The organism is Streptomyces sp. NPDC046925 (assembly GCF_040644915.1).
Taxonomy (GTDB): domain Bacteria; phylum Actinomycetota; class Actinomycetes; order Streptomycetales; family Streptomycetaceae; genus Streptomyces.
In genome coordinates this window covers 573,039-685,153 of the sequence record NZ_JBEYWZ010000001.1, presented here as the reverse complement: position 1 = coordinate 685,153, position 112,115 = coordinate 573,039, and the positions used below count along the sequence as shown (strand labels likewise).

Here is a 112,115-nt window from a genome sequence, read left to right as displayed (position 1 = left end):
ATGTCGACGCCGATGGTGACGATGGCGAGGACGCTGTGGTCGGAGCCGCGGTAGCGCCGCATGACCAGGAACTCGATGGCCGCCCCGACGACGGCCGCGCCGGCGATGCCGACGAGCAGCGCCGCCCAGAAGCCGATGTCGTCGTGGAGGACGGCGGTGATGTAGCCGCCCGCCAGGAGCAGCGAGGCGTGCGCGAAGTTCACGACTTCGGTGGCCCGGAAGATGACGACGAAGCCGAGGGCGATGAGGGCGTAGACGGAGCCCATCGAGAGCCCGTTGAGAAGAAGCTCGACGAAGGTGGTCATGAGGCGGCCTCCTCGCCCAGGTAGGCGCGCACGACCGCCGGGTCGTTCTGTACGGCCGCCGGGGCGCCGTCCGCTATGCGCTTGCCGAAGTCCAGTACGGTCACCGCGTCCGCGAGCCGCATCACCACCCCCATGTCGTGTTCCACCAGGACGATCGAGATTCCGAGGCTGTCGCGGACGCCCGCGATGACGGCCGCCGTGCGGCGGCGCTCGTCCGCGGTCATGCCCGCGACGGGCTCGTCGAGCAGGAGCAGCCGGGGCTCCATGCACAGGGCGCGGGCCAGTTCCGCGAGTTTCTGCTGCCCGTACGGCAAGGAGCCCGCCGGGGCGTGGAGTTGGTGCTCGATGCCCACGAACGCCGCTATCTCGCGCACCCGTTCGCGATGCTCGCGCTCCTCGCGCGCGGCCGATGGGAGGCGGAGTCCCGCGGCGACGAATCCCGTGCGTGTCAGGCGGTGGCGGCCGAGCATCAGACTGTCGGCGACCGTGGCGCGCGGCGGCAGGGCGAGGTTCTGGAAGATCCGGGCGACGCCGAGGCCCGCGATGCGGTGCGGAGGCATCGCCGTCAGCTCGTGCTCGCCGAGACGGACGCTGCCGCCGGTGGCCCTGTACACGCCGGACAGGACGTTGAAGCAGGTCGACTTGCCCGCGCCGTTGGGTCCGATGACGGCGTGCACGGTGCCGGGCCTGACGGTGAAGCTGACGGCGTCGAGGGCGGTGAGGCCCGCGAAGCGGACGGTCAGGTCCCGCACTTCGAGGGCGGGCACGTCGTCCCTGTCCACGGGCGGCGCTTCGGGCGCCATGCGGTCCTCGGTCATCGCCGGCCCGCCCATCGCTTCAGCACCGGCAGCGCGCCGGCACCCGCGCCGACGCCCCGCGAGGCGTCGGCCGCGGCGGTCTCGTCGACCACGCCGAGGTAGCGGCGGCGCACCTCGTCGGAGGCGGCGAGATCGTCCGCCGCTCCCGCGAGTGCCACCTCGCCGACGTCCAGGACGTACGCGCTCGACGCGAGGCGCAGCGCGAGGGCCGCGTTCTGCTCGACGAGGAGGACCGCGGTGCCCTGGGCGTTGATCTCCTGGATGGTCTCGGCGATGCGCGCCGCCATCAGCGGGGCGAGCCCGAGCGACGGTTCGTCCAGGAGCAGCAGCTTGGGCGAGGCCATCAACGCCCTCGCCACCGCCAGCATCTGCTGCTCGCCGCCGGACAGGAGCCCGGCCCGCTGGCCCGCGCGTTCGGCGAGCACGGGGAAGAGTTCATGGACGCGGCTCAGGGCCGTGTCCTTCGCGCCCCGGCTTCCCGCGGAGCCGAGCGCGCCCGCCCGCAGGTTGTCGGCGACGGTCATCCGGGCGAACACCTGCCTTCCTTCCGGTACTTGGGAGACTCCGGCGGCGACCACCCGGTCCGCGTGGAGTCCGTCGATGCGCCGTCCGCCGAAGTGGATGGAGCCGGTGGTGAGCGCCCCCCGGTGGAAGCCGAGGGTGCGTGAAATGGCGCGCAGGAGCGTCGACTTGCCCGCGCCGTTGCCGCCGAGGACGGCGACCACGGCGCCGTCCGGTACTTCGAGCGACACCTGGCGCAGTGCGCGTACCGGTCCGTATCCGACCGACGCGTCCTGTACGACCAGTCCGGAACCACCCACCTGGGACCCCCCTGTCCTCTGCCTGCCCTGCTCGTTGCGCGTGGCCGCCGGTGCCGCACGGCCCTGTGCGTGGCGCTCACCCCAGCACCGCCGCGCCCGCCCGTCCACGGCCTGCCTCCGAATCGCTGCGGGTGACCAGCGGTACCGGCCGCCCGTTGTGCACGGGCACAACACCGCGTGTCAGGGGCCTGCCAGGGGTGGTCGGGCGATGGCATCCTCCGCAGCACGGAGACTCGGACGGCGGCGGTGATGGGGGTTCCATGAGCGGACGCAGACCTCGTACGGGCCACGACTGGAAGGTGCTCGAGGAGGCGTGTGTCGCGCTGCTCCCCCGCATCCCCGATCTGGTGGACGAACATCTGCGGCAGCTCTTCGAGCACTCGCCGGTGTACGCGCGGGTGCTTCCGCACGATCAGCAGTGGCGGGAGGCGGAGGAGGCGATGCGGATCGGCATCGAGACCATCTCGGCGCCGCGGGCGTCGCCGCGTCGCGATCTGGAGTACGCGGAGGAGGCGGGCCGGCGCCGGGCCCAGCAGGGGCTGCCGCTGGATCTGGTGGTGCATGCGTACCGCAGCGCGGGCTATCTGGTCTGGGACTCGCTGCTCGACGGCGCCGTGGGCCGGGATCCGGAGAAGCTGGCGGTCCTGATGCGGTCGGCGACGATGGTGTGGTCGGCGGTCGACGCGCAGGCGGCGGCCGCGTCCGACGCGTACCGGGCCACGGAGATGGAGCTGCGGCGGCGCACCGACGAGCAGTTGCAGGCGCTGCTCGACGCGCTCCTTGAGGGCCAGTCGGGGCCGGGGCTCGCCTCGCAGGTGGCCGCGGGGCTCGATCTGCCGGAGCGGGGGCCGTACGCGGTGGTGGTGCTGCGCGCCGAGCGGCGGGACGGACGCGCCGCGTTCCACCGGCAGATCCAGCGGGCCGGGTTCCGCTTCGTCTGGCGGATGCGGACGGACCGCGAGGTGGGGGTGGTGGCGCTCGGTGACGCGGAGGGGCTTGACGAGCTGGCCGCCGCGCTGGAGGGGCGGTGCCCGGGGCCCGGCGGCATCAGCCCCGTGGTGGCGGGCCTGGCCGAACTGGGGCACGCGCGGCGCCTGGCCGAACTGGCGCTGCGTACGTGCCCGCCGGACGCGGCCGGGATCGTACGGCTCGATCAGCGGATGCCGACGGCTCTGGTGGTGAGCCAGCCGGAGCTGGCGGGGCGCCTGGTGTCGGATGTCTTCGGCGAGGTCCTCGCCCTGGAGCCGGCCGACCGGGCGGTGCTCCTGGAGACGCTGGACGCGTGGCTGCTGTGCGAGGGGTCCGCGGGGCGGGCCGCGGGCCGCCTGTACTGCCACCGCAACACGGTGTTCAACCGCCTGCGGCGCCTGGAACAACTGACATCACGCTCACTCGCACGCCCACGGGACCTCATGGAGATGACGCTGGCTTTGGACGCGTACCGGCTGGCGCCGGGCTAGAGCGGCTTCTCTGTCCCCGGCACTCGGGCGCACCGCCATCGCCGGCTCCGCCGAGCTCGTCCTCAAACGCCGGACGGGCTGAATCTTCCAGCCCGTCCGGCGTTTGAGGACATCTTGTCGGGGGTCCAGGGGGCGGAGCCCCATGGTTTCGGGAAGGGGCGGGATTGGGGAAAGCCCCGCAGGGATCGCTTCCCCCCGCCTCCCCGCCTCAGCCCAGGAAATCCCGGGCGATGCCCTCCGCCACGGTCTCCAGAATGGGCCCCGCCTCGGCAATGCACCGGGCCACATCCGGCTCCACGTCGGTGAGCGCGTACGCACGGCGGATGCCCGCCTTGCCGAGCACCTCCGCCGGCAGGGCGAGGCGGCCGCAGACCGCGACGACCTCGACGCCCGCGGCACGCGCCGCCGCGGCGACCCCCGCGGGAGCCTTGCCGTGCAGGGTCTGCTCGTCCAGCGACCCCTCCCCGGTGATCACCAGCGTGGCCCGGGCAAGGGCGGGGGCGAAGCCCAGGACGTCCAGCATGACCTCGATCCCGGGCCGGAAACTCGCCCCGAGCCCGACGAGAGCGCCGTAGCCGATGCCACCCGCCGCTCCGGCTCCCGGCGACTCGGCGTACTCCAGGGCGGCGGAACCGGCCGACTCGGAGAGCACCCGCGCGAAGTGCGCGAGGGCCGCGTCCAGCTCGGCCACGTCCTCGGGGGAAGCCCCCTTCTGCGGCCCGTACACCGCGGGGGCGCCCTTGGGACCCGTCAGCGGATTGTCCACGTCGCTGGCGAGGACCAGGTCCACCGAGGCGAACCGCTTGTCGAGCCCGGACAGGTCCGCCGTGGCCAGCGAGGCCAGCGGGCCGCCGCCGGGCGCCACCGGCTCCCCCGCCGCGTCCAGGAACACCGCGCCGAGCGCGGCCAGCATGCCGGCGCCGCCGTCCGTCGTGGCGCTGCCGCCGACGCCGAAGACGATCGTCCGCGCGCCCGCGTCCAGCGCGGCGCGCAGCAGCTCACCGGAGCCGTACGTCGTGGAGGTGAGCGGGGCGAAGACGCCCTCGGGAAGGAGCTGGAGGCCGGACGCCTCCGCCATCTCCACGACCGCGGTCCCGTCCCGCAGCGCGTATGCCGCGGTGACCTGGTCGCCGAGCGGGCCCGTCACCCGTACCTCACGGCGTTCGAATCCGGCCGCGACCGCCGCGGCGACCGTGCCGTCGCCGCCGTCGGCGACCGGCAGGGCCTCGACCTCCACCTGCGGGGCGACGCGGCGGAGCCCGGCCGTCACCCGCTCCGCGACCTGTACGGCCGTGAGCGATCCCTTGAACTTGTCCGCGGCGATGAGCACATGCCCCGCCGTCCCAGCAGCGTCCGCCACCTTGCATCCCCTTGCTTTCCGGGCCTTGCTCGCGTCAAGGCAGTCGCGCCGCTGCGACCATAACCGCAGGAGGGGCCGCCTGCCCATGGCCGTCCGCATATCGGAGTCCCGTCCCTCCCCTTTAAATCAGGCTAAAAGGCCCTATAGCAGTGCACGAAAGTGCGAGAATGATCGATCAGCAGCCGCCGATCGCACTCTCGATCGCACCCCCGATCGAAAACCAGACAAACGTCTCACGCTCCACGCCGAACCGGTCGCGTTGACCGCGCACGGCGCCCGGAATTCGATAGACCGGACGCATGACCCCAGCGCATACGGAACTCGCCGACCGCGTTCTCGGCGGCTGGATCGGGCGGATCGCGGGCAACATGCTCGGCAAACCGATCGAGCGGGGCGACTACTGGACGCGTGAGCGCATCGAGCGCTATCTGCGGCAGGCCGACGCGCTGCCGCTCACCGACTATCTCCCCCGGCCTCCCTCCTGGGTGGAGGAGTTCCAGCTGCGGCCCGAGTGGCAGAGTTGCGTGCGCGGCGGGGTGCACGGCGGCTGCCGTGACGACGACGTCGACTACGCGATCCTCGGGCTCCATCTCCTGGAGACGCACGGACCCGACTTCAGCACCGAACAGGTCGGCGAGCTGTGGCTGCTGTGCCTGCCCTATCTCCAGACGTTCACCGCCGAGCGCGCCGCGTACCGGAATCTCGCGAACGGACTCAAACCGCCGCTCACCGCGACGTACGAGAACTCCTGCCAGGAGTGGATCGGCGCCCTCATCCGCGCCGACATCTTCGGCTGGACGAACCCCGGCGCCCCGCGCCGCGCCGCTTCCCTCGCCCGCCGTGACGCGGTGCTCTCGCACACCGGCAACGGCGTGTACGGGGCGATGTGGGCGGCGGCGCTCGTCTCGGCCGCGTTCGACGCGGCCTCCCCGCGGGCCGCGCTCGACGCGGCGTTCGGGGTGATCCCCTCGGGCTGCCGTCTCGCCCGTACGGTGCGCCGGGTCGTCGCGCTGCACGAGGCCGGGCTCGGCTGGGAGGAGACCCTCGCCACCACCGAGGCCGAGACCTCCGGGCTCGGCTGGATCCATGTGGTGCCGAACTCGGCCGTCCTGACGGCCGGGCTCCTCTACGGCGGCGGCGACTTCACCCGCACCATCGCCCTGACCGTGCGCGGCGGCCTCGACACCGATTCGAACGGCGCGACCGCCGGGTCCGTCGCGGGGGTGCTGTGCGGGGCAAGGGCGATCCCCGCGCAGTGGCGGGACCCGCTCGAAGACCGGGTGCGCAGTGCCGTGTTCGGCTTCGACGGCGTACGGATCAGCGAACTCGCGGCCAGAACGGTGGAGTTGACCAAGGCCTGGCGCGGCGCCTGACCTCTGCCCCGCGCGTCTACCCTTTCCGGGTGACCACTCAGGATTACGCCACGTACATCGCGGGCCTCCCCCGCATCATCGCCGGGGCCGCCGCGCTCTTCAGGGACTCCGGGGGGCGTGTGCTGCTCGTCGAGCCGAACTACCGCGAGGGGTGGGCCCTGCCGGGCGGCACCGTCGAGTCGGACGAGGGGGAGACACCGCGGCAGGGGGCGCGCCGCGAGACCGCCGAGGAGATCGGTCTGGACGTCGAGCTCGGCGCGCTGCTCGCGGTGGACTGGGTACCGGGTGCGGCGCGGCCGCCGCTGGTCGCCTATCTGTACGACGGCGGAGTGCTCGGCGATGAGCAGCTGAAGTCCATCAGGCTCCAGGAGGAGGAACTGCTCTCCTGGCGCCTCGTGGCCCGCGAGGACCTGGTGGAGTACCTGCCGGGAGAGCTGGGTCGGCGGGTCCTCGCCGGGCTCGACGCGCTGGACGCGGGGACGGGGGCGGTCGAGCTGGAGGACGGGGTGCGGGTCGGCTGAGGGTTCAGAAAAGGGCGTCCGCGTTCGCGGCGGCCGGGGTCGCTCCCTCGAAGGCCAGCAGTCGCTGCTTGCGGTCGAGCCCGCCGCCGTAGCCGGTCAGGGAGCCGCCCGCGCCGATCACCCGGTGGCAGGGCACGATCACGCCGATCGGGTTCTTGCCGTTGGCCAGGCCCACGGCACGGGAGGCGTTGGGCTTGCCCAGCGCGGCCGCGAGCTGGCCGTACGTTCGGGTCTCGCCGTACGGGATCAGCCTGAGCTGCTGCCAGACGGTGCGCTGGAACGGCGTGCCGTCGAGGCGCATCGGCAGGTCGAACTCCGTCAGCTCCCCCGCGAAGTACGCCTCCAGCTGGTTGATCGTCGCGTCGAAGGGACCGGCGTCGCGGTCGCCGAAGGTCTCCTCGGGCGGGCGGTGGCGCTGCTCGGTCATGTAGAGGCCGCTGAGGACGCCGTCGGTGGCGACGAGGGTCAGGGGGCCGTAAGGGCTGTCGATGAGGGTGTGCTGGCGGTACACGGGGCTCTGTCCTCTGCCTGTGGGGAGTCGGTTGGGGCGTCGGTGGGGCTGTTCACGCCGGGATGGTGTTGATGGGGTGGGTGTCGGTGGCCCACAGGTACTGGACCGCGTACGCCCGCCAGGGGCGCCAGGCCGCCGCCCGTGCGGTCAGCGCCGCCGGGGTGTGCGGGAGGCCGAGTTCCTGCGCCGCGCGCCGCACCCCGAGGTCGGTGGGCAGGAAGGCGTCGGGGTCACCGAGCGCCCGCATCGCGATGACATCGACCGTCCAGGGGCCGAAGCCCGGCAGTGCGGTGAGCCGGGCGCGGGCTTCCTCCCAGCCGCTCTCCACGCCGAGCCTCAGCGATCCGTCGGCGAGGTGGCGTACGAGCGTGGTCAGGGTGGTGCGGCGGCTGCGCGGCAGGGCGAGCGTCTCCGGGTCGAGCGCGGCGAGGGCTTCCGGTGCCGGGAAGAGGTGGGTGAGACCGCCCTCGGGGTCGTCGATCGGCTCGCCGTGCGCGGTGACCAGGCGTGCAGCGTGGGTGCGGGCGGCGACGGTGGAGACCTGCTGGCCGAGCACCGCCCGTACGGCGAACTCCGCCTCGTCGACGGTGCGCGGCACGCGGCGGCCCGGTGCCTTGGCCACGAGGGGCGCGAGCAGCGGGTCGGCGCTCAGCTGGCCGTCCACGGCGACCGGGTCCGCGTCCAGGTCGAGCATGCGGCGGCAGCGGCTGATGGCGATGGTGAGGTCTCGCATGTCGGTGAGGCTGAGGCGGCAGGCGATGTGGTCCGGGGCGGGGGTGAGGGCGACGACGCCGTGACCGTACGGGAGGCGGAGCGTGCGGCGGTACGCGCCGTCGCGCCACTCCTCGACTCCGGGTACGGCGGTGGCGATGAGGTGGCCGAAGAGGTTGTCGGGGTTGAGGGGCGCGCGGAACGGGAGCCGGAGGGAGAGGGCGCCGGGGGCGGACATCTTGCGCCGGGCCTTCGGGGCGCGGTCCCGCAGTTCGCTGGGCGCCAGGGCGAAGACTTCGCGGACGGTGTCGTTGAAGGTCCGGATCGAGGCGAATCCGGAGGCGAAGGCGATCTCCGCCATGGGCAGGGTGGTCGTCTCGACGAGCAGCCGGGCCGTTTGGGCGCGCTGGGCCCTGGCCAGGGCGAGGGGGCCCGCGCCGAGTTCCGCGAGGAGCTGCCGCTCGACCTGGCGGGTGCTGTAGCCGAGGCGGGTGGCGAGGCCGGGGACTCCGTCGCGGTCCACCACGCCGTCCGCGATGAGGCGCATCGCGCGGGCCACCAGGTCGGCGCGCTGATTCCACTCGGGTGAGCCGGGGCTGCTGTCCGGCCGGCAGCGCTTGCAGGCCCGGAACCCTTCCTGCTGGCAGGCTGCCGCGCTCGGGTAGAAGCTCATGTTCTCGGGCTTCGGGGGGACTACGGGGCAGCTGGGGCGGCAGTAGATGCGGGTGGTCGTCACGGCGGTGTAGAACCACCCGTCGAAGCGCGCGTCCTTCGACTGCACGGCCCGCACGCAGCGCTCGGCGTCGGTGTGCATGGCGGCGGGGGGCTTGGCGGCGGGGGGCTCGGCGGCGAGGGTTCGGGCGGTGACGGGGGCGATGGACATGCCTCAAGGATCGGCCATGGGGACGGCACTGGCTGGCGAGAATCCGACATGGACCTTGGGCGGGCGGAGGGCCGGGCCCCGGGGCCGGGGTCAGTGCCGGAGGGCGCGCCAGACTGCCTTGGCCGCGTTGTGGCCGGACATGCCGTGGACGCCGGGGCCGGGGGGTGTCGCGGAGGAGCAGAGGAACACCGCCGGGTGCGCGGTGCCGTACGGGAAGAGGGAGAGCTTGGGCCGCAGCAGCAGCTGGAGCCCGCTGGCCGCGCCGCAGGCGATGTCGCCGCCGACGTAGTTGGCGTTACGGGCGACCAGCTCGGCGGGCCCCGCGGCGGCGCGCGCGAGGACACGGTCACGGAAGCCGGGGGCGAACCGCTCCAGCTGGCGCTCGATCGCTTCGGTGAGATCGCCGTCCCAGCCGTTGGGCACGTGCCCGTACGCCCAGAAGACCTGCTTGCCCGCGGGCGCGCGGGACGGGTCGACGACACCGGGCTGCACCGTGATCAGGAACGGCGCGTCGGGCGCGCGGTTCTCCCGCGACACGGCGCGCAACGCGGCACCGATCTCGGCGCTGCTCGCCCCGATCTGCACGGTCCCCGCCTCCCGCGCCTCCTTGGCCGTCCACGGCACCGGCCCGTCCAGGGCGTAATCGATCTTGAAGACGCTCGCGCCGTACCGATAGTTCTCGTAGCTCCGCCCCAGGCCCGCGATCCGGGCGAGCGCGGTGGGCGAGGTGTCGAAGACGTACGCGCGCGCCGGTGGCAGGTCGTCGAGCCGCTTGACCTCGTAGTCCGTGTGGACCGCGCCGCCGAGGTCCTTCAGATACGCGGTGAGCGCGTCCGAGATCGACTGCGAACCGCCCCGCGCGACCGGCCAGCCGCGGGCGTGCGCCGCCAGCGCGAAGACCAGGCCGACGGCACCGGTGGCGATCCCGCCCAGCGGGGCCATGACATGCGCGACGAGCCCGGAGAACAGGGCGCGCGCCCGGTCGTCGCGGAAGCGCCGCATCAGCCAGGTGGACGGCGGCAGGCCCGCGAGGCCGAAGCGCGCGAGGGTCACGGGATCGCGCGGCAGGGCGGTCGACGGCAGCGCCATGAAGTCCCGCAGGAGGGCGTCCCACTTGTCGACGAAGGGCTCGACGAGCCGGCGGTACGCCCCCGCGTCGCGCGGCCCGAACGAGGCGGCCGTCTCGCCGACGGAACGGGAGAGCACGGCGGCGCTTCCGTCGAGGAAGGGGTGCGCCATGGGCAGCTGCGGCTGGAGCCACTCGAGGCCGTACCGGTCGAGGGGCATGGTGCGGAACACGGGCGAGTTGATGCCCAGCGGGTGCGCGGCGGAACAGGGGTCGTGCCGGAAGCCGGGAAGCGTCAGCTCCTCGGTCCTCGCCCCGCCGCCGACGGTGTCCCTGGCCTCGAACACGGCCACCGAGAAGCCACGGCGGGCCAACTCGACGGCAGCGGTCAGACCGTTCGGTCCCGCCCCCACGACGACGGCATCAAGCATCGACGGCACCTTCGGACTCCTTTGTCAGCCGATGGCCTCTGCCGCCCAGGATAGGCCGGGCCACCGACAGTGCCGTGGGCGCGGGTAGCCTCTGACGGGTGACGTCCTGGTTTCGCCGCACTGACGCGGGCCGCGGCGACCGCGACGACTGGTTCGAGACGGGGGACGACGCGATCGTCGTACGCCAGGCGTCGTTCCGCGGCCCGGAGGGATCCGGGCGTCCGGCTGCCGTGGCGGCGTCACGCTCCGAACTGGCCTGGACGCGCGAGAAGTTCGAGGTTTTCGGGGCGCGGTTGTACGAGGCGAAGTACGGCAGGCTCGTGAACGGCCTCGTCAGCGGCGGGGAGCCGGTGTCCGAGGAGGAGTTCGAGGCCGCGTGGCAGCGTGCCCGGCACAGCCGGAACACCACGGCTCCGGAACCGGGCGGCCCGCTCGCGCGGGGCACCCGCCTGACCGGCACGGTCAGCGTCCTGCCGTGGGGCCCGGGGAGGGTCGGGCTCTTCGTCGACCTGGGGCTGCCGGTCGTAGGCTTCGTGGACCTGGTGCACCTCCCGCCCGCCCCCGGGGACTGGCCGGGCGTCGGCACCGTCGCCGAGTTCGAGGTCACCACCGTGCGCTTCCACCTCGAACCGCCGCGCGGCGCCCCGCAGATCAGGCTGCGGCCGACAGCAACTCCACCATCCGGCGGGCCGTGGCGGCATCCCGCGCGGCCGTGAACGGCAGGGCGTTGCCGCCCTCGATCCGGAAGGGCTCACCGGAGACGGTCAGATTGTCGCCCCCGGCCTCCGCGACGAGCAGCAGTCCCGCCGCGTGGTCCCAGGCGAGCTCCCAGGAGAACGCGACCGCGTCCAACTCCCCCCTGGCGACGGCCAGATACTCCAGGCCCGCCGAACCGCAGGGCCGCGGCACGACGCCCTCCACGCTCAGGCCCAGCAGCGCGCGCTTCTGCTCGGGCGTCGTGTAGTCCGGGTGGGACGTGGCCACTTCCAGGAGCTCGCCCGGCGAACCGGCCACCAGCCGCTCGCCGTCCAGCCAGGCGCCCTTGCCGCGCACCGCCACGGCCATCTCGTCGAGCGCCGGGGCATACGTCCAGGAGGCGTGCACCTGTCCGCGCCAGGTCAGCGCGATCAGCATGCAGAATCCGGGGTCGCCGTGCACGAACTGGCGCGTGCCGTCGACCGGGTCGACGATCCACACCGGCGCGTCGGCGCGTATCGACTCGTACAGCGAGGGGTCCGCGTGCACCGCTTCCTCGCCCACGACGACCGAGCCCGGCAGCAGGGTGGTGAGTGCTTCCGTCAGGTGTTCCTCGGCGAGCCGGTCGGCCACCGTCACGAGGTCGTGCGGACCGCTCTTCTGGACGACGTCTTCTTCGGCGAGCTGCCGGAATCGCGGCATGACCTCCGCCGCGGCGGCCTTGCGGAGTGCTTCTTCGACGTCGGGGACGCCACGTACAAGAAAGTCTTCGATCACTTCGATCATGCCTCCATGAGAGCACGCCGGGCTGACAATCCGTGCGGCTCGGCGGTACGGGCCATGGAATCGAGATGAATCCCCCGTTAACCCGCCCGCCTCTCAGTACGGCGACTTCCGCTCCTCCATGTGCCGGCGCAGCTTCTCCGTGTCCTGCGGCGTCCAGCCCTCGCGGGGCACGATCGCCGCCCAGCCGTCCACGGGCGCCGTCCCGTACCGGTGGCCGTGCGGGGCTTGCACGCCGTACGACACCGCCATGTCGACCGAGGTCTGCCAGAAGGTGACGACGGGGAACCACCGGATCGCCGGGGTGACGTCCGGGCCGAGGGGGTTCCTGAGCCACTGGGGGCGGTGCAGGAGCAGGTCGGAGGACCACCAGACGACCGGGTCGGAGGCGTTTTGCAGATAGACGACGCGGGGGTGGTTCCAGGCCGCGTCCGGAGACGGCCGCTTCAGGTCCCGCTCGGGGAACTGCGCGAACCGCACGTTGCGGCCTTCCTCGTACAGCGGTCGCCAGACCGGGCTTCCGTCGTCCCGGTGCTCGCGGATCTCCCGGGACATCGGAGCGAAGTTGGGAGTGCCGACGATGAGCGCTCCGTCGGTCCTGGCCAGCAGATCGTCCACGCCGTCGAACGACGACTCGACGGCGAACCCGCCCAGGCTCTCCCCGGTGACGACGAGTCTGGGCCGGTCGTCCGCGGGCAGGGCGGACCACTTCGCGAGGACCGCGTCCACGAGATGGCGCGTGGCCTGCGCGGCGCGCTCCTTGTCGACGAGGAAGGAGACCCAGCTGGGGAGGTAGGAGTACTGGACGGCGACGATGGCCGTGTTGCCGTCGTGCATGTACTCCAGGGGTTCGCTGATGTCGGCGTTGACCCAGCCCGTCCCCGTGGTCCCGGCGATCGCGAGGACGTCCCGGTCGAAGGCGCCGGTCCGCTCCAGCTCGCGGACGGCGAGCCGGGCCTTGGCCTCGAAGGGGTTGCGGCTGCTGAACGCTTCCGGTGCCGAGGCGCTGACGTACACGCGGACAGGGTCCTTCGCGGGCCGCCCCGTGTGCCGCGTGATCTGCTGTCCGGTCGGCGTCGAGCCCGCGAAGTTGCGGCCCTGGAACCCGAGATCCTGCCAGCGCAGGAGCGAACCCGGCCCGCCGGAGACCAGCGGGGACGTCGGCCGGTGGATGCCCTCCTTGGTGCCGCCGTTCGTCTCGTAGGCGATGCGGTCGGCGAGGTCGATGACGCCGCGCTGGAAGACGACGTCGCGCAGTCCGACCGTGACGATCAGCGCGCTGAGGGCGAGGCCGAGGCCGACGGCGACCGGGAGCGGCACGAAGCGGTGCAGGGCGCGGATCAGCGTGCGCGACCCCAGCCGGATGCCTCGGGCGGCGAGCAGGAACAGGGCCCAGAGCAGGACGGCGATCAGGATGATGGCCGCCGCGTGCCAGGCCGTCGCGGGCGGCAGCCCCTGGAGCTCGCGCAGGCGGCGCTGCGAGTGGTCGCTCTCGGAGATCAGCCAGCCGGTGAGGACGAGACCGAGGATCCAGTACGCCTGCCAGAGGCGCGCCCGCGTCTTCTCGCCGGGCCGCCATCGCAGCAGCGCGCGGCACACCGTGGCGACGACCGAGCCGATTCCGTAGCCGATGGCGGCGGTGATCCCTCCGACGACGCCCTGCAGCAGCCAGGGGCGGGGCACGAGCGAGGGCGTGAGGGAGAGCCAGAAGAAGCAGATGCCGAAACAGGCGGCGGTGAGGTCCGGCCAGCGCCTGACGAGATACCCGGAGTCGGACCGCTCCCAGTAGGGCTTACGAACAACAGCACCAACCCGCCGCACCACTCCATCCCAACGAGCTCTCCCCCCACCTGCCCGACGGGGCTCACCCTCGTCCGCCAGGCGGGGTTCCTCCCCGACCGCTCGTCGGGGCTCCTCCCCGTCCGGTTGACGGGGCGCGCTCTTCGACAACCGTTTCAGCTCCGAGATCCGGCGCGGCCGTCCGGTGACGGGGTCTCCGGGCGTGGGCGCGGTTGCACCGTTCTCTCATGCTCACCCCGCCCCCGATGCCCCGCAATCCGCTTTCCGGTCGCCGCCCGCGGCGGGCGGCGACACGATGGACTCGTGCGCGCCCGACGCCTCCCCTCCCGGTCGTCCCGGCTCCCGCGGCATCCGGTCACGACGGCCACCGCCGTCGCCGCCACCGTCACGGTCCTGGTGCTCGTCAACCTCGCGAACAACCGGTGGGCACAGGACTGGAGCGTGCCGCTCTCCCTCCTCGCGACGGCGGTGCTGCTCGCGATCGTCTACTGCTCCGGCGGCCGGTGGGCCGACGTGGGCCTCGCGCGCGGCACCCTCGTACGCGGTCTGCGGTGGGCGCTGGTGCTGATCGGCGTCGTCGCCGCCGGGTACGCGCTCGCGGCCGCGCTGCCGGTCTCCCGCGGTCTGTTCGAGGACCGGCGGCAGAGCGGCCTGAGCGGGGGCGAGGTCGCCCTGCGGGTCCTGGTGACGGTGCCGTTCGGCACGGTCCTGCTGGAGGAAGTGGCCTTCCGGGGGGTCCTGTTCGGCTTGCTCCTGCGCTCCCGCGGGCCGCTCGCCGCGACCCTGGTCTCGTCGGGGCTCTTCGGCCTCTGGCACATCCTGCCGTCGCTCGGCCTCGCCGATGCCAGTCCCGTGCTCGGCGGCGCCTTCGGACACTCGGTCATCGGGGTGATCGTCGTCGACGCCGGAGCCGTCCTCTTCACCGCCCTGGCGGGCTGCCTCCTGTGCGAACTGCGCCGCCGCAGCGGGAGCCTGCTCGCACCCATGGGGCTGCACTGGGCCACGAACGCCCTCGGGTACGTCTTCGGCTTCCTGCTGAGGTGAGCCGCCGGGGACCAGCGACCGATACGGCCCACCGATATGACCCGTTGCGGGTGAAGTGCCCCGGCCGTGGAACCGTCATAGGGTGGATTTCATGGCGTAACGCCCTCTTTGGGGGACCTTCGTACGCCACCCCGCCCCGAAAGGGTCACTTCTATGCACCCGTCCCTCAATCCGGCCGCGCTGGCCGAGCTGCGCCGGCCGCGTCCCTACCCCGCCGTCACGGTCCTGCTGCCGACCCACCGCAGAGAGCCGGACAACGCCCAGGATCCCGTGCGGCTGCGCAATCTCGTCCACGAGGCCAAGGAGCGTCTGGAGTCCGACCCGGCCGTGGCCAGGGAGCAGCGGCGCGAGGTGGCCGCGCAGCTTGACCGGGCGGTGGCGGAGATCGACCTCGTGCACGCCGAGGACGGGCTGGCCGTCTTCGCGGCCCCCGGAGAGCACCAGGTGTGGTCGCTGGCCAGGACGGTGCCCTCCCGCGTGGTCCTCTCGGACACCTTCCTCACGCGCAACGTCGTCGCGGCGCAGGCCGCCGAGCGGCCGTACTGGGTGCTCGCCGTCTCGGCCGACCGCGTATCGCTGTGGAGCGGCACGGCCGGCCGGGTCACCGAGCACGAGGCGGACGGATTCCCGCTGACCCGGAGCCTCGAGGACCCGGACGCCGAGCGCAAGGAGCGGATCGGCGACGTGCCGAGCACCTTCCGTGACGAGCAGACGCGCAGGTTCCTGCGCGAGGCGGACGCCGCCGCGGCCGGTGTGCTCCGCTCCCATCCGCGCCCCCTGTTCGTGGCCGGGGAGGCGGCGGCGCTCTCCCTGCTCGACGACGTCGGCGCGGTCGGCAAGGAGGCCACGCCGGTACCGCACGGCGGGCTCGCGCACGGCCCCGCGGACGCGGTGTGGCAGGCGGTACGCCCCTTCCTCGCGGCCCGCGACAAGTCGGAACTCGACGCCGTGCTGCACGAGTTGGACGCGGCGCAGGGCCGGCGCCAGTACGCCGCCGGTCTCGACGAGGTCTGGCAGAACGTGACGACGGACCGCGTCCGCTTCCTCGCCGTGGAGGACAGCTACCAGGCGACCGTGCGCGACGACGGCGGCCATCTGGTGCCTGCCGGGTCCGACGATCTGGACGCGGTGGACGACGTGGTCGACGACATCGTCGAGCGCGCCCTGGACACCGGCGCACAGGTCCGTTTCGTACCCGAGGACACACTCGCCGACCGGGGCCGGATCGCCTGCGCCCTGCGGTACTAGGGAAAGGACCGCACCGAATGAACCCCATGCCGCCCAGTGGGAAGCGGCGCTCCGCGCGCCGCGGTCCCGTGGTGTCCGCCGCGCTCACCCTGGCCGCCTCGGTGACGGCCGCCGCCGCCCTCGTGGCGTGCGGCGGCGACAGCGACGCCCCTTCGTCCGAGGGCAGCCGGACGGCGGCGCCCGACGCGTCGTCGTTCTCGGAGAAGACCGCGTCCCCGATGGAGTCGAAGGCTTCCGAGGCGGCCGAGTCCGCCCGTGCATCGGCGTCCGAGGCCGAGGCCTCCGCCTCGGAGCGCGCGGACGAGTTCGAGGCGTCGGTGTCCGCGGACACGGAGCGGGCCAATCAGGCCGCCGAGAAGGCGCTGAAGGACGTCGACGGGCGGGGCAACGCGATGGCCGACGTCTCCATGACGGGCAAGCCGCGCTCGGAGACCGGCGGTGTGCTGGCCTCCGTGGTGACCTTCACCAACAGGACCGACGAGAAGGCCGACTTCGCCGTGCAGGTCGACTTCAGGGACTCCTCGGGCAAGACCGTGGAGACCCGCTACATCGGCACGGAGGATCTCGAACCGGGCAAGCGGGCCCAGCGGTACGCGATCAGTCACGAACCTCCGGAGCCGAAGCTCTCCGCGAAGCTGGTCAAGGCCCAGCGGTACTGAGCCCGCTCGGCCGCGGGGGACGCCTCAGAAGTCCACGCCTCAGAAGTCCACGGCGTCGCGCAGGAGCGGGCACGTCATGCAGTGCCCGCCACCGCGACCGCGGCCGAGTTCGGCGCCGACGATGGTGATGACCTCGACCCCCGCCTTGCGCAGCAGGGTGTTGGTCTGGGTGTTGCGGTCGTAGGTGAAGACGACGCCCGGCTCCAGGGCGACGGCGTTGTTGCCGCTGTCCCACTGCTGCCGTTCGGAGGCGTAGACGTCGCCGCCCGTCTCGATGACGCGCAGGTCGGGCAGGCCCAGGGACGCGGCGACGACGTCGACGAACGCACGCGAACCCTCGTCCGTGATCGCGACGCCCGACGCCTTGTCGCCGGGCCGCAGGGTGAAGGAGTGCACGGCGTCCATGATCTTCGGGTAGAGCGTGACGATGTCGCGGTCGGCGAAGGTGAAGACGGTGTCGAGGTGCATGGCGGCCCGGAGCTTGGGCATGCCGGCGACGATGACCTGCTCGGCCGCGCCGTTCTCGAACAGCGCGGACGCCACCTGGGTGACGGCCTGGCGCGAGGTGCGCTCGCTCATGCCCATCAGGACGACGCCGTTGCCGACGGGCATGATGTCGCCGCCCTCGAACGTGGCCTGGCCCCAGTCGAGTTCGGGGTCGCCCCACCACACCCTGGCGCCCTTGAAGTCGGGGTGGAACTCGTAGACGGCCTTCATCAGGAGCGTCTCGTCGTGCCGGGCGGGCCAGTACAGCGGGTTGAGCGTGACGCCCCCGTACAGCCAGCACGTCGTGTCGCGGGTGTAGAGCGTGTTCGGCAGCGGCGGCATCAGGTATTCGCGTACGCCGGTGGATTCGCGTACGAGTGCGACGTAGCCGGAGCGGAACTCGTCCGGCAGATCCGCGGTGGCCAGGCCCCCGATGAGGTACTCGGCGAGCTGCTTGGGATCCAGTGTCTCCAGGAAGGCGCGGGTGTTGTCGATGAGCCCGAGGCCGACCTCGTTCGCGGTGATCTTCCGGTCGAGGAGCCAGTCCTTCGCGCCGGGGATCGCCATGGTCTGGGCGAGCAGTTCGTGCAGCTCGACGACCTCGACGCCACGCTGCTGGAGCTTGATGACGAAGTCGGCGTGGTCGCGCTGGGCGTTCTCCACCCACATGACGTCGTCGAAGAGCAGGTCGTCGGCGTTGGTGGGGGTCAGCCGGCGGTGGGCCAGGCCCGGCGCGCAGACGAGGACCTTGCGCAGCCTGCCGACCTCGGAGTGGACACCGAACGTCGGTGCGGCGGGGGTGTCGGGGCTTGTCACGGTGCGCCTTTCGTCGGTCGGTACCCCTGGGGGCCGGGCGTCGGGGACGGTCAGAGGTGGATCCAGCCCGCCGCGAGGGCGATCACGCCCACGACGGCGCCCGCGATGGAGACGGCGCAGATGACGGCCTCGCGCGGGGAGAACAGGCGCCGGTTCTGTTCCCGGCGGGCCTTGACGAACAGGAGGGTGGCGGGGGCGTAGAGGATGAAGGAGACCAGGACGAACTTGAGCCCGGCGGCGTACAGCAGGAACGCCGTGTACAGCGTGGCGATCACCGCGATCACCAGTTCCCCGCGGGTGCTCCGCCCGGCGGTCTCCGCGCTCCCCTGGCCCGCCCCGAGGGCGATCTTGACGGCGAAACCGGCCGCGAGCAGGAACGGGATGAGGCTCAGGGCGCTGGTCAGGTCGAGCGCGAAGTTGAAGGCGTCGTCGGAGAACATCGTGACGATCAGGACGATCTGGCTCAGCGCGGTGGTCATGAGGAGCGCGGGGACCGGTACGTCCTCGGAGGTGGCCTTGCGCAGGAAGCGGGGCATGTCGTCGTCCTTCGCAGCGACGAAGAGCACTTCCGCGGCCATCAGCGTCCAGGCGAGGTAGGCGCCGAGCACGGAGACGATGAGGCCGACGCTGACGAAGACCTTGCCCCAGGTGCCGACGGCCTCCTCCAGGACGCCCGCCATGGACGGCTGGCGCAGCTCGGCGATCTCGGCCATCGGCATGATGCCGTACGACACGATGGTGACGGAGGCGAAGACCGCGAAGACGCTGAGGAAGCCCAGGATCGTGGCCCGGCCGACGTCCTCGCGGCGCTTGGCGTGCCGGGAGTAGACGCTCGCGCCCTCGACGCCGAGGAAGACGAAGACGGTGGCCAGCATGGTGCCGCGCACCTGGTTGAACAGCGATCCCGCGTAGTCCGCGCCGCCGAAGTTGTCCGCGAACACGGACGGCTTGAAGAAGAAGAGCGCCAGGATCACGAAGACGAGGATGGGCACGATCTTGGCGACGGTCACGATCCTGTTGATCGCCGCGGCTTCCTTGACCCCGCGGCGAATCAGCAGGAAGAACGCCCACAGGCCGAACGAGGAGAGGACGACGGCGATGAGGGTGTCTCCGTCGCCGAGGCTCGGCCAGATGGCGCCGATCGTCGACATGATGAGCACCCAGTAGGTGACGTTGCCGACGCAGGCGCTCGCCCAGTACCCGAAGGCGGAGAAGAAGCCGAGGTACTCGCCGAACCCTGCCTTCGCGTAGGCGTAGACACCCGCGTCGAGATCGGGTCTGCGCACGGCGAGGGTCTGGAAGACGAACGCGAGCATCAGCATGCCCGCACCGGCGACGGCCCAGGCGATCAGCGCGCCGGCGACGCCGGTCTCCTGGGCGAAGCGGCGTGGCAGCGAGAACACGCCCGCGCCGACCATCGAGCCGACGACCATCATCGTCAGCGTCGTGAGCGTCAGTTTCACGGCCGGTGACGCGCCCGTGGAAGCCTGGTCGGTCGTCTCAGCGTGGCTCATGCAGTCCCCTGTGCGGGAATTCATCCCTGGTGGGCAGAGTTGTCCTGATATGAAATCGCAGGCTGCCGTTGTCCGCGATTCGGCCGCGTCCGGAGGAAGCACAGTGCACGGTGAGTACAAGGTCCCCGGCGGCAAGCTCGTCGTCGTGGATCTGGAGGTCGAGGACGGTGTGCTGCGGCACGTGCGGGTGGCGGGGGATTTCTTCCTGGAACCCGACGAGGCCTTCGAGGTCCTGAGCCGCGCCCTGGAGGGCGCCCCCGCGGAGACCGACGCGGCGGGGCTCGCCGCCCGCATCGACGCGGCGCTCCCGGAGGGCACCGTGTTCTACGGGCTCACGTCGGAGGGTGTGGGGGTCGCGGTGCGCCGTGCCCTCGCGCACGCCACCGACTGGACCGACTACGACTGGCAGCTGATCCACGAGGCTCCCCAGTCACCCGCCCTGCTCATGGCCCTGGACGAGGTGCTCACCGAAGAGGTCGCCGCCGGGCGCCGCCCGCCGACGCTGCGCGTGTGGGAGTGGGAGTCCCCCGCGGTCGTCATCGGCAGCTTCCAGTCGCTGCGCAACGAAGTGGACCAGGAGGGCACCGAGCGGCACGGCGTGCGGGTGGTGCGCCGGATCAGCGGCGGCGGCGCCATGTTCTGCGAGCCGGGCAACGCCATCACGTACTCGCTGTCGGTGCCCGACTCCCTCGTGCAGGGTCTGTCCTTCGCCGACAGTTACGCCTATCTGGACGACTGGGTGCTCGAAGCCCTCGGCGACATGGGCATCAAGGCGTGGTACCAACCGCTCAACGACATCGCCACCGACGCGGGGAAGGTCGCGGGCGCCGCCCAGAAGCGGGTCGCGGGCGGGCAGGGCGCCGTGCTGCACCACGTGACGATGTCGTACGACATCGACGCGGACAAGATGGTCGAGGTGCTGCGCATCGGCCGCGAGAAGCTCTCCGACAAGGGCACGCGGAGCGCGAAGAAGCGGGTGGACCCGCTGCGGCGCCAGACGGGGCTGCCCCGCGAGGCCGTGATCGAGCGGATGCTCGACTCCTTCCGCACGCGGTACGGCCTGGCGGCGGGCAAGGTCACGGACGAGGAGATGGCCAGGGCGCGGGAGCTCGCCCGTACGAAGTTCAGCTCGCCGGAGTGGACGGCACGGGTGCCGTAGGCCCGGACGGGGCCGCGTCGTCCGCCGGCTGCCGCTGCCAGGCGGTGGTGCCGATGCGGCCCGTGTTGCCGAGGTCGATGCGGCCCTGCGGGGTCACGGTCGCGGAGCGGGCGCCCGGCACCGGGGTGACCTTGAGGTAGGTGCCGCTGACGGCGGTCGTGGTCGTGTCGGTGACGGTGTTGCGCCAGGCGAGCACGGTGTAGGCCGCCTCGCCCTTCCGGAGCGTGACGGTGTGGTCGGCGCCGGGGTCGTCGTCCCTGGTCATGACGGGCTCGGTGCCTTCGAGGATCTGTACGTCGAGGGGTTCGCGGTGCTCGTCGAGGACCCGCAGCTTCGGGTAGCCCTTCAGGCGGTAGGTGTCCTTGCCGCAGTTGGTCAGGGTCACGCTCATCGCGCGCAGGCCCATGGCGGCGTCGACGATGCCCGGCTCGATGCGGACGCCGCTCGCGGGGCAGGAGGGCGAGGGCGCGTCCGTCCCCTGCGGCGGCGCCGTGGCCGCGGGATCCTCCGTCGGCGGGACGGGATCGGCCGGGGCGGACGCGCCGTCCCCCGCGCCGGACCGGTCGTCCCGCGCGGCCGCGGTACGCCCGGGATCGCCCTCGCGCTCCAGCTCGTCCGAGAGTCCGCACCCGGTGGCGAGCAGCGCCACGGCGGAGAGAACGGCGGCATGCCTGAACCGGGCCACGGATCTGAACGGTATGACGGTCACGCGGAGATCATGTCATGGCCACACTCTCCCCTCATCTGGTGTTACGGAGTGGTGTTGCGGGCCGCGACAAGGCCCGACTCGTAGGCGAAGACGACCAGTTGTGCCCGGTCGCGCGCACCGAGCTTCGTCATCGCCCGGCTGACGTGCGTCTTCGCCGTGAACGGGCTGATCACCATGTGTGCGGCGATCTCCTCGTTCGTCAGTCCGCGCGCGGCAAGGGCGGTGACCTCGCACTCCCGGCGGGTGAGGCTTTCGAGCCCCGGCGCGGTGGCCCGGTCCGGGGGCCGCGAGACGAACTCGCCGATGAGTCTGCTGGTCACCGACGGCGAGAGCAGGGAGTCCCCGCGCGCGACGATCTCGATGCCCTGCAACAGGTCTGCGGGCTCCGTGTCCTTGAGCAGGAACCCGCTGGCACCGGCGCGCAGGGCGTCGAACACGTACTCGTCGAGGCCGTAGTTGGTGAGGATGACGACGCGCACGCCGGTGAGGCGGGGGTCGGCGACGATCCGGCGCGTCGCCTCGATCCCGGTCATCACCGGCATCTGTACGTCTATGAGCGCCACGTCCGGCACGCACTCCCGCACGAGAGCGACCCCGCGCTCCCCGTCGGCGGCCTCCCCCACCACCTCGATCCCGTCCTCGGCTTCGAGCAGCGCACGGAACCCGGCGCGCATCAACGCCTGATCGTCCACGAGCACGACCCGGATCACGCGCCCTCCCGGATTTGCCCTGCCTCGGCCGCCACCCTGCTCTCGGACGGGTGCTCCTCGGCCGCCGACCCGCCCTTCACCAGGGGCAGTTCGGCCCGTACGAGGAATCCTCCCTCGGCCCGCGGTCCCGCCCGCAGCGTTCCGTCCAGGGAAGCCACGCGCTCCCGCATTCCCGTGAGGCCCGTCCCCTCCGCCGGCGGGCGTCCCGCTTCGGCGGCGCCGTCGTCCTCCACCCGCACCCCGAGGAACCGCTCGCCGTAGTCGAGTTCGACCGTCACCCTGGCGGCGGCGCCCGCATGGCGTGCCGCGTTGGTGAGGCCCTCCTGGACGATGCGGTACGCGGCCTGCTCAAGGTCACCGGCCAGCGGCCGCTCCCGGCCCCGGATCGTCATCTCCACCGCAAGTCCCGCCGCCCGCGCGCGCTCGACGAGCAGCGCGGGGCTTCCCGTCGGCTCGTCCGTGCGCAACACCGTGAGCGTGGAGCGCAGTTCACGCATCGCCTCGCCGCTGGCCTCCTGGATGGCGAGCAGCGCGGGGGGTATCTCCTCGCCCCGCTTGCGGGCGAGGTGGACGGCGACGCCCGCCTGGAGCTTGACGATCGAGATGCTGTGCGTCAGCGAGTCGTGCAGTTCGCGCGCGATCCGCAGCCGCTCCTCGCCCGCCCTGCGCAGCGCCGCCTCCTCACGCGTCCGCTCGGCCTCCAGCGCGCGCTGCTCGGTCTGGCGCAGATACGCCTGCCAGTTCTTGTCGGCGAGACCCGTGACGAGGGCGCACAGGAACCAGCCGGCCAGCAGCAACGTGCGCTGCACGACGTCGTCCGAGGCCTCTCCCGCCATCGCGAAGCCCGCGAGGAACACCCCGGCGGCCGCGGCGGCGAGGCCCCGGTGTCCTGCGCGTGCGGCCGTGTGCGCCGCCGCCACCACCGGGATCGCCGCGACGCTGCTCGCGCCCCCGTTCACCACCTCGCCGAGCAGGCACGCCGTGCTGACCGCGAGCACGGCGCGGGGCGCCTTCCGGTGCGCGGAGAGAGCCAGCGAACCGACGCCTATCAGGGCGTAGTCCACGAACCCCGCGCCGCCGTCCCCGAGGCCCGCGGCGAACGCGACGATCACGCCCACCACGCCGGCGAGCACGGCGTCACCCACCCACGCCTGCCGCACCTGGCTCCGCACCTGATTCCGCACCCGACCGCGCACGTTCACCTGCCCCGCCGCTCTCCCCGCCCTGTCCCCCGCCATCCGCGCCCCCGCGCCCCTCGCGTCCCCCGCGTCCCCGGACCGGCGCATCCCCCGCCGTGTTCTGAACCATAGAGGCCGCCACCGACAACCGCGTCACCCCTGCAGACCGCTTCCGCACTACTCCCGGCGTAGTAGTCGCGGCCCCGCCCGGCCCCGGCGGCGTACCCCCGACTGCCTTCCGCCGGACGACGACCCGGGGCATCCGGCACCCGGAACATCGTGGCCATGGCAACCTTCCGATACACCGATCCCGTACTCCCGAAATCCGCGACCGGCAGGACCGCCGAGGCCTATGCGCAGATGGCCGACGACTTCGGCATCGCGGAGCCCGCGCCGCTCGTCGCCCTCACCCCGGCTCCCGAACTGTTCACCGCCGCCTGGGCGTTGCTCCGCGAGTCCCTGATCGCGGGCGGCGACGACGCGTTCGGCAGCGGCGGCACCACCCGCACCGAACGCGAACTCGTCGCCCTGGGCGTCTCTCTCGCCAACCGCTGCCCGTTCTGCGTGAACGCGCACACGATGATGCTGCACGCCACCGGCGACCACCGCGTCGCCGAGCGGGTGCTGCGCGGCGAGCAGCCCGATGACCCGGACCAGGCTCGGCTGCTCGCCTGGAGCCGGGCCACCCGCACCCCGCGGGCGCCGGAGCTCGCCCGGCCGCCGTTCCCCCGCGCGCACGCCCCGGCCCACATCGGCACCGCGCTCTCCTTCCACTTCATCAACCGCGTCGCCTCTTCGCTGATCACCGAGTCCGTGCTGCCGTGCAACGCGCAGCGCTTCCGTGCGGTGCGCTCGCTCGGCGGCCGCTCCCTGCACAAGGCGGTGCGGCGCACCTCCACTCCCGGCGACGCGCTGTCCCTGATCGACGATCCGCAGCCCGGCCCGTCCTGGGCCGCGGGCACCCCCGTCGGTCCCGCGTATGCCGCGCTGCGTGCCGCGGCGACGAAGGGGGCGGGCCTGCTCGACGAGGCCGACCGGACCCTGGTCGAGGCGACGGTGGCGGCCTGGGACGGCGAGCATCCGCCCCTGGCCTGGAACGCCCTGCCCGACCGCGCGGAGCGCCCGGGGGCGCGGCTCGCGCTGCTCGCCGCGCTCGCTCCGTACCGCATCACCGACGAGGACGTGGCGGCCTGGAAGAAGCCGCCGTTCAGCGACCACTGCCTGGTGCACCTGATCGCGTTCGGCGCGTTCACGGCGGTCGACCGCATCGAGAGCACCCTCGCGGCGCACCACCACACCCACCACGCAAAGGAGGCGTCATGACCGCGATCACCCCGGCCTCCCCCAACTCCCGCCAGGCGGCGGCCTGGAACGGCTCCGTCGGCATCCACTGGGCCACGCACCACGACCGCTACGACACGATGCTCTCCGGCGTGAACGACGCCCTCTTCGAAGCCGCGGCCATCGGCGCGGGCGACCGCGTCCTGGACATCGGCTGCGGCTCCGGCGTCACCACGCGCGTCGCGGCCCGCCGCGCCGCCCACGGCCACGCGGTGGGCGTCGACATCTCGGCGCCGCTGATCGACCGCGCCCGCGCGAGCACGGCGTCCGACGGCATCACGAACGCCGCGTACGAACGCGCCGACGCCCAGGTCCACGCCTTCCCCGCGGCCGGGTACGACGTCGCGATCAGCCGTGGCGGGGTGATGTTCTTCGCCGACCACACCGCGGCGTTCACGAACATCGGCCGGGCGCTGCGTCCCGGCGGGCGGCTGGTGTTCGTCTGTCCGCAGCCCGTGGACCAGGACACCGAGGAGTCGCGGACGCTCGGCCTCTTCGCGAGGCTCCTGGCGCAGGAGGAGGACGGCCGGGAGGCGAGTCCGCAGTCCGTGCCGCCGGACGACGCGGACGACGCCGCCGACGCGGCGGCGGCCCGTACCGCGATGGCCTCGCTCTCGGACCCGGCCCGCATCCACGAGGTGCTCACCGCCTACGAGGACGTGCGGGTGAGTCCCGTACCCGTCGAGGCGGTGTGGGGCGAAACCCCGGCCGACGCCGTCGACTTCATCCTGTCGCGCACCCCGGGCCGGACGGTCGGCGGGAGGAAGCGGGCTTCCCTGGAGGAGGTGTTCCGGCCGCACGCGACCGAGCGGGGCGTACGGATGCGGGCGGGGGTGTGGCTGGTCACGGCGGTGCGCCCGGCCTGACCGTCCTGCGGGTGCTCAGCCCTTCCCCCGTTCCCCGTCCTCCTGCATCGCCCTGGTCTCGCTCTTGAGGATCCGCAGGGATTTGCCCACCGCGCGGGCGGTGTCCGGCAGCTTCTTCGAGCCGAACAGCACGACGACCACGATCGCCACGATGAGCAGATGCCAGGGTTCCAGTCCGTTACGAATCATGGTCGTCCGCCCTTCTCCACAGATGTTCCAGCCGTGACTCAGCTGTCAGTAGCCTCAGAAAAGATTGCTACATTGCGCAACTGTACAACCATGGAGGGGGCCGGACAGTCTCCGCTCCATGAGGCGGAACGACTCGGACGGATAGGGCGCACCCATGACAACCAGCCATCGTGCAGCCGCACGCGGCCGTCGGCGCAAGCGCGGCCGTGTGCGGCTCACCCTCGGCATAGTCCTGTCGCTGCTTGTCCTGGTGACGGCGGGCGCGGGGTGGGTGTACTTCCGGCTGAGCGGCAACATCGACACCTTCGCGGCGGACGGCGTCTCCGGCGACCGGCCCGACGCGGACACGTCGAAGGGCGAGAACGTCCTGGTCATCGGCTCGGACGCCCGGACGAACGGGAACAGCGGCCTGGGCGGCGGCGACAAGAGCGACATCGGCCGCTCCGACACCGCCTTCCTGCTGCACGTGTACGCCGACCACCGGCATGCCGTCGCCGTCTCCATCCCGCGCGACACCCTCGTGGAGCTGCCGCCCTGCAAGCTGCCGGACGGCAGCTGGACCAAGACCCGGCCGAACACGATGTTCAACGCCGCGTACTCCGTGGGCGAGACCGCCGAGGGCAACCCCGCCTGCACCCAGAACACCGTCGAGCGCCTCACGGGACTGCGCGTGGACCACACCGTCGTCGTCGACTTCAAGGGGTTCGCGGCGCTGACGGAGGTGGTGGGCGGGGTGAAGGTGTGCCTGCCGCAGAACATCTACCAACGCGACCTCAACCCCAACCGCGCCACCAAGGGAAAGCGCCTCTTCGCCAAGGGCGAGCAGGAGGTGTCGGGCCGGCAGGCCCTGGATTACGTACGCATCCGGCACGGCATCGGCGACGGCTCCGACATAGGCCGCATCAAGCGCCAGCAGGCCTTCGTGGCAAGCCTGTTGAAGAAGGTCAAGAGCGACGGCCTCACCCCCACCAAGCTCCTTCCGCTCGCGGACGCCGCGACGGACTCCATGACCGTCGACCCCGGACTCGGCTCCGCCGACAAGCTGATCTCGTTCGCGATGTCGCTGAAGAACATCGATCTGAGCAACACCAAGTTCGTCACCATCCCCTGGCGGTACGAAGGTTCGCGTGTCGCCGTCGTCCAGCCGGACGCCGACGCCCTGTGGGCCTCGCTCAAGGACGACCGCACCCTGGACGGCGCGGACGCGGGCGGCAAGAATGGCAAGGGGGAACCCACCCCCGGGAAGTCCGCGTCGCCGGTCTCCGGGGACGGCGCTGCGGTGGCCGTCCGGAACGGCACCACCGTCACCGGCCTCGCCGCCCGCGCGGCCGCGACCCTCACCGAGCACGATTTCAAGGTCACCGGCACCGCTACGGCCGCCACCCAGGACCACGCCACCACGGTCGTCGCCTACGGCCCCGGCGAGAAGAGCCGTGCGAAGTCGGTCGCCCGCCTGTTCCCCGGCGCGGAACTGGAGTCGGCGACGGCGCCCGGCGTCACGGTCACTCTCGGCCAGTCGTACGCCGACGCCCCCTCGGCCACGCCCTCCGCCGAGCCCGAGTCCGTCCCCTCCGAGGTCGCCGACGGCGCCCGCTCCGCCGACGACAACCCCTGCTCCGACCTCTCGTACGGCTGACCAAGGCTGACCGGGACTTGCCGGGGCCGGCTAGGCCTGACCGGCCCACCGCCCCCGCAGCACCCCGAGGGCCGCCGCGTACGACCCGAGCACCACCGCGAGCAGCAGGTAGTACAGACCCGGCAGAGCCGTCATGCCCAGGAGCGGGCCCAGCGGCGAGAGCGGAAGGAGCAGTCCGACGGCGGCGAGCGCGGCCACCGACAGGCCGACCGGCCCCGGCGTCCTGCCCTCGGCCCGGCGGCGTCCGGTCCGCAGGAGCAGCATGACCAGGGCCTGGGTCAGCAGGTTCTCGGTGAACCACCCGGAGTGGAACACCGCCTGGTCGTCCACACCGTCCGGTCCGTGCAGGGCGAGCGCGAGGACGAGGAAGGTGGCGAGGTCGGCGAGGGCGTTGAGCGCCCCGAAGCCGGTGATGAAGCGCAGGAAGGCGCGGGGCCGCAGCACGGTGGGGCGGCGGAGCACCGCGCGGTGCGGCCGCTCGTAGGCGAAGGCGAGCTGGGCCGCGTCGAAGCAGAGGTTCTGCACGAGGACCTGCGCCGGGAGCATCGGCAGGAACGGAAGCAGAAGGCCCGCGGCGAGCATCGCGATGACGTTGCCGAGGTTCGAGGAGAGCGTGACGCGCAGATACGTGGCGATGTTGCCGCTGCTGTGACGTCCCGCGAGGACGGCGTGGCCGATCGCGGTGAGGTCCTTGTCGGCGAGCACCACGTCGGCGCTCTCGCGTACGACGTCGACGGCGGCCTGCGGGGCGATGCCGACGTCGGCGGCGCGCAGCGCGGGCAGGTCGTTGACGCCGTCGCCGAGGAACCCGGTGGTGTGGCCGCCCGCCCGCAGCGCCGCGGTGACGCGGGCCTTGTGCTCGGGGGTGCAGCGGGCGAAGACGGCGGTGTGCCGGGCGGTCGTCGCGAGCTCCGCGTCGGTGAGGGCGTCGATGCGGTCGGCGGTGAGGACTCCGCCCGCGCCGATCCCCAGCTCCCGGCAGGCCCGCACCGCCGTCCCCGGATGGTCACCGGTGAGGATCTTGACCGAGATGCCGCTGTCCGTGATGTCCCGCAGGGCGGTGGCCGCGGTCGGGGCGAGAGCGTCCCGCAGGGTGAGGAAGCCGCGGAAGGTCAGGCCGCGTTCGTCGGCCGGGGTGTAGGCGCGGGTGCGGGCGGGCCGCTCGGCGGTGGCCACCGCGAGGAGGCGCAGGCCGTCGTCCGCCTCGCGGGCGGCGCGGGACAGGAGCCGCTCGCGTTCGGCGTCGTCGAGCACGCACCGTTCCAGTACGGCCTCGACCGCGCCTTTGACCACGAGGGTGTGGGTGCCGAGGCCGCCGGGAGTACGGACGACGGCGGTGGCGAGGCGGCGTACGGGATCGAAGGGGAGCGCCGCGACACCGTCGTATCGCATCGCCTCGTCCTCGCCCACCGCGTCGAGGACGGCGTCGTCCAGCGGGTCGGCCGCGGGCAGCTCGGCGAGCTGGAGGGTCCACCAGGAGTTGACGGCGGCCCAGTGCAGGGCTTCGGGCGCGGCCCCGCCGTCGGCGCCGAGGGCGCGGTCGAGGACGGGGCGGTCCTCGGTGAGGGTGCCGGTCTTGTCCAGGCACAGGACGTCGACGGCGCCGAGGTCGTGCAGCGCGGGCAGCCGCTTGACGATCACCCCGTGCGTACGGGCCAGGAGCGAGGCACCGCGCGCCAGGCAGGTGGTGACGATGACCGGCAGCATCTCCGGGGTGAGGCCGACCGCCACGGCGACCGCGAACGGCAGCGTCTCCAGGCCGCGCCCGCGCAGGGCGGCGTTGGCCATCAGGACGAGCGGCGGGGTGAGCAGCATGAAGCGGATGAGGATCCAGGAGATGCCGTGCACGGAGCGGTCGAAGGCGCTCGGCCCGCGCCGCGCCGGGGGGCCCTGTCCGGCGGCGAACCGAGTCCGCGCCCCGGTGGCGACGACCACCGCGGTGGCGCTGCCCGAGGCGACGCTGCTGCCCTGGAAGCAGAGATGAGGCTGTTCGAAGACGCCCGCGCGGCGCCGCGGGCCCGGCAGGTCGGCGGCGGCCTTGGGCACCGGCGCCGACTCCCCCGTCAGCGCGGCCTGGCGCACGCTCAGGCCGCTCGCCCGCAGCAGCCGGACGTCGGCGGGGACGAGGTCACCGGCGCCGAGCCGCACCACGTCCCCCGGCACGAGATCCGCGACGGGGATCTCCCGCTCCTCGGGGCTCTGGTCCCGCTCCGCCCGGCGCAGCACGGTCGCGGTGGTGGCCACCAGGGCGCGCAGGGCGGCCATGGACCGGTCGGCGCGGTACTCGCCGGACGTCCGCAGCACTCCGCTGACCACGACCAGGCACAGGATCACGCAGGCGGTGCCCCAGGAGGCGACGCCGGCCGACACCAGGCCGAGGCAGAGCAGGACCGCGGTGAACGGATCGCGCAGGCTGCGGCCGAAGAGCCGCGGCCACGACACCGGGCGCCGGTCGGGGAGGGTGTTCTCGCCGGAGGCGGCGATGCGCCGCTCGGCCTCGGCGTCCGTCAGGCCGCGCGGTCCGCTGTCCACCTGCCGCAGCACCTCGAGCGAGGTGAGCACACCGGCCGCGGCCTCAGGCACCAAGGCCGCGGAGCCCGCGTCCGGGGGACTGAGCCGCTCGTTCGGTGCGGTCGGTCAGCTGCCCGACCATGAGCCGCACCACGGTCACCACGTCCGCGTCGTCCACGAAGTAGACCTGTCGCCTGCCCTCGCGCCGGGAGCGTACGAGACCGGCCAGTTTCAGTTTGGTCAGATGCTGGCTGACCGCGGGCAGCGCGCCGCCGACCCGCTCGGCGAGACCGGTCACGTCGCTCTCGCCCTGCGCGAGTGCCCACACGATGTGCAGGCGCGCGGAGGACGCGAGCAGGCCGAAGGCCGCGGCCGCCTCGGCGAGGACGTCGGCCGACGGGTCGTCGTAGTCGGTGGTGCCTGCTCCCACGGTCGTCCTCCCTCCGCGCCCGGACTCACGCGTACGGACCTCTCGTACGCGAGGGTCCAGTCTAGGACGCCCGCCGGTGTCCTCCGGAGCTCTCGCGTCCGCCCGCCTTCATCAGCGCGACGTAGACGACAAGGGCGGACGCGAGCCCGATCGCCCACCCGTAGTCGGCGAGCGGTTTCAGCAGGGGGATGAGGCCGTCCTCGGGGAAGGGCCCCTTCCCCGGCGCCGAGTGCGAGCCGCCCACGGCGAGCACGCCCCCGACCGCGAAGGCGGCGACGGCCCGCAGGTTCCAGCCGCCCGTGTACCAGTAGCGCCCCTCGGGCCGGTACAGGTCGGCGAGGTCCAGGGCCGTCCTGCGCACCACCCAGTAGTCGGCGATCAGGATTCCGGCGACCGTGCCGAGCAGCCCGCCCACCACGCCGAGCCACACGAAGATGTAGAGCTCGGGCGTCTCGATCAGCTTCCAGGGGAAGATGACCACGCCCACGACACCGGTGATCAGCGCGCCGGTACGGAAGTTGATGAATTTCGGGGCGAGGTTCGCGAGGTCGTACGCGGGTGAGACCACGTTGGCCGCGATGTTCACGGAGACCGTGGCGACCAGGACCGTCACCAGGGCGTAGAGGAGCCCGAAGACGTTGTCGGCCTTGGCGGCGAGGTCGACGGGCTCCCAGATCGGCTCGCCGTAGACCGCCTGCGACCCGGAGGTGACCAGGACCGACAGGAGCGCGAACGCGGTCATGGTTGTCGGCAGGCCGAGCGTCTGCCCCCACACCTGTGCCCGCTGTCCCTTCCCGAACCGGGTGAAGTCGGGGATGTTCAGGGAGAGCGTGGACCAGAAGCCGATCATGCCCATCAGGGCGGGGAAGAACACCGGCCAGAAGTCGGCGCCCCAGCCGAGGGTGGACGGCTGGTCGAGCAGCGGGCCGAGGCCGCCCGCCTTGTCGGAGATCCATACGAGCAGCACGACGGCGCCGACGAGGACGAAGGGCGCCGCCCAGTTCTCGAAGCGCCGCAGGGCCTCCATCCCCCGGTAGATGATGGCCAGTTGAAGGGCCCAGAAGAGCACGAAGCAGAGCCACAGCGGCCACGGATAGCCGCCGATCTGCGACTCGTCGCTCCACGCGCCGTCGAAGACCTTGTCGAGCAGTACGTAGATGCCCTGGCCGCCGATCCAGGTCTGGATGCCGAACCAGCCGCAGGCCACGGCGGCCCTGATCAGCGCGGGCAGGTTCGCGCCGCGCAGGCCGAAGGAGGCGCGGGCCAGGACGGGGAACGGGATGCCGTACTTGGGTCCCGCGTGTCCGGTCAGGAGCATCGGCAGGAGCACGATCACATTGGCCGCGGCGATGGTGAAGACGGCCTGCCGCCAGTCCATGCCGAGTGCGACCAGGCCCGAAGCGAGCGTCCAGGAAGGGATGTTGTGGGCCATGCCGACCCACAGGGCGGCGAAGTTGTAGGTGCTCCAGTGGCGTTCGGACAGGGGGATGGGCTTCAGGTCGTCGTTGGCGAAGCGGCTGTGTTCCGGGTAGGCGCCGGGGCGCAGTTCGACGCGGCCGTCGTCGGCGACGGTCTGCGATGTCGCGCCGGGGTCCGCGCCCGGTTCCGTGCCGGGTCTCGCGCCGGGTTCCGCGCCGGGATCAGCGCCGGGTTCAGTGCCGCGTCCGAAATCCATGCCCAGGCTCCTTTACACGGGTCCACGCGCGTCAACTCAGCTCAGGTACTGGTGGTTGGGGTGGTGCGGGAGAGTGCTGATGAGTGCGGGAGAGGCTTCAGAACTGGCTCGTTCGCCGGTTTCTCCGGTCGGCGGCGCCGACAATCCTGCTCCCGGTCGGCCTTATCGCGCCAGAGGCGTACCCCAACTACCTTGGTGCCCATGATCGATCACGGGGAGGACGCGTAGTGAGCCAGGGCAATCCGCAGGCCGTCCGCCGCCGTCCGGACGGCAGCGGACGCAGGCCGGACGGCGGCGCCCCGCTTCCCGGCCAGGCGCGGCAGCCACCGCACAGCGGCCACATGATCGTGTGCGGCGACGACGCGCTCGCCGAGCGGCTCGCCGCCGAGTTGCGGTCGGTGTACCGCGAGCGGGTGACGGTCCTCGTCCCGTCCGCGCCGCCGGCCGACGGTCCGCGGTCCGGACCGGCCGGGCGGGCGCGTGCCACCGCCCTCCTGGGGCGGATGCAGGCGGTCATGGCGCGCGCAGCCGGTACGCCCGTCGGTGCGCCGGGCGGGACGCCGGGCGGGACGCCGGGCGGTGCGAACGGCGGCGATGACGGCGCGACCCGGCCCGAGGTCCCCCGGGTCCTGGAGGCTCCCGCGCCCGACGAGGCGGCCCTCGTCGACGCGGGCGTCCGTGACGCCGCCGCCCTTGCCCTCGTGTATGACGACGACGAGACCAACATCCACGCCGCCCTCGTCGCCCGCCGCCTCAACCCCCGCCTGCGGATCGTGATCCGGCTCTACAACCGCAAGCTGGGCCAGCACCTGGAGGAACTCCTCGACCAGGCGGCCGCGGTCGCCTTCCCCGGCCTCGATCCGGACGAGGTGAACGCCTCCACCACCGTCCTCTCCGACGCCGACACCGCGGCACCCGCCCTCGCGGCCACCGCCGTCGCGGGGACCAGCAAGGTCGTCCAGGCCGACGGGCTGCTCCTGCGTGCCGTCGAGCGCCTTCCGACGGGCCGCGGGGCGACCGCCGATCCCGGCCTGTGCACGCTCGCCCTGCTCTCGTCGACCACCAACGACCCGGCGGGTTCGGAGGGTTCGGACGACGGCGGGCAGGACGGGCCGCTGCTGCTGCCCGACGACAGCACCGTCACCTCCGCCGCGGGCAGGGGCACCGTGATCCTCAAGGCGGTCTCGCACGCCGGGCCCGACCAGCCGCCCGGCCGCCTGTCCGGACGCCTCTCCGGACGTCTCTCCGGACGTCTCTCCGGGCGCGGCCTTCCGCTCGGCTCGCTCTTCTCGCCCCGCCTGCGCTGGTCGGTGGCCGGGCTTCTGGCCTGTGTGCTCGGCCTCGCGGTGGCGAACTGGCTGACCAGCAACGCCCATCCGCTGGCCGCCGCCTATCTGACCCTGCTCGATCTGTTCGCCATCGACGACCCGGCGATCGGCCAGTCCACCGCCCGCCAGATCCTCCAACTCCTCTCCGGCCTCGCGGGGTTGCTCCTCCTGCCGGTCCTGCTCGCCGCCGTCCTGGAGGCGCTCGGCACGTTCCGCACGGCATCCTCCCTGCGCCGTCCGCCGCGCGGTCTCTCCGGCCACGTGGTGCTGCTCGGCCTCGGGAAGATCGGCACCCGCGTCCTGGCCCGGCTGCGCGAACTCGGCATCCCCGTGGTGTGCGTGGAGGAGGACCCCGAGGCGCGCGGCGTCCCGCTCGCCCGCCGCCTGCGCGTACCCACCGTCATCGGCGACGTCACGGACGAGGGCGTCCTGGAGGCCGCCAAGATCCACCGCGCGCACGCGCTGCTCGCCCTCACCAGCATCGACACCACCAATCTCGAAGCGGCCCTGTACGCCCGCTCGATCAAGCCCCATGTCCGCGTGGCCCTGCGGCTGTACGACGACACGTTCGCCACCGCCGTCTACCGCACCCTGCGCGCCGCCCATCCGCAGGCCCTGACCCGCAGCCGCAGCGTCTCCACCCTGGCCGCCCCCGCGTTCGCCGGGGCCATGATGGGGCGGCAGATCCTGGGCGCGATCCCCGTGGAGCGGCGGGTGCTGCTCTTCGCGGCCCTCGACGTGGCGGGAAATCCCGTCCTGGAGGGGCGGACCATCGCCGAGTCGTTCCGGCCCGGTGTCTGGCGGGTCATCGCCCTGGACTCCGCCGCACCCGACGACCGCCTCCCCGACCTGACGGTGTCGCGCCCCGACGACGAAACCGACCGCCCGGCCGGCCTCGTCTGGGACCTCCACCCCGGTTACGTCCTGCGCTCCCAGGACCGGGTCGTCCTGGCCGCCACCCGCCAGGGCCTGGCCGAAATCCTCGGCCGGCACACGCGCGCCCGGACGGGCTCCGGCGACACGTAGACCGGCACAGGGGTCCGCAAAGGGGTCGGCGCACGGACCGGCACACGGACCGGCATCGAAGAACCGTGTTCATTGCCGGATCACGGCAATGCGGACCAACGCCCCCGCATGGGACGATCCCCACCTCACCGAGACATCCGGCAAGTGGGGAGGTGCTCCGGTGAACGTCTTTCTGGGGCTTGGCATCGCGGGAATCGCCCTGCTGGTCCTCTCCCTCGTCTTCGACGGGGTTCTCGAGGGACTCTTCGACGGCATGGGAGTCCTCGACGGTCTCTTCGACGGGCTGCTGTCCCTTCCCGTCATTGCCGGGTTCGTGTCCATGCTCGGCTTCGGCGGTGCGATCGTGCTCGGCACGACCGGGCTCGGCGTCGCCGCCGCCACCGCCATGGGGGCCGCCGTCGGCGTGGGAGCGGCCTGGCTCACGTGGAAGTTCAGCCGCGCCCTGATGCGGGATCAGACCGCGGCCACTCCGCGGGGCGACGATCTCGTGGGCACCTCGGGGGCCGTGGTCACCGCGATCCCGGTCGACGGGTACGGCGAGGTCCTTCTCCAACTGGCCGGGCAGCCGGTGAAGTTCGCCGCCAAGAGCGCGGTGGCCGTCACGCGCGGGACCGAGGTCTGGGTGGAGGCGGCACTGTCGCCGACCTCGGTCGCGGTCCGCCCCGTGCAGCGCTGATCACCGCACCACCCGCGTCCGCACCCGGCACCTGACGCCTGGTGTCCGGCAGTTGACGTCCCGCACCTGACGTCCGGCACCTCACACCCGCACCACATCACCGATCTGCCGCCCCCGGGAGGCAGGGGGGAATTCACCATGAGCCCAGTCCTGACCGCCGTCATCGGAGTCGTCGTACTCCTCGTACTGCTCGCGCTCGTCGTCGTGACCCGCTACAAGGTCGCCGGGCCCAGCGAGGCCTTCATCGTGACCGGGCGGCGCGGCAAGAAGTCCACCGACCCCGACACCGGCCGGATCTTCACCGACAACAGCGGCCAGAAGGTCGTCGTGGGCGGCGGCGTCTTCGTCGTGCCGTTCGTCCAGCAGAAGTTCACCCTCGACCTCTCCTCGCGGCACATCCCCATCTCGGTGCGCGGCGCGGTCACGCTGCGCGGCGTGAAGGCCAACCTGGAGGGCGTCGCGATCGTCAAGGTCGGCGGCACCGAGGACTCCATACGCGCCGCGGCCCAGCGGTTCCTCGCCCAGCAGGGCGGGATCGTCGGCTTCACCCAGGAAGTGCTCTCCGGCGCCCTGCGCTCCATCGTGGGCCGGATGTCGGTGGAGGACATCATCCGTGACCGCGCCGCCTTCGCCGGGCAGGTCGCCGAGGAGGCCGAGGCGAGCCTGTCCGGGCAGGGCCTGGTGCTCGACGCCTTCCAGATCCAGGACATCACCACCGAGGGCTCCTACCTGGAGGACCTCGGCCGGCCCGAGGCCGCCCGCGCCCGGCAGGAGGCGGACATCGCCGAGGCCGTCGCACGGCGGGCCGCCGAGCAGGCCAGGCTGAAGGCCGAGGAGGAGATCGCCGTCGCCCAGCGGACGTTCTACCTCAAGCAGGCCGAGATCAAGGCCGAGACGGACGAGGCAGCCGCCCGTGCGGGGGCCGCGGGACCGCTCGCCGAGGCCGCCCGGCAGCAGGATGTCCTCTCCGAGCAGGAGAAGGTCGCCCAGCGGCAGGCCGCCCTGACCGACCGCGAGCTGGACACCAAGATCCGCAAGCCCGCCGACGCGGCCCGTTACCAGGCCGAGCAGGAGGCCGAGGCCCGCCGGGTCTCCCTGGTCAAGCAGGCCGAGGCGGACGCCGACCGGGCCCGCCTGACCGGTGAGGGCGAGAAGGCCCGGCGCGCCGCGCTCGCCGACGCCGTACGCCTCGAGGGCGAGGCCGATGCCGCCTCGATCGGCGCCAGGGGGGCCGCCGAGGCGGAGGCGATGCGCAAGAAGGCCGACGCGTTCGCCCAGTACGGCGACGCGGCGGTGCTCCAGATGCTCGTGGAGGTCCTGCCCGGCGTGGTGGCCAAGGCGTCCGAGCCGCTGAGCGCGGTCGACAAGATGACCGTGATCTCCACGGACGGGGCGAGCACGCTCTCCCGTACGGTCGCCGATAATGTCGCCCAGGGCGTCGAACTCCTCAGCTCCACCACGGGAGTCGACCTCGCCGAACTCCTCAAGGGCATCACCGGCGGCACGTCCGCCACGAGCCCGGCGCCCGCCGCCGCGTCCGCCCCTGCGTCCGCCGAGCGCAACGGAAAGATCGAGGTCACCGACTGATCGTCCCGGTGATCAGGGTTCGATCAGCCCCACCCGGATCGCATAGCGGGTGAGTTCAAGACGGTCGCGCAGCCCCAGCTTCTGCAACATGTTGGCCCGGTGTCGCTCGACCGTCTTGACGCTGATGAAGAGGAGTTCCGCGATCTCCTGCGACGTGTGGCCCTCGGCGACGAGCTTGAGGATCTCCTCTTCACGGTCCGTGATGGTCTTGGCGGGGAGCCGGTCGCCGCTCCTGACCCGGTCCAGGTAGTTGCGGATCAGCGCGCTGACCGCTCCCGGATAGATGAAGGGTTCGTCGCGCATGGCCGCGCGGCAGGCTTCGACGAGGTCGCGGTCGGCGACGGACTTGAGCACATAGCCGCAGGCCCCGGCGCTCAGCGCCTCGAAGAAGTACTGCTCGTTGTCGTACATCGTCAGCATGAGAATGCGTACGCCGGGCTGGAGCCTGGAGAGTTCGCGGGCCGCCTGAAGTCCGGTGAGACGCGGCATGGCGATATCGAGAATGACCAGGTCGGGGGCGTGGGCGCGGGCCATTTCGATGGCCTCGGCGCCGTCACCGGCCTCCCCGACGACGGTCAGGCCGGGTTCGGCGTCGAGGATCAGACGCACTCCGCGTCGCACCAGGGCGTGGTCGTCCGCGAGCAGGATCCTCGTCGGGGTGTCCGGCTTGGCCATGGTCACTTGCTCCCTTGTGGTGCCGGGACGTGCAGGTGCACTTCGGTGCCGCCCGCAGGCGGCGCGGTGAGGTCGAGGTCGGCGCCGATGAGCAGGGCGCGTTCGCGCATGCCGCGGATTCCCGCGCCTTCGGCGGCCCGGCCGATGCCGTGGCCGTCGTCGCGGATCCGCAGGTCGACGCCGGCCGGGGTGGTGCGCAGGGTGAAGTCCACGTGCCGGGCGCCCGAGTGGCGCACGACGTTGGTCAGGCTCTCCTGCGCCACCCGGTAGAGGACCAGCTCGGCGGCCTGGCCCAGCTTCGGCACCGGGCTGTCGAAGCTGGGCCTGACGGCAAGTCCCGCGTGGGCGGTGATCTCGCGCGTGAGGTCCCTGAGGGCGCTGGTGAGACCGAGCTCCTCCAGGACGCCGGGCCGCAGCCTGCGGGCGATGCGGCGGATCTCGTCGAGGCTCTCCCGTGTCGTCTCCTGGACGTGGAGCAGGTCGCTCCGCAGCGGGCCGGGGGCCTGGTCGGCGACGTGTTTGAGTTCGAGCAGGACCGCCGTGAGCGTCTGCCCCACCTCGTCGTGCAGCTCCTGGGCGATCCTGCGGCGCTCGTCCTCCTGGGCGGACAGGGCGAGCGCGCTGCTGGCCGCCCGCTCGGCCTCCAGGCGGTCGAGCATCGTGTTGTACGTCGTGATCAGGTCGGCGATCTCGCTGTGCCCCGAAACCTCGGCCCGCTGGCCGGGGCGGAGCAGGTCGGTGGTCGTCATGGCCTTGGTCAGCCGCTGGAGCGGAGCGAGCCCGACCCGCAGCAGCGCTGCGTTCGCGGTGAGCATGGCGACGAGCCCGACGGCCATGATCAGGGCCTCGGTGAGCAGGACCGGGGTGGAGACGGTGACCGGGCCGAGCAGCAGCAGGCCGGTGGCCAGGACCATCACCGTGGCATTGAGCAGGAAGATCCGCCAGAACAGGGTCACACGGTACGTCCTTTCTCGGTGCAGGCGGCTCCCGCGCCTTCAGGTTCCGCCCGCGGGCCCGCTCTGTCCATCGGGGCCAGCACCCATTCACGCGGACAACTACAGGTCAGAGCCCCGGGGAGATGGGTGTCGGCCCTGATGGCCGCCGGATCACGCCTCGGGCGAGGGTGGAGTACCGGCGACCGGAGGGACGCAGACATGGCCCGCTTCGACCACGACGACCGGCTCGGCGACATCGAGGCCCAGCTGGAGCGACAGGACCCCGAGTTCGCCAGAGCACTGGCCGGCGGGCGCCCGCGCCGACCGCGCGAGTACCGGCGCGGCCGGGCCTGGGCGGTGCTCGCCTTCGCGCTGGTCTGCCTCGGTACGGGCATCGCGATCGGCCACGGTCTGCTCATCGCCACCGGCCTTGTCGTCGCCGGCATGGCGGGCCATCTCTTCGACCCGCCGGAGCGCCGACCGCACCGGCCGCGGCCCTCACAGTGACGTCGTGCTCATGGCAAGGTCGTCCTCACAGTGACGTCGCCGGCCAGCCGAGCAGTCGTGCGCCGATGACCGCGGTCTGCAGCGTGTAGCGGTCGAGGGGGTCGGCCGGGTCGGACCCGGTGAGGGTGCGGATGCGCTCAAGGCGGTACGTCAGGGCTCGTACGCTCAGCGACAGGTGCCGCGCCGCCTGGGCCGCCACGCACCCCGTGTCGAAGTAGGCGAACAGGGTCTCGAGCAGGGGTACGGCTCCGCCGCGCGCCTCTTCCAGCGGGCCGAGGGTGTTGAGCACCAGATCCACCAGGGCCTGCCGGTCGCGCGCCAGGACGGGGAAGACCAGCAGGTCGGCGGCGCGCAGCACGGGCTCGTCGAAGCCCATGCGCGTCGCGAGTTCCAGGGTGCTGACGGCTTCTTCGTAGCTGTGGGCGATCCCTGCCGCTCCGGCCTGCGGCCGGCCGACGGCGATCCGGCCGCCGTCGGTGGCGGCGTGCGCCCGTTTGGCGAAGTAGGCGAGGACTTCGTCCTGGTGGGCGGGGGCGATGCACACCAGGCGGCCGTCCTTGGTGGTGAGCAGGATGTGGCGGTCGCCGAAGCGTGCGTTCAGTTCGCTCTCCACGTCCCGTGCCACGGGGTCGGTCTCGTCGTAGGCGGTCGCCCCTTCGGCCACGGCCACCGCGTGCGCGTGGGAGAGGCGCAGACCGTATCGCTCGGCTCGTGCGGCGAGGCGGCCCAAGTCCCCCCGGCCGTACAGGAGATCGTCGACCAGTTCGCGCCGGGCGGCCTCCTCCTGGCGTACGACCTGGCGTTGTGCGCGTTCGTAGCCTTCGGCGAAGGCGTCGATGGCCTGCTCGGCGGTCGCGAGCAGATGGTCGGGATCGCTGGTCGCCGGGCGGTGCATCCGGGTGGCGTTGAGGTGTTCGCGTATGAGGACACGCCACGCGTACCCGGCGTTGGCGGCCTGCGCGCCGAGCGTCCGGCGCGACGTCAGCTCTTCGCGGGTCAGGCGGCGGCCGGTCGCGGCGGCACCGGTGAGGATGTCGGCGTAGCCGTCGAGGAGCTGCTCGGGAATCTCCTGGGTGGTCATCTGCTCTCCCTCGTGGGGTCGATGGCCGGGCAGACACGGCAGTGTGCGACGCGGGCACGCGGCACTCGACCCGTAGGACATGCGGGCGGGCGTGACGGCAACTGGGCGCACTTCACTGGGAGTTGAAGACTCCGGGTGGGTTCAGTGGCGCGGGTTGCTCGCTGCGATGCCGTCGGTATCAGGCACGCTGTCGCGGCCGGAGTTGTCGATGCGTACGACCCCGGGGCCGCGCACGTCGGCGCGGCTTTGGAAGGCACCGGCCGCGGGGAGCCGGGCGGCGCGCATGCTGCGACCCATCTTCTGCCCCCGCCCTCCGACCGTCGGCGATCATCGTCGCCCGCTTGAATATTGAGCAACTAGTCGCTCAACAGAGCACCTTGGCTCATACAGTTAGTTTACCGTACGACAAAGACCGCAAAGTGCTGCTCAAGACACATAAGCGGACAGAACCGTTGGGGAAGCCGGTCGCCCCGCGTCGGGGTCAGCACCCCTCGATCCAGGGCCGGAGCTTCTCGGGGTTCCGTACGGCCCAGCAGCGCGTGATCCGGTCGTCGGCGATGTCGAAGGCGAGCACCGACGTGGTGACGCCGCCGTGCTGGACCACCAGACCGGGCTGGCCGTTGACCGTGCGCTCCAGGATCGTCTGCTCGGGCACATGACCGGCCACGGCGATCAGATAGCGGGCGATCTGCTCGCCCCCCTCGATGGGCACAGGCGCGGCGTTGACCACTCCCCCGCCGTCGGCGAGCGCCGTGGCATCGGGGTCGAGGAGGCCGATGAGCGCGTCGATGTCCTTGGTCTCCCACGCGCGCTTGAAGTCCCCGACGATGCCGGCGCGCCGGACCGCGGGCGTCGCGGGGGCGTGCGACGCGCGGATGCGGCGGCGCGCCGATGAGGCCAACTGGCGGCACGCGGCCGGACTCCGGCCGACGATCTCGGCCACTTCGGCGAAGGAGTAGCGGAAGACGTCGTGCAGGATGAACGCCACGCGCTCGGCCGGGGTCATGGCTTCGAGCACGACGAGGAACGCCATGTTCACCGACTCGTCGAGAGTGACCCGGTCGGCCGGATCGGCGGTCGCACCGCCCGGCCGCCCGTCGGCCCACTCCGCGTGGTCGGGCAGCGGCTCCGGGATCCATTCGCCTACGTAGCTCTCGCGCCGGACCCGTGCCGAGCGGAGCTGGTCGAGGCAGATACGGCCGGCGACCTTGGTCAGCCAGCCGCCGGGGGACTCGATGGCCTCCTGCTGCCGCGGGGTCATGGCGTACCAGCGGACGTAGGCCTCCTGCACGACGTCCTCGGCGTCGGCCAGGGACCCCAGGAGCCGGTAGGCGAGATTGATCAGCTGACGCCGCTCGCTCATGATCACGCTCAGGCTCGGATCGGGCCGGCGGCTCGGATCGGACCGACCGTCTCCGGGCTCGAACTGGGTCCCCATGGTGTCACCGCTCCCTTGGCCGCATCCGCCGTCACCCGTACGACGAGACAGCCCCGCGGAATGTGAGGCCGGCCCGCGTCACGCGCGGCGCCTCACATTCGGCGGGGCTGCCTCGTCGGCACTGCAGGAACGAACACGATCCGAGCGCCGCCACCAAGGAGATCACCATGGACACCCGTTTCGACTTCCTCGCCAATCCGGTCTCAGCCAAGATCGTCAAGCACATCGCGGCCGCGGGCAAGCCCATCGCGGACTCGTCCCTGTCGGCCACGACGCGTGAACTGGTCATGCTCCGCGCCAGCCAGATCAACGGCTGTGCCTTCTGCATCGACATGCACACCAAGCACGCGGCGCACTCCGGCGAGGCCTCGGTGCGCCTCAACCTGGTCGCCGCCTGGCGCGAGGCCACGGTGTTCACCGACGCCGAGCGCGCCGCCCTGGAGCTCGCGGAGCAGGGCACGCGTATCGCGGACGCGGCCGGGGGCGTGACGGACGAGGCATGGGCGAACGCCGCCAAGCACTACGACGAGGACGAGCTCGCCGCCCTGGTGTCGAGCATCGCCCTCATCAACGCCTTCAACAGGCTGAACGTCCTCACCCAGCGCCCCGCGGGCGACTACCAGGTCGGCCAGTTCGGCTGAGGCGACCCGCACGAGACGACCCGTACGAGACGACCCCAGCGGAAGCGACTCCAGGAGCGACCACCATGTCCACCACGATCAGCCCCGGTGAACTGACCGGCACCTACACCCTTCATCCCGCGCACACCCGGATCGGATTCGTCGCCCGGCACACCCTGTCCACCCGAGTGCGCGGGCAGTTCGAGGAATTCGACGGCGACGTGCAGCTGAACGGCGCCCACCCGTCGAAGTCCGGCGCGCACCTCACGATCCGGGCGGCGAGCCTCCAGACGGGGCACCGGCAGCGCGACGACCATCTGCGCGGCGCGTTCCTGGACACGGAGAAGCACCCCGCCATCACCTTCACGTCGACCGGGGTGCAGCCGGCCGGTGACACCACTTACAAGGTCACCGGTGACCTGACCATCCGCGGCGTGACCAAACCGGTCACCCTGGCGGTCGAGCTGACCGCCGCCGAGACGGACTCGATGGGCGACTTCCGGGTCCAGTTCCGGGGCAGCGTCACGGTCAACCGCAACGACTGGGGCGTGAACCAGAACGCGGCGACCTCGATCCTCGTGAGCCCGAAGGTCACCCTGGAGTTCGACGCCATCGCGGTCCGGCTCCCCTGACGCCGGACCGCGGGGCGGCACCGCTCACGACGACACCGCTCACGACAGGGCAGGGATGACCTTCGTGCCGTACCCGTCGATGACGTCCTGGCGGGCGTCGTGCATCGCGTACAGCGCGAACTGGTCCACGCCCAGCGCCTCCAACTCCCTCAGTTTCGCCACATGTTGGTCCGCCGTGCCGATCACGCAGAAGCGGTCCACGATGTCGTCGGGGACGAAAGCCGTGTCGGGGTTGTCGGCGCGGCCGTGGTGGGAGTAGTCGTAGCCCTCACGGGCCTTGATGTAGTCGGTGAGGGCCTCGGGGACCAGGTCGGAGTGTGCGCCGTACTTCGTGACCAGGTCGGCCACGTGGTTGCCGACCATTCCGCCGAACCAGCGGCACTGCTCACGGGCGTGGGCGAGCGCGGCGGGCGAGTCGTCCCGCGTGAGGTAGGCGGGGGCGGCCACGCAGATCGTCACCGACGCCGGGTCGCGGCCCGCCGCCACGGCCGCCTCCCGGACCGCCTTCACCATCGACTCCGTGAGATACGGGTCGGCCAGCTGGAGGATAAACCCGTCGGCCTCCTCGCCCGCCATCTTCAGCGCCTTGGGCCCGTACGCGGCCATCCACACCGGGAGTTGCGCGTCCGGCTTGATCCAGGGGAAGCGGATGGTGGTGCCGCCCAGGTCCGCTTCCCCGCCCGAGGCCAGCGACCGGATGACCTTCATGGCCTCGCTGATCCGGGCGAGGGTGTTCGGCGTGCGGCCCGCCACCCGCATCGCGCTGTCACCGCGGCCGATGCCGCACACGGTGCGGTTGCCGTACATGTCGTTGAGCGTGGCGAACGTCGACGCCGTCACCTCCCAGGTGCGGGTGCCCGGGTTGGTGACCATCGGGCCGACGATCAGCCGTTCGGTGTTCGCCAGGATCTGGCTGTAGATGACGAAGGGTTCCTGCCACAGGACCGCCGAGTCGAAGGTCCAGCCGTAGCGGAAGCCGTTCCGCTCGGCGCGCTTCATCAGGCTGATGACCTGCGCGGCCGGCGGATCGGTCTGCAGGACGAGTCCGAAGTCCATGGTCGCGCCTCCTAGCCGAGGTACTGGGTGGTGCCGCGGGGGACGTACGCTCCGTGGCCCGCGCGGCCGGTGAACTTCCGCTGCTCGACGACCACTTCACCGCGCGAGAGGACCGTCTCCACCTGGCCCATGACGTGCTTTCCCTCGTACGCGGAGTAGTCGACGTTCATGTGGTGCGTCTCGGCGGACATGACCTGCTCGGCCGCCGGGTCGTAGATGACGACGTCGGCGTCCGCGCCCGGCGCGATCGTGCCCTTCTTGCCGTACAGGCCGAACATCCGGGCCGGGCTCGCGCAGGCGATCTCGATCCAGCGGCGGCGGCTGATGTGCCCGTCCACCACGGCCTGGTGGAGGAGGTCCATGCGGTTCTCGACGCCCGGCAGACCGTTCGGGATCTTCGAGAAGTCGCCGCGGCCCAGCTCCTTCTGCCCCACGAAACAGAACGGGCAGTGGTCCGTGGAGACCACCTGAAGGTCGTTCGTGCGCAGCCCGCGCCACAGCGCCGCCTGGTGCTCGCGCGGCCGCAGCGGTGTCGAGCAGACGTACTTGGAGCCTTCGAAGTCCGGCTCGGCGAGGTTGTCCGTGGACAGGAACAGATACTGCGGACAGGTCTCCCCGAACACCGGCAGGCCCTCGTCGCGGGCCCTGGCCAGCTCCGCCACGGCCTCCTGCGCCGACACGTGCACCACGTACACCGGCGCGCCCGCCACCTGGGCGAGCTTGATCACCCGGTGTGTCGCCTCCGCCTCCAGGAGCGACTTGCGGACCTCTCCGTGGTAGCGCGGGTCGGTCTCGCCCCGGGCGAGCGCCTGCTCCACCAGTACGTCGATGGCGAGGCCGTTCTCCGCGTGCGTCATGATCAGCCCGCCGTTGACGGCGGCCCGCTGCATCGCCCGCAGGATCTGCCCGTCGTCGCTGAAGAAGACACCCGGATACGCGGTGAACAGCTTGAAGGAGCTGACGCCTTCCTCGATGAGGAGGTCCATCTCCTTCAGCGTCTTCTCGTTGACGTCCGAAAGGATCATGTGGAAGCCGTAGTCGATCGCGCACTTGCCGTCCGCCTTCGCGTACCAGGCGTCGAGGCCCGCACGCAGCGCCTTCCCCTTCGTCTGCACCGCGAAGTCCACGATGGTGGTGGTGCCGCCCCAGGCCGCGGCCCGGGTGCCCGTCTCGAAGTCGTCGGAAGAGAACGTGCCGCCGAACGGGAAGTCCATGTGCGTGTGCGCGTCGACTCCGCCCGGGATCACGTACTTGTGGGTGGCGTCGATGACGCGGTCCGCGGTCCACGCCCCGGCGGCGTCCGAGCCGTGAGCGGCGAGCGCGGCGATCCGGCCGTCCTCGATCAGCACGTCGGCGTGGGTCTCTTCGGCGGCGGTGATGACGAGTCCGCCGCGGATCAAGGTACGGGTGCTCATGATGGGGCGCTCCCTTTGGACTAGACGCTCTGCAGGGCACGTTCGAGGATCGCGGCGCCCTCTTCCGCCTCCGCGACGGTCAGCGAGAGGGGCGGGGCGATGCGCAGGACACTCGTGTCGTGGCCGCCGCCCTTGCCGATCAGGAGTCCGTCCTCGCGGGCCGCTTCGAGCACGGCGGCGGCCGCTCGTGGGCTGGCCTCGCCCGTCCCGGGGTCGATCAGCTCGATGCCGATCATCAGGCCCCGGCCGCGCACTTCCCGGACGACGGGCAACTGGGCGCAGATGGCGCGCATCCGCTCGATGAGCAGCCCGCCGACGCGCCGTGCGTTGCCCTGGAGGTCGTGTTCCAGGAGATACGTGAGGTTGGCGAGGCCCGCCGCCATGGTGACCGGTGAGCCGCCGAAGGTCGAGATGGAGTTGGAGTCCAGGCAGTTCATGACCTCGGCGCTCGCGACGACGCCGCCGATCGACATGCCGTTGCCGATGCCCTTGGCGAAGGTGAGGATGTCCGGCGGGCCGCCCGCGGCATGCGCCTGCCAGCCCCAGAAGTGGTCGCCGGTGCGCCCCCAGCCGGTCTGCACCTCGTCCGAGATCCACAGCACGCCGTGCTCCCGCAGGACCTCGCGGAAGGCGGCGTAGAGCCCGTCGGGCGGCGAGGTGAAACCGCCGACTCCCTGGACGGGCTCGGCGATCAGCGCCGCCACTCCCCCGCGCGTCTGCCCGAGCATGTCCCTGAGGTCGGCGACGCAGGCGTCGATGAACTCGGCGTCGCTCAGCGCGGCGTAGGGTCCCCGGCTGCGGACACCGCCGTGGACGTACAGCGTCTGGAGCGGCGAGAGGCTGGTGGGCGACCAGGCGTTGTTGCCGGTGATGCCGACGGCCGTGAAGGAGCGGCCGTGGTAGCTGTTGCGCATCGCCAGGATCTGGTTCGAGCGGCGGTGCGCGGTGGCCAGGAGCAGGGCCGTGTCGTTGGCCTCCGTGCCCGACGTGGTGAAGAAGACGCGGGCGTCGGGGATGCCGGAGAGGCCGGCGACCCGCTCGGCGAGGTCGATCATCGGGCGGTTGAGGTAGAGCGTGGACGAGTGGATGATCCGCCCGGCCTGCTCGCTGACCGCCTTGGTGACCTCGGGCAGGGCGTGGGCGGTCATGGTGGTGAGGATGCCGCCGAAGAAGTCGAGGTACTGCTTGCCGTCCGCGTCCCAGACATGGCGGCCCTCGCCGTGGGTGATCTCCAGCGGGTCGGCGTAGTAGAGCGCGAGCCACTCGGGCAGGACGGCCTTGTGGCGGCTGTGGAGGTCGGTCACGGCTGCACCAGTCCTTCGTACGCGTCGGGGCGGCGGTCCCGGTAGAACGCCCACTGCTGGCGTACTTCCTCGATCAGGCCCAAGTCCAGATCCCGGACGACGAGTTCCTCGGCCTTGTCGCTCGCGGGGTCGCCGACGAACTGGCCGCGCGGGTCGACGAAGTACGACGTTCCGTAGAAGTCGTTGTCGCCGTACTCCTCGACGCCGACGCGGTTGATCGCGGCGATGAAGTATTCGTTGGCGACGGCCGCCGCGGGCTGTTCGAGCTGCCAGAGGTAGGCGGAGAGGCCGCGGGACGTGGCGGATGGGTTGTAGACGATCTGGGCGCCGTTCAGGCCGAGCTGGCGCCAGCCCTCGGGGAAGTGGCGGTCGTAGCAGATGTAGACGCCGACCTTGCCGACCGCGGTGTCGAAGACGGGCCAGCCCGCGTTGCCCGGCTTGAAGTAGTACTTCTCCCAGAAGCCCTTGACCTGCGGGATGTGGTGCTTGCGGTACTTGCCGAGGTACGAGCCGTCGGAGTCGATCACGGCGGCGGTGTTGAAGTAGAACCCGGACTGCTCGACCTCGAAGACCGGGACGACGACGACCATGCCGGTCTCGCGCGCCAGTTCCTGCATCCGCGTGACCGTGGGTCCGTCCGGCACGGATTCGGCCCAGCGGTAGTGCTCGGGCTCCTGCACCTGGCAGAAGTAGGGGGCGTTGAACACTTCCTGGAAGCCGATGATCTTCGCACCCTGGCGGGCCGCCTCGCGGGCGTGCTCCTCGTGCTTGGCAATCATGGATTCGGTGTCGCCTGTCCAGGTTGCCTGGACCAGTGCGGCGCGTACGACGTTGGCCATGAGCTGCTCCTTCGACGGGACGTCAGAGAGCTTCTACGCCCGTAGACTTGATGCGTAGAGCCAAAAACGTAAGCCTCGTCGCCGGGCTGGGCAAGACCATCGCCGTTAACCGGCGCAGTCGATCATGTTTCGCACCCAAGCGGGCGAGAAGCGGACGCGAAAGCACAACCGAAGCGGCTGTGCCACGCAGGGTCGGGCACAGCATCCGGCAGGGTCAGGCACAGCATCAGGCAGGGTCAGGCGCTGAATCCGGCAACACGCAGCGCGTGCACGAGATCCCAGTGGCACTCGTCCGACACTCCCTGAGCGGTCTGGAGAAGCAGCGGGATGAGGCGGTACGGATCGGCGTGCGCGCAGCCGGCCGCGTCCTCGGCGGTACGGACGCGGAGATAGGCGTCGAGCAGGGCGCGGGCCTCGCGCTCGCGCCCCGCGTCGATCAGCGCGAGCACCGCCTCCGCGATCTCCGGGGCGGGCCGCGATACGCCCTGCCGCAGCAGCTTGCGGCAGTCCTCGGCGCGGCCCGCTCCGGCCAGGGCGTCGGCCAGGGCGACGAGCGGTTCGGGCGGCAGCGACGCGGCCTCCCAGAGCAGCGTCGACCAGTCGGTTCCCAACCCCGCGCGGTGCAGCTCGGCGGCGAGCGCGGGCAGTCGCGCCGCGGGCCAGCCCACCGCCTCCACGAGCACGCCGTGCGCCTCGCCGCTGCGGCCTTCGCCGCGGAGCTTGATCAGGGCGGCCACGGCGTCGGCGGTGGCCCGGTCGGCCTCGCGGTCCTGACGGGCGGCGTCCGTGTCCGCGGGCGGCTGCGGGGCGGCGTCCGGCTGAGCCGAGGCGTCGGTCTCGTGGCCGCTCGCGCCCTCGTCGGAACCGGTGAATCCCGCGAAACGGGCGCCTCGCAGGAGGCGCGGGCGGCGGGGGGTGTCGCGCTTGCGGCTCTGCTTGGGGACGCGGGGCGCCGGGGCGCCGGGTTCCCTGCCGGGTGCGGATGCGAGGTCGGCCGGGTCGAAGGAGTCGAAGTCGGCCGAGTCGGCTCCGGGGTCGGAGTCGGCTCCGGGGTCGGAGTCGGCTTCGGGGTGGGCGTGGGCGCGCGCGCCGGTGTCGACGGAGAGCGTCCGGGATTCGGGCGGCGACGTGTTCGGATCGGCCCGGGGGTCGCCGAACTCCCGTGTCCTGGATGCCGGTTCCGGCGAACGGCCGTCGGGCCCGCCCTCGGCGGCGACTCCGAAGGCGGTCGCGGGCGTCCGCCCGTCGAGCCCATCGAGCCGTGCGAGGTCGTCGAGCCCGCCGAGGTCACCGAGATCGCCGAAGCCATAGAAACCGTCGAAGCCGTCAAGGGACTCGGCCCCCGCTTCTCCCACCAGCCTTCCGCCGGGGCCCACCGGCACCTTCCCGTCGGCGCCGCCGTCCGCGCGCCCGTCGAAGTCGTCCGTCTCCTCCCCCGCGAAATCGTCCGAAAACGGCGCCCCGAAGTCGACCCACTGCGGGAGATCCGCCCGGTCCAACCGCTCGATGCGCTCGCGGAGTTCCGCACACCGCGCGGTCGCCCGCTCATGGTCGTCGCGGACCCAGGCCAGATCGCGGTTGACCCGCTCCATCTCGTCCGATGTGGCCGCGGCCTCCAGCGAACGCCCGAGCTCCGCCTGCCGCTCCACGGCGAACCGCTGCTCGGTGAGCATCATGTCGAGCCGCTCGCCCAGCAGTTCACGGCCGCCGGGCCGCGCGTCGTACGCGGCGAGGGAGGCACCGTGCAGCTCCCGCGCGAGGCCCGTCTCGCGCTCGGCGGCCTGCGACCCGTACCCCGCGGCCAGATCGTGCAGCAGCGCCTCCACCACGTCCCAGGGAGGAACTTCGGCGCCGTCCAGACAGGCCTGCATCCCCTCCGGGTCACGGGACCAGAACACACCGCACCACCCGGCGCCCGTATCGAGCTGCGCCAGGAGAATTCTCAGATACTTCGCGAACTCCCGTACCTGGTCAGGGAGTTGTCCTACAGCCATCCGAGCAAGCACCGCCCCACGGAGCCTGGATTATTCCGGTCCGGAAGATAACACCACTTGCGTTACGGGACGACTACACGCAGTCTTCCGGCCGCTCCCCGGCACCTCACGCCACATCGTTCGCGCCGCGCGCGAGGACGGACGCGCACAGCCGCCGCAGCCCCGCGTGCAACTGCTCGGGGCTCGCGCCCTGGCTGGTCAGATGCCCGACCAGGTCGCTGCGGACGGCGGCGAGCAGGGCGTGCGCGAGGTAGTCGGCGCCCTCGCGCCCATGGACGTCGACCAGCATTTCGGCGACTTCGGAGTGCCACAGGTCATAGGACGGGTTGAGGTAGGGACTCCCGGCGCCGGTCCGCTCCAGGGCGAGCATGAGCGCGAGCTGGTTCAGTTTGAGGTCGAGGAGTGCGCCCAGGAGCACGGGCAGCCGCTCGGCCGCCGGCGCGCCGGGACCCAAGGGCGGCGGCCCGTCCACGACTTGTTCGCGCAATTGCTGCGTCTCCTCGACGACCAGCGCCCTGACCAGGCCGATGCGGTCGGTGAAGTGCCGGAAGACCGTGCCTTTGCCGGCTCCGGCGGCCTGCGCGATGTCGGCCATCTTGACGCTGTCGGGGTCGGCCGCGTCCCTGAAGAGCCGGGCTGCGGCGGCCAGCAGCGCGGCCCTGTTGCGGACGGAGTCGGCTCTCTCCTTGCGGGCGGCGATGGTTCCTCCTCGGTGGGCGGGGCGTGCGGAGCAGACCCCAGCATAAGTCGACCCGGGGTCCGGTACTTGTAAACGGACCCTGGGTCAGGTTAGCGTCGCAGTCATGACGACACACCGCACAGAACCTTCGGCGGCCGACGTGTTCGCCCGCTCCCTCGACCTCCTCCTCGCCAAGGACATCGACGGCTGGGTCGACCTCTGGGCCCCGGACGGCGTTTTCGAGTTCCCCTTCGCGCTCCCCGGAGCCCCGCACCGGCTCGTCGGCCGCGAGGCCGTGCGCGCCTACATGGCCGACTATCCCGACCACATCGACCTGCGGAGCTTCGAGGATCTGACCGTGCACCGCACCGAGGACCCCGCGACCATCGTCGCGGAGTTGCGCGGCACCGGCCGGGCGGTCGCCACCGGGCGCCCCTACGACATGCCGTACATCCAGGTCGTCACCGTCCGGGAGGGGCGGATCACGCGCTTTCGCGACTACTGGAACGGCGCGCTGGCCGCCGACGCCTTCGACGGCCAGATCCCCGTCGGCGCCGCCCGCCCCGGAGAGGACCGATGACCATGCGTTTCCTGATCACCGGCGGCACCGGCACCACGGGCAGCCGCGTGGCGGCCGCCCTGACCGGCCCGGACACGTCCGAGCGGAACACCTCCGAGCGGGACACCTTCGAGCAGGACACCTCCGAGCGGGGCGCGACCGTACGCCTCGCGAGCCGCACCCCGGCGCCGGGCACCCGCCAGGTCCGCTTCGACTGGGCCGATCCGGCCACCCACGGCCCCGCCCTCACCGGCATCGACGGTGTCTATCTGGTGCCGCCCGTCGGGGACGCCGAGCCCTCCCGGCTGATGGTGCCGTTCCTGGAACGCGCCCTGGACGCGGGCGTGCGCCGCTTCGTGCTGCTCAGTTCGTCCGCGATCGGCGAGGGCGACCCCGGGGCCGGCGAGGTCCATCAGGCGGTGCGCGAACTGACCCCGGAGTGGGCGGTGTTGCGCCCCTCCTGGTTCATGCAGAACTTCGTCACGCCGGGCCATCTCCAAGGCGACAGCATCCGCACCGCGAACGAGGTGGTGACGGCCACCGGGCAGGGGCGCGTGGCGTTCGTCGACGCGGACGACATCGCGGCCGTCGCCGTACGGGCCCTGACGGACGAGCGGCCGCACAACGCGGCGCATCTCGTCACGGGGCCGGAGGCGCTGAGCTACACGGACATCGCGGAGGTGATCTCGAAGACCTCCGGGCGCACGGTCAGCCACCGCTCCGTTCCCGTGGCGCAATTGCGCGAGCGACTCGTCGCCGCCGGGATTCCGGAGGCGTTCGCGGGCGCGCTCGCGGCCATGGACGACAGCATCGCGCACGGGTCAGAGGACCGCGTGGACCCTGCCGTGGAGCGCATCACCGGCCGGGCGGCCCGCAGCTTCGCGGACTTCGCCGCCGAGAACGCCGCGAAGTGGGCTCCGACGCCCTGACGCGGGCAGCCCTCACACGGGCAGCCCTGGCGCAGACAGTCCTCACGCAGGGGCGGGCATCAGGACGCACGCACGGGCCACCTCGTCCAGCGAGAGCCCCAGCGTCATGGCCAGCGCCGACACGGTGAAGAACGCGGGCGTCGGTGCCCGTCCCGTCTCGATCTTGCGGAGCGTCTCGGCGGAGAGCCCGGCGCTCGCGGCCACCTCCACCATGCTCCGCTCGCCGCGCGCGGCACGCAGCAGCCGACCGAGCTGCTCGCCGCGTTCGCGCTCTTCCGGGGTCAGAGGGGTCCGCACCATGGGGCCACTGTAGTCCAATCGCGCCCGGAATCCCATTCTCATACCGGTATATTTATTGGCGCACTCCGACCCGGGAGGGGCATGTCCATCGACGCACTGTGACGCCGCGGAGACATCCGACAAGATGATCATCCGTACGATGCACCGGTGACACACGAGATCATCGATTACGGACAGTTCGCGGACCGGCTCCGGCATCAACAGGGTCGCCCCCGCTGGTCGTTGCTCGACGAGGTGCAGCGGGAGTGGGGCTACGTGGATCCGGGCGGCGAGCCCGGCCACTCCCGCTGGGGCGGCGAGAACAAGGAGCACGGCATCGACTGGGACCTGCCGGTCCCCCTGGCGCTCAACGAATGGTGGGACTCCCCGCTCAATTCCTTCGCCTTCGACCCGCGTCTGTACTGGGTCCACACACAGTGGCCGCCCACCATCTCCGACCTCGACGCGGACCCCGCCGGCGGGCTCGTCGACGACGATGACGACGACCGCGTGTGCGTGTTCATGTCCGAGTACCACTACGCCCACGAGTGGGGCTATCTCGCCGCCGAGGCCGAGCTGCCCGACCCCCGGGTCCTCGTGAGCGTCGGCGGCGAGTGGGTGGTGCAGAGCCGTTCGCTCTCCGAGTTCCTGATGCAACTCGCCTTCGAGCGGATGCCCGCCCACTACGGCTGGACGCTGCGCTTCGCCCGCGAGACCGTCGACGCCGACCCCCGGATCGTGCAGCGCCTGGAGTCCTCGTACCGCGAACTGGGTCTGCTGCCCTGGCAGGAGATGGGCACCGACGCGCTCTCGTACGGCGCTCCGGACGCGGTCATACGTCACGGCCGCGGACCCGGAGCCGACTTCAAGATCGTGATCAACGGCCGTACCCGCGAGGCGCTGCTCGACGTCGCCACGACGCTGGGCCTCGAATGGACGGACAAGGACATCCGCCCGCCGTCCGAGGTGCCCGAGCCCCTTGAGGACCTCGGGCCCGTCTCCCTCGCCGCGGGGCAGAGCGACCCGCGTGGCCGGTGGACGGTCCTCGCCCGTGAGTACCCGCAGCCGCCCTCCGTCGCCGGAGCGGCGGCCGCGCTCGTCGAAACGCCGGGCGCGCTCAGGGCGGTGGCCTCGCTTCACGGCCCGACGCTGCTCGTGGCGGGGGACATGGAAGGCACCGTGCACGTCCGCGAGACGGACGACGAGGACCCGGAGACCATCAGCCTCTCCCTGCACCGCGCCCCGGTGACCTCCGTGACCTGCATGGAGCTCGCGACCGGCATCCGCCTGGTCCTGAGCGGCGACGCGCACGGCGTGATCCGCTACTGGTCGACGCGCCGCAAGCCGATGCGTGTGCCGTTCGCCCGCAGGAGCACCCCGGTCATCTCGCTGGCCGCCGCGGTCCTGCCGACCGGGCCCGCGCTCGCCGCGGCCTGGGCGGACGGCCTGGTGCGCGTCTGGGACCTGATGTCCGACGCGGTGACCAACCTGCGCCTGGGCACCGGCATCAAGTTCCTCGCCCTCGACGCGACGGGCACGGGCGACACGGAGGCCACCCTGCGCGTCACCGACGCGAACTCCACCGCCACACTCCGGCTCGACCTGGCCAGGCTGTGGCCGCACCGGGATCTCCAGTTGCGCCTGGAGAGCGTCGACTGGGGCGCCCTGTGGACCGCGCGCGGCCCCGGCCACCAGGTTCCCGGGCTGATCGGCAAGGTCGCGTCGGACGACAAGAAGACGGCCATGGACGCGGTCCACGACCTCTACCGCCTCCTCGTCTCCAAGGAGGCGGCATCGACCGCGGCCGTTCCCGCGATCCCGTTCCTGGTCCAGCTGATGACGGACCCGGACAACCGCGCCCGCAGCACACTCCTCCTCCTGATCGCGGACCTGGCGGACGTCCACCAGGCCCGCGGCGGCCGGGGCGACGCCCAACTGGCCGCCGTACGGGAGGCGTTGCCCGCACTGCGTCATCTGCACGACGACCCCGAGGGGCCGATCCGCTGGGCGGCCAACGAACTGGAGCAGAACTGCGCGCCTCGCTGAGCGCGCCGGACCGGGCGGGCCGCAGGGCCCGCCCGGCGTCCGACTGACATTCGACCGGCCGCCCGGCGGTCTCTCCTACTGCGGCCGCACCACCATCGCCGAGCCGCCCCCGCGACGCACCTTCTCCGCCGCGGCGAGCCACTTGCCGCCCGGCAGCCGCTGCACTCCGGTGGCCGCCCCGATCTCGGGGTTCTGCTTGAAGGAGTGCCCGATCGCCTCCAGGTCGGCCCGCAGCGAGCTGTCCCAGAGCCCCGGCTCCAGCTCGGTCTGCGCGGCGTTGCGCTGGCTCGCGCGCGGCGCGGCGATCGCGTCGACGAGCGGAAGACCCCGGTCGACGAAGCCGGTCAGGGTCTGCAGGACCGTCGTGATGATCGTCGCGCCGCCCGGTGAGCCGAGGGCGACCAGCGGCTTCCCCTTCTCCAGGACGATCGTCGGCGAGATCGAGGACCGGGGCCGCTTGCCCGGACCCGGCAGGTTCGGGTCGTGGACGGCCGGGTCGGCGGGCGCGAAGGAGAAGTCGGTCAGTTCGTTGTTGAGCAGGAAGCCGCGGCCGGGCACGGTGATGCCGCTGCCGCCCGTCGACTCGATGGTGAGGGTGTAGGCGACGACGTTGCCCCACTTGTCGGCGGCCGTGAGGTGCGTCGTGTTCTCCCCTTCGTACGTGGTCGGGGCGGCCTTGTCGCCGGACTTGCAGGCTGCCGGGTTCCGCGGGTCGCCCGGCGCGAGCGGGCTCTTGAGGACCGCGTCGTCGCGGATCAGGCACTCCCGCGAGTCGGCGAACTTCTGCGAGAGGAGTTCCTTCGTCGGTACGTCCTCGAAGGCGGGGTCGCCCACCCACCGCCCGCGGTCGGCGAACGCGACGCGGCTGGCCTCGATGTACCGGTGCAGGTACTTCTTCTTCGATGCCTTCGACAGGTCGGTCCGCTCGAGGATGTTGAGCGCCTCGCCGACGGACGTGCCGCCGGAGGAGGAAGGAGCCATCGAGTAGACGTCGAGCCCGCGGTAGGAGGTCTTCGTCGGCGCCTGCCGCTTCACCCCGTACGCCTTCAGGTCCTTCGCCGACAGATCGCCGCTGCGGACCTTCCGCCCGGACGCCGGGTCCACGGGCGGCTTGTTCACGGTCCGTACGACGTCCTTGCCGATGCCGCCCCCGTACATCGCGCCGACGCCCTTGCGCCCCAGCTCCTCGTACGTGCGCGCGAGGTCGGGATTCTTGAACGTCGAGCCGACCACGGGCAGCTCGCCGCCCGGCAGGAACAGCTTCGCCGTGTCCGGGAAGTCGGCGAACCGCTTCTGGTTCGATTCGGTCTGCGAGCGGAAGGTCCCGTCCACCGTGAAGCCGTCGCGCGCGAGCCGCTCGGCGGGCTTCAGGAGGGTGCCGAGCCGCTTGCTGCCCCAGGCGTCGAGCGCGGACTGCCAGGTCGCGGGGGTGCCGGGGGTGCCCACGCCCAGGCCGCTGGTGACGGCGTCCGCGAAGGGGATCGGCTTGCCGTTCTCCAGGAAGAGGCCGGAGTCGGCGGTGCGGGGGGCCGTCTCACGGCCGTCGAGCGTGCTCACCTTGCGGGACTTCGCGTCGTAGTGGACGAAGTACCCGCCGCCCCCGACGCCCGCGGAGTAGGGCTCGGTCACGCCGAGGGCCGCCGCCGTGGCGACCGCCGCGTCCACCGCGTTGCCGCCCTTCTTCAGGACCTCGATCCCGGCGGCGGACGCGTCCGCGTCGACGCTGGAGACCGCGCCGCCGTAGCCGACGGCCAAGGGCGTTTTCTCCGGAGTGGACGAGGCTGCTCCGGCCTGGTGCGAAGACGAAGGGGGCACGGCCGCTCCGACCGATACCAATACCCCTCCGACCGCCAATAGCGTCAGATTCCGTACGACAGCACGACGCATTCGTACCTCCAGTCAACAACCGTCCGCGCAGCGTAACTTCGGTTCCCCCGCCGCGTCAGGACCACCTCGAACACCGGTCCTAAAGACCGCTAGCATGCGCCCCCATGACTGAAGACGTGCGCAATATCGTCCTCGGCCTGATCGCGGCCGGCCTCGGTGCCGTGCTGGGCTGGCTCGCCCGTACCTACCTCTGGCGGCGCAAGCTCCGCCGCAAGCAGGCCTTCTTCGGGCTGCCCGACAACTCCGAGTCGCTGCTCGTGGTCAACCGCGAGGCGGGCGGGCCCGAGCTCACCGTCGTACGCCACGACGTGTCCGCGCTCCTCGAACTCTCCGCGCTGATCAAGGACTGCGGGGCGCACGCCCAGCTCGTCGCGCACGACGCCGCCCAGCAGAGCTTCGGCGAACGCACCGAGTTCTGCGTCGGCTCCCCCACGGTCAACCGCCGTATGGCCGCGCACATGCACTCCCTGCTGCCCGGCGTCCGCGTCAACACCGACCCGGAGCCAGGACCGGACCGCGGGGCGTTCCAGATCGGCAGCGAGCGCTACCGCATGGAGGGCGGCATCACGGAGTACGTGATCCTGGCCCGGCTCACCGCGGGGCAGGCGCAGGAGGCGAGACCCGTCTTCGTCTTCTGCGGCCAGCGCGCGATCACCAACCAGGCGGCGACCCGCTATCTGGCCCGGCACCACGAGCGGCTCGCCCGCAAGCACGGCTCCGGCACGTTCGTCCTGCTCCTGAAGGTCGTCAACTCCCAGGCGTACGGTCCCGACGTCGTCGAGCTCGTCGGGGACGTCACCCGCGCCGCCCAGGCACCGGCTCCGGCGGCCGCTCCGGCCCGCGCGTCCCATCGCGCCAAGTAGCCGGAAGCTCACCGCGCGCCGACGTCCGCATCCGGCCCATAACCCACCTCTGTGACCCAGTCGGGAATTTCGGGGCAAGAGGCAACCCAACGGGACCTTTGACCCTCTCTCCGTGCAGTTCCACATTCGCACGGAGGTACGTTCCCTTGAGGCCCCAGAGCTCGCCGAGTCGCCGCCCGTCCCTACGTCCCCGCCGCACCGGGGCCGCGGTCACGGCCGCGGGCCTGGCGGCGCTGGCCGCCGCCTTGACCGCCTGTTCGGGCGGCGCCTCCGCGGCCGCCGACACGAAAATCGACAAGCCGGACATATCCGTCAACTTGCAGGGCAAGAAGGCCAAGGCGGGCTCCCCGGTCGAGGTGAAGCTGGCCGACGGCAAGCTGAAGCAGGTCACGGTGACCGACGCCAAGGGCACCAAACTCTCCGGCAAGGTCGCCGCGAACGGCACCACCTGGACATCGGACCGCACGACGGCGCCCGGCTCCTCGTACCAGGTGAAGGCGACGACCGCCGAGGGCGGCAGCGCCCGCGCCTCCTTCGCGACCGCCGCCCCGGAGCGGGTGAACAAGCTGTCCCTGACGCCCGGCAAGGACACCACGGTCGGCGTCGCGCAGCCCCTCTCCGTCGTCTTCGACCACCCGGTGAAGAACAAGGCCGCGGTCGAGAAGCACCTGAAGGTGACGACCTCGAACGGCACCACGGGCTCCTGGGGCTGGATCAAGAACTACGACGGCAAGGACCGCATCGACTGGCGCCCGAAGGACTACTGGAAGTCCGGCACCAAGGTGAAGCTGGACGCACAGCTGGGCGGCATCGATTCCGGCACGGACGGCGGCTGGTTCGTCCGTGACTACGCGACCGGCTTCACCGTCGGCAAGAGCCAGAAGGTCAAGGTCGACCTCGACAGCAAGCGGGCGACGCTCGTGCGCGACGGGCAGAGCGTGAAGAGTGTCCCGATGTCGGCGGGCACCCCCGGCGGCGACAAGGCGTCCTGGGGCGGCACGTCCGTCCTGATGGCCAAGGAGGGCACGATCAACATGCGCTCCGAGACGGTCGGCCTCGGCGACGCCTACGACAAGATGGTCGACAACTCGATGCGTCTGACCTGGTCGGGGATGTACGCGCACGCGGCCCCCTGGAATGCCTCCTACTTCGGCAACACGAACCACAGCTCGGGCTGCATCGGCATGAGCGACGCCGACGCCTCCTGGCTGTACGGCCAGGTCCAGATCGGCGACCCCTTCGAGGTCTCCGGCAGCGGCTCGAAGGGCGTTCCCGACCCGGGCAACGGCTACGGCGAGTGGAACATCTCGTGGGCCGACTGGCAGGCGAAGAGCGCGCCGAGCTGAGGAACGCCGGGGAGGTAGACGACTCAACAATCGTTACCGGTGCGTAACTTACCGACGGGTTACCCCCGGTAAGCGCCCACGGTTACCGTCGGGTCACTTTACTTGCACGAGTAAGGAGTGACCCGTGGGACAACCGCGCAGGGCTCTGCGTACGACCACCGTGGGCGCCGTGTCGGCGGCTCTCGTCGCCGGCGCCGCCTTCGGCCTCGCCCCCGCCGCCCAGGCGGCTCCGACGGCCGCTCCACGGGCGGCGGGCTCCGCGGACGTGCGCTTCGTCGACATCCCCGGCGACGGCGGCACGATCCTCAAGGCCAACGTCTTCACCCCCGAGGGGGCGAAGGCAGGCAGCAAGTACCCCGCGATCGTGCTGCCGACCAGCTGGGCCATGCCGCAGATCGAGTACGTCGCGCAGGCCCAGAAGCTCGCGAACTCCGGCTACGTCGTGGTCAGTTACAACTCGCGCGGCTTCTGGCAGTCCGGCGGCGAGATCGAGACCGGCGGCCCCGAGGACATCGCGGACGCCTCCCGGGTCATCGACTGGACCCTGGCGAACACCCCGGCCGACCCCGGCAGGATCGGCATGGGCGGTGTCTCGTACGGCGCGGGCATCAGCCTGCTCGCCGCCGGGCACGACAAGCGGATCAAGGCCGTCGCCGCGCTCAGCGGCTGGGGCGACCTGATCGACTCGATCTACAGCGGCCGCACCCAGCACCAGCAGGCCGCCGGGCTGCTCGGCGGCGCCGGTGTCCTCACGGGCCGCCCGAGCCCCGAACTCCAGCAGACGCTCAAGGACTTCCTCGGGTCCAACCTGGACAAGGAGGACGAGATGATCGCGTGGGGCGCCAAGCGCTCCCCCGCGACCTACATCGACCAGATCAACGAGAACGGCGCGGCCGTCATGCTCGGCAACGCCTGGGGCGACACCATCTTCCCGCCCAATCAATACGCCGCGTTCTACGAGCAGTTGACGGGCCCCAAGCGCCTGGAGTTCCGCCCCGGCGACCACGCGACCTCCGAGCTGACCGGCCTGCTCGGGCTGCCCAACGACACCTGGACCTCCACCGAGCGCTGGTTCGACCACTACCTCAAGGGCGAGAAGAACGGCGTCGACACCGAGCAGCCCGTCCAGCTCAAGTCCCGTTCGACGGGCGGCTACGAGGGCTACCCCGACTGGAAGTCCGTCGGCGCGACGAAGAAGAAGATCGACCTGGCGGGTTCCACCACGATCCGGGCGAACGTCGACTCGGGCGCCAACGGCGGCACCGTGCTGCTCTCCAACGCCCTCGACCAGTTCCTCAAGACCCCGCCGGTGGCCTCGATGCCGCTGCTTCCGCGGCGCTACGCGGGCGTCTGGCAGTCCCAGAAGTACGACACGGCCCAGCGGGTGCGCGGGACGGCGAAGCTGCACACCACGCTCACCAGTACCAAGGAGAGCGGCACCCTCGTCGCGTACCTCTACGACGTGGGCCCGCTCGGCCTCGGCAAGCTGGTCAGCAACGCGCCGTACACCTTCCACGGCAAGACCCCCGGCCGGCCGTTCGGCGTGGACCTGGAATTGTTCTCCACGGCCTACGACGTTCCGGCAGGACACAGGCTCGCCCTGGTGGTCGACACGGTCGACCCGCTCTACATCGAGCACAACCCGTCCGGCGCGCAGCTGACCTTCTCCTCGCCCGCGTCCGACCCGTCATACGTGTCGGTCCCGTTGCGCGAACAGTGATCACCGGCTGCTGCCGGGTGGGCCTGGCCCCTGTAACTACTGCCTGCCCGGCAGCAGCGTCCCTGGTTCGGCCGATGCCACGTCCGCGGCCTCGGTCTTGGGATTGCGCCGCTGTCGTTTGGACACCCACTGGGCGAACCACGAGAGCAGCATGCACATCCCGATGTAGATCGGCGAGATCACCAGAACCACGGGGATGAAAGGTAGATCGTAGTCGAGGTTCGACGCGATCAGCTTCCCGGCGTGGAGGAACTCCTCGTAAGTGATCAGATAGCCGAGTGAGGTGTCCTTGAGTGCGACCACCAACTGGCTGATGATCGCGGGCAGCATGGCGCGCACGGCCTGCGGTACGAGGACGTGCGTCATCACCTGCGTCTTGCGCATCCCGAGCGCGTACGCCGCCTCCCGCTGTCCGCGCTCCACGGAGTTCACGCCCGAGCGGAAGACCTCGGCGAGCACCGAGCCGTTGTAGAGCGTGAGCCCGGCGACCAGGGCCGGCAGCGGCTGTACCTTCAGCGCCACGAAGACGAAGAAGATCATCACCAGGACCGGCATCGCGCGGAAGAACTCCACGAGCAGCGTGGCCACCCAGCGCACGGGACGGTGGTCGGAGAGCCGCCCCATGGCGAGCAGGCAGCCGAGCGCGAGCGCGAGCACCGCCGAGATGGCGAAGGCCTTGAGGGTGTTCCCCAGGCCCTTCAGGAGGAGTTCCTGGATGCCCTTGTACTCGAACGGCGTCCATTTCGCCGCGGTGAACTGGTCGGTGTCGAACAGGAGATAGAGGAGCCAGCCGACCAGGGCGACCAGGACCACGGTGGAGAGCAGCCCGTAGAGCTTGTGTCTGCGCTCGGTCTTCGGTCCCGGTACGTCGTAGAGGGCGGTGGATTCGTGGGAGAGGGCTTTCATCGGGCGACTCCCCAGCGCTTCTCGAGGACATTGAAGACGGCGCTGATGGCGAGGGTGATGATCAGGTAGCCGACGGCGATCCAGACGAACGTCCAGATGATGTTGTAGCCGAGCTCACTGAGCGTCTTGTACGTGCCGAGCAGCTCGGTGACGCTGAACGCGCCCGCGATGGCCGAGTTCTTGGCGAGGGCGATGAGGGTGGAGCCGACCGGCGGGATGACGGACCGGAAGGCCTGCGGGAGCACCACCATGGACAGGGTCTGCCCGAAGGTCATCCCCAGGCTGCGGGCCGCCTCGCCCTGGCCCTTGGGGACGGTGTTGATGCCCGAGCGCAGTGCCTCGCAGATGAACGCGGAGGTGTAGCAGCCCAGGGCGATGACGGCGAACACCTTGAAGGGCAGGACGAGTCCGAAGCGCGGGAGCCCGAGCAGCACCGCGAAGAAGAGCAGCGTGAGCGGGGTGTTGCGCAGGACCGTCACCCAGGCGGTGCCGAACGCCCGGAAGGAGCCGACCGGCGCCACCCGGAACGACGCCATGATGAATCCGAGCACGAGCGCCAGGATCGAGGCGTACACGGTGAGTTCGACGGTCCCGACGAACCCCTTGCCGAAGGTGGAGAAGTTGTCTGTCAGTACGTCCACGACGCCTCCTCAGCTCGCCGGGTAGCGGTCGATGGCGGGCGGCTTCGGCGCCGGGACTCCGGAGAGGCCGAGCGTGGCGTCGTAGGCCTTCTTCCAGTCGCCGTTCTTCTGCCGGGCGGCGAGCGCGTCGTCGACGGCGAACCGCAGGGCGCTGTCGTTCTTCGGGACGCCGATGCCGTAGGGCTCCTCGGAGAACGGTTTGCCGGTCACCTTGAGCTCGTCGGGCACCTTGGCCGCGTACCCGATGAGGATCGCGTCGTCGGTGGTGACGGCGTCGACCTGATAGGTCAGGAGGTTGTCGACGCAGACCGAGTACGTGTCGTACGCGATGAGCGTCGCCTTCGGGTAGTCCTTCTGGATGCGCTGGTAGGGGGTCGATCCGGCCGCCGAGCAGACCTTCTTGCCGTCGAGATCCTGCGGTCCCTTGATGTCGTCCTCGTCGGCGCGCACGAGCAGGCCCTGGCCCGCCATGTAGTAGGGGCCGCCGAACCCGACGAGCTTCTTGCGGAGGTCGTTGATGGTGTAGGTGCCGACGTAGTAGTCGATCTGCCCGTTCTGCAGGGCGGTCTCGCGGTTCGCCGACGCGATCGTCTTGAACCGGACCGACTTGGGGTCGAAGCCGAGCGACGCCGAGATCATCTTGGCGATCTCGATGTCGAAGCCGGAGTAGGCCCCGGTGGCGGGGTTCTTCTCGCCGAGGAAGGGCTGGTCCTCCTTGGCCCCGACGACGAGGTGGCCGCGCCGCCCGGCCTTCTTCCAGGTGCCGGAGTCCGGCAGCCGGAATCCCTTGGCCACCTGGTACTTCGGCAGTTCGTCGGGCTGCGGCCCCTTCACCGGGGGGCTGCCCTCCTTGCCGCAGGCGCTCGCGGCGCACGCGGCGAGGACGAGCGCCGCGAGCAGACGTGTCGTACGCATCATGCCTGGCCCCCCGTCAGTGCTTGAGGATCTTGGAGAGGAAGTCCTTGGCCCGGTCGCTCTCCGGGTTGTTGAAAAACTCCTCGGGGGCCCGGTCCTCGACGATGCGGCCGTCGGCCATGAAGACGACACGGTTGGCGGCCGAGCGGGCGAAGCCCATCTCGTGGGTGACGACGACCATGGTCATGCCGTCGCGGGCGAGGCCCTGCATGACCTCGAGCACTTCGTTGATCATCTCGGGGTCGAGCGCGGAGGTCGGCTCGTCGAAGAGCATCACCTTGGGCTCCATGGCGAGCGCGCGTGCGATGGCCACACGCTGCTGCTGACCGCCCGAGAGCTGCGCCGGGTACTTGTCGGCCTGTGCCGCGAGGCCCACCCGGTCCAGGAGTTCACGGGAGCGACGCTCGGCCTCGTCCTTCTTGCGGCCCCGCACCTTGACCGGCGCGAGGGCGACGTTCTGGAGCACCGTCTTGTGCGCGAAGAGGTTGAAGGACTGGAACACCATGCCGACGTCGGCGCGGAGCGTGGCCAGTGCCTTGCCCTCTCCCGGAAGCGGCTGCCCGTCCAGTGCGATGGCTCCCGACTGGATCGTCTCCAGACGGTTGATCGTCCTGCACAGCGTTGATTTCCCCGACCCTGACGGGCCGATGACCACGACCACCTCCCCCTTGCCGACGGTGAGGTTGATGTCCTGGAGGACATGCAACTTCCCGTAGTACTTGTTCACATCACGCAGCTCGATCAGCGGATCGACGGCCATGCCCTGCCCTGCCCACTCTCGGCGGTGTCGGTCCGCGCAAACTATCCACGCGAAAACGGGACTTATTGGACGACACGCACGTAAGGGCATTAACAGTATTTGTAGTTACATCGAACTGCGGTTAAGTCTCCGAGGCCTCCGCGAAGACCTGGGACAGCTCGGGAGCGCCGTGCACGGCCCAGTCGAGACCCGCCTCCACCACCTGGATCTCGCGCCCCGAAACGAGCCGCACGACGGGGCTGCCCGCGGGCCAGACGTGCCAGACGGCGCCGGGCACCGTGCGGACGATGACCGAACCCAGGTACAGGCCCGCGTCGTTGCCGAGCCACGGCAGCAGTTCGGGGTCGTCGCGCCAGCGCGGCAGAAGCTGGTCGAGGGCGGTCAACGAGGCCGGGGAGTCGTCGAGTTCGAGACCGGCACCGGCGGCCTGGGAGCGAAGGAGCTCACATTCGGAGAGGAGTTCGGCCACGCCCGCCGGATCCTCGTCGAACGCGGAGGCGAGTACCGAGCCCCGGTCGGCGGACTCCTGCCGGCGCCGCCTGCCGAAGAAGGAGATGTTCATGATCGGCCTCTCCGATGGATGTCAACGCCCCAAGAATGTATCTTGCATCAGTTGATCACGGAATGAGGCGAATCGCTCCGCGCGGCCTTCGGGCGAGGAGGTGCCCGGCAGTGTGCCCCGCATGCCCGCGGATACGCGCCGGTGAGCCGGACCCCGGCGGCTTCCGGGGGCGTTGCCGTACGGCATCCCGGCGAGTTCGGGTCATGTTCACGCGCACCTCATTGACGCTTCTCCCCGGTCTCCTTAGCTTCATGGCGCACCTGTCGTCACGTCAGCTTCAGCCAAGGGAGGGGTCTGGTGTGCGCCCACGCAGTCCGCGTACCTCGCGTATCTCACGTATCTGGGGAGCGGCCGCCGTACTCGCGGTGATCAGCGCCGCCGTACCTGTGGCCACGGCGCAGGCCGCGCCGCACAGACCCGGGCCGCTCCCCCTGGAGCGGCTCTTCGACAACAGGGCGGTCAGTGACGACGCGCGGCCCGCTGAGGCGGACTTCGACGGCTCGGGCGGCTCGCTCTCGGCGCAGGACCTGAGCGCGGCGGGCTGGACTCCGGGCCGTTCGCTCGCCGTGGACGGGGCCCGGCTCGCCTGGCCGCGCACCCACACGGGCCAGGCGGACAACGTGCGGGCCGACGGGCAGTCCGTACGCCTTCGCGGGCGCGGGGACGCGCTCGCGTTCCTGGTCGCGGGCACGGGCGGCGACGCGAGCGGCACGGGGACGGTGCGCTACCGGGACGGATCGAGGGGAACGTACCGTCTGACGGCGCCGGACTGGCGCTCGGGCCCGCTCGCCACCAAGGCGGTCGCGCTGCCGCACGTGAACACTCCCGGCGGCCAACTCGCCGAGAAGACACGGCTGTACGCGGTGACCGTGCCGGTGGCGCGGGGGCGCGAGATCGCCTCGGTGACCCTGCCCAAGGACCCGGGCGCCCCGGATCTGCACGTCTTCTCGCTCTCCGTGCGCCAGCCGACGAAGGGCTGGACCGGCACCTGGTCGGCCTCGACCGCCGGGTACACCGCGGTGGGTCCCTGGACCGACCGGACCGTGCGCCTTGTCGTCCATACGAGCACGGGCGGGCCGCGGGTGCGGATCCGGCTCGACAACACCTTCGCCGCGGCGCCGGTACGGATCGGCAGCGCGACCGTGGCGGTGCAGGAGTCCGGGGCGGGGGCGCGGGGAGAGCCGCGGCGGCTGTCCTTCGGCGGCAGGGGCGGCACCGAAGTCCCGGCGGGGGCACAGGCGTTCAGCGACCCGCTCGACTTCGACGTGCCCGCGGACACGAACCTCCTGGTCAGCTTCCATCTGCCGGGGACGGTGACCACCGCGCCCGTCCACAGCCAGGCCATCCAGACCTCGTACGTGAGCGGCCCCGGCGACCATGCGGCGGAGGGCTCCCCGCAGGCGTACACGTCGACGATCTCGACCTGGCCGCTGCTCACCGGAGTCGACGTGAGCGGCGGACCCGGCTCCGTGGTGCTGCTCGGCGACTCCATCACGGACGGCGTGAAGTCGACGCAGAGCGCGAACCACCGCTGGCCCAACGTGCTCGCGACGCGGCTGCTCCAGCAGGACGAGGTCCCGCGCTTCGGCGTCCTGAACCAGGGGATCTCGGCGAACCGCGTCATCGCGGACCGCTATCCCGGCGACGGCGTCTCCACCGACACCGGCGGCGTGAGCGCGCTGCACCGTCTGGACCGTGATGTGTTCGCCCAGACGTCGGCCCGTACGGTCGTGGTCTTCGAAGGTGTCAACGACGTCCGCTGGGGCGCGTCGGCGGACCAGGTGACGGCCGGGATGCGGGAGATCGCCGAGCGGGCGCACGCGCGGGGCCTGCGGGTCCTCGCGGCGACGATCGCCCCCTGCCAGGGCGAGTCGCTGTGCACGCCGGCGGCGGACGCGGAGCGCGTGAAGATCAACGACTATCTGCGCGGCGGCGACGACTTCGATGCCGTCCTGGACTTCGACGCGGTCCTGCGGGACCCGGCGAACCCCTCGCGGATGCTGGCCGCGTACGACAGCGGGGACCATCTGCATCCGGGGGACGCGGGGCTCGCGGCGATCGCGGAGTCGGTGGATCTGGGGGCGCTGGAGCCGTAACGGACGTGCTTCCCCGCGCCCCCGCACGGGGGCGCGGGGAGTCGGTCAGACCTCCAGGTCCACCACGACCGGCGCGTGATCGGACGCGCCCTTGCCCTTGCGCTCCTCGCGGTCCACGTACGAGTCCGTCACGGCCTTCGCGAACGCCTCGTTCCCGTACACCAGGTCGATGCGCATGCCCCTGTTCTTGGGGAAGCCGAGCTGGCGGTAGTCCCAGTACGTGAACGGGTGGTCGTACTTCAAGGGGCGCGGCACGACGTCCGAGAGGCCCGCTTCCCGCAGGGCGGCGAGGGCCGCGCGCTCGGCGGGGGTCACGTGCGTGGCGCCCTCGAACAGGGCGGGATCCCATACGTCCGCGTCGGTCGGGGCGACGTTGAAGTCACCGAGGACCGCGAACGGCCGCGCGCCCGTCGCGTCCGAGGCGACCGCGGCCTTCAGGGCCTCGAACCACTGCAGCTTGTAGCCGTAGTGCGCGTGGTCCACCTCGCGGCCGTTGGGCACGTACACCGACCAGACTCGCGCGGGGCCGCAGGTCGCGGAGATCGCGCGGGGTTCCTGCACCCCTTCGTAGTCGGGGCCGCCGGGCAGGCCGATCGTCACGTCCTCCAGGCCGACCCTGGACAGCAGCGCGACTCCGTTCCACCGGCCTGTCGCGTTCACCGCCGATTCGTACCCCAGCTCGCGCAGCTCGTCGGCGGGGAAGCCCTCGGCGGTGGTCTTGGTCTCCTGGATGCACAGCACATCCGTACCGCTGCTCTCCAGCCAGGCGAGCAGCCTCGGCAGCCGAGCGGTGATCGAGTTCACGTTCCAGGTGGCAATGCGCATGCCTCACAACCTACCGGCCGCCACTGACAGTGCCGGGGCGGCCGGTCACAGTTCGGCCGCCTCCCCCGGCGTGAGCCGCAGGTGCTCGGCGCCGCCGAGTGACCCGATCTGGGAGTCGTAGATGGGGCGGGCCAGATCCGTGAGCAGCGCGTCGTGGATGTCGTAGGCGCGCTGCGGCTTGACCTCGCGGACGTACTCGATGACCTCGGAGATCTTGTTCCAGGGCGCCATCACGGGCAGCATCAGCGTGTCCACGGGCTGCTCGGGCACGGTCAGCGCGTCACCCGGGTGGAAGACCGAACCGTCCACCAGATAGCCGACGTTGGTGATCCGCGGGATGTCCGGGTGGATCACGGCGTGCAGCTCGCCGTGCACCTGTACGTCGAAGCCCGCGGCGGTGAACATGTCGCCGTTCCCGACGGTGTGCACCCGGCCCGGGAAGGCTGCCGAGATCTTCTCCGCGACGGAGCGCAGGGTCCAGATCTCGGCGGCCTGATTGGCCTCCATGGCGGCGCGCAGCCGGTTCTCGTCGAAGTGGTCGGGGTGCTCGTGCGTGACGAGGATCGCGTCGGCGCCGAGCGCCGCGTCCTCCTCGGTGAAGCCGCCCGGGTCGATGACGAGCTTCTGGCCGTCCCGCTCCAGACGGACACAGGCATGCGTCTTCTTCGTGAGCTTGATGCGCTTCGCGGCAGTCGTCATGCACCCATCCTGCTACTCCTGCGGCGTGGTTTCCTCTCGGATCACGGCCTGGGCGACCTTGAAGGCGGAGTTCGCCGCGGGTACGCCGCAGTAGACGGCCGCCTGGAGCAGCACTTCCTTGATCTCCTGCGGGGTGAGGCCGTTGCGCAGGGCGGCGCGGGTGTGGAAGGCCAGCTCGTCGAGGTGGCCGCCCGCCACGAGCGCGGTGAGGGTGACGCAGCTGCGGGAGCGGCGGTCGAGGCCGGGCCGGTTCCAGACCTCGCCCCACGCGTAGCGCGTGATGAGCTCCTGGAAGTCCTCGGAGAAGTCGTCGGCCGCGGCGAGGGCGCGATCGACGTGCGCGTCGCCGAGCACCTCGCGGCGGACCTTGATCCCCGCGTCGTACGGGTCGGGGCGCCCGCCGCCCACGGCTTCGGGCTGCTCCGTGGGGCCGATCTCGGCGACGGGGAAGACGGGGATCGGCGGTGCGAGCACCGGCTTGACCGGCGGTGCGCCGATCGCCGCGTGCGTCCCCGTGTCGGTCGCCGGCGGCCAGGCGGTGGAGAAGTGCCGTACGAGAAGGTCGGTGACGGCGGCGGGCTGCTCGACGGGGGCGAGGTGCGATGCGCCCGGCACCACGGCGAGGCGGGCGTCCGGTATGCCGGCGACGAGCGTACGGGCCTCGCCCTGCCCGGTGACCTGGTCCTCCGAGCCGACGAGGACGAGCGTGGGCACGCCGATCCGCCCCAGCTCGGCGCGCACATCGAAGGCGGCGAGCGCCTCGCAGGCGGCGATGTAGCAGCCCGGGTCGGTCGTACGCACCATCTGTACGGCCCAGTCGGTGATCGCGGGCTGCGCGGCGGCGAAGCCGGGCGTGAACCAGCGCTCGGGGGACGTACGCGCGATGGGGTCGAGGCCGTTGCTGCGCACGATGACGCCGCGCTGGCGGAACTCGTCGGCGGAGCCGAAGCGCGGCGACGCGGATATCAGCGCCAGCGAGGCGACGCGCTGGGGGTGCCGCAGGGCGAGCTCGGCGCCGATCGCGCCGCCGAACGCGCAGCCCGCGTAGGCGAAGCGCTGCACGCCGACCTCGTCGAGGGTGGCGAGGAGCCGCTGGGCGAGCTCGCCGACGGAGCCGCAGGGATGCGCGGGGGCGCCCCCGTGTCCGGGCATGTCGAAGCGGAACACGCGCCACTGCTTGATCAGCTCGGGCACCTGCCGGTCCCACATGTGCCACGTGGTACCGAGCGACGGCCCGAGGATCAGCACGGGTGCGTCTTCGGGGCCGTCGAAGCGGTACTGGAGGGCAGGGGTATTCGTCTCGCTCACCGCTCTACGCTAACCGTCGGAGCTGACGCGTGAGTAAGAGGGTGCGCAAGCTCTCTCCGAAAATCCCGCTCCGACAACGGGATCACCCATCCCAAAACCGACCAGAAAGCCCCGAACGGACCGGCGGGCATCGCCCGGCCTCACACCACCGTCACAGGGTGTCGCACCACGGCGTCGAACAAGTATCCCTGGCTGTTGTGCGTCGTCGTCTCCGGCTGGGTGTGGCCCGTGGTGTCCGTGGCGCGGGCCAGGAGTGTGGTCGGGCCGGGGGATGCCGGGTGCCATGGGGTGGTCCAGCGGGTCCATGTGGCCCGGTGCGGGGTGTCCTTGAGGCGGGCCCGGTGCCATGTCGTGCCCGCGTCCGTGCTGATGTCCACCCGGGTGATCGCGCCCGTCGCCGACCAGGAGCGGCCGGTGAGGTGGTGGGTCGTGGCCGCGTCGACGCTGGCGTTCCAGGGGAGTTCGAAGGCGGACTTCAGGGTCTGGTGGGTCAGCGGGGCGCTGCCCTGCGGGGGGTACGCGTCGCCGAACAAGCGGTAGAACTGCGTGTTCCACGGCGAGAAGAGCGGCTGCGCCGAGACCTCGATGTCGCCGACCCATTTGATCGACGCGATGCCCACCCAGGCCGGGACCAGGACCCGTACCGGGTAGCCGTGGTCGGCGGGGAGCGGGGCGCCGTTCATCTCGTAGGCGAGGATGACGTCGTCGAGGGCCTTGGAGATCGGGAGCGGGCGCCGGACCCTTCCCAGGTTCGTGCCGTCGTCCGTGACGTACTCCGCGTCCAGGCCCCTCGGCAGCACGTCCACCGCGTGGCGCGACACGCCTGCCCTGCGCAGGACTTCGGAGAGGCGTACGCCGCGCCAGCGGGCGTTGCCGATCGCTCCCAGCGTCCAGGCCGTGCCCGAAGCCGGTTGGCCCTGCTGGCTGGTGAAGAAGCTCCTGCCGTTGCCCGCGCATTCGACGAAGGCGGTGCGCGTCACCGACGGGAGGCGTTTGAGGTCGGCGAGCGTGAACTCCCTTGCCCCGCCGTACTTCAGACCGCCGCCCTTCAGACCGTCGCCCCAGATCTTCAGGCTCCACGTCTTCGCGTCCAGGCCCGGCGTCGCCGTGTGGTTGCGCACGAAGAAGTGGGACGCGGGGGTGAGGAAGGGAGTCCCGGCGAGCGCCTCGAACTTCGTCTCCGCGTTCGTGCCCCGGATCGTGAAGCGGTCCGCGGGCAGCGGCTTCACGATTCCGGGCGCTGCTGCGGAAACGGCAGTGACCGGCGCACCGGTGGCCGCCTTCGCCCGTGGTGCCGAGAGGGCCGAGACCGCGCCCGCGGCGCCCGCCGTCGCCCCCGCCGCGGCGAGGAGCCGCAGCATGTCCCTGCGCGCCACGCCGTCCGCGCGCGCCTGACCTGCGAGCCACTGGGCACGCCGGCGCCTGTCGTACCCCTCTTCGGATGCCGCGTCGTCGGACGTCTCTGTGGAGATCATGCGCGTCATCGTACGAGCCGACCGCGCGGCAACTCACCGATGAAACACGCCAGTTACGGGGTTGTCGTAGACACTACATAGACCATCGGGTGATCCGGGTTGACGCGGTTCACCACCACGTCCAGGGTCGGTGCCGGGTCCTTCTTCCGATGGGTGAGTCCCAGCCAGGGGCCCGGATCCGTGAACTGCCAGCCGACCACCTTGCGGTCGCGCTTGCTGATCGTTATCTCGTTCTTCTTCAGCTCGCCGGTGCTCGTGCCGATCTGATCGAGGAACTTGTCCAGGCCCTTGTTGCTCGTCAGGAACTGGGCGTACAGGCGGCTGGTGCGCCAGTTGTTCGTCTCGTAGTAGGCGACTTCCCTGGAGTACGGGGCGATCGGCACGTCGTAGAGGCGGCGCTGCACCTTGGAGGGCCAGCCCGCGGTGAGGCCGGTCGCGGAGTACTTGGCCTCCTTGTCCCGGCCGCTGTTGCGGCTCTGGTTGGCGGAGATCACCAGATAGCCGGCCGGTACGCCGATCAGGAGCACGATGATCGTGGCCGTCAGCCAGCGACGGCGGATCATGTGGCGGCGGCCCTCGCGGGGGCGGCCTCCCCCGTCGGCGGGATCCGGGGATTCCACGGAGTCCGGGGACGAGGGTTGTCGGGGGACGGTCATCTGCTTACTGGGTTCCCTGAGAGGTGCGGTCGTTGGTGCGGCGGGCTTCCACATAGCGCTCGTAACGTTCGTGGCGCTCCACCCGGCGGCGGTTCGCCCGGCGGAAGCGGCGGGCCACCAGGCGGGCCAGGTCGGCGGCGCCCACCATGCCCGCCTCGGGGCCCAGCTGGGCGCGGGCGATACGGGCCTCGGGGCGGTAGCCGCGTCCCGTCAGCTGGCGGCGGAAGGCGTCGCGCGCCGGGCCGATCAGGAGGTCGTCGGCGGCCGAGACGCCGCCGCCGATCACGAAGCAGGAGGGGTCGAGGGCCGCCGCGAGGTTCGCGATGCCGACGCCGAGCCACTGGCCGATGTCCTGGAGGAGTTCGACGCACATGGCGTCGCCGTCGCGGGCCAGCTCCGTGATCAGGGGGCCCGTGATGTCGGGGATGTTGCCCTTGACCCGCTCGATGATCCCGTACGCGACCGGGGAGTCGGCCGCGGCGAGCTCGCGGGCCTCCCTGACCAGGGCGTTGCCGGAGCTGTACTGCTCCCAGCAGCCGCGGTTGCCGCACGGGCAGCGGTGGCCGCCGGGGACGACCTGCATATGGCCGAACTCCCCGGCCACGCCGAACTTGCCGCGCTTGACCTGGCCGTCCTCCAGGATCGCGCCGCCGATGCCGGTGCCCAGCGTGATCATGACCAGGTGGTCCTCGCCGCGGGCCGCGCCGAAGCGCCACTCCGCCCACGCGGCGGTGTTCGCGTCGTTGTCGACGAGCACGGGGACCGCGAGGCGGCCCGAGAGGCGATCGCGCAGGGGTTCGTTGCGCCAGGACAGGTGCGGGGCGAACAGGACGCGGTTGCGGTCCGCGTCGACCCAGCCCGCGGCGCCGATGCCCACCGCGTGCACGTCGTGCCGGTCGGAGAGATCGAGGACCAGCTCGACGATGGTGTCCTCGACGACCTTGGGGCTCTTGGACTTGTCCGGGGTCTCCGTACGGAGGGTCTCCAGGATGTTGCCGTCCGCGTCGACGACACCCGCCATCACCTTCGTGCCGCCGATGTCGATGCCGACGGTGGGGACGCGGGGCGCCGTCAGATGTGATCGGCGCTCACGCGTGCCCACGGTCCGCAGAACGGTGGCTCGGGCGGAGCCGCGGTGCGCGAGGTCGCGGTAGGTGCTCATTGCGGCGATTCTGCCTCACACTCGCGGGGGCGCGCACAACGGACCCGGTGCGCCCCGTCAGGGGCGCGGGGAACTGCGCGCTCGGCCCGGGAAATGCCGCAGTCGCGTCTGCTCGGTCGCCCGGCAGACGCGACTGCGGCTTTTCTGTGGTTGCTCGCGCAGTTCCCCGCGCCCCTTACGGGGCTTTTCCGCACGCCCCTGAGGGGGCGCCGTCAGCGCTTCTCCAGCTCATGGCGCAAGTCGTCCAGCTCGGAGCCGCCCGCCATCTGGCGGGTCAGTTCGTCGAGGGTGACCTCGTCGCGGGCGTAGCTGCCGAACATCGTGCCGCGCTTCAGGAGGACGAAGCGGTTGCCGACCAGGTACGCGTGGTGCGGGTTGTGAGTGATCAGGACCACTCCGAGGCCCGCGTCCCGCGCCGCGGCGACGTACTTCAGGACGACGCCCGACTGCTTGACGCCGAGCGCCGCCGTCGGCTCGTCGAGGACCAGGACCTTGGCGCCGAAGTAGACGGCGCGGGCGATCGCCACGCACTGGCGCTCGCCGCCCGAGAGGGTGCCGATGGGCTGGTCGACGTCGCGCAGGTCGATGCCCATGCGAAGGAGCTCCGCGCGGGTCGTCTCGCGCATGAGGTCGACGTCCAGGCGCTTGAAGGGGCCCGCGCCCTTCGTCGGCTCGGAGCCGAGGAAGAAGTTCCGCCAGACCGGCATCAGCGGGACCACGGCGAGGTCCTGGTAGACCGTGGCGATACCCCGGTCCAGGGCCTCGCGCGGCGAGCCGAGCTTCGCGTCCTCGCCGTCGATGCGGAACTCTCCCGCGTCGTGCCGGTGAAGGCCAGCGATGATCTTGATGAGGGTCGACTTGCCCGCGCCGTTGTCGCCGAGGACGCAGGAGATCTCGCCCGCGTGGACCTCCAGGGAGACGCCTTCGAGGGCGCGGATGTTGCCGTAGTACTTGCTGACGTCGTCGAGCTCGACGAGCGGGGTCCGGTCGGGGCCCGGCGCGGCGTCGGTGACTTCGGTCGATTCGGTGCTCACTTCGTCGCCTCCGCGCGCTTGCGGACCCAGTGGTTGAGCAGGGTCGCCAGGAGCAGCATCACTCCGAGGAAGAACTTGAACCAGTCCGGGTTCCACTCGGCGAACACGATGCCCTTGCTGACCATGCCGAAGATGAGGGCGCCCACGGCCGCGCCGACCGCGGAGCCGTATCCGCCGGTGATCAGACAGCCGCCGATGACGGCCGCGATGATGTAGATCAGTTCGTTGCCGACGCCCTCGCCGGACTGGACGACGTCGTACGAGAAGAGCAGGTGCTGGCCGGAGACCCAGGCGCCGAAGGCGACGCCCATATAGAGGCCGATCTTGGTCGCGGCGACCGGGACACCGACCGCGCGGGCCGCGTCCTCGCCGCCGCCGACCGCGAAGATCCAGTTGCCGACGCGGGTGCGCAGCAGGACCCAGGTGGCGACCACGATCAGGCCTAGCCACCAGAGAATCGTGATCTTGAAGTCGACGCCGCCGATGGTCAGCGTCGAGGCGAAGACGTCCTTGGCGGAGGTGAAGCCCTCCATGTCGGCGATCGACTTCGTGGAGACCGTGCCGCTGATCAGCTTGGTGAAGCCGAGGTTCATGCCGGTCAGCATCAGGAACGTACCGAGCGTGATGATGAAGCTCGGCGGGTCGGTGCGGGTCAGCATCACGCCGTTGAAGACGCCGATCGCGAGGGTCACGACGAGCGAGACGAGCACGCCCACCCAGACGTTCGCGGTCATCTGGTAGCTGAACATCGACGAGATCAGCGCGGAGGTCGTCACCATGACGCCCGCCGACAGGTCGAACTCGCCGCCGATCATCAGGAGCGCGACCGGGACCGCCATGATGCCGAGCGTCGATGCCGCGTAGAGCACCGTGGCGAGGCTGGTGGCCTGCAGGAAGCTGTCGGCGGCGACCGCGAAGAAGATGAAGACGGCGATGGCGCCGACGACGGAGCCGAGCTCGGGGCGGCCCATCAGCTTCTTCAGCGGCGAGGCCTTCAGGAGGCGCTCGTCCGTCTTCGTCTCCGGTGAGCCCGGGGATGGCGCGGGCGCCGGGGCTGTGGCTGTCATCGGGTCCCTCGCTTCGCGTAATCCTCCAGCTCGTCGGCCTGGTCCTTGGTGACGATCTGCGGTCCGGTGAGGACCGGCTTGCCGCCGCCGAGCACATCGGCGTTGTACTTGTAGAGCCAGAGCAGGTCCACGGCCTCATAGCCCTGGAGGTAGGGCTGCTGGTCGACGGCGAAGCCGAGATCGCCGCTCTTGAGGCCCGCCGCGACCTTCTCGTTCAGGTCGAAGGTGTCGACCTCGGCCTTGCTGCCCGCGCTGTCGGCGGCCTTCACGGCGGTGTCCGCGAAGGGCGCGCCGAGCGTGACGACCGAGTCGATGGACTTGTCGGACTGGAGCCTGGCCTCGATGGAGGACTGCACGTCGGGCATGTTCGTGCCGGTCACGTACAGGTTCTGCATCTTGCCGTCGAAGGTCTTCTTGGCGCCCTCGCAGCGCTGCTCGTGCCCGACGTTGCCCTGCTCGTGCAGGATGCAGAGCGCCTTCTTCTTGCCGCGCTTGTTGAGCTCGTCGCCGACGGCCTCGCCCGCGATCGTCTCGTCCTGGCCGATGTGCGTGAGGGCGCCGAAGGCCTTGGACTCCGCGGAGCCCGAGTTCACGGTGATCACCGGGATGCCGGCCTTCTTGGCGCGGGCCAGAGCGCCCTTCATCGCGTCGGGCTTGGCGAGGGTGACGATGATGCCGTCGACCTTCTTGTCGATGTACGAGTCCACGAGCTGGGCCTGCTGCTGGGCCTCGTCGTCGTGGGAGTAGAGGAACTTGATGTTGTCCTTGCGGGCGGCCTGCTCGGCGCCTTCCTGGACGATGTCCCAGAACGTGTCGCCGTCACCCGAGTGGGTCACCATCCCGAACGTCCAGTTCGGTGTGTTCACCGCGGCCTTGCCCTGTGCCGTTGCCGCCTTGCGTGCGTCCTCGGCGCGCTTGCCTCCGGTGCTGCTGCACCCCGCGAGGGATACCCCGAGCACCGCGACCAGCACGGCGCCCACCGCACGTACCCCTGTCTGAACCCTTGCCACGACGCCGTGCCCTTCTAGCTCTGCTCTTCGGTGAGGCCGGTCCGGATCCCCGGCCCCAGCGGCCCAAGTATCGACCACGCGGATCACGCATGTGTTCATCGGGTACCGCGGGCGGTGTACTTCTCCAGCTTCGGCACATCCTTCCCGGTGACGATCGCGGGTCCGGTGAGGACGGGCCTGCCGCCGCCGAGGACGTTCGCGTTGGTCTTGTAGAGCCACAGTTCGTCGATGGCGAGGTAGCCCTGGAGGTAGGGCTGCTGGTCGACGGCGAAGCCGACCTCCTTGGCCTTGAGGCGCTTGACGACCTCGGCGTTCAGGTCGAACGTGTCGACCTCCGCCTTGCTGCCCGCATCCTCCTTGGCCTTCACCGAGTACGCGGCGATCGGCGCGCCGAGCGTGACGACGGAGTCGATGTCCTTGGTGGCCTGGAGCTTGGCACTGATGGAGGACTGGGAGCCGGGCGCGTTGGTGCCGTCCACGTTGAGATTCTCGACCGAGCCGTCGAAGGTCTTCTTGACGCCCGCGCAGCGCTGCTCCAGGGAAACGTTTCCCTGCTCGTGGATGACGCAGAGCGCCTTCTTCTTGCCGCGCTTGTTCAGCTCGTCGCCCACGGCCTCGCCCGCCACGGACTCGTCCTGCCCGATGTGGCTCAGCGCGCCGAAATCAGCGGAGAACTCGCCGCCGGAGTTGATGGTGACGACCGGTATCCCGGCGTCCTCGGCCTTGCCGAGCACCGCCTTCATCGCCTCCGGCTTGGCCAGGGTGACGACGATGCCGTCGACCTTCTTGTCGATCGCGGACTGGACGAGCTCGGCCTGTCCCTTGGCCTCTTTGTCGTTGGAGTAGAGGAACTCGACGTTGTCCTTGCGGGCGGCCTGCTTGGCGCCGCTCTGGACGATGTCCCAGAAAGTGTCACCCTCGCCCGAGTGGGTGATCATCGCGATCTTGAGGCGGGGCGTGTTCACGCCCTTGCCGCCTCCCCCGCCGCCGTCCGAGTTGTCCTCGTCGTCCTTGCCGCCGGAACTGCTGCACCCGGCCGCGAGCGCGATCACCGCCACGAGGGCGGCTGCCGTGCGAGCCGTACGCATGGTGGGACTGAGCGTGGTGGGACTAAGCATGGTGGGGCCACCTCTTCTCCCGGCCGCCCGAATGCGGCTGGAGGAGTTCTAGCGGCGGGCGCGCGGCAGCGTCAATGGATTTGTCAGAACATTCTGACGACTGTTGGCGAGTTGGTATACACGCGTCGGGGCCGCCCCGGCTTCCGGAGCGGCCCCGACTCTGTCGCGCGAACGTCAGTGCTTGCCGATGTCCTTGGTCTTCTCCTTGGCCTGGCGCGCGTCGCCCTTCGCCTGCTGGGCGCGGCCTTCGGCGGTGAGGCGTTCATTGCCCACAGCGCGTCCGGCGGCTTCCTTGGCGGCGCCGGTGGCCTGCTCGACCTTCGCCTTGCCCTTCTCGTTGGCGGTCATGACCGCTCACGCTCCCTTGGCGTCGACATCATGTGCTGTCCCTCCGGTTAGCCCGTCGGCGGCCACGCAAACATCACCGGCGCGATGCATGACGGGGACGGAACGGGGCACTCCACGGCACGGCACCACGGGCAGTCGCGTGCGTGCTCCAGGGGTGGACCCGTCCTGGGACGGCCGGGTCCACCCCTCCTTTTTGTGTCCTTTGCCCACCTCACTCGCCCCGGTCGCCCCATTCGCAAGTCCGTACGTGTGGGTCGGATTTGGCGGGGTACAGGGTGGGCTGCGGAACACGGAGACGAACCCAGCGAAGTCGATCCGAACAAAGCCGGACTGGACAAGGTCGAACTGAACAAGGAGAGGGACGCATGATCACCGCCGCGCAGGAGCAGACGCAGGAAACGGCCGCCCCGGCCGGGGAAGACCTCGTTGAGCGCGCGTACACGGACCCCTCCTCCATCGCGCCCAAGGACGCGCGGGAGGTCGGCAAGCGTTTCTTCGACCGCCTCACGCAACTCGAGGAGGGCACGCACGAGTACCAGTACGTGCGCAACGCCCTGATCGAGATGAACCTCTCCCTCGTGCAGTACGCGGCCTCCCGGTTCAGGCACCGCGGCCCGCAGGAGATGGAAGACATCATCCAGGTCGGCACCATCGGCCTGATCAAGGCCATCGACCGGTTCGAGCTGACCCGCGAGGTCGAGTTCACCTCCTTCGCCGTCCCCTACATCACCGGTGAGATCAAGCGGTTCTTCCGCGACACGTCCTGGGCCGTGCACGTGCCCCGTCGGCTCCAGGAAGCGCGCATCGAACTGTCCAAGGCCACCGAGGAGTTGCGCACCCGCCTGGGCCGCCTGCCCTCCACGGCCGAGCTTGCGGAACTGATGCAGCTCGAGCCCTCCGAGGTCGCCGAGGCGCAGAAGGCGGCCAACGGCTACAACGCCGTCTCGCTGAACGCCGCGGTGAACGGCGCCGACGACGAGTCCGACACGATGCTCGCCGACTTCATCGGCGTCGACGAGTACTCCTTCGAGCTGGTCGAGAACTTCCACTCCCTCGCCCCGCTGATCGCGGACCTCGGCGAACGGGACCGCACCCTCATCCACCTCCGCTTCGTGGAGGAGCGGACCCAGCAGCAGATCGCCGACGAACTGGGCTGCTCGCAGATGCACGTCTCCCGGCTCATCTCGCGCGTCGTCGGCAAGCTCCGCGCCGGCCTGCTGGCCACGGACTGACCGCGGACGCGCCGCCCGGCGACAGGTCCTACGGTCGTACGAGGAGCTGGAACTCGAAGGAGTAGCGCGAGGCGCGGTAGATGTGGGAGCCGAACTCGACCGCGCGTCCCGTGTCGTCGAAAGTCGTGCGCTGCATCGTGAGCAGCGGGGCTCCCGCGGGTTCGCCCAGCCGCTCGCCCTCGTCGGCGGTGGCGGCGCGGGCGCCCACGGACTGGCGCGCGCTGTGCAGGGTGATGCTCGCGGCGCGCATCAGTCGGTAGAGGCCGGTGGCCTCAAGACGCGGCGTGTCGAGATCGAGGAGTCCGGCGGGCAGACGGTTGCGCAGGAACGCCATGGGTTCGCCGTGCGCCAGGCGGAGCCGCTCGACGAGGTGTACCTCGTCGCCCTCCGCGACGCCGAGCGCGGCGGCGACCTCGGCGGACGCGGGCTCGACGGTGTTGCGGAGCACGCGGGTCTCGGGCCGCTGCCCGGCCGCCTCCAGGTCGTCGTAGAGACTGCTGAGCTCAAGGGGGCGCTTGACCTGGCTGTGGACGACTTGCGTCCCGACGCCCCTGCGGCGCACGAGCAGCCCCTTGTCGACGAGCGACTGGATGGCCTGCCGGACGGTGGGCCGGGAGAGACCGAGGCGCCCCGCGAGCTCGATCTCGTTGCCGAGCAGGGTCCCCGGCGTCAGGGCCCCGCGCTCGATCGCGGCCTCCAGCTGCTGGGACAGCTGGAAGTACAGCGGAACCGGACTGCTGCGGTCGACCCCGAGCTGAAGCGAGACGGTCGGGTCCACGGCTGGTTTGGCGGCTGGTTTGGGCACACGGCGAGCGTAGTCGCAGGGAATGATGACGGGAAGTTCTGAAGTTCTGTTGTCCGGACAAAGGATTGACAGGACCGGTGGGTGTGGCGAGGGTTGGTCCATGCGCATCGGATTGATCGGAACGGGTCGTATCGGGACATTTCATTCGGCGGCTCTTCAGCGACATCCCGAGGTGGATGCGCTGGTCGTCGCCGACGCGGACGTCGGGCGCGCGGCCGGGCTCGCGGCGCGGATCGGGGCGGCTTCCGCGGCGTCGGTGGACGACATCTTCACGGGGAGCGGGCGGTCGGGTCCCGTGGACGCCGTGGTGATCACGGCGGCGACCTCCGCGCATGCCGAGCTGATCGGCAAGGCGGCGCGGGCCGGGCTGCCGGTCTTCTGCGAGAAGCCCATCGCCCTCGATCTGCCGGGTACGCTCGCCGCGCTCGGGGAGGTCGAGGCCGCCGGGAGCGTGCTCCAGCTGGGGTTCCAGCGGCGGTTCGACGCGGGGTACGTGGCGGCGCGCGAGGCCGTGCGGTCGGGGCGGCTCGGGCGGCTGCACACGGTCCGCGCGATGACCTCCGACCCGGCGCCGCCCCCGGCCGCGTATCTCCCGCTCTCCGGCGGCCTCTACCGCGACTGCCTGGTCCACGACTTCGACATGGTCCGCTGGGTGACGGGGCGTGAGGTGACCGAGGTGTACGCGACGGGGTCGGACGCCGGGCCCGCGATGTTCCGCGAGGCGGACGACGTCGACACCGCCGCGGCCGTCCTCACCCTCGACGACGGCACGCTCGTCACGGCGACGGCCACGCGGTGCAACGGCGCGGGCTATGACGTACGGATGGAACTGGCGGGCGAGGACGACCAGATCGCGGTCGGCTTCGACGACCGCACGCCCCTGTCGTCCGCGGAGCCCGCCGGCCCACCACCGCCCGACAAGCCGTGGCCCGGCTTCCTGGAACGGTTCGCCCCCGCGTACGAGGCGGAACTCGCGGCGTTCGTCGACGTCGTACGCGGGGAACGGGCAAACCCGTGCGACGGCCGAGAAGCACTCCAGGCCCTACGAGTAGCCGAGGCCTGCGAACTGTCCCGCCGAGAACGACGTGCGGTACGGGTGGCGGAGGTCGCGGGGGGCTGACGGTGTGGGGGCGGGGGCTGGCTGCACTTATGCAGTACGCGGCACCGCCGTGCGCGGGTGGGCGGCAGATGCGGGGCTCGCAAGTCGCCGAAGGGCGGCCGCTCGGCGGAGGTGGTTACTCCACTCCGTCCAGCAACCCCGCATCATGCGCCAACAGCGCGATCTGCACCCGGTTGTTGAGGTCCAGCTTTGTCAGGATGCGGGAGACGTGGGCCTTGACCGTGGCCACGCTCAGGTAAAGCTCCGAGGCGATGTCCGCGTTCGACGCGCCGCGGCCCACCGCCACCGCCACCTCCCTCTCCCGCTCCCCGAGGAGCGCGAGCCGTTCCAACGCCCTTTCGCGGCGGCCCTGTTGCGGGTCCACCCCCGTCACCTGCGTGATCAGCTGCTGCGTCACCGTCGGGGAGAGCACCGGCTCACCCGCAGCGACCGCCCGTACCGCCGCGACGATCTCGGCGGGCGGAGTGTCCTTGAGGACGAAGCCTGCCGCGCCCGCGCGCAGCGCCCGCAGCACCTGGTCGTCGGCGTGGAAGGTCGTGAGGACGATGACCTCCGGCGCGTCGGGGCGCTTGCGCAGGGACTCCGTCGCCGCGAGGCCGTCCATCGTGGGCATGCGGATGTCCATCAGGACCACGTCCGGGCGCAGTTCGGCGACCAGCGGGGCCACATGGGTCCCGTCCGCCGCCTGGCCGACGATCTCGATGTCGTCCGCGCCGCCCATCATGAAGGACAGACCGGCGCGGACCAGCGGGTCGTCGTCGACGAGAAGCACGCGGATCGGGTTCATGGGACCACAGTAACGAGCACCGGCGGGCGGCCGATCACGGCTGCCGTCCAGGGCCGGGGCAGGATCGCCGTAGCAGAGAGGGGCTTCTGCGCGGTCTCTCCCGTACGACCTCCCCAACGACCTCACGCACTGCCTCCCGTACGGCCTCAAGCAGCCCTCCCCCGCTCACAGTTCGTCCCCGCGGCCGGACGGCACGTCCCACGGCAGCCACGCGTCGACGCGGAAGCCGCCGTCCCCCGCGGCCCCGTGCTCGATGCGCCCGCCCGCGAGCGTGGCCCGTTCCGTGAGGCCGATGAGCCCCTGGCCGGAACCGGGGACGGCGGGCACGTCGCCGGGCGGCGGCGGATTGCGTACCGACAGGGTCAGCCCTTGGCCGGGCGCGCCGGACACCAGGACGGTCACCTCGGCGCCCGGCGCGTGCTTGCGGGCGTTGGTCAGGCCCTCCTGGGCGATGCGGTAGGCGGTGCGGCCCACGGCGGCGGGCACGGCACCCGGATCGTCGACGCGATGGTCGAGCGCGACCTTCATGCCCGCGTCACGCGACTCGGCGACTAGGGTCTCCAGGGCGGAGAGGGTGGGCTGCGGGCGGCCGGACGCCTCGCCGTCACCGGCCCCGGCACTGCCCCCACCGCGCAGGACGCCGATCACCTCGCGCAGATCCTGCAGCGCTTCGTGCGAGCTCTCCCGGATGACACCGGCCGCGCGGACGATCTCCTCGCGGGGCGCGTCCGGGCGGAACTCCAGTGCGCCTGCGTGCACGCTGAGCAGGGTGAGGCGGTGGGCGAGCACGTCGTGCATCTCGCGGGCGATGGACTCGCGGGCCAGACGCTGGGCCTGTTCCGCACGGAGCACCGCCTCGTTCTCGGCCCGGATCGCCCGGTCGCGCAGGCTCAGCAGAAGCTGGCGGCGCGAGCGCACGAACATGCCCCAGCCGATGACGGAGGCGCTGAGCAGCACTCCGAAGAGAACGGCGACCGGGTAGGGCATCTCGGCATCGGGCCGCAGCCAGTAGATGAGCGGCATCACGGCGATCGACAGGCCGCCGATCCAGCCGACGTACCGGAAGGGGCGGTGCACCGCGAGGGTGAACAGGGCGATGGCAGCCGCGCCGCCCGCGGTGTCGGAGACCACGGTGACCGGCACCATGGCGATGGCGAGCCCGACCGGCCAGCGCCTGCGCAACCAGACGGCGGCGCAGGCGAGCGCGCCGATGACCTGGTCGGCCTCGGCGAAGCCGCGCGAGACATGCGGATTGCTGCCGACGGCGTCCGCGGCCACCATGCCGATGGCGACGGCCGAGAAGAAGCAGGCGAAGTCCACCAGCCAGTCACGCACGGTGCGCCGGGGCCTGCGCCTGCCCTTCTGCGGCCCGCGGTCGGGGTCGAACTCGGCGGCGAGGGCCGAGGGCAGCCCCCATCGACGCCCGGCCATGGGCGTCGAAGACACCGTGGGGGCCACAGGCCCGGACGGGACCGACGTGGGCTCATTGCCGCTCATGGTCGACAAATCTACGCACCGCCGAGGGCGTCGGCCGCTCCGCGGACGTGATCGTCTACCAAAGTCGCGCGACCTGAGACTTTCGGAGGGGCCGGCAGGAAGAAACCTCGCCCCGTGGCCGATGTGCGTGGGGAGTCCACGGGACGAGGCTCTTCGGCATGAAGCAGGTACTAGAGGTCTTCGGCGTCCTTTTCCTGATCCAGGGCGTGGCAGCCCTGGCGCACGAGCTGACCGGCAGCCTGAGCGGCTGGGGCGTCGTGCAGCGGATCGGGTTCCTCGACGGCTACGAGGTCTACGCGGGCGTCACGCTGGTCGTGCTCGCGCTCGCACTGTTCGCCGTCGCGGAGAGCCGGAAGGTCCGTTAGTACCGCCCGTACGGTGGTCCGTCGGTACCGCCGTACGGAGACGGGCTCAGCAGGCGTAGTCGACCAGGTCGAAGGACTCGTAGTGGTCGGCGGTGTAGTAGTCCTCCTTGTCCTTCTCACCGGTCACGATGCGGCGCGCGCCGCGGTCCGGTGAGCCGGGCGTGACCACGGTGTACTCGTGGTAGTAGCCGGAGCTCTGGGAGGGCAGGATGCCTTCCCTGTTCGAGAAGACGGTGTCGTCCTGCGGATACGGGTAGGGGCCGCCCGCCTCGATCAGGTCCAGGGTGTCGTGCGCCTGGTCGGGCAGCTTGGAGTAGCAGATGTCGCCGACGGCGGCGGCGGACGTGGCGGAGTACGTCGTCGAGACGGGGGCGTGGTGGTCGGGGACCGCGCTCGCGGATGCGGCTACGGGGCCGCCGACGAGCAGGGCGGCGGCGAGGGCGGTGACGCTCACGATTCGTGGGGGGATTCGCATGGGACCAGTGTGACGCGCGTAGAGGTTGTCGTGTCAACGTCAAGTGCAGTGAATTTTCCGGAAGTTAACCGGGCTTTACCGGACTTCACCGGTGCGCCGCCGTCAGTCTTCCCCGGCTGCCCCGCTCTTCACCCTCAGTCCTTCCCGGCCGCCCCGCTCTTCGCGGCGGCGATGCGGTGCTCGGCCATGTACTCACGCATACGCAGGCTGGTGGCCCCGCTGGTGTAGAGCACCGCGCCGCCCACCGACAGCGGAACCGAAAGACCCAGCCAGCCCAGCATCTCGGGCCACCGGCGCTCCGCGCGGCAGTCGTCCCACGTGGACTCCTGCCAGGTGGGGTCCTCACCCTCGTAGAACAGCATCGACTGGCACTTGCGGCTGCTGGAGGAGTCGTCGTCGCCGTCACTGAACGGCGCCATCAGCTGGTACGCGAGCACGGCCCAGATGATGCCCGCCACGAGGAGCAGCGCGCCGCCCCAGCCACGGCGCCGCTGGGCGCTCGTGGCGAAGTCCTGCTCGAAGTGTTCACTCATGGGCTCCCCCTGTTCGACCGACCTCGGAACGTATCACCGCGCCCCGCGCCCCCAGCTGGTCCCCACCACCACAAGGACACCTCCCACCAGGCCCACCACGCCCAGCCGTTCCCCGCCCACCGCGATGCCCACGGCGGCCGCCCACAGCGGCTCCGTGCCGAGCAGCAGGCTCACCCGTGAGGGAGACGTCCTGCGCACCGCCCACATCTGCACGAAGAAGGCGAAGAGCGTGCAGAACACGGAGAGGAAGAGCAGCCCGGCCCACTCGCGCGCACCGAAGTCCGCGGCGACCGACCAGGGCGAAGCCCCCGTCCCTGCCGCGGCGAGCACCGCGAACACCGCGACCGCCGAGCCCAGTTGGACGGTGGTGAGCGACAGCGAGTCCGCGTCCTTGACCGCCTTGATCCGCGACATCGCCAGGACGTGCACCGTGCGCGCGAGGGCCGCCAGGAGGATCAGCCCGTCGCCCGCCGACGGCCGGGTGAATCCGCCGCCCTGGGTCAGCAGGACCACGCCGAGCACGGAGAGTCCGGCCGCCGCGAGGAAGGCGCGCGGCGGCCGCTTCCGTGTCACCGCGGCCTCCGCGAACGGCGTGAAGATCATGGTGAGGCTGATGATGAGGCCCGCGTTGGTCGCCGAGGTGCGGACGACCCCGTACGTCTCCAGGAGGAAGATCCCGCTCAGGATCAGCCCGAGAGTCGCCGCTCCGCGCCACTGCGGCGCGGTCAGTGCGCGCAGGCCGCGCCACCCCGCGACCATGAGCGCGGGCAGCACGACGGCGAACCGCAGCACCAGGACGGCGATGACGGTGTGCGTCGTCGTGATGCCCTTGGCCGCCAGATAGCTGGCGCCCCAGACGACGGCCACGAGCAGGACGGGCAGATCGGTGAGCCAGGCGCGGCGCACTGCGGGCGCGGCGGGGGCGGCGAGCGTCGACACGGGGCGCGGTCTCCAACGGATGCGGGGGTGTGGAGACTTCGGCGGCTCTCACGTGGGTCGATCACCGTATCCGGCGCGGATCACGCCGGGAAGGCGGTGTCCATTTCCCGCCAGCCACACGAGGCGCCGCCCGCTTTCATTGAACCCATAAGCACTTCTCAGGCATTGCACGCCTATCCACACAAATGGAGTTCGCACATGTCTACTCTGACCGGCACGCAGACCGGCAAGCTCACCGGCAAGACCGCCCTGGTCACCGGCGGCAGCCGCGGCATCGGCGCGGCCATCGCCCTGCGGCTCGCGCAGGAAGGCGCCGATGTGGCCATCACGTACGTCAACGGCGAGGATGCCGCTCGTGAGGTCGTCGCCAAGATCGAGGCGGCGGGGCGGCGCGGCTTCGCCATCCGGGCGGACGCGGCCGACGCGGGCGACGCGGCGGGCGCGGTGGAGCGCGCGGCGGACGATCTGGGCCGCCTGGACATCCTGGTGAACAACGCGGGCATCGGCGTCCTCGGCCCCATCGGGGACCTGGCGCTCTCGGACGTCGACCGGGTGCTCGCCGTCAACGTGCGTTCGGTCTTCCTGGCCTCGCAGGCCGCGGCCGGGAGGATGGCCGACGGGGGCCGGATCATCTCCACCGGTTCGGGCCTCGCGCGCTACGCGGGCGGCCCCGGCGGGACGCTGTACGCGCTGAGCAAGGCGGCGCTCGTCGGCATGACCAAGCCGCTGGCCCGCGAGCTCGCCGGGCGCGGGATCACCGTGAACGTCGTGCACCCGGGGGCGATCGACACGGACATGAACCCGGCCGACGGCCCGTTCGCCGAGCCGCAGAGGGCCGCGACGGCGCTCGCCCGCTTCGGCACGGCCGACGAGGTGGCCTCGCTCGTCTCCTATCTGGCCGGAGACGACGCCGCGTTCGTCACGGGCACGGAGCTGGTGGTAGACGGCGGGTACGGCGCCTGAGCCGTGCGGGCATGGTGAGGCGGGCATGGTGATGGGGCGCACCGGGTCTTTCCACCCGGTGCGCCCCACGTCTTTCGGCGGGCCGTCAGCGGTAGCTGATCAGCCGCCCAGCTCCTGGTGACGCGCCGCGAGGCGGCTCGCGCCCGCCTCGGTCAGCGAACCGAAGAGGTGCAGGCGTGAGATGCCGCCGTCCGGGAAGATGTCGATGCGCACGTGCGTGCCGACGACCGGGGCGTCCAGGACGAAGCGGTGGTTGGTGTCGGGCTGCAGGCGGGTGCGGGGCAGCGCCTCGACCCACTCGCCGTCCTCGCCGTCGCGGACCGAAAGGGCGGCCCAGCCCGCCGAGTTGCCCTTGAGGTAGGCGGTGTCGATCTCCACGGAGCGGATCTCGGACTGGCCCACCAGCTGGTAGCGGATCCAGTCGTTGCCGTTGTCGCGGCGCCGGCGGGTCTCCCAGCCGTCGTCCATCTTGCGGGAGCGGCCCGGCTGGATGGTGTTGGTGGCCGGGGAGTAGAAGCGGTCGGAGGCGTCCTCGACCTGGCCGCCGTTCTCCAGGGCGACCACGTCGAACGTGCCGAGCGCGGCGAGCCACTTGGGGTCGGCGACGACCTCGCCGTAGACGCGCAGGCGCGCGACGCCGCCGTCCGGGTGCTGGTTGACGCGCAGGTGCGTGAAGCGCTGCTCCAGGTCGACGGCGAAGCCGTTGGCCGCGTGGCCGCCGACCGCCGTGCGCGGTACGAGGGTCGTCCACTTCACGTCGTCCGCGAGGAGCTCCTCGGGGGTCGGCGAACCGTCGATGCTCGTGCCCTCGACGGACACGGCCTGCGGGTAGTTGCCGCGGAAGTGGGCGGTGTCGATGACGATGCCGCGGACGACGCCGGGGGCGCCCAGGCGTACGAGGGCCCAGTCGTGGTCGTCGGCGGTGGGCCACGGGTGCTCGCCGGAGACACCGCGGCGGCGGCGGGTCTCCCAGCCGTCCATGACCTTGCCCTTGTGCCCGAAGTGCTCCGGGTCGAAGACGGCGGGGTGCGCGAGGAGGAGGTTCTCGCGCATCGCGAAGAACTCGTCGTTGGCGGCGATCACACCGGCGCCGAGCTGCCGGTCGGCGAGGTTGGCGTACTGGGTGAAGGGGAAGTCGGCGGTGCGGTAGTCCGCGTACGGGTCGCCGCCGCCGTAGGGGCTCGCGTCGCCGGTGAAAGAAGGTATCGCCGTCACGGTGATCAGTTGTTCCTTTCCAGAAGTCGGCCTGCGGGTTCGCTGAACTCGCCGCCGTGCAGGATGCGTTCGCCGCGCAGCCAGGTGGACTTCACGACGCCGCTGAGGGTCTTGCCCGCGTACGCCGTGACTCGGTTCCGGTGCTGCAGCTCCGCGGGGTCCACGGTGAAGGTCTCGTCGGGCGCGAGGACCGCGAAGTCGGCGTCGCGGCCGGCCTCGATGGCGCCCTTCTGGTCGAGTCCGACCAGTTCGGAGGTGCGCGTCGACATCCAGCGCACCACGTCCTCGAGGCTGTGGCCGCGCTTACGGGCCTCGGTCCAGATCGCGGGGAGGCTGAGCTGGAGCCCGGAGATGCCGCCCCACGCGGTCGCGAAGTCGTCGGTCTTGAGGTCTGCGGTGGACGGGGAGTGGTCCGTCACGATGCAGTCGATGGTGCCGTCGGCGAGCGCGTCCCAGAGCAGGTCCTGGTTGGCGGCCTCGCGGATGGGCGGGCAGCACTTGAACTCGCTCGCGCCGTCCGGGACTTCCTCCGCGGTGAGCGTGAGGTAGTGCGGGCACGTCTCGACGGTGAGCTTGACGCCCTCGCGCTTGGCGGCGGCGATCAGGGGCAGCGCGTTCGACGACGACAGGTGCAGTACGTGGACGCGGGCGCCGAGCCGCTTGGCGAGCCCGATGAGGCCCTCGATCGCGGCGTCCTCGGAGACGCGCGGCCGGGTGTCCAGGTAGTCCGTGTACTTGGGGCCGCTCTTGTGGGGGGCCGCGTCCAGCTCGTGCGGGTCCTCGGCGTGCACGATGAGCAGGCCGCCGAAGCCGGCGATCTCCGCCATGGAGGTGGCGAGGCGGTCCTGGTCCAGGTGGGGGAACTCGTCCACGCCGGACGGCGAGAGGAAGCACTTGAAGCCGTAGACACCGGCGTCGTGCAGGGGCCCCAGGTCGCCGACGTTGTCGGGCAGGGCGCCGCCCCAGAAGCCGACGTCGATGTGCGCCTTGGTGCGGGCCACTTCCTGCTTCGTGCGCAGGTTGTCGACGGTGGTGGTCGGCGGGAGGGAGTTGAGCGGCATGTCGACGAGGGTGGTGATGCCACCGGCGGCCGCGGCGCGGGTGGCGGTCCAGAAGCCCTCCCACTCCGTGCGGCCGGGGTCGTTGACATGGACGTGCGTGTCGACGATGCCGGGCAGCAGGACGTCGTCGCCCAGATCCTCGATCCTGGCCTCCGCCGGTACGTCGGCGTCGTACGCCAGTACGGCCGCGATCTTCCCCCCGGAGACCGTGACCGAGGCGGCGCGGGTCCCCTGCGGGGTGATCACGCGAGTCGAGCGCAGCACCAGTTCTACGTCCACGTCCTCAACGCCCTCTCTTCGCTGTTGCCCGTCTGTTCGACGGCCTGTTCGCTGTCGCTTGTGTATTCGTTCTTTTCCGCTACACAGACCATTCGATTCCGCTAAACGGAATTCAACGTTCTGTTGAATGAGTCTTCACGGCCGACCGCGAGCCGTCAAGAGGCTCCCCGTCACACTCTGGACGTTTCCACAAAGTGGAATTAGAATTCCACCAGCCAGAACGTAGCTACGCACAATCGGGCCGTCAAACGATCACCGGGCGTGGCGGCGGAGAAGCGGACAAAGGCGCCCCGACCGGTCCCCGACCGGCCCTGACCGGTAGGGACGCCGGGGCCGCCCCAAGACCCGGCCGGGAACCGCCCGGTAGGCTGCTGCCTTGCCCGTCAGCCCCGAAAGGACTGCGCCGTGCCGACGTCAAGCGCCAGCGACGCCTCCACCGAAGTCGCCGCCTCCAAGCCGACCGCCGCCAGCGGTGGTGTCCAGTCCCTTGAGCGCGCCTTCGATCTCCTCGAACGGATGGCGGACGCCGGAGGCGAGGTCGGCCTGAGCGAGCTCTCCGCCAGCAGCGGCCTGCCGCTGCCCACGATCCACCGCCTGATGCGCACGCTGGTCGCCTGCGGTTACGTACGTCAGCAGCCCAACCGCCGCTATTCGCTCGGCCCGCGCCTGATCCGGCTCGGCGAATCGGCTTCGCGCCTTCTGGGCACCTGGGCGCGCCCCTATCTCGCGCGCCTGGTCGAGGAGACCGGCGAGACCGCGAACATGGCGCTGCTCGACGGGGACGAGATCGTGTACGTCGCGCAGGTGCCGTCCAAGCACTCCATGCGGATGTTCACCGAGGTGGGCCGCCGGGTCCTGCCGCACTCCACGGGCGTCGGCAAGGCCCTCCTCGCCCACACCCCTCCGGAGGAGGTACGGGCCCTGCTCTCGCGCACCGGGATGCCCGCGGCCACGGAGAAGACGATCACCACGCCGGAGGGTTTCCTCGACGCGCTCGAAGAGGTCCGCAGCGCGGGCTTCGCGGTCGACGACAACGAACAGGAGATCGGGGTGCGCTGCCTGGCGGTGTCGGTCCCCAACTCCCCCACGGCGGCCGCCATTTCGATCTCCGGCCCGGCGGGCCGTGTGACGGAGGCCGCGGTGGAGAAGATCGTGCCGGTGCTGCAGGAGGTGGCCGTGGAACTCTCCGCCGCCCTGGCCAGCTCGGGCTCCCCCGCGTAGTCCTGCCGGACGGGCCGGACACCCCGGCTCGTCCCGCGGCTAACTCCTGCCGCCCCTGATCAGGCCCCGCGCCGTCGCCGCGGCCACCGCCGCCGTACGGGAGTCCACGCCCAACTTCGCGTAGATGTGCACCAGATGTGACTTCACGGTGGCCTGGCTCAGGAAGAGCCGCTTGCTGACCTCCTGGTTGGACAGGCCGTCGCGGACCAGCCTCAGCACCTCCAGCTCCCGCCCGGTCAGCGCCTCCCCCGGCGCCCGCATCCGGTCCATCAGGCGGTGCGCGATCGCGGGGGCGAGCGCGGACTGCCCCGCGGCGGCGGTCCGTACGGCCGCGGCGAGCTCCTCCGGGGGCGCGTCCTTCAGGAGGTATCCGGCCGCGCCCGCCTCGACCGCGGCGAGGATGTCGGCGTCCGTGTCGTACGTCGTCAGGACGAGCACCCGGGGCGCCCCCGGCACGGCGGCGATCTCGGCCGTGGCCTGCGCCCCGTGCATCCCCGTCCCGAACTGCAGATCCATCAGTACGACGTCGAACGCGCCGGTCGCGGCGAGCGACACCGCGGCCTCGGCCGTCGCCGCCTCCCCCGCCACGGCGAAGCCGGGCTCGGTGTCGAGCACCGCGCGCAGCCCGGCGCGCACGACGGGGTGATCATCGGCGAGGAGCAGCCTGATGGGGGCAGCCGCTTCGGCACTCATGTCGCGGCTCCCCTCGGCAGCGGCAGCGTGACCGCGACGGCCGTTCCCTGCCCGGGCGCCGACTCCACGCTCAGCGTCCCGCCGAGCGAGCGGGCCCGCGCCCGCATGGCGGGCAGTCCGAATCCCCCGCCGTCCGCGGACGTGGTGGAGGCCGGATCGAAGCCCCGCCCGTCGTCGACCACGTCCAGGGACACCGACGTGTCCATGAAGCTGAGGGTGATCTCCGCGCGCCCGGCGTCCGCGTGCCGCACGGTGTTCGCGAGGGCGGACTGCGCGGTGCGGAGCAGGGCGACCTCGTACGGCGTCGGCAGCTCCACGGGCTTGCCGCTCACCGTGAACTGGACCTCGACGTGCGCGCCGTCCGAGCCCGGTGACGCGGACGCCGAGAGCCGTTCGAGGGCTCCGGCCAGCGAGCCGCGTTCCAGGTCGGGCGGGCTGAGGGCGCGCACGAAGCGCCGGGCCTCCGCGAGGTTGTCCTGCGCGGCGGCGCGGGCCTGCTCGATGTGCGGGGCGGCGGTAGATCCGGCGGGCAGCGCGCGTTGAGCTGCGCGCAGCAGCAGCTGGATGGAGGAGAGGCCCTGCGCGAGCGTGTCGTGGATCTCGCTGGCGAGGCGCTCGCGCTCGGCGAGGGTCCCCGCGGTCCGCTCGGCGGCGGCGAGCTCGGCACGCGTGGCCACCAGCTCGTCGATCAGCTCACGGCGCCGCTCGCTCTCCCGGTACAGCGCCTCGTACCCGAGAACAGTGGCGACCGCCACGGCCGCGCCGAGCAGCGGCCCGATGAAGCTGCCGGGCGTGACGGGCGAGCCGTGCAGCAGGAAGCCGGCGATGGCGGCGGCGGCGGTCAGCGCGACGGCGGGCAGCGCCCAGCGCACCGGCAGCAGATGCAGTTGCAGGAAGTACAGCGGGAAGGCCGTCCACAGCCCGGCCGGCGACAGGACGAGCAGCACCGCCCAGCAGACTCCGAGCGCCACGAGCCACATCGCGGCGGCACGCTGCGACCGGGCGACGGCGGGGCTGAGCACACCCGCCGCGTACACGCCTCCCATGACGAGCACGACCGCCACCACGGCACCGGCGTCCGACCCGCCGCCGGTCACCGCCCGCACGACGACGAGCGCGAGCAGCCCGGCGAGCAGCGCGTGCAGACAGAGCCGCAGGACGAGGTCGACGGGGGTGGTCCGGGACGGGTGCGGGGGCGCGGCGGGGTGCGGGGAGCCGGGCTCGGGCCGGGGCGCGGGCGGAGGGTCGGTGAGGGTGGTCATCGGACCTTCCAGCGTAGGCGCAGCCGCCCCCGCTTCCCTCAACCGAAAGGTTGATCGTGGGCTACCCCCTTCGATTCGGGTGAAGCGTGCTGTGGCGCGATGCCGCGGGGGCGTGCGCGGACAGAGGGTGGGGGCATGTTCGTCGCATGGAGAGACCTTCGGTTCGCCAAGGGGCGGTTCGCCCTGATGGGAGCCGTCGTCGTGCTCATCACTCTGCTCGTGGGGCTCCTTTCGGGACTCACGGCCGGGCTCGCGAGGGAGAACACCTCCGCGATCACCGGCCTGCCCGCGGACCATCTCGCCTTCGCCGCCCCGCCGCCCGGCCAGTCCGCCTCCTTCACCAGTTCGCAGGTGGAGCAGCGCGCCTGGGAGACCTGGGCGGACCGGCCCGGCGTACGGTCCGCCGAGCCCATCGGCATCAGCACCCTCAACGCCACCGCCGGTGACCGCTCGGCCGCCGTGTCCGCCTTCGGCGTGGAGCCGGACTCCGGGATCGCGCCGCAGGGCGTCACGCCGGGCGAGGCCGTGCTCTCCGAGAAGGCCGCGGCGGACCTCGGCGTCGGCGCCGGTGACACGGTCCGGCTCGGCGGGAGCGGGGTCGAGGAGCGGGTGGCGCGGGTCGCGTCGGACGCCTCGTACAGCCACACCCCCGTCGTGTGGACCGCGCTCGACGACTGGCAGGGCCTCGGGCACCGGGGCACGTCGAAGGACGATCAAGCCACGGTCATCGCGCTGCGGACCGGCGGCGACGTCGATCTCGCCGCCGGTGACAAGGCGGCGGGCACGGAGACCCGATCGCTCGACGGCGCGCTGACGGCCATCGGCTCCTACCAGGCGGAGAACGGTTCGCTTCAGCTCATGCGCGGATTCCTCTTCGTCATCTCCGCGCTCGTCATAGGGGCGTTCTTCACGGTGTGGACGATTCAGCGCGCCGGTGACATCGCGGTCCTCAAGGCCCTTGGCGCGTCCACTCCGTACCTGCTCAGGGACGCGCTCGGGCAGGCCGTGCTGATGCTCGCCGCAGGGACCGCCCTGGGGACGGGGATCGCGGCGGCGGTCGGTTCCGCGATCAGCGGCGGCGACGTGCCCTTCGTCCTCGATCTTCAGACCGTTCTGTGGCCCGCCGCCGTGATGGTCGCCCTCGGGGCGCTCGGCGCGGGCCTGTCCGTCCGGAGGATCACCGCCGTGGATCCACTGACCGCACTGGGGAGTGCCCGATGAGTCTGACCCTCGACGACATCACACTGACGTACGCGGACGGGGAGGGGCGCCTCACGGCACTCGACGGGGTCGGGCTCGACGTCCCCGCAGGGACGCTGACGGCGATCGTCGGCCCGTCCGGCTCCGGGAAGTCCAGCCTGCTCGCGGTGGCGGCGACCCTGGTGACGCCCGACGAGGGCCGGGTGGTCGTCGACGGCACGGAAACGGGGGCGCTGTCGGCCGCCGAGCGAGCTGAGCTGCGGCGGCGCCGGATGGGGATCGTCTTCCAGCAGCCGAATCTCCTCGCGTCCCTGACCGCGCTCGAACAGGTGGAGCTGATGGCGCGCATCGACGGCCGCGGACGCTCGGGCGAGGCCAGGGAGCGGGCGCGTGACCTGCTGGCCACGGTGGGCCTGGCCGACCTCGCCCACCGGCGCCCGCATCAGCTGTCGGGCGGCCAGCGCCAGCGGATCGGCATCGCCAGGGCGCTGATGAACTCCCCCGCGGTACTCCTGGTCGACGAGCCGACGAGCGCCCTGGATCACGAACGGGGCGCGGCGGTACTCGATCTCCTCGGCCGCCTCACACGGGAGTGGCAGACGGCAACGGTCCTGGTCACCCACGACCACGCACATCTGACGATCGCGGACCGGGTGGTGGAACTGGTGGACGGAAGAGTGGGCACCACGACGGGGGCAGCCAGCCCGTCCGGCGCTTGATATTTCAGCCCGTCCGGCGTGTGAGGACGAACTCGGCGGAGCCGGTGATCAACGGCGCGCAGGGGCTTTCCAGCCCGTCCGGCGTTCGAGGACGAACTCGGCGAAGCCGGTGACGGCGCGCAGAGGCTTTCCAGCCCGTCCGGCGTTCGAGGACGAACTCGGCGAAGCCGGTGACGGCGCGCAGAGGCTTTCCAGCCCGTCCGGCGCTTGAGGACGAACTCGGCGAAGCCGGTGATTCAGGGCCGCTCAAGGCCAGGGGCCCCGAAAAGCTCCACCGCTCCCCGAACAGCAGCAAGCCCCGCGCCCAGCGCGCTGACGGAACCGATCGCCCCCGCGACAAGCAGCAGCGACCGCCGCAACCTCCGCACCTCCGGCGCCCCGCTCAGCGCCATCGCGGCCAGCGCCGCAAGCTCGTCCTCGGCGATGCCCCGGTCGGGGAACTCGACCGGGTGCGCGGCGAGCTCACGGCGCAGCCGCGACACCGCGGCGCCCAGCTCCGCGACTCGCGGGTCCTCATCACTGCCGGCCACTAGCCTCTGCCCCACACTCCGCAACACAGCTCTCCCCCTCGCACGACGACGCGCGCACGTTCTCGTCCAGCTCATCCAGCGCATCCAGCTCAACCGGCACATCCGCCTGTCCGGATCCCGCCGTCCCCGTACGGCGTTGGTCAGACACCAGAGGGACGCGGGTCAGTAAACGCCACGGGAAGCGGGACGCGCCACTTTGTGGCCGGAACACACCGCCTCGATCGCGCGAGGCCCCTCCGCCTTTCGCGGCCGGGCGCACCCGGTGCGGTATGCAGGAGGCATGACGAACCCGATGATCGCCGGACTCCTCCTCGCCGCGGGCGGCGGGCGACGCCTCGGCGGCCGGCCCAAGGCCCTGCTCGACCACCAGGGGCGGCCCCTCGTCGAGCACGCGGTCCGCGTCCTGCGCGAGGGCGGCTGCACGCGCGTGCACGTGGTGCTCGGCGCGGACGCCGACGTCGTACGCGAGAAGGCCTCGCTGCCCGGCTGCGTCCTGATCGACAACCCCGAGTGGGCCGAGGGAATGGGTTCGTCGCTGCGGGCGGGCCTCGCCTCCCTGCGCGGCACCGACGCGAGCGCCGCACTCGTCTCGCTCGTCGATCAGCCGGGCATCGGCCCGGACGCGATAGCCCGCGTGTACGCGGCCCACCGCTCCCCCGCCACCCTCGCGGCCGCCGCGTACGAAGGGGAGCGCGGCCATCCGGTGCTCTTCGGCGCGGACCACTGGGCGGGCATCGCGGCGAGCGCGGTGGGCGATCGCGGGGCGCGCGCCTATCTGAAGGAACACGCCGACGACATAGCGCTCGTCGAGTGCGGCGACATCGCCCGGGCATACGACATCGACACGCCCGCCGACCTGATCCACCTTGAGTGACCGGCATGGCACTCAGCGACACGTTCTGTCGATGAGAAGAATCTCGACGTCAACAGACGATTGAACTTCCACTATGAGGAAACTAGTATCCACTGTTCAGAAGCACCCGTTCCCTCAAGTGGGGCCCACGGCCGTATCTCGGCTCCTGTGGCACTGAGTGTCACTGCGAATGCCCGGCGGTCGCCGCGCACCACCTGTGAAGCTCGCTGAAGGAAGTGACAGCTCATGTCCGCACCAGCGCAGTCCCCGCTGGCCATCGTCGACGCGGAGCCTCTGCCGCGGCAGGAGGAGGTCCTCACCGACGCGGCCCTCGCCTTTGTGGCCGAGCTGCACCGGCTCTTCACGCCCCGCCGTGACGAGCTCCTCAGCCGCCGCGCCGAGCGCCGCGCCGAGATCGCAAGCACCTCCACGCTCGACTTCCTTCCCGAGACCGCGGCGATCCGCGCGGACGACTCCTGGAAGGTGGCACCGGCTCCGGCGGCCCTGAACGACCGCCGTGTCGAGATCACCGGGCCGACCGACCGCAAGATGACCATCAACGCCCTGAACTCGGGCGCCAAGGTCTGGCTCGCGGACTTCGAGGACGCCTCGGCGCCCACCTGGGAGAACGTGGTCCTCGGCCAGCTCAACCTGACCGACGCCTACGAGCGCCGCATCGACTTCACGGACGAGCGCAGCGGCAAGTCGTACTCCCTCAAGGACGCCGGCGAGCTCGCCACCGTCGTCATGCGCCCGCGCGGCTGGCACCTGGACGAGCGCCACCTGCAGTTCGAGGGCACCCCGATCCCCGGCGCGCTCGTCGACTTCGGCCTGTACTTCTTCCACAACGCCAAGCGCCTCATCGAGCTCGGCAAGGGCCCGTACTTCTACCTCCCCAAGACGGAGTCGTACCTGGAGGCCCGCCTCTGGAACGACATCTTCGTCTTCGCGCAGGACTACGTCGGCGTCCCGCAGGGCACCGTCCGCGCCACGGTCCTCATCGAGACGATCACGGCCGCGTACGAGATGGAGGAGATCCTCTACGAGCTCCGCGACCACGCGTCGGGCCTGAACGCGGGCCGCTGGGACTACCTCTTCTCCATCGTCAAGAACTTCCGTGACGGCGGCTCGAAGTTCGTCCTGCCGGACCGCAACCTCGTGACGATGACGGCCCCCTTCATGCGGGCGTACACCGAACTCCTCGTCCGCACCTGCCACAAGCGCGGCGCGCACGCGATCGGCGGCATGGCCGCGTTCATCCCGTCCCGCAAGGACGCGGAGGTCAACAAGGTCGCCTTCGAGAAGGTCAAGAACGACAAGGACCGCGAGGCGGGCGACGGCTTCGACGGCTCCTGGGTCGCGCACCCGGACCTGGTCCCGATCGCCATGAAGTCCTTCGACGCGGTCCTGGGCGACAAGCCCAACCAGAAGGAGCGGCTGCGCGAGGACGTGAACGTCGCCCCCGGTGACCTGATCGCCATCGACTCCCTCGACGCGAAGCCCACGTACGACGGCCTGGTCAACGCCGTCCAGGTCGGCATCCGCTACATCGAGGCGTGGCTGCGGGGCCTGGGCGCCGTCGCCATCTTCAACCTCATGGAGGACGCGGCCACCGCCGAGATCTCGCGCTCGCAGATCTGGCAGTGGATCAACGCGGGCGTCGTCTTCGAGAACGGCAAGACCGCCACCGCGGACCTGGCCCGTGAGGTCGCCGCCGGTGAACTGGACGCCATCCGCGCCGAGATCGGCGAGGAGGCCTTCGCGGCCGGCAAGTGGCAGCAGGCCCACGACCTCCTCCTCCAGGTCTCCCTGGACGCGGACTACGCGGACTTCCTGACCCTCCCGGCGTACGAGCAGCTTCGCTGATTTCCGTGCGCAGAGCATGACAAGGCCCCCGGCACCGCACAGCGCCGGGGGCCTTGCCCTCAGCCGATGTGCCGCGACCAGTCCTGTTCGGCCGGTGGCTTCCCGTGCAGGTCGGGCACCCGCTTGAGCCAGGCAGGCCGCCCCCGCTCGGTAGCGGCGGCGCGCCGGGCATCGGAGGCGGCAAGCTCGTCCCGCCCCGGAAAGTCCACCGGCAACCAGTCCGCCGAGGCCCGGGCGCGGGCCAGCAAGAAGGAGACGTACGCCTCCCGCACCTCGTCCGGGGACGAGAACCCCGGCTCATCCGCGAGCCACGCGTCCGGCACGAGACCGGTGACCTCGCGGAGCATTTCCTCGGTGACGAGAGGAGCCAGAGCGGCGTCGGCGGCCCGCGTGTCCGGCCCGTACACGCCGAGCGCGTGATGCCGGAAGTCGTACGCCTTGTCGGGCGCCGTCGCTCCCCACCGGTGGTGGAAGACGAGAGCCGCCCCGTGGTCGATCAGCCACAGTTTCGGCGGCTGGAGGCCGAACGTGGGCCAGACCATCAGATTCGAGCTGTGCACCGTGCGGTCGACGTTCGCCGTGAGGGCGTCGAGCCACACCACCTTGCCCGCCTCCAGCGGGTCCACGTCGAGAGCCTCGGGCGTGAAGTCCTCGGCGCCCGGCAGGAGGTCCATGCCGAGGTTGAGCCCCGCGCTGGCGTGCAGCAGGTCCTGCACCTCCTGGTGCGGCTCGTCCGAGGCGACCGCCGGGTCGAAGTGGACCAGGACGAGCTCGGGGAAGCGCAGACCGAGACGGCGGGCCAGCTCACCGACGATGATCTCCGCGACCAACGCCTTGCGGCCCTGCGCGGAGCCGGTGAACTTCACGACGTACGTCCCCAGGTCGTCGGCCTCGACGACGCCGGGCACGGAGCCCCCGGTCCGCAGCGGGTTCACATACCGGACAGCAGTCACTTCTCGCAGCACACCGGCAACTGTATGCGGGTAGAGGGGCCGACCACGATCCGGTTTCGCCGGGTCAGCCCGCGCGCAGGGCCTTCGCGAGGACGCTCTCCCCTGACACCTCGATCCGGCCCGTCCGCACCCCTTCGGCGACCGTCAGCGCGCCCTGGCCGATGGCGACGCAGGCCTCCGCGTCAAGGGTCAGGAGCGCGTCGGGGGCGTCGGGGGCGGGCCCGTCGCCGTACGACTCCGTGCCGCCCCCCACCCGTACATGGAACTCGCCCTCGTCCAGGCGGACCTGGATCACCCCGTCCGCCCCGAGCCCCGCGAGGCCCCGCAGCAGCGGCAGCGCGAACCAGTGGGCCCGGACCGCGTCCGTCGGAGCGCGCTCCTCAAGGGCGGGCGCGCCCCAGGAGGCGAGGGCCTTCAGGACGGGCAGCAACTCGCGACCGCGCTCGGTCAGTTCATAGACGTACGCGGCGGACGGCGGGGGAAGGCGGCGGCGCGTCGTCAGGCCCTCGCGCTCCATGTCCTTGAGCCTGGACGCCAGGACGTCCGTGCTCACGCCCGGCAGATCGGCGTGCAGGTCGGTGTAGCGGCGCGGGCCGACCAGGAGCTCCCGGACGATCAGCAGGGTCCAGCGGTCGCCCACGGAGTCGAGGGCACGGGCGGCTGCGCAGTACTGGTCATAGCTTCGGCGAGTCCTGGGAGCAGGTGGCATGCGACTCAGTCTATGCAAGTTGTTGGACTTTCCAAGCTCCAGCTTGGTAAAACCAAGTAACTCACGTCACGGGAGGCACAGCGCATGGAGTTCCGGCAGTCCAGCAAGCTCAGCGAGGTCTGTTACGAGATCCGGGGCCCGGTCATCGAGCACGCCAACGCCCTGGAGGAGGCGGGCCACAGCGTCCTGCGCCTGAACACCGGCAATCCCGCGCTCTTCGGCTTCGAGGCGCCCGAGGAGATCGTCCAGGACATGATCCGGATGCTCCCGAACGCGCACGGCTACACGGACTCGCGCGGCATCCTCTCGGCCCGCCGCGCCGTCGCCCAGCGCTACCAGGCGCTCGGTCTCGACGGCGTCTCCGTGGACGACGTCTTTCTCGGCAACGGCGTCTCCGAGCTGGTCACCATGGCCGTCCAGGCCCTGCTGGAGGACGGCGACGAAGTCCTCATCCCGGCGCCGGACTTCCCGCTGTGGACCGCCGTGACGACCCTCTCCGGAGGCAAGGCCGTCCACTACACGTGCGACGAGTCCGCGGACTGGTACCCGGACCTGGACGACATGGCGTCGAAGATCACCGACCGGACGAAGGCCGTCGTGATCATCAACCCGAACAACCCCACGGGCGCCGTCTATCCCAAGGAGATCCTGGAGGGCATCCTCGACCTCGCGCGCCGCCACGGCCTGATGGTCTTCGCCGACGAGATCTACGACCAGATCCTGTACGACGACGCCGTGCACCACAGCGTCGCCGCCCTCGCCCCCGACCTCGTCGTCCTGACCTTCTGCGGCCTCTCGAAGACCTACCGCGTCGCCGGTTTCCGCTCGGGCTGGCTGGTCGTCACGGGCCCGCAGCAGCACGCCAAGAGCTATCTGGAGGGGCTGACGATGCTCGCCTCCATGCGGCTGTGCCCCAACGCCCCCGCGCAGTACGCCATCCAGGCCGCGCTCGGCGGCCGGCAGTCCATCCGCGAGCTCACCGCTCCGGGCGGCAGGCTGCACGAGCAGCGGGACATGGCGTGGCGGAAGCTGAACGAGATCCCCGGCGTCTCGTGCGTGAAGCCGAAGGGCGCCCTGTACGCCTTCGCGCGCCTGGACCCCAAGGTCCACCCCATCCACGACGACGAGAAGTTCGTCCTCGACCTGCTCCTCCAGGAGAAGATCCAGGTCGTCCAGGGCACGGGCTTCAACTGGCCGCGCCCCGACCACTTCCGCATCCTGACCCTCCCTTACGCTGACGACCTCGACGCGGCGATCAGCCGCATCGGCCGCTTCCTCAGCGGATACCGCCAGTGACGCCATCGGACGACGGGGGTCGTGTGTCGCTCTGTTCCGCCTGCCGGGTCCCTTCCCACACCCAGTTCGCCTCGCCCGACCTGGTCGAGCGCATCGTGTACGGCGGCCTCGACCGCGCGGCCGATCCGGCCTGGGCGGAATCGGGCGCCGCCACCCTGGAGGACTACACCCGCTGGTGCGGCCATCTGTGCGGCCTGACCTGCTTGCGGATGGCGCTCGGCCCGTCCTCGCCCTCGCTCTTCGAACTGCGGGACGGCGCGCTCAAGTACGGCGCCTACACGGAGGACGCCGACGGGCAGATCCGCGGGCTGATCTACGCCCCGTTCGCGGAGTACGTGCGCGACGTGCACGGCGTCGACGCCACGGTGCACCGGCATCTCACGGTGGAGGAGATCACCGGCCTGCTCGACGAGGGCCGCTCGGTCATGGTCTCGGTGCACTTCGAGATCCGCCGCCCGCACCGCCCCTCGCCCGGCCGGGGCGGTCATCTGGTGCTCGTCACCGGGCGTTCCGCGGACGGGGGCCTGCATCTGCACAACCCGTCCGGGATCGACGCCGCCACAAGGACGGCGGACATGTCACTTTCGGACTTCGAACCGTTCTTTGCCGGTCGCGGTGTGTCACTGCGCTGACAGAGGGTCATCTCTGCTGCCAGGATGGCGCGATGATGCGTGGAGGCAGAGTCGCCGTCGTGGGCGGGAGCATCGCCGGATGCGCCGCCGCACTCGCCGCGTACCGCGGTGGCGCCGACGAGATCACGGTGTACGAACGGGCCGCGGAGCGTCTCGCGGACCGGGGTGTCGGGCTCGCGGTGCACGACTCCCGGTACGTGGAGCTGGACTCCGCCGGGTATCTGGACGCGGACATGCCGTGGGTGCAGCTGAAGCGGCGCCGCTGGTATGTGCGGGACGGGTCGGCGGCGGGTCCGCTCGGGCACGAGATCGGGGTCATGCCGTTCCCTTTCCGTACGTACAACTGGGGGCCTCTGTGGCGTGAGTTGCGCGGTCGCGTGCCCGGGTCCGTGGTCTTCCGGCCGGGCGTGGCGGTGGAGGAGGTGCGGCCGGGCGAGGGGCACGCCGAGGTGGTCACCGCCGACGGCACCGAGCGCGTCGACCTCGTGATCGGCGCCGACGGCTATCGGTCGGTGGTCCGTGCGGCGGCGTTCGCCTCCGTGCGTCCCGCGTACGCCGGGTATCTCGCCTGGCGCGGCGCCTTCCCCGCCGACCGGCTCGCCGACCCGGAGCTGTGGGCCCAGGAGGACTGCGCGTACGTCGTCTTCCCCGGCGGGCACGTCATCGTCTACCGCATTCCCGACGGCGTCGGCGGCCACCGCGTCAACTGGGTCCTGTACACGGCACCGCCGCCGGATCTCGATCTGGGGCTCGGCCTCGACCTGCGGCTCACCGCCCCCACCAGCCTGCCGCCCGGCGGGCTCACGGAGGCTCTCTCCTCTCATCTCGCCCATGTCTGCGACGAGTTGCTGCCTCCTTACTGGGGCGACCTCGTCCGCGCTACGCGTCCCGACGAGCTCTTCCTCCAGCCCATGTACGACTTCACCGCGCCCCGCTACACCGCGGGCCGTGTGCTCCTGACGGGCGACGCGGCCACCGTCGCCCGGCCGCACACCGGGGCGGGCGCGGTCAAGGCGCTGCAGGACGCGACGGTCCTGGAGTCCGCCTTCGCCACGGCCACGACCTGGCCGGACGCCCTGGACACGTACGACACCGACCGCACCGTCGCCGGGGGCGCGATGGTCGAGCTCGGTCGCCGCCTCGGCCGCGCGCTCGTCGAGGAGACGCCGTCCTGGCGGACGATGGACCAGACCGCCCTGGAGACGTGGTGGAAACAGGCCGACGGGGGCGGGGCGTTCGGGGGCCGCGGGCTGAAGCGATGAGCCGGGGCCCGGGCCGGAGCGGCGGAGGCTGATACCCACCTGCCGGTTTGGGTATGCACGCCAAGATCAATAAGATCCGGCGATGATCACAAGACATCGGTCGGCGGCCGGGGCCCTCGCCCTGCTCGCCGCCTTGACCGCCGGGCTCGGCACGGCGGGCCCCGCCGCCGCCGACGACGAACCGGCACAGCCATCGCCCAAGGTCGAGCTGGTCCTCGACGTCAGCGGTTCGATGCGGGCCCGCGACATCGACGGCAAGTCACGGATGGCGGCGGCGAAGCAGGCGTTCAACGAGGTGCTCGACGCCACGCCCGACGAAGTACAGCTGGGCATACGGACGCTGGGCGCCAACTATCACGGCGACGACCGCAAGACGGGCTGCAAGGACACCGAGCTCCTCTACCCGGTCGCGGAGCTCGACCGCTCGGGGCGCACCGAGGCGAAGACCGCGGTGGCCACGCTCGCGCCCACCGGCTGGACGCCGATCGGCCCCACCCTCCTGAAGGCGGCCGACGACCTCAAGGACGACAACAAGGAGCGCAGCCGCCGCATCGTCCTCATCTCCGACGGTGAGGACACCTGCCAGCCGCTCGACCCCTGCGAGGTGGCCCGCAAGATCGCCGCCGAGGGCATCCACCTCACGATCGACACGCTCGGCCTGGTGCCGGACGCCAAGACCCGCGACCAGCTGAGCTGCATCGCGGAGGCCACCGGCGGTACGTACACGTCGGTGCGGCACACCGATGAACTCTCCGGCCGCGTCAAGCAGTTGGTGGACCGCGCGGCCGACCCCGTCGCCGCGCCGGTGGCGACCGAGGGCGCCGCACAGTGCTCCGACGCCCCGCAGCTGAAGTCGGGCGTCTACACCGACCGGGAGAAGTTCGGCGAGCACCGCTGGTACCGCGTCGACATCGAACCCGGCCAGGAACTGCGCGCCGCCGTCAGCGTCGGCGCCGACCGTGCGGTGAACCGGGACTACGGCGTGCTGTTGCGGGCCTCGACCGAGCACGGGCGCGAGATCGTACGGGGCTCCGAGGCGGGCGACGGACGTACGGACGTGATCTCGACGGGCCTGCGCTACCCGAAGCCCGAAGACGACGGCGACGACGACAGCGACGGCGAGCCCGCCGCCGAGACCGTGTGTCTCCAGGTCAGCAACTCCTTCTCGGCGCCCGCCTCCGTCAAGACGACCCCGGGTCTGCCCGTCGAGCTGGCCGTCGACCTGGTGGACGCGCCCGACGAGGCGTCGGACGTGGCGTCCTTCGGTCTGGGCAACGGCTGGTGGCTGCTCGGCACGCTGATCCTCGTCGGCTTCCTCGCCGGTCTGGTCTGGGGCTGGGTATCGCGCTGGCGCTTCGCGGTCTGGAGGACCAACTGATGCGTACGACACGTGTGCTGATCCGGGCCGGTCTGCTGGCCGGTGCCGCGCTGCTCGCCCTCACCGGGACGGCCGGAGCGGCGTTCGCCGACGGGGACGACGGCGACGACAAGTCCGCCGCGCCGACCGAGGCCGGTACGTCCTTCCGTACGGCGACCGCGATCCAGTTGGACCAGGAGGCCACGGCGGACGCGTCCACCGGCGACTACCTGTACTGGTCCTTCCCGGCGGACATCGGCCAGCGCCCCACCGTGCACGCCACGGTGAAGCTGCCCGAGGATGCCGCCCGGCACGGCGACTCCACCTGGCAGGTCGACGTGTACGACGGGTTGCGGCGCCATCAGGCGTGCCGGTTCGGCGCCCAGTCACGGACCGCGGCGCAGGACGCCACCACGGTCGAACTGTCCTGCACCCTGCGCACGGTGCGCGGCTGGGCCGAGCCGTGGGCGAACGACCCGCTGCCCGGCACGTACTACGCGCGCCTGACGGTCACCGGCCTCAAGGCGGACGACCTGGGTCTGCCGATGCGGGCCGCGACGAAGGTGACGTCGAACGACGCGGGCGGCGCGGCGGCGGTGGACGGCGCGCTCGCGGAGCCGCTGGTGCCGGGGGCCGGCACGAAGACGCAGACCGCGGCCAGTGAGCCGGAGGACGGCTGGGCGTCGGGTTGGTGGTCGTCGCGCTGGCTGTGGACCGCGGGCGGCGGCGTGCTCGGCGCCCTCGCGGGCATCGGGGGTTACTGCCTGACGCGCGGCTCGGGCCGTCCCGCGCGCGTACCCGCGGGCATCTGACGAACGCGGCGGCGGCCGGACCGGGCAGGTGGGTCCGGCCGCCGTGCCGTTGCCGGGGATGCCCCTAGGGTCCTAGGGCCGGGCGGACCTGCATCGTTGCTTCTCGGCGGCGGTCATCTTGCCCGTGCGCTGGTAGACCCGGCTCGCGGGCGCGGCGGCCGGGCTGTCGACGATGACGTCGATCCGGAAGGGCGGCGCGTCGGGACCTGCGGCACGGAACGATCCGTAGACCCGTTTCCGGGCGGGCTGGACCTCCACCCAGGACGCCTGGCCGGGCTTGATGTCCACTTCGACCGTGCTCTTCTCGGTCCTGGTCCAGGTCCACTTGCCGGGCTCGGACTCCGCTCCCCTCTCGAACTGCTCGGCCATCGCGCTGGTGGCCTTGGGGTGCGCCAGCGTCCGGTGCGGGAACAGGCCGTCCTGCGCCTGGTTCACGCTGTCGAACGCGTCGTCCCGGAAGCTGACGGTGCGCTCGCGCTCCAGCGTGCTGCGGGTGCAGTTGGCGTACGCCTCGCCGATGACCCGCGCCTTCTCGTGGTACGCGTAGGTGCGCCGGTCGGCGGTGAAGGTGCAGGCGTCCGGCGCGTTCTGGCAGTAGGCGACGGCCTCGCCGAGGTCGGCGTCCTTGTCGCCGAGGAACGCCGCGGCGGCGGGCAGCGCGGTCTTGGGAACGGTCTTGTCCACGGGCGGCGGCGCATCGGCACCGGCGGGCTGCGCCGCCGGCGACAGGCCGAGGGCCGCGCAGGCGGCAAGGACGGCGGTGGCCGTACGCGGTGAGAACTTCACGGTTCGCGCTCCCTGATCAGCGGCCCGCACCCTGCGGACTCTCGCGGTGATCATGGATGCGGCGAGCGGCACGGGGCAGGCAACCTGCCGACCGGATCACCCGGAAGGGGACGCGCGGCGGGCAACTGAAGCAGTCGGTCACGCCGGGGGCGGGGGCTGCGGCACGCGTGTGAGGAACGGCGGCGTAGCTTGGGCAATGTCGTGACATTGGAGCAGGATCAGGAGACATGACCACCGAAGCGCGCATTCCCACCCCGGCGGTTCACCATGGGTGACCTGCTCCTCGTCCGGCACGGCGAGACCGAGTGGTCCCTGACGGGGCAGCACACCAGTTGGACGGACATCCCGCTCACCGAGAACGGCAGACAGCAGGCCGAGGGGCTCGCCCCGCTGGTCGGGAGGTTCCGGATCGGGGCGGCGTTCACCAGCCCCCTGGGACGGGCCCGGCAGACGGCGGAGCTTGCGGGGTTCCCGGACGCCCGCGTGGACCCCGACCTGAGCGAATGGGACTACGGGGCGTACGAGGGCGTCACGACGGTGGAGATCCACCGCACCCGCCCCGACTGGTATCTCTTCAGGGACGGAGTGGCCGCGGGCCCCGCCGAGCATCCCGGTGAGACCCCGGAGCAGGTCGGCGAGCGGGCCGACCGGATGCTGGCGAAAGTCGACGCGGCTCTCGCCAACTACGAGTCCAGCGTGGTCCTCTTCGCCCACTCCCACTTCCTGCGGGTCCTGACGGCCCGGCGCCTGGGACTGCCCGCGTCGGGAGGGGCGCTGTTCCAGCTGGCGACGGGGACCGTCTGCCGCCTCAGCACGGAGCACGGGCGCCCGGTGGTGGCGAGCTGGAACATCCGCCCTTGAGGACATCAAGAACATCCGCCCGTAAAACCAGGCACACTCTGTCCCATATAGCACTCTCACCACCAAGAAGGATCACGAATGATCACGCTCAAGAAGGAAGACGGACCGGCTGATCTCGGCGGAGTGACCCACCTGTCCATAGGGGTGTCCTGGGACCCCACCGTCGGCAGCAGCGGCGGTCTGATGGGCAAGCTCCGCCAGAAGGCAGGCACCGACCTCGACCTGATCGCCATCGCGATGGCGGGCGCGGACCCGGTGCGCCTCGCCGGTCTCGACTCCCTCGACCCGCTGGGCAACGGCTCGCTGGTGCACAGCGGCGACAACCAGACCGGCAAGGGCGACGGCGACGACGAGACGGTGACCGTCGAGTTCGCGCGCGTGCCGGACAACATCACGGCCATCGTGTTCGTCGCCGCCGCGTACAAGAAGCGCAGCGCCTTCCAGAACGCGCGCAACATCAGCTTCAAGGTGTACGACGCCACGGGCGGCAGCACCCAGCAGGTCGCCGACATCTGGCCGAGCCTGCTCACCAACGACAACGGCTGCGCCGTGGCCAAGGCGATCCGGGACGGCGCGACCTGGAAGCTCCAGGTCATCAACGAGACCGGGAAGATCAAGCAGGGCGACGAGCAGGCCCTGATGCGTTTCGCGATGAGCAAGTAGTCGATGCTGTCCGGGCCGGCCGAGTGCCGACCGGCCCGGTTCGACACAGACCCCGAAGATCATCAAGACTTGCCGCCATGCGATACGGCGTTAACCTCCTCAATTTCGGCTCCGGCACCACCCCCGACTCCCTCGTCCGGCAGGCGACCGACGCCCGTGACCTCGGGTTCGGGTTTGCGATGATCTCCGACCACATCACGGTCACCCCCGACGTGCACTCGGTCTATCCGGCCCCGTTCTACGACCAGTTCGTGCTTGCCGCGCACCTCGCGGGCCGCGTACCGGGACTGCGGCTCGGCACGACGATCACGGTCATTCCCTACCGCCACCCGCTCCAGACCGCCCGCCTCGCCGCCAACATCGACCAGCTGAACGACGCCGGGTTCATCCTCGGCGCCGGTGTCGGCTGGTCCCGCGCCGAGTACGAGGCCCTCGGTGTTCCCTTCGACGAGCGCGGCGCCATCACGGACGAATACCTCGCCGCGATCCGCGCGTCCTGGGCCGAGGAGACCACCTCCTTCCAGGGGCGTTACGTCTCCTACGAAGGCATCCACAACGCTCCCCTGCCCGCGGCGCAACTGCCCGTATGGGTCGGCGGCAACTCCCCCGCGGCCCAGCGCCGCGCGGCCCGTCTCGGCGAGGGCTGGCACCCGTTCATGCCGACAGTGGGCGTCCTGCGGGACGCGCTGCCGCGGATCGCCTCGGAGGCAGAGGCCGCCGGGCGCCCCGTGCCGGACCTGGTGCCCCGCCTCCAGCTCCGGCTCACCCCGCAGCCGGACACGGCGGACCGTCCCCTCGGGCACGGCAGCGTCGACCAGCTCCGGGCCGACCTGGAGACCCTGGCGGAGCTCGGCGCCACGGACGTCCTGCTCGACACCTACCCCGGCACCCCCGGCGAGCGCGGCACCGCCGACGACGACCGGCGCACCCTCGAACTCGTCGCCGAGAAGGTGGTCGACCCCGCCACGGGAATCCTTCGCTGAGCCCGCTGAGCCCGCCGGTCTCGCCGAGCGGATACGTGGTGGACGGCTGAGGTCCACGGGCCGTTGTCAGTGGCACGAGGCACTATCGGAACCAGGCAGCATGACCTGGGGAAGAGGTGGGCTCATGACGAAGCCTCCGACGGCCGCCCAGCGGCGGATCATCGAGGCCGCGGACCCGGCGACGGGCCGTCTCACGGGAAGCGAGGCACAGCTGGCGGCACTCGTGCGCCACCGCCTCGCTTTCCGGCACCCCCGGCCGCCGCACGCCTATTTCCTGACGCCCACGGGCCATCGCGTACGGGAAGAGGCCGTGAGCGATCCCGCCGCCGGGATGCCGGGCCCTTACCCGGCCGCTCCCGCCGAGTCCGGCCTCTTCGCCGCCCGCACCGGCGCCGAGCCCGTGCCGCCGCCGGGCGCCGGGAGTCCGGCCCGCGCACGTGAGGTGCGCAGTGCGTGGGAGGGGCTCGTCGAGATGCGCCGCATGACCAACCCGGGCGGTGCGCGTGACCGTCCTTGCGGCTGGGAGCGGACGCATCTGGTGCAGGCCGCCGCGCTGGCCCTGGAGGCCGCGGGCTGCCCGCCGGGGCCCGAGGGCTATCGGGTCGGCGAGACCCCGCAGCCCGAGGCCGTCGCCGTACGGGACGTGGCTCCGGACGGGCTGCGGGCGTGCGCGGCGGCGCTTGAGGCCGCGGGGTGGCAGGTCAGCGAACACGCCGAGCGGGCAGGCGGCGAGCGGTATCTCCTCGCTTCGCCCCGGAGGGGATGACCCGGGGGGCGGCAACCGCGCAACAACCATCAACAGCCATGTGGAACAGTCGAATCGCATTGCCGGAAGGAACGTCGTGGCGGAGCCCTTTTCCGTGAGCATCAGCGTCCGTGGGTACGAGACGGACTCGCAGGGTCATCTCAACCAGGCCGTCTATCTGCAGTACGCCGAGCACGCCCGCTGGTCGGTGCTGCGCGCGGCGGGCATCGAGCAGGCCGATCTGCTCGCCAAGGGCGTCGGTCCCGTCGCCCTGGAGAACACCATCCGCTACTTCAGCGAACTGCGCGCGGGTGACGAGGTGGAGGTCACCTGCGTGTTCGTCTGGGGCGAGCGCAAGACGTTCCGCATCGAGCAGCTGATCCGCAAGACGGACGGCACCAAGGCCGCGGAACTGCACTCCGTCGGCGGCCTGTTGGACCTCGGCGAACGACAGATGGTGGCGGACCCGCGCCAGTACTTCAGGGCACTGGCCGACGACCCTTCCGTGATCGGCCTCTGACCGGCCGCCGCGGGAACTAGATTGGCAGGTGATCGTTCTTTCAAGTAACAAGCTGCCCGCTCACCCACAGGAGGCCCCCGTGCCGGACCAAGACCCCCAAGCCGAGGCGGCCGCGGACATACGCGCGCGCATCGACACCAGCACGCCGCACTCCGCGCGCTTCTGGAACTACTTCGTGGGCGGCAAGGACAATTACGAGAAGGACCGTGAACTGGGCGACCAGATCAAGGGAATTCACCCCGGCCTCGTCGATGTGGCGCGGCTGAGCCGGCAGTTCCTCGGCCGCGCGGTCCGCCACCTCGCGACGGAACAGGGCATCCGCCAGTTCCTGGACATCGGCACGGGCCTGCCGACCGCCGACAACACGCACGAGGTCGCCCAGCGCGCGGCCCCCGATTCCCGCATCGTGTACGTGGACAACGACCCGCTCGTCCTGGCCCACGCCCGCGCGCTGCTCACCAGCACCCCCGAGGGCGTCACCGCGTACATCGACGCCGACCTCTACGACCCCAAGGCGATCCTGAAGGCCGCGAGCGCGACCCTGGACCTCTCCCGGCCGGTCGCCCTGATCATTCTCAACACCCTGGGGCACGTGGGCGATTACGAGCAGGCGCGTGATCTGGTGGCGCAGCTCATGGCGGGCCTGCCGTCCGGCAGCTATCTGGTGATCAGCGACAGCACCGCCACCAGCACGGGCATGATCGCGGCATCGGACGCGTACAACAAGAGCGGCGCGATCCCGTATCACGTCCGCAGCGTCGAGGAGATCGGCGGTTTCTTCGACGGTCTCGAGATGGTGGAGCCCGGCGTCTCCCAGGTCACCCGGTGGCGTCCGGAAACCGAGGACGCGACGCCGGTCGACGCGTACGGCGCGGTGGCCCGCAAGGCGTAACCCTTCGGGCACCCGCAGCGGCGGGGGCCGGTGTGGTCCGGGACTCCGGGTTCACACCAGCCCCCGCTTCTCGTCATAGTCCGCCCGTGACTGCGCGATCGTCACCCGGTGCCGCTCCGCCCACCCCGTCAGGGTCAGCAGCGTGCCGTGCAATTCCCGCGCGACCGGCGTCAGTTCGTACTCGACCTTGGGCGGCACCGTCGGGAACACCGTGCGCGTGAGCAGGCCGTCGCGCTCCAGGTTCCGCAGGGTCAGGGTCAGCATGCGGCGGCTGATGCCCTCGATGCTGCGCTCCAGTTCGGTGAAGCGGATGGGCCCGTGGGCCGCCGCGACCAGGATCGGGATGCTCCATTTCCCGACCACCCTGTCAAGAACTTCCCGCATGGGGCACGCCTGCGCGTTCACCACCTGGGACGTAACACCGGTGTTCCCTTGGGACATTGAAGTTCCTCCTTCTCCCCGACTTCATGGTCACGCACGATGAGCCCCGTTACAAGTCGTGCACCTATGCAGTTCATGGAGGTTTTCCATCATGTCCGATGCCAACGCTTCCGGGGTCGGGGACCGACCCGGTACCGCGCGCTCCCGCCGGACATCGCTCGCCGTCCTGTCCTCGGGGCTACTGATGACGATCATCGACGGCAACATCGTGACGGTGGCGATGCCCGCGATCCAGAGCGACCTCGGATTCTCGGCGCCGGGCCTCGCCTGGGTGGTGAACGCCTATCTCATCGCCTTCGGCGGTCTGCTCCTCCTCGCGGGGCGGCTCGGCGATCTCGTCGGCCGCAAGCGCATGTTCGTCTCGGGTCTGGCCGTGTTCACCGCGGCGTCCGCGCTGTGCGGAGTCGCCACCGACCAGGGCCTGTTGATCGCGGCACGTGCCGTACAGGGTGTCGGCGGGGCGATGACCTCGGCCGTCGTCCTGGGCATGCTGGTGGCGCTCTTCCCCGAACCGCGCGAACAGGCCAAGGCGATCGCGGTGTTCAGCGCGGTCGGCGCGGCCGGAGGCGCGATCGGCACGTTCCTGGGCGGCGCGCTCACCGAGGCCCTCGACTGGCACTGGATCTTCCTCATCAACCTGCCGATCGGCGCCCTCGCACTCGTCGCGGCCCTGCGCGTCCTGGCGAACGACCGCGGCACGGGTCTCTCCGGGGGTGCCGACTACCCCGGCGCCGCGCTCATCACCGGAGCGCTGATGCTCACCGTCTACACGATCGTCGGCTCCGCCGGGCACGGCACGCCCGCCACCCTCGCGCTCGCCGCCCTCTCCCTCACCCTGTACGCCGCCTTCGCCGTGCGCCAGGCCCGCACGGCCCGCCCCCTGCTGCGCCTGCGCGTCTTCCGCTCGCGCACGCTGACCGGCGCCAATGCCGTACAGATCCTGATGATCGCCGGCATGTTCGGCTTCCAGTACATCGGCGCGCTCTACTTCCAACGCGTGCTCGGCTACGGCGAGTTGAAGACCGGCTTCGCGTTCCTGCCCGCCCCCGTCATCATCGGCGTCCTGATGCTGGGCCTGTCCGCCAGGGTGATCGGGCGCTTCGGCCCCTACCGGTCGCTGCTCGCGGGCCTCGTCCTCATCACGGCCGGCCTCGCGCTCCTGGGCCGCCTGCCCGCCGACGGTTCGTACGCCGTCGACGTGTTCCCCTCGATGCTGCTGCTCGGCGCCGGGTTCGCCGCGGCGATGCCCGCGGTGACGGGGCTCGCGATGTCCGGGGCGCGCGAGGAGGACGCGGGCCTGGCCTCGGGGCTCTTCAACACCACACAGGTGATGGGCGGTTCACTGGGCCTCGCCGTCCTGACCACGCTGGCGGCGGGCCGCACGGAGGGGCTGCTCGCGGACGGCGGGCAGAGTGTGGTGGCGGCCACGGCCGACGGGTACCGCCTCGCCTTCTGGGTGGCGACGGGCGTCGCGGCGGCGGGTCTCGTCCTGGCGGCGACGGTGTTGCGGCCGGGGGTGCGGGGCGGGGCATCCGGGGCGGCTACCTCCGAGGCAGAGACCTCCGGGGCGGCGACCTCCGAGGCAGGGGCCTCCGGGGCAGAGACCTCCGGGGCAGGGACCTCCGATGTCACCGGTTCACTGGCCCAGTCCAGGTAGCTGCCTCGTACCCCCCTCGCTTGCCCTCACCACGGCCGGGCCACTACGGTCCGGCCAGTCGTGAATCTACGCGCGTCGCACATCGAGCGAGAGGCATCTGACCATGCGCAAGACCGTTCTGACCGCAATCGTCGCTCTGGGCACGGGAGCCGCCGTGGCGTTCGGCGCCGGCCCGTCGACGGCTCAGCCGAAGCCCGCGACCGACCCGTGGGTTCAGATCGGGAGCGACATCAAGTCCGGCGTCAGCGGCCTCACGGTCACTTCCCGTTCGGGCGGGACGCTGCACACCCTCGTCGTACGCGACAACAAGAAGCCCGGCGAGAACCGCATCGCCGAGGCCACCTACCGTCCCGGCCGGACGCCCGAGGTCTCGCCGATATCCTGGCGCGGCGGCCCCGAGCCGGTGGACCTGGAGGCGATCGACGCGGTGCCGGGGACGTCCGACGAGTTCGTGGCCGTGGCCAGCCGCGGACTGGCCTACCACGTGAAGCTGGCCGACGCCGGAGAGGCCGTGGAGGTCCTGGACGTCGCCCCGCTCCCCGCGATCGGTGACGGCGACGACTTCGAGAGTTTCTCGCTGACCTCGCGGAACGGAAAGCTGGCCGCCCTGTGGGCGGACCGCGGCGCGGGCAAGGAGCGTCCGGCGACGGTGTACTCGGCGCCGTTCTCGTTCGGTTCCTACGGCGAGTCGGAGTTCGGGAAGGTGCGGAAGTCGGTGTTCCGTGCGCCGTATCCGTCGGGGGACGTCCGGCATGTCTCGGACATCGACGTGACCAAGTCGGGCCGCGTGCTGATCAGTTCCGCGTCCGACTCGGGGGACGACGGGCCGTTCGACTCCGCGGTGAGCGACGCGGGCAAGCTGTCCGTGACCCGCGCGGGCGCGGTGCGGCTCTCGCTCGCCAAGTCGCCTGAGCTGCTCGAAAAGTTCAAGGGCCACAAGATCGAGGCGCTGCACTGCGTGCCCGGCTCCGGCCGCGCCGCCCTCGGCACCGACGACGAGAACGCGGGCGGCTCCGTCACCACCTCCCGCCTCTGCGCCTGACGGGCCTGACGGGCCTGACGGGCCTGACGCGACTGGCCCCGGAGCCCGCGGCGCGCTTCAGCCGGCGCGCCGAAGGCCGTTCCGTGCGCCGGTGGAGGCGGCCGACCGCCGCGCACTGCAGGGCCATGGACCCCGCCATGGCCAGGCAGATGCCCGGCAGCCCCATCCCCGACAGGGCGTACGCAAAGACCAGTTGCACCGCCACTCCCCCTGCCGTGATGCGCACGAGAGCCGGGCTGCCGCCGCTGCCCTCGAAGACCCCGCCCAGCGCGATGAAGCAGGCGAGCAGCACCAAGTACGGCCCCAGGCAGCGCAGATAGAGCGCCCCCGCATCGGCCACCTCGCCGTCGGCGCCGAAGCCCCGCATGATCCAGGGCCCGGCGACGAGCAGCAGCAGCGCGGCCGTCAGGCCGAGGGCGCCGGCGATGCACAGGGCCTGGCGCCCGATGGCCCGCCGCTCGTCGCGTCCGGCGCCGAGCAGGTGGGCGGTGTGGATGGCGGCGGCCTGGCGCACGGAGTAGAAGGCCATCGTCGCCAGATACATCGCCTTGGTCGCGATGCCGTACGCGGCGACCTCCCCGACGCCGATCCTGGCGACGACGGCGACCAGGGCGAGCGCGCCCGTCATCCGTACGACGAAGTCCGCCGCCATGGGAAAGCCGGTCGCCGCCGTCCTGCGCGCGTCGGCGCCCGGACGCCTAGCACTCCCCCTCTCCCCGAACGCCGCCCGCAGCACGTCGTTGCGCCGCAGAGCGGCGAGACCGCAGAGCAGCGCGGCCGAGCGGCCGAGCACGGTGGCGATCGCCGCTCCGCGCACGCCGAGTCCCAGCCCCATGATGAACAGCGGGTCCAGGGCGAGGATCAGACCGTTGGCCAGCAGGGCGAGCCGCATCGGGGTGCGGGTGTCGCCCGCGCCCTTGAGGATTCCGTCGACGACGTTCGTGGCGAAGTACACCGCCGTCCCCGGCAGGGCGATCGCGAAGTAGCCGGTCGCGAGGGCGAGGGCGTCGCTCTCCCCTCCGCCGAGCACCAGGCGGGCCAGCGGCTCCCGGCACAGGTATCCGCCGACGGCCACGACCGGCGTGATCAGCGCCCACAGTGCCAGGCCGCCGCGCACCGCCGACCGTACCGCCGCCCGGTCCCGCGCTCCCCTGGCCCGCGCGAGAAGGACCGTCG

At 71.4% G+C, this 112,115-nt stretch carries 109 protein-coding genes (2 of these 109 cut by a window edge); 46 read left to right on the top strand and 63 right to left on the bottom strand.

Annotation, left to right across the window (positions count from 1 at the left end):
- The 3 genes in view from ABZ906_RS02880 to ABZ906_RS02870 are tightly spaced (each overlapping or abutting the next) and all read right to left on the bottom strand, a layout consistent with a single transcriptional unit that may run on beyond the window.
- Positions 1-305 carry the start of a branched-chain amino acid ABC transporter permease gene (locus ABZ906_RS02880; protein ID WP_361198002.1) on the bottom strand. It extends 586 nt beyond the left edge of the window, so 305 of the gene's 891 nt are visible here — the first part of the coding sequence; the start codon lies at positions 303-305; its stop codon lies beyond the left edge, outside the window.
- On the bottom strand, positions 302-1,123 hold the full coding sequence (locus tag ABZ906_RS02875) for an ABC transporter ATP-binding protein (RefSeq protein ID WP_361376562.1): 822 nt from the start codon (positions 1,121-1,123) through the stop codon (positions 302-304). Before ABZ906_RS02875 ends, ABZ906_RS02880 begins: the two co-directional genes overlap by 4 nt.
- Positions 1,120-1,944, bottom strand: coding sequence for an ABC transporter ATP-binding protein (locus tag ABZ906_RS02870; protein WP_361376559.1), 825 nt, complete (start codon positions 1,942-1,944; stop codon positions 1,120-1,122). Before ABZ906_RS02870 ends, ABZ906_RS02875 begins: the two co-directional genes overlap by 4 nt.
- 260 nt (positions 1,945-2,204) lie before the next feature.
- On the opposite strand from ABZ906_RS02870, the gene ABZ906_RS02865 reads away from it, so the two are divergent.
- Entirely contained in the window at positions 2,205-3,404 is a 1,200-nt protein-coding gene (locus ABZ906_RS02865) for a helix-turn-helix domain-containing protein (RefSeq protein ID WP_361197993.1), read from the top strand.
- A 208-nt stretch (positions 3,405-3,612) separates the two neighbouring features.
- Here ABZ906_RS02865 and ABZ906_RS02860 read toward each other — a convergent pair whose 3' ends face one another.
- Positions 3,613-4,764 (bottom strand): glycerate kinase, encoded by a 1,152-nt coding sequence (locus ABZ906_RS02860; protein ID WP_361376556.1) that lies wholly within the window; start codon positions 4,762-4,764, stop codon positions 3,613-3,615.
- Between the two features lie 299 nt (positions 4,765-5,063).
- On the opposite strand from ABZ906_RS02860, the gene ABZ906_RS02855 reads away from it, so the two are divergent.
- Together ABZ906_RS02855 and ABZ906_RS02850 are read left to right on the top strand one after the other, a co-directional pair.
- Positions 5,064-6,137: an ADP-ribosylglycohydrolase family protein gene (locus ABZ906_RS02855; protein ID WP_361376553.1), complete on the top strand. Its 1,074-nt coding sequence runs from the start codon at positions 5,064-5,066 to the stop codon at positions 6,135-6,137.
- Positions 6,138-6,166: 29 nt separating this feature from the next.
- On the top strand, positions 6,167-6,658 hold the full coding sequence (locus ABZ906_RS02850; RefSeq protein ID WP_361193311.1) for an NUDIX hydrolase: 492 nt from the start codon (positions 6,167-6,169) through the stop codon (positions 6,656-6,658).
- 4 nt (positions 6,659-6,662) lie between these two features.
- Here the strand turns inward: ABZ906_RS02850 and ABZ906_RS02845 are convergent, their stop codons facing one another.
- The 3 genes from ABZ906_RS02845 to ABZ906_RS02835 form a co-directional block, all read right to left on the bottom strand.
- Complete coding sequence (locus ABZ906_RS02845; protein WP_361376550.1) at positions 6,663-7,169, bottom strand: methylated-DNA--[protein]-cysteine S-methyltransferase; 507 nt, start codon at positions 7,167-7,169, stop codon at positions 6,663-6,665.
- 52 nt (positions 7,170-7,221) lie between these two features.
- Positions 7,222-8,694 carry an AlkA N-terminal domain-containing protein gene (locus ABZ906_RS02840; protein WP_361378028.1) on the bottom strand — a complete coding sequence of 491 codons (1,473 nt, stop codon included), beginning with the start codon at positions 8,692-8,694 and terminating at the stop codon, positions 7,222-7,224.
- 159 nt (positions 8,695-8,853) lie between these two features.
- A complete protein-coding gene (locus ABZ906_RS02835) occupies positions 8,854-10,260 on the bottom strand; it encodes an NAD(P)/FAD-dependent oxidoreductase (RefSeq protein ID WP_361378025.1) in 1,407 nt (468 codons plus the stop codon).
- A gap of 98 nt (positions 10,261-10,358) precedes the next feature.
- Between ABZ906_RS02835 and ABZ906_RS02830 the strand changes: the two genes are divergently transcribed.
- The gene (locus ABZ906_RS02830) at positions 10,359-10,976 is read left to right on the top strand and encodes a hypothetical protein (protein WP_361376547.1); all 618 of its coding nucleotides are present in this window, start codon (positions 10,359-10,361) and stop codon (positions 10,974-10,976) included.
- Here the strand turns inward: ABZ906_RS02830 and ABZ906_RS02825 are convergent.
- A complete protein-coding gene (locus ABZ906_RS02825) occupies positions 10,912-11,742 on the bottom strand; it encodes an inositol monophosphatase family protein (protein WP_361376544.1) in 831 nt (276 codons plus the stop codon). The two genes, ABZ906_RS02830 and ABZ906_RS02825, sit on opposite strands and share 65 nt — an antisense overlap.
- A 93-nt stretch (positions 11,743-11,835) precedes the next feature.
- A complete protein-coding gene (locus ABZ906_RS02820; protein ID WP_361376541.1) occupies positions 11,836-13,560 on the bottom strand; it encodes an alpha/beta-hydrolase family protein in 1,725 nt (574 codons plus the stop codon).
- Between the two features lie 282 nt (positions 13,561-13,842).
- On the opposite strand from ABZ906_RS02820, the gene ABZ906_RS02815 reads away from it, so the two are divergent.
- The 3 genes from ABZ906_RS02815 (at position 13,843) to ABZ906_RS02805 (ending at position 16,490) form a co-directional block, all read left to right on the top strand.
- Positions 13,843-14,583 (top strand): CPBP family intramembrane glutamic endopeptidase, encoded by a 741-nt coding sequence (locus ABZ906_RS02815; protein ID WP_361376538.1) that lies wholly within the window; start codon positions 13,843-13,845, stop codon positions 14,581-14,583.
- A 153-nt stretch (positions 14,584-14,736) separates the two neighbouring features.
- The gene (locus tag ABZ906_RS02810; protein ID WP_361376535.1) at positions 14,737-15,831 is read left to right on the top strand and encodes a chemotaxis protein; all 1,095 of its coding nucleotides are present in this window, start codon (positions 14,737-14,739) and stop codon (positions 15,829-15,831) included.
- Positions 15,832-15,848: 17 nt separating this feature from the next.
- On the top strand, positions 15,849-16,490 hold the full coding sequence (locus ABZ906_RS02805; protein WP_361376532.1) for a hypothetical protein: 642 nt from the start codon (positions 15,849-15,851) through the stop codon (positions 16,488-16,490).
- Between the two features lie 39 nt (positions 16,491-16,529).
- On the opposite strand, the gene ABZ906_RS02800 is transcribed toward ABZ906_RS02805, so the two are convergent.
- Together ABZ906_RS02800 and ABZ906_RS02795 are read right to left on the bottom strand one after the other, a co-directional pair.
- Entirely contained in the window at positions 16,530-17,792 is a 1,263-nt protein-coding gene (locus ABZ906_RS02800) for an arginine deiminase (protein WP_361376529.1), read from the bottom strand.
- Between the two features lie 50 nt (positions 17,793-17,842).
- The gene (locus tag ABZ906_RS02795; RefSeq protein ID WP_361376526.1) at positions 17,843-19,306 is read right to left on the bottom strand and encodes a basic amino acid/polyamine antiporter; all 1,464 of its coding nucleotides are present in this window, start codon (positions 19,304-19,306) and stop codon (positions 17,843-17,845) included.
- A 103-nt stretch (positions 19,307-19,409) separates the two neighbouring features.
- Here ABZ906_RS02795 and ABZ906_RS02790 point away from each other — a divergent pair, with 103 nt between their 5' ends.
- Positions 19,410-20,465 carry a lipoate--protein ligase family protein gene (locus tag ABZ906_RS02790; RefSeq protein WP_361376523.1) on the top strand — a complete coding sequence of 352 codons (1,056 nt, stop codon included), beginning with the start codon at positions 19,410-19,412 and terminating at the stop codon, positions 20,463-20,465.
- Here ABZ906_RS02790 and ABZ906_RS02785 read toward each other — a convergent pair.
- Genes ABZ906_RS02785 through ABZ906_RS02775 form a run of 3 tightly spaced genes read right to left on the bottom strand, consistent with a single transcriptional unit; the run spans position 20,431 to position 23,056 of the window.
- On the bottom strand, positions 20,431-21,174 hold the full coding sequence (locus ABZ906_RS02785) for a DUF4232 domain-containing protein (RefSeq protein ID WP_361376520.1): 744 nt from the start codon (positions 21,172-21,174) through the stop codon (positions 20,431-20,433). The genes ABZ906_RS02790 and ABZ906_RS02785 overlap by 35 nt on opposite strands.
- A 41-nt stretch (positions 21,175-21,215) precedes the next feature.
- Entirely contained in the window at positions 21,216-21,884 is a 669-nt protein-coding gene (locus ABZ906_RS02780; protein WP_361376517.1) for a response regulator transcription factor, read from the bottom strand.
- On the bottom strand, positions 21,881-23,056 hold the full coding sequence (locus ABZ906_RS02775; RefSeq protein ID WP_361376514.1) for a histidine kinase: 1,176 nt from the start codon (positions 23,054-23,056) through the stop codon (positions 21,881-21,883). The genes ABZ906_RS02780 and ABZ906_RS02775 overlap by 4 nt, the downstream gene beginning before the upstream one ends.
- A 291-nt stretch (positions 23,057-23,347) precedes the next feature.
- Between ABZ906_RS02775 and ABZ906_RS02770 the strand changes: the two genes are divergently transcribed.
- Both ABZ906_RS02770 and ABZ906_RS02765 read left to right on the top strand, forming a co-directional pair.
- Entirely contained in the window at positions 23,348-24,385 is a 1,038-nt protein-coding gene (locus ABZ906_RS02770) for a carboxymuconolactone decarboxylase family protein (RefSeq protein ID WP_361376511.1), read from the top strand.
- The gene (locus ABZ906_RS02765) at positions 24,382-25,269 is read left to right on the top strand and encodes a class I SAM-dependent methyltransferase (protein WP_361376508.1); all 888 of its coding nucleotides are present in this window, start codon (positions 24,382-24,384) and stop codon (positions 25,267-25,269) included. The genes ABZ906_RS02770 and ABZ906_RS02765 overlap by 4 nt, the downstream gene beginning before the upstream one ends.
- 15 nt (positions 25,270-25,284) lie before the next feature.
- On the opposite strand, the gene tatA is transcribed toward ABZ906_RS02765, so the two are convergent.
- Positions 25,285-25,458 (bottom strand): Sec-independent protein translocase subunit TatA, encoded by a 174-nt coding sequence (gene tatA / locus ABZ906_RS02760; RefSeq protein ID WP_361193268.1) that lies wholly within the window; start codon positions 25,456-25,458, stop codon positions 25,285-25,287.
- A 154-nt stretch (positions 25,459-25,612) separates the two neighbouring features.
- Between tatA and ABZ906_RS02755 the strand changes: the two genes are divergently transcribed.
- Entirely contained in the window at positions 25,613-27,094 is a 1,482-nt protein-coding gene (locus ABZ906_RS02755; RefSeq protein ID WP_361376505.1) for an LCP family protein, read from the top strand.
- 30 nt (positions 27,095-27,124) lie between these two features.
- On the opposite strand, the gene mgtA is transcribed toward ABZ906_RS02755, so the two are convergent.
- The 3 genes from mgtA to ABZ906_RS02740 form a co-directional block, all read right to left on the bottom strand.
- A complete protein-coding gene (gene mgtA / locus ABZ906_RS02750) occupies positions 27,125-29,680 on the bottom strand; it encodes a magnesium-translocating P-type ATPase (protein WP_361376502.1) in 2,556 nt (851 codons plus the stop codon).
- Positions 29,670-30,035 (bottom strand): metalloregulator ArsR/SmtB family transcription factor, encoded by a 366-nt coding sequence (locus tag ABZ906_RS02745; RefSeq protein WP_361376499.1) that lies wholly within the window; start codon positions 30,033-30,035, stop codon positions 29,670-29,672. The genes mgtA and ABZ906_RS02745 overlap by 11 nt, the downstream gene beginning before the upstream one ends.
- A gap of 61 nt (positions 30,036-30,096) precedes the next feature.
- Entirely contained in the window at positions 30,097-31,710 is a 1,614-nt protein-coding gene (locus tag ABZ906_RS02740; protein ID WP_361376496.1) for an NCS1 family nucleobase:cation symporter-1, read from the bottom strand.
- Between the two features lie 341 nt (positions 31,711-32,051).
- On the opposite strand from ABZ906_RS02740, the gene ABZ906_RS02735 reads away from it, so the two are divergent.
- From ABZ906_RS02735 to ABZ906_RS02725, 3 genes are all read left to right on the top strand, one after another.
- Entirely contained in the window at positions 32,052-34,064 is a 2,013-nt protein-coding gene (locus tag ABZ906_RS02735) for an NAD-binding protein (protein ID WP_361378022.1), read from the top strand.
- Positions 34,065-34,224: 160 nt separating this feature from the next.
- Complete coding sequence (locus ABZ906_RS02730) at positions 34,225-34,740, top strand: hypothetical protein (RefSeq protein WP_361193357.1); 516 nt, start codon at positions 34,225-34,227, stop codon at positions 34,738-34,740.
- Between the two features lie 138 nt (positions 34,741-34,878).
- Positions 34,879-36,327, top strand: a complete 1,449-nt coding sequence (locus tag ABZ906_RS02725) for an SPFH domain-containing protein (protein WP_361376493.1) — start codon at positions 34,879-34,881, stop codon at positions 36,325-36,327.
- A gap of 12 nt (positions 36,328-36,339) precedes the next feature.
- On the opposite strand, the gene ABZ906_RS02720 is transcribed toward ABZ906_RS02725, so the two are convergent.
- Both ABZ906_RS02720 and ABZ906_RS02715 read right to left on the bottom strand, forming a co-directional pair.
- Positions 36,340-37,002: a response regulator transcription factor gene (locus ABZ906_RS02720; protein ID WP_361193256.1), complete on the bottom strand. Its 663-nt coding sequence runs from the start codon at positions 37,000-37,002 to the stop codon at positions 36,340-36,342.
- 2 nt (positions 37,003-37,004) lie between these two features.
- The gene (locus ABZ906_RS02715) at positions 37,005-37,958 is read right to left on the bottom strand and encodes a HAMP domain-containing sensor histidine kinase (protein ID WP_361376490.1); all 954 of its coding nucleotides are present in this window, start codon (positions 37,956-37,958) and stop codon (positions 37,005-37,007) included.
- A gap of 198 nt (positions 37,959-38,156) precedes the next feature.
- Between ABZ906_RS02715 and ABZ906_RS02710 the strand changes: the two genes are divergently transcribed.
- Positions 38,157-38,444: a DUF3040 domain-containing protein gene (locus ABZ906_RS02710; RefSeq protein WP_361193251.1), complete on the top strand. Its 288-nt coding sequence runs from the start codon at positions 38,157-38,159 to the stop codon at positions 38,442-38,444.
- Between the two features lie 25 nt (positions 38,445-38,469).
- On the opposite strand, the gene ABZ906_RS02705 is transcribed toward ABZ906_RS02710, so the two are convergent.
- The 3 genes from ABZ906_RS02705 to sigJ all read right to left on the bottom strand — a co-directional run bounded on the left by ABZ906_RS02705 (position 38,470) and on the right by sigJ (position 40,963).
- Positions 38,470-39,525, bottom strand: a complete 1,056-nt coding sequence (locus ABZ906_RS02705) for a helix-turn-helix domain-containing protein (RefSeq protein ID WP_361376487.1) — start codon at positions 39,523-39,525, stop codon at positions 38,470-38,472.
- A gap of 141 nt (positions 39,526-39,666) precedes the next feature.
- Positions 39,667-39,822 (bottom strand): hypothetical protein, encoded by a 156-nt coding sequence (locus tag ABZ906_RS02700; protein WP_361193245.1) that lies wholly within the window; start codon positions 39,820-39,822, stop codon positions 39,667-39,669.
- Between the two features lie 184 nt (positions 39,823-40,006).
- Positions 40,007-40,963, bottom strand: coding sequence for an RNA polymerase sigma factor SigJ (sigJ, locus tag ABZ906_RS02695; protein WP_361376484.1), 957 nt, complete (start codon positions 40,961-40,963; stop codon positions 40,007-40,009).
- Between the two features lie 167 nt (positions 40,964-41,130).
- Between sigJ and ABZ906_RS02690 the strand changes: the two genes are divergently transcribed.
- Positions 41,131-41,604: a carboxymuconolactone decarboxylase family protein gene (locus ABZ906_RS02690; RefSeq protein ID WP_361193239.1), complete on the top strand. Its 474-nt coding sequence runs from the start codon at positions 41,131-41,133 to the stop codon at positions 41,602-41,604.
- A 65-nt stretch (positions 41,605-41,669) separates the two neighbouring features.
- Positions 41,670-42,215 (top strand): YceI family protein, encoded by a 546-nt coding sequence (locus ABZ906_RS02685; RefSeq protein WP_361376481.1) that lies wholly within the window; start codon positions 41,670-41,672, stop codon positions 42,213-42,215.
- Positions 42,216-42,254: 39 nt separating this feature from the next.
- Here ABZ906_RS02685 and ABZ906_RS02680 read toward each other — a convergent pair whose 3' ends face one another.
- The 6 genes from ABZ906_RS02680 to ABZ906_RS02655 all read right to left on the bottom strand — a co-directional run bounded on the left by ABZ906_RS02680 (position 42,255) and on the right by ABZ906_RS02655 (position 49,472).
- Complete coding sequence (locus ABZ906_RS02680; RefSeq protein WP_361376478.1) at positions 42,255-43,271, bottom strand: TIGR03842 family LLM class F420-dependent oxidoreductase; 1,017 nt, start codon at positions 43,269-43,271, stop codon at positions 42,255-42,257.
- 11 nt (positions 43,272-43,282) lie between these two features.
- Complete coding sequence (gene hydA / locus ABZ906_RS02675) at positions 43,283-44,686, bottom strand: dihydropyrimidinase (protein ID WP_361376475.1); 1,404 nt, start codon at positions 44,684-44,686, stop codon at positions 43,283-43,285.
- A 20-nt stretch (positions 44,687-44,706) separates the two neighbouring features.
- Positions 44,707-45,990: an aspartate aminotransferase family protein gene (locus ABZ906_RS02670; protein ID WP_361376472.1), complete on the bottom strand. Its 1,284-nt coding sequence runs from the start codon at positions 45,988-45,990 to the stop codon at positions 44,707-44,709.
- Positions 45,987-46,829: a nitrilase-related carbon-nitrogen hydrolase gene (locus tag ABZ906_RS02665; RefSeq protein ID WP_361193227.1), complete on the bottom strand. Its 843-nt coding sequence runs from the start codon at positions 46,827-46,829 to the stop codon at positions 45,987-45,989. The genes ABZ906_RS02670 and ABZ906_RS02665 overlap by 4 nt, the downstream gene beginning before the upstream one ends.
- 236 nt (positions 46,830-47,065) lie before the next feature.
- Positions 47,066-48,823, bottom strand: coding sequence for a hypothetical protein (locus ABZ906_RS02660; protein ID WP_361376469.1), 1,758 nt, complete (start codon positions 48,821-48,823; stop codon positions 47,066-47,068).
- Between the two features lie 106 nt (positions 48,824-48,929).
- Complete coding sequence (locus tag ABZ906_RS02655) at positions 48,930-49,472, bottom strand: TetR/AcrR family transcriptional regulator (protein WP_361378019.1); 543 nt, start codon at positions 49,470-49,472, stop codon at positions 48,930-48,932.
- 154 nt (positions 49,473-49,626) lie between these two features.
- Between ABZ906_RS02655 and ABZ906_RS02650 the strand changes: the two genes are divergently transcribed.
- Positions 49,627-50,082 (top strand): nuclear transport factor 2 family protein, encoded by a 456-nt coding sequence (locus tag ABZ906_RS02650; RefSeq protein ID WP_361376466.1) that lies wholly within the window; start codon positions 49,627-49,629, stop codon positions 50,080-50,082.
- Positions 50,079-50,990: an NmrA family NAD(P)-binding protein gene (locus tag ABZ906_RS02645; RefSeq protein WP_361376463.1), complete on the top strand. Its 912-nt coding sequence runs from the start codon at positions 50,079-50,081 to the stop codon at positions 50,988-50,990. Before ABZ906_RS02650 ends, ABZ906_RS02645 begins: the two co-directional genes overlap by 4 nt.
- Positions 50,991-51,032: 42 nt before the next feature.
- Here ABZ906_RS02645 and ABZ906_RS02640 read toward each other — a convergent pair whose 3' ends face one another.
- The gene (locus tag ABZ906_RS02640) at positions 51,033-51,290 is read right to left on the bottom strand and encodes a helix-turn-helix transcriptional regulator (RefSeq protein WP_361193218.1); all 258 of its coding nucleotides are present in this window, start codon (positions 51,288-51,290) and stop codon (positions 51,033-51,035) included.
- A gap of 147 nt (positions 51,291-51,437) precedes the next feature.
- On the opposite strand from ABZ906_RS02640, the gene ABZ906_RS02635 reads away from it, so the two are divergent.
- Positions 51,438-53,315, top strand: coding sequence for a hypothetical protein (locus ABZ906_RS02635; RefSeq protein ID WP_361376460.1), 1,878 nt, complete (start codon positions 51,438-51,440; stop codon positions 53,313-53,315).
- Positions 53,316-53,390: 75 nt separating this feature from the next.
- Here ABZ906_RS02635 and ggt read toward each other — a convergent pair whose 3' ends face one another.
- Positions 53,391-55,202, bottom strand: a complete 1,812-nt coding sequence (gene ggt / locus ABZ906_RS02630; protein WP_361376457.1) for a gamma-glutamyltransferase — start codon at positions 55,200-55,202, stop codon at positions 53,391-53,393.
- Between the two features lie 104 nt (positions 55,203-55,306).
- Here ggt and ABZ906_RS02625 point away from each other — a divergent pair, with 104 nt between their 5' ends.
- The 3 genes from ABZ906_RS02625 (at position 55,307) to ABZ906_RS02615 (ending at position 59,131) form a co-directional block, all read left to right on the top strand.
- The gene (locus ABZ906_RS02625; protein WP_361193211.1) at positions 55,307-56,065 is read left to right on the top strand and encodes a hypothetical protein; all 759 of its coding nucleotides are present in this window, start codon (positions 55,307-55,309) and stop codon (positions 56,063-56,065) included.
- A gap of 146 nt (positions 56,066-56,211) precedes the next feature.
- Positions 56,212-57,411, top strand: coding sequence for an Ig-like domain-containing protein (locus tag ABZ906_RS02620; protein ID WP_361376454.1), 1,200 nt, complete (start codon positions 56,212-56,214; stop codon positions 57,409-57,411).
- Positions 57,412-57,535: 124 nt separating this feature from the next.
- Complete coding sequence (locus ABZ906_RS02615; protein WP_361376451.1) at positions 57,536-59,131, top strand: CocE/NonD family hydrolase; 1,596 nt, start codon at positions 57,536-57,538, stop codon at positions 59,129-59,131.
- A gap of 36 nt (positions 59,132-59,167) precedes the next feature.
- On the opposite strand, the gene ABZ906_RS02610 is transcribed toward ABZ906_RS02615, so the two are convergent.
- The 5 genes from ABZ906_RS02610 to ABZ906_RS02590 all read right to left on the bottom strand — a co-directional run bounded on the left by ABZ906_RS02610 (position 59,168) and on the right by ABZ906_RS02590 (position 62,915).
- A complete protein-coding gene (locus ABZ906_RS02610) occupies positions 59,168-60,037 on the bottom strand; it encodes an amino acid ABC transporter permease (protein ID WP_361376448.1) in 870 nt (289 codons plus the stop codon).
- On the bottom strand, positions 60,034-60,678 hold the full coding sequence (locus ABZ906_RS02605) for an amino acid ABC transporter permease (RefSeq protein ID WP_361193199.1): 645 nt from the start codon (positions 60,676-60,678) through the stop codon (positions 60,034-60,036). Before ABZ906_RS02605 ends, ABZ906_RS02610 begins: the two co-directional genes overlap by 4 nt.
- Positions 60,679-60,687: 9 nt before the next feature.
- Positions 60,688-61,593 carry a glutamate ABC transporter substrate-binding protein gene (locus ABZ906_RS02600; protein ID WP_361193352.1) on the bottom strand — a complete coding sequence of 302 codons (906 nt, stop codon included), beginning with the start codon at positions 61,591-61,593 and terminating at the stop codon, positions 60,688-60,690.
- Positions 61,594-61,609: 16 nt separating this feature from the next.
- A complete protein-coding gene (locus ABZ906_RS02595) occupies positions 61,610-62,353 on the bottom strand; it encodes an amino acid ABC transporter ATP-binding protein (protein ID WP_361193197.1) in 744 nt (247 codons plus the stop codon).
- A gap of 121 nt (positions 62,354-62,474) precedes the next feature.
- A complete protein-coding gene (locus tag ABZ906_RS02590; RefSeq protein WP_361376445.1) occupies positions 62,475-62,915 on the bottom strand; it encodes a DUF6278 family protein in 441 nt (146 codons plus the stop codon).
- 299 nt (positions 62,916-63,214) lie between these two features.
- On the opposite strand from ABZ906_RS02590, the gene ABZ906_RS02585 reads away from it, so the two are divergent.
- On the top strand, positions 63,215-65,011 hold the full coding sequence (locus tag ABZ906_RS02585; RefSeq protein WP_361193192.1) for an SGNH/GDSL hydrolase family protein: 1,797 nt from the start codon (positions 63,215-63,217) through the stop codon (positions 65,009-65,011).
- Positions 65,012-65,056: 45 nt separating this feature from the next.
- On the opposite strand, the gene ABZ906_RS02580 is transcribed toward ABZ906_RS02585, so the two are convergent.
- The 11 genes from ABZ906_RS02580 to ABZ906_RS02530 all read right to left on the bottom strand — a co-directional run bounded on the left by ABZ906_RS02580 (position 65,057) and on the right by ABZ906_RS02530 (position 75,713).
- A complete protein-coding gene (locus ABZ906_RS02580) occupies positions 65,057-65,836 on the bottom strand; it encodes an exodeoxyribonuclease III (RefSeq protein WP_361193190.1) in 780 nt (259 codons plus the stop codon).
- Positions 65,837-65,881: 45 nt separating this feature from the next.
- On the bottom strand, positions 65,882-66,514 hold the full coding sequence (locus tag ABZ906_RS02575; protein ID WP_361193350.1) for an MBL fold metallo-hydrolase: 633 nt from the start codon (positions 66,512-66,514) through the stop codon (positions 65,882-65,884).
- Between the two features lie 33 nt (positions 66,515-66,547).
- A complete protein-coding gene (gene pcaC / locus ABZ906_RS02570) occupies positions 66,548-67,843 on the bottom strand; it encodes a 4-carboxymuconolactone decarboxylase (protein ID WP_361193188.1) in 1,296 nt (431 codons plus the stop codon).
- Between the two features lie 140 nt (positions 67,844-67,983).
- A complete protein-coding gene (locus ABZ906_RS02565) occupies positions 67,984-69,318 on the bottom strand; it encodes a sulfite oxidase (protein WP_361376442.1) in 1,335 nt (444 codons plus the stop codon).
- 53 nt (positions 69,319-69,371) lie between these two features.
- A complete protein-coding gene (locus ABZ906_RS02560; RefSeq protein ID WP_361193182.1) occupies positions 69,372-69,974 on the bottom strand; it encodes a sugar kinase in 603 nt (200 codons plus the stop codon).
- A 4-nt stretch (positions 69,975-69,978) separates the two neighbouring features.
- The gene (locus tag ABZ906_RS02555; protein ID WP_361193179.1) at positions 69,979-71,136 is read right to left on the bottom strand and encodes an ROK family glucokinase; all 1,158 of its coding nucleotides are present in this window, start codon (positions 71,134-71,136) and stop codon (positions 69,979-69,981) included.
- 212 nt (positions 71,137-71,348) lie between these two features.
- Positions 71,349-72,170 carry an ATP-binding cassette domain-containing protein gene (locus tag ABZ906_RS02550; RefSeq protein ID WP_361193176.1) on the bottom strand — a complete coding sequence of 274 codons (822 nt, stop codon included), beginning with the start codon at positions 72,168-72,170 and terminating at the stop codon, positions 71,349-71,351.
- Entirely contained in the window at positions 72,167-73,237 is a 1,071-nt protein-coding gene (locus ABZ906_RS02545) for an ABC transporter permease (RefSeq protein WP_361193174.1), read from the bottom strand. The genes ABZ906_RS02550 and ABZ906_RS02545 overlap by 4 nt, the downstream gene beginning before the upstream one ends.
- The gene (locus tag ABZ906_RS02540; protein ID WP_361193171.1) at positions 73,234-74,247 is read right to left on the bottom strand and encodes a sugar ABC transporter substrate-binding protein; all 1,014 of its coding nucleotides are present in this window, start codon (positions 74,245-74,247) and stop codon (positions 73,234-73,236) included. The genes ABZ906_RS02545 and ABZ906_RS02540 overlap by 4 nt, the downstream gene beginning before the upstream one ends.
- Positions 74,248-74,342: 95 nt before the next feature.
- On the bottom strand, positions 74,343-75,335 hold the full coding sequence (locus tag ABZ906_RS02535) for a sugar ABC transporter substrate-binding protein (RefSeq protein WP_361378016.1): 993 nt from the start codon (positions 75,333-75,335) through the stop codon (positions 74,343-74,345).
- 204 nt (positions 75,336-75,539) lie between these two features.
- The gene (locus ABZ906_RS02530; protein ID WP_361193169.1) at positions 75,540-75,713 is read right to left on the bottom strand and encodes a CsbD family protein; all 174 of its coding nucleotides are present in this window, start codon (positions 75,711-75,713) and stop codon (positions 75,540-75,542) included.
- Positions 75,714-76,078: 365 nt separating this feature from the next.
- Here ABZ906_RS02530 and ABZ906_RS02525 point away from each other — a divergent pair, with 365 nt between their 5' ends.
- Complete coding sequence (locus ABZ906_RS02525) at positions 76,079-76,945, top strand: SigB/SigF/SigG family RNA polymerase sigma factor (RefSeq protein WP_361193167.1); 867 nt, start codon at positions 76,079-76,081, stop codon at positions 76,943-76,945.
- A 28-nt stretch (positions 76,946-76,973) separates the two neighbouring features.
- Here ABZ906_RS02525 and ABZ906_RS02520 read toward each other — a convergent pair whose 3' ends face one another.
- Positions 76,974-77,723, bottom strand: coding sequence for a GntR family transcriptional regulator (locus ABZ906_RS02520; protein ID WP_361378013.1), 750 nt, complete (start codon positions 77,721-77,723; stop codon positions 76,974-76,976).
- Positions 77,724-77,850: 127 nt separating this feature from the next.
- On the opposite strand from ABZ906_RS02520, the gene ABZ906_RS02515 reads away from it, so the two are divergent.
- A complete protein-coding gene (locus ABZ906_RS02515) occupies positions 77,851-78,870 on the top strand; it encodes a Gfo/Idh/MocA family oxidoreductase (RefSeq protein WP_361376439.1) in 1,020 nt (339 codons plus the stop codon).
- A gap of 115 nt (positions 78,871-78,985) precedes the next feature.
- Here ABZ906_RS02515 and ABZ906_RS02510 read toward each other — a convergent pair whose 3' ends face one another.
- Positions 78,986-79,657: a response regulator transcription factor gene (locus ABZ906_RS02510; protein WP_361193162.1), complete on the bottom strand. Its 672-nt coding sequence runs from the start codon at positions 79,655-79,657 to the stop codon at positions 78,986-78,988.
- A gap of 165 nt (positions 79,658-79,822) precedes the next feature.
- Positions 79,823-81,088, bottom strand: a complete 1,266-nt coding sequence (locus ABZ906_RS02505) for a histidine kinase (protein ID WP_361378010.1) — start codon at positions 81,086-81,088, stop codon at positions 79,823-79,825.
- Positions 81,089-81,312: 224 nt separating this feature from the next.
- Here ABZ906_RS02505 and ABZ906_RS02500 point away from each other — a divergent pair, with 224 nt between their 5' ends.
- Complete coding sequence (locus tag ABZ906_RS02500; RefSeq protein ID WP_361193158.1) at positions 81,313-81,519, top strand: hypothetical protein; 207 nt, start codon at positions 81,313-81,315, stop codon at positions 81,517-81,519.
- 46 nt (positions 81,520-81,565) lie between these two features.
- Here ABZ906_RS02500 and ABZ906_RS02495 read toward each other — a convergent pair whose 3' ends face one another.
- The 3 genes from ABZ906_RS02495 to ABZ906_RS02485 all read right to left on the bottom strand — a co-directional run bounded on the left by ABZ906_RS02495 (position 81,566) and on the right by ABZ906_RS02485 (position 83,466).
- Positions 81,566-81,994, bottom strand: coding sequence for a ribonuclease domain-containing protein (locus ABZ906_RS02495; protein WP_361193155.1), 429 nt, complete (start codon positions 81,992-81,994; stop codon positions 81,566-81,568).
- A 134-nt stretch (positions 81,995-82,128) separates the two neighbouring features.
- A complete protein-coding gene (locus tag ABZ906_RS02490; protein ID WP_361376436.1) occupies positions 82,129-82,527 on the bottom strand; it encodes a hypothetical protein in 399 nt (132 codons plus the stop codon).
- 33 nt (positions 82,528-82,560) lie between these two features.
- Positions 82,561-83,466 (bottom strand): DMT family transporter, encoded by a 906-nt coding sequence (locus ABZ906_RS02485; RefSeq protein ID WP_361376433.1) that lies wholly within the window; start codon positions 83,464-83,466, stop codon positions 82,561-82,563.
- Between the two features lie 198 nt (positions 83,467-83,664).
- On the opposite strand from ABZ906_RS02485, the gene ABZ906_RS02480 reads away from it, so the two are divergent.
- Complete coding sequence (locus tag ABZ906_RS02480; RefSeq protein ID WP_361193148.1) at positions 83,665-84,429, top strand: SDR family oxidoreductase; 765 nt, start codon at positions 83,665-83,667, stop codon at positions 84,427-84,429.
- Between the two features lie 99 nt (positions 84,430-84,528).
- On the opposite strand, the gene alc is transcribed toward ABZ906_RS02480, so the two are convergent.
- Both alc and allB read right to left on the bottom strand, forming a co-directional pair.
- A complete protein-coding gene (gene alc / locus ABZ906_RS02475; RefSeq protein ID WP_361376430.1) occupies positions 84,529-85,644 on the bottom strand; it encodes an allantoicase in 1,116 nt (371 codons plus the stop codon).
- Between the two features lie 5 nt (positions 85,645-85,649).
- A complete protein-coding gene (gene allB, locus ABZ906_RS02470) occupies positions 85,650-86,984 on the bottom strand; it encodes an allantoinase AllB (RefSeq protein WP_361376427.1) in 1,335 nt (444 codons plus the stop codon).
- 405 nt (positions 86,985-87,389) lie between these two features.
- Here allB and ABZ906_RS02465 point away from each other — a divergent pair, with 405 nt between their 5' ends.
- Positions 87,390-88,205 carry an IclR family transcriptional regulator gene (locus ABZ906_RS02465; RefSeq protein ID WP_361193140.1) on the top strand — a complete coding sequence of 272 codons (816 nt, stop codon included), beginning with the start codon at positions 87,390-87,392 and terminating at the stop codon, positions 88,203-88,205.
- Between the two features lie 39 nt (positions 88,206-88,244).
- Here the strand turns inward: ABZ906_RS02465 and ABZ906_RS02460 are convergent, their stop codons facing one another.
- A complete protein-coding gene (locus ABZ906_RS02460; RefSeq protein ID WP_361193138.1) occupies positions 88,245-88,898 on the bottom strand; it encodes a response regulator transcription factor in 654 nt (217 codons plus the stop codon).
- Entirely contained in the window at positions 88,895-90,160 is a 1,266-nt protein-coding gene (locus ABZ906_RS02455) for a sensor histidine kinase (protein ID WP_361376424.1), read from the bottom strand. The genes ABZ906_RS02460 and ABZ906_RS02455 overlap by 4 nt, the downstream gene beginning before the upstream one ends.
- A 135-nt stretch (positions 90,161-90,295) precedes the next feature.
- On the opposite strand from ABZ906_RS02455, the gene ABZ906_RS02450 reads away from it, so the two are divergent.
- Positions 90,296-91,381, top strand: coding sequence for an FtsX-like permease family protein (locus ABZ906_RS02450; RefSeq protein WP_361376421.1), 1,086 nt, complete (start codon positions 90,296-90,298; stop codon positions 91,379-91,381).
- Entirely contained in the window at positions 91,378-92,079 is a 702-nt protein-coding gene (locus ABZ906_RS02445; protein WP_361376418.1) for an ABC transporter ATP-binding protein, read from the top strand. The genes ABZ906_RS02450 and ABZ906_RS02445 overlap by 4 nt, the downstream gene beginning before the upstream one ends.
- Before the next feature lie 236 nt (positions 92,080-92,315).
- Here the strand turns inward: ABZ906_RS02445 and ABZ906_RS02440 are convergent, their stop codons facing one another.
- Entirely contained in the window at positions 92,316-92,636 is a 321-nt protein-coding gene (locus tag ABZ906_RS02440; protein WP_361193129.1) for a DUF5955 family protein, read from the bottom strand.
- A gap of 253 nt (positions 92,637-92,889) precedes the next feature.
- Between ABZ906_RS02440 and ABZ906_RS02435 the strand changes: the two genes are divergently transcribed.
- On the top strand, positions 92,890-93,483 hold the full coding sequence (locus ABZ906_RS02435) for a nucleotidyltransferase family protein (RefSeq protein ID WP_361376416.1): 594 nt from the start codon (positions 92,890-92,892) through the stop codon (positions 93,481-93,483).
- A 225-nt stretch (positions 93,484-93,708) separates the two neighbouring features.
- Positions 93,709-95,328, top strand: coding sequence for a malate synthase A (aceB, locus tag ABZ906_RS02430; protein ID WP_361376414.1), 1,620 nt, complete (start codon positions 93,709-93,711; stop codon positions 95,326-95,328).
- Positions 95,329-95,387: 59 nt separating this feature from the next.
- Here aceB and ABZ906_RS02425 read toward each other — a convergent pair whose 3' ends face one another.
- Together ABZ906_RS02425 and ABZ906_RS02420 are read right to left on the bottom strand one after the other, a co-directional pair.
- Positions 95,388-96,293, bottom strand: coding sequence for a HipA family kinase (locus tag ABZ906_RS02425; RefSeq protein ID WP_361376412.1), 906 nt, complete (start codon positions 96,291-96,293; stop codon positions 95,388-95,390).
- A 52-nt stretch (positions 96,294-96,345) separates the two neighbouring features.
- The gene (locus ABZ906_RS02420) at positions 96,346-96,990 is read right to left on the bottom strand and encodes a winged helix-turn-helix transcriptional regulator (protein ID WP_361376409.1); all 645 of its coding nucleotides are present in this window, start codon (positions 96,988-96,990) and stop codon (positions 96,346-96,348) included.
- 84 nt (positions 96,991-97,074) lie between these two features.
- Here ABZ906_RS02420 and ABZ906_RS02415 point away from each other — a divergent pair, with 84 nt between their 5' ends.
- The 5 genes from ABZ906_RS02415 to ABZ906_RS02395 all read left to right on the top strand — a co-directional run bounded on the left by ABZ906_RS02415 (position 97,075) and on the right by ABZ906_RS02395 (position 102,349).
- Entirely contained in the window at positions 97,075-98,286 is a 1,212-nt protein-coding gene (locus ABZ906_RS02415; protein ID WP_361376406.1) for a pyridoxal phosphate-dependent aminotransferase, read from the top strand.
- Between the two features lie 23 nt (positions 98,287-98,309).
- Complete coding sequence (locus ABZ906_RS02410) at positions 98,310-98,918, top strand: C39 family peptidase (RefSeq protein WP_361376403.1); 609 nt, start codon at positions 98,310-98,312, stop codon at positions 98,916-98,918.
- Positions 98,919-98,953: 35 nt separating this feature from the next.
- Positions 98,954-100,180, top strand: a complete 1,227-nt coding sequence (locus tag ABZ906_RS02405; RefSeq protein ID WP_361376400.1) for an FAD-dependent monooxygenase — start codon at positions 98,954-98,956, stop codon at positions 100,178-100,180.
- An 82-nt stretch (positions 100,181-100,262) separates the two neighbouring features.
- Positions 100,263-101,558, top strand: coding sequence for a VWA domain-containing protein (locus ABZ906_RS02400; RefSeq protein WP_361376397.1), 1,296 nt, complete (start codon positions 100,263-100,265; stop codon positions 101,556-101,558).
- Positions 101,558-102,349, top strand: a complete 792-nt coding sequence (locus tag ABZ906_RS02395; RefSeq protein WP_361376394.1) for a hypothetical protein — start codon at positions 101,558-101,560, stop codon at positions 102,347-102,349. The genes ABZ906_RS02400 and ABZ906_RS02395 overlap by 1 nt, the downstream gene beginning before the upstream one ends.
- Positions 102,350-102,421: 72 nt before the next feature.
- Here ABZ906_RS02395 and ABZ906_RS02390 read toward each other — a convergent pair whose 3' ends face one another.
- Positions 102,422-103,135, bottom strand: coding sequence for a hypothetical protein (locus ABZ906_RS02390; protein WP_361376391.1), 714 nt, complete (start codon positions 103,133-103,135; stop codon positions 102,422-102,424).
- Positions 103,136-103,402: 267 nt separating this feature from the next.
- Between ABZ906_RS02390 and ABZ906_RS02385 the strand changes: the two genes are divergently transcribed.
- From ABZ906_RS02385 to ABZ906_RS02360, 6 genes are all read left to right on the top strand, one after another.
- Positions 103,403-103,996, top strand: coding sequence for a histidine phosphatase family protein (locus ABZ906_RS02385; protein ID WP_361193097.1), 594 nt, complete (start codon positions 103,403-103,405; stop codon positions 103,994-103,996).
- Positions 103,997-104,074: 78 nt separating this feature from the next.
- Positions 104,075-104,659 carry a TerD family protein gene (locus tag ABZ906_RS02380; RefSeq protein WP_361193094.1) on the top strand — a complete coding sequence of 195 codons (585 nt, stop codon included), beginning with the start codon at positions 104,075-104,077 and terminating at the stop codon, positions 104,657-104,659.
- Between the two features lie 77 nt (positions 104,660-104,736).
- Positions 104,737-105,642: a TIGR03619 family F420-dependent LLM class oxidoreductase gene (locus ABZ906_RS02375; RefSeq protein ID WP_361376388.1), complete on the top strand. Its 906-nt coding sequence runs from the start codon at positions 104,737-104,739 to the stop codon at positions 105,640-105,642.
- 124 nt (positions 105,643-105,766) lie between these two features.
- On the top strand, positions 105,767-106,408 hold the full coding sequence (locus ABZ906_RS02370) for a hypothetical protein (RefSeq protein ID WP_361376385.1): 642 nt from the start codon (positions 105,767-105,769) through the stop codon (positions 106,406-106,408).
- Between the two features lie 76 nt (positions 106,409-106,484).
- Complete coding sequence (locus ABZ906_RS02365) at positions 106,485-106,907, top strand: acyl-CoA thioesterase (RefSeq protein ID WP_361193087.1); 423 nt, start codon at positions 106,485-106,487, stop codon at positions 106,905-106,907.
- Between the two features lie 79 nt (positions 106,908-106,986).
- Entirely contained in the window at positions 106,987-107,799 is an 813-nt protein-coding gene (locus ABZ906_RS02360; protein ID WP_361376382.1) for an SAM-dependent methyltransferase, read from the top strand.
- Positions 107,800-107,850: 51 nt separating this feature from the next.
- Here the strand turns inward: ABZ906_RS02360 and ABZ906_RS02355 are convergent, their stop codons facing one another.
- Positions 107,851-108,240 (bottom strand): helix-turn-helix domain-containing protein, encoded by a 390-nt coding sequence (locus tag ABZ906_RS02355; protein WP_361193081.1) that lies wholly within the window; start codon positions 108,238-108,240, stop codon positions 107,851-107,853.
- Between the two features lie 91 nt (positions 108,241-108,331).
- Between ABZ906_RS02355 and ABZ906_RS02350 the strand changes: the two genes are divergently transcribed.
- Together ABZ906_RS02350 and ABZ906_RS02345 are read left to right on the top strand one after the other, a co-directional pair.
- Complete coding sequence (locus ABZ906_RS02350) at positions 108,332-109,897, top strand: MFS transporter (protein ID WP_361376379.1); 1,566 nt, start codon at positions 108,332-108,334, stop codon at positions 109,895-109,897.
- A gap of 103 nt (positions 109,898-110,000) precedes the next feature.
- Complete coding sequence (locus tag ABZ906_RS02345) at positions 110,001-110,939, top strand: hypothetical protein (protein WP_361376376.1); 939 nt, start codon at positions 110,001-110,003, stop codon at positions 110,937-110,939.
- On the opposite strand, the gene ABZ906_RS02340 is transcribed toward ABZ906_RS02345, so the two are convergent.
- Positions 110,914-112,115 carry the 3' portion of an MATE family efflux transporter gene (locus ABZ906_RS02340; protein WP_361376373.1) on the bottom strand. The gene runs 211 nt beyond the window's last position, so the window shows 1,202 of its 1,413 coding nt (coding positions 212-1,413); its start codon lies off the right edge, out of view; its stop codon occupies positions 110,914-110,916. The genes ABZ906_RS02345 and ABZ906_RS02340 overlap by 26 nt on opposite strands.

Excerpts from the sequence above, each read along its gene's own strand:
- ABZ906_RS02875 (WP_361376562.1), bottom strand. The coding sequence starts at position 1,123 with ATGACCGAGGACCGCATGGCGCCCGAAGCGCCGCCCGTGGACAGGGAC.
- ABZ906_RS02865 (WP_361197993.1), top strand. The coding sequence starts at position 2,205 with ATGAGCGGACGCAGACCTCGTACGGGCCACGACTGGAAGGTGCTCGAG.
- ABZ906_RS02855 (WP_361376553.1), top strand. The coding sequence starts at position 5,064 with ATGACCCCAGCGCATACGGAACTCGCCGACCGCGTTCTCGGCGGCTGG.
- ABZ906_RS02840 (WP_361378028.1), bottom strand. The coding sequence starts at position 8,694 with ATGCACACCGACGCCGAGCGCTGCGTGCGGGCCGTGCAGTCGAAGGAC.
- ABZ906_RS02835 (WP_361378025.1), bottom strand. The coding sequence starts at position 10,260 with ATGCTTGATGCCGTCGTCGTGGGGGCGGGACCGAACGGTCTGACCGCT.
- ABZ906_RS02825 (WP_361376544.1), bottom strand. The coding sequence starts at position 11,742 with ATGATCGAAGTGATCGAAGACTTTCTTGTACGTGGCGTCCCCGACGTC.
- ABZ906_RS02810 (WP_361376535.1), top strand. The coding sequence starts at position 14,737 with ATGCACCCGTCCCTCAATCCGGCCGCGCTGGCCGAGCTGCGCCGGCCG.
- ABZ906_RS02805 (WP_361376532.1), top strand. The coding sequence starts at position 15,849 with ATGAACCCCATGCCGCCCAGTGGGAAGCGGCGCTCCGCGCGCCGCGGT.
- ABZ906_RS02795 (WP_361376526.1), bottom strand. The coding sequence starts at position 19,306 with ATGAGCCACGCTGAGACGACCGACCAGGCTTCCACGGGCGCGTCACCG.
- ABZ906_RS02770 (WP_361376511.1), top strand. The coding sequence starts at position 23,348 with ATGGCAACCTTCCGATACACCGATCCCGTACTCCCGAAATCCGCGACC.
- ABZ906_RS02765 (WP_361376508.1), top strand. The coding sequence starts at position 24,382 with ATGACCGCGATCACCCCGGCCTCCCCCAACTCCCGCCAGGCGGCGGCC.
- tatA (WP_361193268.1), bottom strand. The coding sequence starts at position 25,458 with ATGATTCGTAACGGACTGGAACCCTGGCATCTGCTCATCGTGGCGATC.
- ABZ906_RS02755 (WP_361376505.1), top strand. The coding sequence starts at position 25,613 with ATGACAACCAGCCATCGTGCAGCCGCACGCGGCCGTCGGCGCAAGCGC.
- ABZ906_RS02740 (WP_361376496.1), bottom strand. The coding sequence starts at position 31,710 with ATGGATTTCGGACGCGGCACTGAACCCGGCGCTGATCCCGGCGCGGAA.
- ABZ906_RS02735 (WP_361378022.1), top strand. The coding sequence starts at position 32,052 with ATGATCGTGTGCGGCGACGACGCGCTCGCCGAGCGGCTCGCCGCCGAG.
- ABZ906_RS02725 (WP_361376493.1), top strand. The coding sequence starts at position 34,879 with ATGAGCCCAGTCCTGACCGCCGTCATCGGAGTCGTCGTACTCCTCGTA.
- ABZ906_RS02720 (WP_361193256.1), bottom strand. The coding sequence starts at position 37,002 with ATGGCCAAGCCGGACACCCCGACGAGGATCCTGCTCGCGGACGACCAC.
- ABZ906_RS02710 (WP_361193251.1), top strand. The coding sequence starts at position 38,157 with ATGGCCCGCTTCGACCACGACGACCGGCTCGGCGACATCGAGGCCCAG.
- ABZ906_RS02705 (WP_361376487.1), bottom strand. The coding sequence starts at position 39,525 with ATGACCACCCAGGAGATTCCCGAGCAGCTCCTCGACGGCTACGCCGAC.
- ABZ906_RS02700 (WP_361193245.1), bottom strand. The coding sequence starts at position 39,822 with ATGGGTCGCAGCATGCGCGCCGCCCGGCTCCCCGCGGCCGGTGCCTTC.
- sigJ (WP_361376484.1), bottom strand. The coding sequence starts at position 40,963 with ATGGGGACCCAGTTCGAGCCCGGAGACGGTCGGTCCGATCCGAGCCGC.
- ABZ906_RS02690 (WP_361193239.1), top strand. The coding sequence starts at position 41,131 with ATGGACACCCGTTTCGACTTCCTCGCCAATCCGGTCTCAGCCAAGATC.
- ABZ906_RS02685 (WP_361376481.1), top strand. The coding sequence starts at position 41,670 with ATGTCCACCACGATCAGCCCCGGTGAACTGACCGGCACCTACACCCTT.
- ABZ906_RS02680 (WP_361376478.1), bottom strand. The coding sequence starts at position 43,271 with ATGGACTTCGGACTCGTCCTGCAGACCGATCCGCCGGCCGCGCAGGTC.
- hydA (WP_361376475.1), bottom strand. The coding sequence starts at position 44,686 with ATGAGCACCCGTACCTTGATCCGCGGCGGACTCGTCATCACCGCCGCC.
- ABZ906_RS02665 (WP_361193227.1), bottom strand. The coding sequence starts at position 46,829 with ATGGCCAACGTCGTACGCGCCGCACTGGTCCAGGCAACCTGGACAGGC.
- ABZ906_RS02660 (WP_361376469.1), bottom strand. The coding sequence starts at position 48,823 with ATGGCTGTAGGACAACTCCCTGACCAGGTACGGGAGTTCGCGAAGTAT.
- ABZ906_RS02650 (WP_361376466.1), top strand. The coding sequence starts at position 49,627 with ATGACGACACACCGCACAGAACCTTCGGCGGCCGACGTGTTCGCCCGC.
- ABZ906_RS02645 (WP_361376463.1), top strand. The coding sequence starts at position 50,079 with ATGACCATGCGTTTCCTGATCACCGGCGGCACCGGCACCACGGGCAGC.
- ABZ906_RS02640 (WP_361193218.1), bottom strand. The coding sequence starts at position 51,290 with ATGGTGCGGACCCCTCTGACCCCGGAAGAGCGCGAACGCGGCGAGCAG.
- ggt (WP_361376457.1), bottom strand. The coding sequence starts at position 55,202 with ATGCGTCGTGCTGTCGTACGGAATCTGACGCTATTGGCGGTCGGAGGG.
- ABZ906_RS02625 (WP_361193211.1), top strand. The coding sequence starts at position 55,307 with ATGACTGAAGACGTGCGCAATATCGTCCTCGGCCTGATCGCGGCCGGC.
- ABZ906_RS02610 (WP_361376448.1), bottom strand. The coding sequence starts at position 60,037 with ATGAAAGCCCTCTCCCACGAATCCACCGCCCTCTACGACGTACCGGGA.
- ABZ906_RS02600 (WP_361193352.1), bottom strand. The coding sequence starts at position 61,593 with ATGCGTACGACACGTCTGCTCGCGGCGCTCGTCCTCGCCGCGTGCGCC.
- ABZ906_RS02595 (WP_361193197.1), bottom strand. The coding sequence starts at position 62,353 with ATGGCCGTCGATCCGCTGATCGAGCTGCGTGATGTGAACAAGTACTAC.
- ABZ906_RS02590 (WP_361376445.1), bottom strand. The coding sequence starts at position 62,915 with ATGAACATCTCCTTCTTCGGCAGGCGGCGCCGGCAGGAGTCCGCCGAC.
- ABZ906_RS02580 (WP_361193190.1), bottom strand. The coding sequence starts at position 65,836 with ATGCGCATTGCCACCTGGAACGTGAACTCGATCACCGCTCGGCTGCCG.
- ABZ906_RS02565 (WP_361376442.1), bottom strand. The coding sequence starts at position 69,318 with ATGATCTCCACAGAGACGTCCGACGACGCGGCATCCGAAGAGGGGTAC.
- ABZ906_RS02560 (WP_361193182.1), bottom strand. The coding sequence starts at position 69,974 with ATGACCGTCCCCCGACAACCCTCGTCCCCGGACTCCGTGGAATCCCCG.
- ABZ906_RS02555 (WP_361193179.1), bottom strand. The coding sequence starts at position 71,136 with ATGAGCACCTACCGCGACCTCGCGCACCGCGGCTCCGCCCGAGCCACC.
- ABZ906_RS02545 (WP_361193174.1), bottom strand. The coding sequence starts at position 73,237 with ATGACAGCCACAGCCCCGGCGCCCGCGCCATCCCCGGGCTCACCGGAG.
- ABZ906_RS02535 (WP_361378016.1), bottom strand. The coding sequence starts at position 75,335 with ATGCGTACGGCTCGCACGGCAGCCGCCCTCGTGGCGGTGATCGCGCTC.
- ABZ906_RS02530 (WP_361193169.1), bottom strand. The coding sequence starts at position 75,713 with ATGACCGCCAACGAGAAGGGCAAGGCGAAGGTCGAGCAGGCCACCGGC.
- ABZ906_RS02525 (WP_361193167.1), top strand. The coding sequence starts at position 76,079 with ATGATCACCGCCGCGCAGGAGCAGACGCAGGAAACGGCCGCCCCGGCC.
- ABZ906_RS02515 (WP_361376439.1), top strand. The coding sequence starts at position 77,851 with ATGCGCATCGGATTGATCGGAACGGGTCGTATCGGGACATTTCATTCG.
- ABZ906_RS02510 (WP_361193162.1), bottom strand. The coding sequence starts at position 79,657 with ATGAACCCGATCCGCGTGCTTCTCGTCGACGACGACCCGCTGGTCCGC.
- ABZ906_RS02505 (WP_361378010.1), bottom strand. The coding sequence starts at position 81,088 with ATGGCCGGGCGTCGATGGGGGCTGCCCTCGGCCCTCGCCGCCGAGTTC.
- ABZ906_RS02500 (WP_361193158.1), top strand. The coding sequence starts at position 81,313 with ATGAAGCAGGTACTAGAGGTCTTCGGCGTCCTTTTCCTGATCCAGGGC.
- ABZ906_RS02495 (WP_361193155.1), bottom strand. The coding sequence starts at position 81,994 with ATGCGAATCCCCCCACGAATCGTGAGCGTCACCGCCCTCGCCGCCGCC.
- ABZ906_RS02490 (WP_361376436.1), bottom strand. The coding sequence starts at position 82,527 with ATGAGTGAACACTTCGAGCAGGACTTCGCCACGAGCGCCCAGCGGCGC.
- ABZ906_RS02480 (WP_361193148.1), top strand. The coding sequence starts at position 83,665 with ATGTCTACTCTGACCGGCACGCAGACCGGCAAGCTCACCGGCAAGACC.
- ABZ906_RS02460 (WP_361193138.1), bottom strand. The coding sequence starts at position 88,898 with ATGAGTGCCGAAGCGGCTGCCCCCATCAGGCTGCTCCTCGCCGATGAT.
- ABZ906_RS02455 (WP_361376424.1), bottom strand. The coding sequence starts at position 90,160 with ATGACCACCCTCACCGACCCTCCGCCCGCGCCCCGGCCCGAGCCCGGC.
- ABZ906_RS02450 (WP_361376421.1), top strand. The coding sequence starts at position 90,296 with ATGTTCGTCGCATGGAGAGACCTTCGGTTCGCCAAGGGGCGGTTCGCC.
- ABZ906_RS02445 (WP_361376418.1), top strand. The coding sequence starts at position 91,378 with ATGAGTCTGACCCTCGACGACATCACACTGACGTACGCGGACGGGGAG.
- ABZ906_RS02435 (WP_361376416.1), top strand. The coding sequence starts at position 92,890 with ATGACGAACCCGATGATCGCCGGACTCCTCCTCGCCGCGGGCGGCGGG.
- aceB (WP_361376414.1), top strand. The coding sequence starts at position 93,709 with ATGTCCGCACCAGCGCAGTCCCCGCTGGCCATCGTCGACGCGGAGCCT.
- ABZ906_RS02420 (WP_361376409.1), bottom strand. The coding sequence starts at position 96,990 with ATGCCACCTGCTCCCAGGACTCGCCGAAGCTATGACCAGTACTGCGCA.
- ABZ906_RS02415 (WP_361376406.1), top strand. The coding sequence starts at position 97,075 with ATGGAGTTCCGGCAGTCCAGCAAGCTCAGCGAGGTCTGTTACGAGATC.
- ABZ906_RS02405 (WP_361376400.1), top strand. The coding sequence starts at position 98,954 with ATGCGTGGAGGCAGAGTCGCCGTCGTGGGCGGGAGCATCGCCGGATGC.
- ABZ906_RS02400 (WP_361376397.1), top strand. The coding sequence starts at position 100,263 with ATGATCACAAGACATCGGTCGGCGGCCGGGGCCCTCGCCCTGCTCGCC.
- ABZ906_RS02395 (WP_361376394.1), top strand. The coding sequence starts at position 101,558 with ATGCGTACGACACGTGTGCTGATCCGGGCCGGTCTGCTGGCCGGTGCC.
- ABZ906_RS02385 (WP_361193097.1), top strand. The coding sequence starts at position 103,403 with ATGGGTGACCTGCTCCTCGTCCGGCACGGCGAGACCGAGTGGTCCCTG.
- ABZ906_RS02380 (WP_361193094.1), top strand. The coding sequence starts at position 104,075 with ATGATCACGCTCAAGAAGGAAGACGGACCGGCTGATCTCGGCGGAGTG.
- ABZ906_RS02375 (WP_361376388.1), top strand. The coding sequence starts at position 104,737 with ATGCGATACGGCGTTAACCTCCTCAATTTCGGCTCCGGCACCACCCCC.
- ABZ906_RS02370 (WP_361376385.1), top strand. The coding sequence starts at position 105,767 with ATGACGAAGCCTCCGACGGCCGCCCAGCGGCGGATCATCGAGGCCGCG.
- ABZ906_RS02355 (WP_361193081.1), bottom strand. The coding sequence starts at position 108,240 with ATGTCCCAAGGGAACACCGGTGTTACGTCCCAGGTGGTGAACGCGCAG.
- ABZ906_RS02350 (WP_361376379.1), top strand. The coding sequence starts at position 108,332 with ATGTCCGATGCCAACGCTTCCGGGGTCGGGGACCGACCCGGTACCGCG.
- ABZ906_RS02345 (WP_361376376.1), top strand. The coding sequence starts at position 110,001 with ATGCGCAAGACCGTTCTGACCGCAATCGTCGCTCTGGGCACGGGAGCC.